This is a genomic window from Arthrobacter sp. AG367 (assembly GCF_007828995.1).
In the GTDB taxonomy this organism is placed as follows: Bacteria; Actinomycetota; Actinomycetes; order Actinomycetales; family Micrococcaceae; genus Arthrobacter.
Genome location: NZ_VIVE01000003.1, coordinates 1 through 114,432, shown reverse-complemented (window position 1 = coordinate 114,432; position 114,432 = coordinate 1). Strand labels below are relative to the sequence as shown.

The following is a 114,432-nucleotide window of genomic DNA, read 5'->3' as shown; positions in this document are numbered from 1 at the left end:
AAGCGGGACCAGTATGAAGCGGCGGGGGAGGACTGGCCGGCCGATGACGAGGAAGCGTTCAAAGCGCCCATCCGGCAGCAGTACGAGGACCAGGGCAGCCCCTACTACTCCACTGCACGGCTGTGGGACGACGCCGTCATCGATCCCGCCGATACCCGAACCGTCCTGGGCCTGGCGCTCGACGTCGTCTCCCGCACCCCCCTGCCGGAGACCTCCTTCGGCCTCTTCCGGATGTGAGCCAGCAATGACCATGCAAACCAACACAGCCACTACCGGGGAAGTCCCCACCGCAACGGCCGACGGCAAGCCCCTCTTCGGCACCGTGCTGGTGGCCAACCGCGGCGAAATCGCCTGCCGCGTCATTCGGACGCTGCGGCAGCTGGGCATCCGTTCGGTCGCCGTCTACAGCGATGCCGACGCCGGCGCCCGGCACGTGCGCGAAGCCGATGCCTCCGTGCGGATCGGCCCCGCCGTTGCAACCGAAAGCTACCTGAACGCGGACGCCATCGTGGACGCGTGCCGGCAGTCCGGGGCGGAAGCGGTACACCCCGGCTACGGTTTCCTGAGCGAGAACGTGGACTTCGCCAGGGCCCTGGAAAAGGCCGGCATCACGTTCATTGGCCCGGGCGTTGAAGCGCTGAACGTCATGGGTGACAAGATCCGCGCCAAGAACCACGTGGCGGGGTACGGCGTGCCCGTCGTCCCCGGCATTGCCAAGCCCGGCATGACGGACAGCGAACTGATGGAGGCTGCTGCCGCCGTCGGCTTTCCGCTCCTCATCAAGCCGTCCGCGGGCGGCGGCGGCAAGGGGATGCACGCCGTCGAAAACCAGGCGGACCTGCCCGCCGCCCTGGCCACGGCCCGGCGCGTCGCCGCCGCCGCATTCGGCGACGACACCCTGTTCCTGGAGCGCCTGGTGACCACCCCGAGGCACATCGAGGTGCAGGTGCTGGCGGACAGCCACGGCAACGTCATCCACCTCGGCGAGCGCGAATGCTCCCTCCAGCGGCGGCACCAGAAAGTCATCGAGGAAGCCCCGTCGCCCCTGCTCGAGGGCCTGCCCAACGGCCCCGAAGTGCGCGACCGGATTGGCGAGGCCGCCTGCAACGCGGCCCGCAGCGTGAACTACGTGGGCGCCGGGACCGTGGAGTTCCTGGTCTCCGATGACGCGCCGGACGAGTTCTTCTTCATGGAGATGAACACCAGGCTGCAGGTGGAACACCCCGTCACCGAAATGGTCACGGGCATCGACTTGGTGGAATGGCAGGTGCGGATCGCAGCGGGCGGGGAGCTGACCGTCCGCCAGGCGGACGTGGAGCTTTCCGGCCACGCCGTGGAGGCAAGGGTCTACGGTGAGGTGCCCGAAAAGAACTTTCTCCCGTCCACCGGGACCGTGCTGATGCTCGACGAACTGCCCGCCGGCACCCAGGGGCGGGTACGGGTGGACTCCTCGCTGGTGGAAGGCCTGGAACTGTCGGCGCACTACGACCCCATGGTGTCCAAGGTGATCGCCTGGGCCGGGGACCGTGCCGCCGCCCTGGCCGCCCTGGATGGTGCCCTGGCCGGCTACACGGCACTGGGCATCGAGACCAACGTCGAGTACCTGCGGCTCCTGGTCAACGACTCCGACGTCAAGGCAGGGCACCTGGACACCGGGCTGATCGAACGGAAGCTGCCCGGACTGGAATTCCGGCGCATCGGGAACCCCGAACTGGTGGCCGCCGCGCTGTTCGTCCTGTCGCTGGAAGCACAGAACACCCCCGGCCCCAGCCCCGGGCGCGGGCCGTGGCAGGGCAGGAACGGCTGGCGGCTCGGCGCAGCGGCACCACGCCGGATCAGCCTGGGAACGCCCGACGGCGGCGTGGCCACCGTGCAGGTCGGCGGCAGTCCCAATGGGGGAGCCGGAGCCGTGGTCGCCGTCAACGGCGGTCCGCAGCATCCGGCCGCCCTGCAGTGGTCCAGCCGGCAAGGCCTCGAACTTGACCTCGATGGCCAGCACCACGGCTACCGGCTGGCTGCGGACTCCACAGGGGCTGCCGTCCAACCGTGGGATAACGCGGTGCCCGACGGCCCCACACAGCTCTACCTCGGCAACGACGGCTGGTCCTGCCGCCTGGACGTACTGACCCGGGAGGCGCGGCTGGAACGCGTGCTGGCCGCCATCCAGCGGCAGGAAGGGGCGGCCGACCCGGAGGTGCGCTCGCCGATGCCCGGGACCGTCGTGGCCGTCCCGGTGGCCGACGGGGACGCCGTCCAGGCCGGGGAAGTCCTGGTTTCCGTGGAGGCCATGAAGATGGAGCACCACCTGGTGGCCCCGCTGGCCGGGACGGTCCACCTGGCCACCCGTACCGGTGACCTGGTGAAGGCCGACCAGGTGCTGGCCACCATCCATCCCGCTGCCACCGGCGTAAAAACAGACAGCACAGAGACAGCAACAGACGCAGCTGCAATCCAAGGCGAAGGAGCCTGACCATGACCGGTTTTGAACTGACCGAGGAATACCGGGACCTCAGCGACACCGTGCGCGATTTCGCGGACAACGTGGTGGCCCCGGTCTCCGCCAAGCACGACGAAGAGCACAGCTTCCCGTACGAAGTGGTGAAGCAGATGGCCGAGATGGGCCTTTTCGGGCTGCCGTTCCCCGAGGAATACGGCGGCATGGGCGGGGACTACTTCGCACTGGCCCTCGCCCTGGAACAGCTCGGCCGGGTGGACCAGTCCGTCGCCATCACGCTGGAGGCCGGGGTGTCCCTCGGGGCCATGCCCGTCTACCGCTTCGGCACGGACGCGCAGAAACAGCAGTGGCTGCCCATGCTGGCGTCCGGCCAGGCGCTCGCAGGCTTTGGACTTACCGAGCCCGAGGCCGGGTCGGACGCGGGCGGGACCAAGACCCACGCCCGGCGCGAAGACGGCAACTGGGTCATCAACGGCACCAAGGAGTTCATCACCAACTCCGGAACGGACATCACCCGGCTGGTCACCGTCACTGCCGTAACCGGGCAGCAGGAACGCGGGGACGGCACCGTCAAAAAAGACATCTCCACCATCCTGGTGCCCACCGACACTCCCGGCTTCAAGGCGGAAAAGCCGTACAACAAGGTGGGCTGGAACGCATCGGACACGCACCCCCTGACGCTGAAGGATGTCCGCGTCCCGGAAGCGAACCTGCTGGGCGTGGAAGGCCGCGGCTACGCCAACTTCCTGTCCATCCTGGACGAGGGCCGGATCGCCATTGCGGCGCTGGCCACCGGCGCAGCCCAGGGTTGTGTGGACCTCTCGGTCAAATACGCGAGGGAACGCAGCGCCTTCGGGCAGAACATCGGCAAGTACCAGGCCATTTCGTTCAAGATCGCCCGCATGGAAGCCCGGGCCCACACCGCCCGCCTGGCGTACTACGACGCGGCCTTCCGGATGCTTGCCGGCAAGCCGTTCAAGACCCAGGCGGCCATCGCTAAGATGGTCGCAGGCGAGGCGGCCATGGACAACGCGCGGGATGCCACCCAGGTATTCGGCGGCTATGGCTTCATCAACGAGTTCACCGTGGCGCGCCACTACCGCGATTCCAAGATCCTTGAAGTCGGGGAGGGCACCACGGAGGTCCAGTTGATGCTGATCGCCCGCGAACTGGGTCTGTAGGACCTGGGACCGTAGCCGGCCTGAGAGGATCACTGATGATTGACAAGGTTGTTGCCAGCGCCGACGCGGCGGTTGCGGATATCCCGGACGGCGCCTCGCTGGCGGTGGGCGGGTTCGGCCTTTGCGGAATTCCGGTTGCCCTGATCGACGCCCTGCACCGGGCGGGCACCTCCGGTCTGGAGACCGTCAGCAACAACTGTGGGGTGGACGACTGGGGCCTGGGCATCCTGCTCCGGGACGGGCGTATCCGCCGCACCATCAGCTCCTATGTGGGCGAGAACAAGGAATTTGCGCGCCAATACCTGGCCGGTGAGCTCGAGGTGGTGCTCACACCCCAGGGCACGCTTGCTGAAAAGCTGCGGGCCGGTGGTGCGGGCATTCCGGCCTTCTACACCAAGGCGGGGGTGGGCACGCAGGTGTCCGACGGCGGCCTGCCGCAGAAGTACGACGCCAACGGCGGCATCGCGGTTGCCTCCGCGCCCAAGGAAGTGCGGTCATTCGGCGGCGTGGACTACGTCCTGGAAGAGTCCCTCACACCGGACTTCGGGCTGGTGCACGCCTGGAAGGGCGACCGCCACGGCAACCTGGTGTTCCATGCCACCGCCATGAACTTCAACCCCCTGTGCGCCATGGCCGGCCGGATCACCATCGCCGAGGTGGAGGAACTCGTGGAGCCCGGCGAACTGGACCCCGAACACATCCACACTCCTGGCATCTTCGTCCAGCGCGTGGTCCTGGCCCGGGACGGGGAGAAGCGGATCGAAAAGCGGACCGTTGCCCTGACGGCGCCGGGCCCAGGAGGAAGAACACCAGGCAGCCACCAGCAGGCAGGAGCATGACCATGGATCCGAACAGCCCTGAAGCGCCGCGCCCCGAAGCCGTCCGCGCGGAATACCGGCGGGCCGGTTCCCAGCAGCATGCAGGGCCCGGCGACTCCACGTCCCCCGCCGAAACGAAGGGCTGGACGCGCAACGAACTCGCCGCGCGGGTGGCCAGGGAGCTTCGCAACGGCCAGTACGTGAACCTGGGCATCGGGATGCCCACCCTGATCCCCAACTACATCCCCGCCGGGGTGGAGGTGGTGCTGCACTCGGAGAACGGCATCCTCGGCGTCGGCCCCTACCCTGCGGACGACGCGGTGGATCCGGACCTGATCAACGCCGGCAAGGAAACCGTGACGGTCAACAGGGGAGCGGCGTTCTTCGACTCCGCGACATCCTTTGGCATGATCCGCGGCGGCCACGTGGACCTCGCCGTCCTCGGCGCCATGGAAGTGGCGGAGAACGGCGACCTCGCCAACTGGATGATCCCCGGCAAGATGGTCAAGGGAATGGGCGGTGCCATGGACCTGGTGTTCGGGGCCAAGAGGGTGATCGTGATGATGGAGCATGTGGACCGGAACGGGAATCCGAAGATCGTCAAACAATGCACCCTGCCCCTCACGGGCAAGGGCTGTGTGGACCGGATCGTCACGGACCTCGCCGTCATTGACATCGTGAAGGACGGCGGCCCCTCACGCCTGGTGCTGCGCGAACTGGCCCCCAACGTATCGCTCGAGGACGTGGTGGCCGCCACCGGCGCCGACCTGTTCGAGGAAGACCAGGAACTGACCGTATGACGGATGGCAACGGTCCGGTTTCCAGGCAAAAGGACGACGGCGGCCGGCGGGTCATCGAGCAGCGCGGGTTGTACTTCGACGAGCTGGAGGAGGGCGTGCTGTACGCCCACCGGCCCGGACGCACCGTGACCGAAGCCGACAACGTCCTCTTCACCACGCTGACCATGAACACCCAGGCCCTGCACCTGGACGCTGCCTGGAGCGCCGGGCAGCCCTTCGGCCAGCGGCTCATGAACTCGATGTTCACCCTGGCCACCATGGTGGGCCAGTCCGTCACCCAGCTCACCCAGGGAACCATCATCGCCCAGCTGGGCCTGACCGACGTCTCCTTCCCGCACCCGCTCTACCACGGAGACACGCTCTACACGGAGACAGCCGTCACCGGAAAGCGGCTTTCCTCCTCACGGCCCGGCCAGGGCATCGTGACCATGGAGCACACCGGGCGCAACCAGGACGGAACAGTCGTGGCCCGGGCCACCCGCAGCTGCCTCATGTGGACGCGCGACGCCCACGCCAAGACGCAGGACGCCGGACAGGGGACAATGCCGGTATGACTTTCGTAATGGGCCCCGCACTGCTTTTCTGCCCCGCCGACAGGCCGGAGCGCTACCAGAAAGCCGCCGCCCGGGCAGACGCCGTGATCCTGGACCTTGAAGACGCGGTGGCGCCGGCCGACAAGCAGCGCGCCCGAGGCGCCATCCTGGCCCAGCTGGGAACCACCGGTGTGGAACCTGAGCTCGAACCCAGCTGCACCATTGTCAGGGTGAATCCCGTGGGGACTGAGGACTTCGAAAAGGACCTGCACTGCCTGGCCCACACCCCCTACCGCACGGTGATGCTGGCCAAGGCCGAATCCGCCGAACAGCTCAAAGCGCTGGAGGGCTACCAGGTGATTGCCCTGTGCGAAACGGCGCTTGGCGTGCTCAATGCGCCTGCCATCGCCGCCGCCCCTAACGTGGTGGGCCTGATGTGGGGCGCCGAGGACCTGCTGGCCACCCTGGGTGGAACGTCCAGCCGGAAGGACGACGGCGCCTACCGGGCGGTTGCGCTGCACGCCCGCTCCGCCGTCCTGCTGGCAGCCCGCGCCTACGGCAAGGAAGCGGTGGATGCGGTCTACACCAACATCCCTGACCTTGACGGACTGGCAGCCGAGGCTGCCGACGCCGTGGCCTCGGGCTTCAGTTCGAAGGCCTGCATCCACCCCAGCCAGGCCGCCGTGGTCCGCAAGGCCTACGCGCCTTCGGAAGACGAGGTGGCCGCCGCGGTTGCCCTCCTGGATGCCGCAGCATCAGCCGGATCGGGAGTGTTCCAGTACCAGGGGAAAATGATCGACGGGCCAATCCTCAAGCACGCCCAGGAGATCGTGCGCCGCGCCGCTGTGTAGGCATAGCGGGACGTTCGGCTAGCGTTGGCGTCCCGGGGACCTGCGCAGGGACGTTGGCGGGATGGGCTCGTAGAGCAGCGTCCGCACCCACCGGTTACCCGTCTCCCGGAACTCCTTCCGCGTGGCGAAGCGGTAATGGTAACTGCGCACGCGCACCCAGTGCGGCGCGGCGCCGTCGAACGGGTCATGCCGCAGCAGCCGCAGCATCTGCCGGTCCGCCGCCAGCAGCTTGGCCAGGAACGCGTAGAACCATTCCTCGTGCACGCTGCGCAGCGGCAGGAACCACATCAGCCAGTCCAGCCGCAGGTGGTACGGGGCCCACTGCCGCGGAATCCGGCGGACATCCCCGGGCTTGCCCTTGAAACCGTACTCGCGCCATTCCGGGTCGTCGTCGGGATCGTCGTCCAGCGTGCCTTCCACCACAATCTCGATGCGCTGCTTGGTCACGGTGCCGAACGCGCCGTAGGCGTTGACCAGCTGCCACCGGTTGAAGCTGGCATTCATCAGCTGCCGGCGGGAGAAGAGGTTCCGCAACGGCCAGTAGCTCAGGGCCAGCAGCAGGGCGGATGCTGCCAGGGTGATGGCCAGCCACCACAGCGGGGTCTCCTGCCGGCCTCCCGTGGCGGCGTCCCAGTCTGCCGGAATTGCCGGTATGACGGCGTGCGCCACGGGATCGCTGACGGCTGCAAACGCCAGCACGATTGCCATCCAGTTCAGCCAGGCGAAGTTGCCGCTGGCCACCAGCCACAGCTGGGTCACGACGACGACCCCCGCCGCCACGCCGGCCACCGGCTGCGGGGCGAACAGCAGGAACGGCACCACCAGCTGGGCGATGTGGTTGCCCACCACTTCGATACGGTGCAGCGGCTTGGGCAGGAGATGCGCCTGCCGGCTCAATGGCCCGGGCATGGGCTGGGTCTCGTGGTGGTAGTACAGGGCCGTCAGGTCCCGCCATTCCCGGCCACCGCGGATCTTGATCATTCCCGCCCCGAACTCCAGCCGGAACACCAGCCACACAATCAGGATCAGGATGGTCCGGGGCGGCTCCGTCTGGTTGGAGCCCAGGAACGCCACGGTGAAGCCCGCTTCCAGGAGCAGCATTTCCCAGCCGAACCCATAGAACGTCTGGCCCACGTTCACGATCGACATGTACAGCAGCCACAGGGCCAGGAAAGCGATCATAGGGACCCACAGCGGCCCGGCCTGCGGTATCCCCGCCACGAGCAGCGCCGACATCACCAGGCCGCCGGCACAGACACCGCGAAGCAGCCTGTCCGAGTACCGCCAGCGGAACAGCGTTGGCCGGCGCAGGCGGGTGAATGCCGCCAGGAACTCCGGCACCGGGAGGAGGCCGCGCTCGCCGAGCAGGGCGGGAAACTGGTTCAGCGTGGACAGGAACGCAACGAAATACAATGCGGCGACACCCCGCTGCAGTACCTGCCGGGCAAATTCGTACTCCGGCGCATCAAACCACGTGAGCCAGTCCACGCAATCCACGTTACGCCCGGCCGTCCGCGGGTCAAGGCGATTAAGGCCCGTCTGCAGGCCGGGGGCGCAGGCAGGCCGGGAAGGGTGCGGGATACTTAAGCAATGCAGCCACGCAGAGTCGTCCTCCTAGGATCCACCGGTTCCATCGGCACCCAGGCGATTGACGTCGTCGACGGCGACCCGCACCTGTTCGAGGTGGTGGCACTCAGTGCCGGGGGCGGCAACCTGGAACTCCTGGCCCGGCAGGCTGTCCACACCGGGGCCGCGGCCGTGGGGATCGCCTCCGGAGACCCCGGACGGCTGGAAGGCCTGATCCGCGACGCCGCCGCAGCGGCAGGCCGTCCGGAATACCGCCCGGAGATCGTGGCCGGCCCCGACGCCTCCGCCCGGATCGCCGCCGTCGAGGCTGACGTGGTGCTCAACGGAATCACCGGTTCCATCGGCCTGGCACCCACCCTGGCGGCCCTTAAGTCCGGAGCCACCCTGGCCCTTGCCAACAAGGAGTCGCTGATCGTGGGCGGCAGCCTGGTCAAGGCCGCGGCAAGGGACGGCCAGATCGTGCCGGTGGACTCGGAACATTCCGCGATTGCCCAATGCCTGCGTTCAGGCACCGCCGACGAAGTGGACAAGCTCATCCTCACCGCCTCCGGCGGACCGTTCCGGGGCAGGAGCCGGGACGAGCTCCACGACGTCACCCCGCAGCAGGCACTGGCCCACCCCACCTGGGACATGGGCATGATGGTCACCACCAACTCCGCCACGCTGGTCAACAAGGGCCTGGAGGTCATCGAGGCCCACCTGTTGTTCGATATCCCGTTGGACCGGATCGACGTGGTAGTCCACCCCCAGTCCATCGTCCACTCAATGGTCCAGTTCGTCGACGGCTCCACCATCGCCCAGGCCTCGCCGCCCGACATGCGGCTGCCCATCGCCCTGGGGCTTGGCTGGCCTGCGCGCGTGCCCAAGGCCGCCAGCCCGTGCGACTGGACCCAGGCCGCTACCTGGACCTTCGAGCCGCTGGACGCCGAGGCCTTCCCCGCCGTCGGCCTTGCCAAGGACGCCGCCCGGCAGGGAAGCACCTTCCCTGCCGTGTTCAATGCGGCCAATGAAGAGGCAGTGACGGCGTTCCACGACGGCCGGATCCGGTTTACCGACATCGTCGATACCGTGGACAGTGTGCTCAGCGAACACTCAGGTTCCTCCGGGCTGACGGTGGATTCAGTGCTGGATGCTGAAAGCTGGGCACGTGCCCGGGCCCACGAACGTTTAGCAGTCAGAAGTCTCTAGGAAGCAGCACCACCTCCATGACCCCTGTCCTACTTTTCATCCTCGGCGTCGTCTTCGTCGCCCTGGGTATTGCCGTGTCCATCGCGCTCCACGAGGTGGGGCACCTGGTGCCGGCCAAGCTCTTCAAAGTCCGCGTGACAAAGTACATGATCGGCTTCGGGCCAACGCTGTGGTCCCGCCGGAGGGGCGAAACCGAGTACGGCGTGAAGGCCGTTCCGCTGGGCGGCTACGTCTCCATGATCGGCATGTACCCGCCGAACAAGGACGACGGCTCGGTCCGCCCCTCCAGCACGGGCATGTTCCAGACACTTGCCACCGAGGCCCGCTCCATGGCCCACGAGGAAGTGGGGCCGGGCGACGAACACCGGGTCTTCTACCGCCTGCCGGTCTGGAAAAAAGTGATTGTGATGCTGGGCGGCCCGGCCATGAACATGATCCTTGGCGTGCTGCTCACCGCCGTGCTGCTGATGGGCTTCGGCATTGCCAGCGCCACCACGACCATTTCGGACGTCTCCAAATGCCAGGTGGCCGCGGGCCAAACCGTCGATCCCGACTCTGCGGACTGCCGGCTGACGCCCGCCGCGGCGGCCGGGTTGAAGCCAAACGACACGATTACTTCCTTCGACGGCAAACCCGTCACCAGCTGGGAGCAGTTGACTGAGTGGATCCGCGCCTCTGCCGGCAGGGAAGTAGCCATCACCGTGCAGCGGGACGGCAATCCCGTGTCCACCACAGTGACCCCCGTCCTGTCGGCGCGGCCCGTGATGGGAAGCGACGGACGGCAGGCCACCGATGCTGCCGGCAACCTCCAGTACCAGGACGTCGGATTCCTCGGCATCGGTGCGCAAACGGCGTTGGTGGCCCAGCCGGCGTCGTCCGTCCTGCCCATGGCGGGGGAGAACATCCGCCAGGTGGCCGGCGTTGTCTTCAATCTGCCGGCCCGTGTGGTGGGAGTGGCGAAGGCAGCCTTCAGCGAGGAGCCCCGCGACCCCAACGGCCCCATCAGCGTGGTGGGCGTCGGCAGGGTGGCGGGCGAGGTGGCGGCCATGGAGGCCGTACCGCTGCAGTCCCGGGTGGCTACGCTTGTTGGCCTGCTGGCCGGACTGAACTTTGCGCTTGCCGTGTTCAACCTGATTCCGCTCCTGCCGCTCGACGGCGGCCATGTTGCCGGGGCCCTGTATGAGGGCATTCGGCGCCGGGTGGCAAAGCTCCGCGGACGGCCGGATCCCGGAGCGTTCGACATCGCCAAGCTGCTTCCCGTCACGTACGTGGTTGCAGCGCTGCTGATGGGGATGAGCGCGCTGCTGATTTACGCAGACATCGTCAAGCCCGTCAATCTCTTCGGATAGTCATTCAGTTTCGGCTGACTCCGAAAAATCAGCCAAATGCGATTGATCATACAGGATCAACCGCCTATGGTTGATGAATGTTCGTCATGACCATCGACCAACGCGGAAGCACCGGCGACCAGGACCGGGTTCCGTCCTTCCTTGCACAGGTTGCCCGCCTCGAACTCCCGGGGCCGGCGCACCCGGTGTTCGAACGTTCCGTCGGGGACGAGGTGCAGGGGGTGGTGCGGGAGGCTTCCGCCGTGGTGGAGATAGCACTGCACGCGCTCCGCGAAGGGCGCTGGTACGTGGGCATCGGCGTCGGCAGCGTTTCGCTGCCGCCGGATGCCAGTCCGCGGGAAGGGACCGGGACTGCTTTTGTTGCCGCCCGCAGGGCGGTTGAACACGCCAAAAGCGCCGGTTCCCAGGTTCCGTTGTCGGTGGTGCCCGGCATCATGGCGGGGGAGGCCGGCAGGGGCGTTCCTGCGGGGGAGGGGGTCCAGGCGTGTGCCAACGCGGAAGCAGTGCTCCGGTTGCTCGGCCGGCTTGTCCAGGACCGCACGGAAGCCCAGTGGCGGGTGGTGGATGCCCTGAGCCGCCTGGGTGCTGGTGGCCAGGGCCCGGGCCGGCATGGAAGCCAGAAGCGAGTGGCCCGTGAACTTGGAATCTCGGAGCAATCGGTGAGCCGAACCGTGCTTCGGTCCGGCTGGCAGGAAGAATGGGCAGCCAGGCCGGCAGCCTCCATGCTTCTTGGTTACGCCGACTCGCAGATTACCCAGGCACTCAACGACGGCCAGGCATAGGAGTGTCCAGCATCTGAAGGAGCCGGACGGCCGGATCGAAGACAACCCCAATGAAGGAGACAGGTGACCGCACTTTGGGTGGCAGTGGCGCTGGTGGTGGCTGGCTTTGCCGGCTGGCCGGTCACTGCGCTGGTGTTCAAGCTGGCCCGGACCATCGACGACAAAGCCGATGCTGCCAAGGCCGCGGAGGAAGCCCGCAGGACGGAACAGGACCCCTCTGCCGACGTCACTGTGGACGATCCTTCCCCCATCGCCAGCCGCGGGGAACCGGGCAGGGCCACATCCCCGGACCCGGACGCGGTCACTGCTCCGGACGCGGTCACGGCCCCTGATGGGCCGGTTGATGCTGCCGGCAGGCCGGCCGGCCAGGCAGTGGACGGTGAGCTGACCACCCCTGCCGCCGGGCCGGCGTCGGGCGGGCCGGCTGCCGGACCCGCGCTGCCCAGCCAACGCATCCTGCGCGGCGGCGCCATCATCGGCGTGCTGGAGCGGCTGGGGGTGTGCCTCGCCATCCTCACCGGCCAACCCGTGGCCATCGCCTACATCGTCGCCATCAAGGGCCTGGGCAGGTTCGCCGAACTGAAGGAGACGCCGGTGGCCGCCGAGCGCTTCATCATCGGGACCCTCACCTCCATGCTCTGGGCGGCCGGGACCGCGGCCGCTGTGAAGGTCCTCTTCCTGCAGTGAAACTCCCGCACCGGCAGTGAGACTCCCGCCTGGCAGTGAAACTCCCGCCTGGCAGTGAAACTCCTGCACTGGCAGTGAAACTCCTGCTCCGGCGGGCCTGCTCCGGTGCGGGGCACTTTTGCTCCAGGGGGAACGGTACGGTACCAAGCCGGCCATGGCGATAGGGTAGCGGTATGACAGTTTTTGCCGTTGAGTACGTTTATGCCGCCAACTCCACCGACACCCGCAACGAGGTCCGGCCCGCACACCGGGAATGGACCGGCGGCCTGGCGCAGGACGGCGTCATCGTGGCCAGCGGCCCCTACGGTGACGGCGCGGGCGCCCTGCTGATCTTCAAGGCAACCGATGAAGGCGCCCTCAACTCGATCCTTAAGCAGGATCCTTTCGCCGCGGCCGGAGTGGTCGCCGGAACCCGCATCACCGAATGGTCTCCGGTAACCGGCATGCTGGCCGGGATCGCCGCGTAGCCGCCTTTTCACCCCTTTCAACTCAAGGAGTCCACGTGACCTCGGTCAGCCTGGGAATGCCGTCAGCACCACCGCCCGTCCTTGCCCCCCGCCGCAAGACGCGCCAGATCAAAGTCGGCTCGGTAGGCGTGGGATCTGATTTCCCCATCAGCGTGCAGTCGATGACCACCACGCCCACCACGGACATCAACGCCACGCTGCAGCAGATCGCCGAACTCACGGCGTCCGGCTGCGACATTGTCCGCGTCGCCTGCCCGTCCGCCGACGATGCCGAGGCGCTGCCCATCATCGCCCGGAAGTCCCAGATCCCGGTCATCGCGGACATCCACTTCCAGCCCAAGTACGTCTTTGCGGCCATCGAAGCAGGCTGCGCAGCCGTGCGCGTGAATCCTGGAAACATCCGCAAGTTCGATGACCAGGTCAAGGAGATTGCCGCCGCCGCCAAGGACCACGGCACCTCCATCCGCATCGGCGTCAATGCCGGGTCCCTGGAGCCGGGCATCCTCAAGAAGTACGGCAAGGCCACCCCCGAAGCGCTGGTTGAATCAGCCGTCTGGGAAGCCTCCCTTTTCGAGGAGCACGGCTTCCACGACTTCAAGATTTCCGTGAAGCACAACGACCCCGTGATCATGGTGGCAGCCTACGAAATGCTCGCCGAAAAGGGTGACTGGCCCCTGCACCTTGGCGTCACGGAGGCTGGTCCAGCGTTCCAGGGCACCATCAAGTCCGCAACGGCCTTCGGCGCGCTCCTTTCCCGGGGGATCGGTGACACCATCCGCGTGTCCCTCTCCGCGCCCCCGGTGGAGGAAATCAAGGTGGGCAACCAGATCCTCCAATCGCTGAACCTGCGGCCCCGCAAGCTGGAAATCGTGTCCTGTCCTTCCTGCGGCCGTGCCCAGGTTGACGTGTACACTCTGGCTGAACAGGTCACCGCCGGGCTCGAAGGGATGGAAATTCCCCTCCGCGTGGCGGTCATGGGCTGCGTCGTGAACGGCCCCGGCGAAGCGCGCGAGGCTGACCTTGGCGTGGCTTCGGGCAACGGCAAGGGCCAGATCTTCGTTAAGGGCGAGGTCATCAAGACTGTTCCCGAGAGCGCAATTGTTGAGACACTGATCGAAGAGGCTATGCGTATCGCGGAAGAGATGGGGGAGGCCGATGGCGAAGATGCTGTCAAGGGTAGCCCCGTGGTTAGCGTCTCGTAGGGAGACTCCAGACCCTGCGGGGCTTTCTGTCCGCACGCTTGATGGCCAGGACACTCCCGCGCTGAAACTGCTGGCCCAGCAGGACCCTGTGGCCAACGTGTTCATCCTGGCCCACCTGCGGGCCACGGGGACTGCGGCGCCCACCAGCGGGGGCGCCGGTGTGATCGGGGTTTTCGACGACGGCATCCTGACGGGTGCCTGCTGGGCCGGAGCCAACCTGGTTCCGGTCCAGCTTGATCCCGCCCTGGCCCCCCTTGTAGCGGACGCCGCAAACAGTTCCGGCCGCCGGTATGCGTCTGCCTTTGGGCCGGCCCCCGCAGTGCTGGCACTCAACGCCGAGCTCGCTGTGCTGGGCCACCGTGCACACGAGGTCAGGGCTGACCAGCCGCTGATGATCATCGACGGACCGCCCCTTGTCCAGCCCAACCGCGGCCTGGACCAAGGGAACCTCGCCGACTTCGACCGCATCCTTCCCGCCTGCGCCGCCATGTTCGAGGAAGAGGTGGGGTACTCGCCCTACCTCGGCGGCAGGGAATTCTACAGCCGCCGCGTGGAGGGCCTCATCAGGCAGGGACATTCCCTGGTCCACCTCAACAACGCCCGTGAGGTGGTGTTCAAAGCCGAGCTCGGGGCAGTCACCGACGACGTCACCCAGGTCCAGGGCGTCTGGATGAATCCGATCTTCCGCGGCCGGGGGCTGAGCGCGGGCTACATGTCGGCAGTGGTGGAAAAGGCCCGGCAGATCGCCCCCGTGACCAGCCTCTACGTGAACGGCTTCAACACCCGGGCGCGGTCCACCTACGAACGTGTGGGGTTCCGCCAGGTGGGGACGTTCGCTACAGTTCTTTTCTAGCCGGGCAGCGGTCCGCGTTCATTTGAATATTGGGGGAAAAATTGAAGACGTCCGTGCTGGGAACTTTCGGGGCATCGGCCCTTCTGGCCATAGCGGTTTCGGCATGTGGCGGTCCGGCCGCCCCGCAGTCAGCGGACTCTTCACCGGCCACGGTTGCAGCCCCTCAAACACCGACCGCGTCGCCAACCCCGACGCCGACGCCCACCCCGACACCAACGCCAACAGCCACGGGTTACACCAGTGACCAGTTGGCTGCCATCGTGGGGCAGGTCCGGGATGCTGCCGACCGCAGGCTTTCCGTCCTGCCGAAGGCCGACATCGCTGCGGCGATCGAGCAAACCAAGGCCATGATCTCCTCCGTCGACGTCCAGCCGGCGGAGTGCAAGGAACTCGCTGCGGCGGGCACGGTGCCGTCCGTGGAGGATGCAACCATGGCGATAGGCATGAGTACTGACACCGCCACCGGCGCGGTCACGGCCCTGTCGCTGGTGGCCGGCCTGGATAAAGGCGTCCTGGCCCAGGTTACGGACCCGTCCGAGCAGCTGGCGAAGTGCTCCTCCATGACCATGACGGTGTCAGGCATGGACGTTGCCGTCACCATTACTCCGGTAACGGGTGTCACCGGGCTGCCGGGCGCGGTCGCCTACCGCACGGACAGTGCGTTGCCTGATGGCCGCACGCAGTCCATGGTCAGGGCGCAGGTGGTCCACCGCGGCGTACTGATCGCCTCGGTGGCGTCCGGCGGCGAGACCGAGGCAGACGCGGTCCGTCGGGCAGGTGCGCTCCTGGACTCGGCTGCCGCCCTGGTCAAGTAGAACCCGGCCTCCGGGACACGTCCGTCGACCTCCTCAGGACAGGGGCCCGGTGAGGTACCGCTGGACAGCCGGCGCGACCAGCCGCACCACGTCCTCGGGGGCTGCGGACGCGAGCGGCTCCAGCCGGACCACGTAGCGCACCATCATCAGGCCCACCACCTGGGTGGCCACCAGGCTTCCGCGCAGCGCCACCTCTTCAGGCGTCCCGGGAACAGCTGCCATGATCCTGGTGATCACCCTGCGGGTCACCGTTTCCCGCAGGAGTGCCGTTTTGGCCTTGGACCCGATCGTCCCGCGAAGGAAGGCCAGCAGGCCGGCCTGCGCGGGGCTCTCCCACAGGCGGAGCACCGTGCGGACGATCAGTTCCGCCCGCTGGGCGGGGTCCGAGTCCGCCATGCCCGCCAGCACCTGTTCCGGGTCGGCCGGCAGCTCCACGCTGAGGGCAAAGAGTTCATCCTTGCCCATGAAGAAGTGGTGGACCATTCCCGGATCCACCCCTGCGGCGCGGGCCACCTGCCGCAGGCTGGTTCCCTCGAAGCCGTGCTCGGCGAAGAGCTTCCGGGCAGCGTCGAGGATGTGCTCCCGGGACTCCGTGGCGCCGCCCCGGCGGCCCCTGCGGACCGGAAACGCATCAGGGCCCTCCGGGCCGGTTGAAGGACGGGACAGCTTCACGGAGTCCGCCGCCGCAGCGTGAAGGCGGCGAGGACCAGGACACCAAAGGAGATGGCCGCCATGGTGCCCGCGTCCTGCCACAGCCGCCCGGTCGCCTCCGCGTGGGACGCCACCTCCTGGAGGGCATCCACGGAAAAAGTCAGGGGCAGCACATTGGAGATCGCTTCCAGCACATCATTCATCCGGTCGCGCGCCACGAACAGCCCACACAACAGGATCTGCGGCACCACCACCACTGGCATGAACTGGACCGCCTGGAACTCGGTCCTGGCGAACGCCGAACAGAACAGGCCAAGGGCCACCCCCAGGACGGCGTTGATCACAGCGATCAGCACCACGTAACCCGGTGCCCCCGCGATGTCGAGCCCGAAAATCCAGTACGCCACAGCCGTGGCCACCAGGGACTGCAGGGCGGCCATCAGGGAAAAGGCCACACCGTAGCCGAACAGCAGGTCGGCCTTGTGGACGGGCGTCGTCAGCAGCCGCTCCAGGGTTCCGGAGGTGCGCTCCCGAAGCATGGTGATCGAGGTGACCAGGAACATCACCACGAACGGAAAAATGGCCAGCATCATCAGGCCAACGCGGTCGAACGTGCGTGGCGCGCCTGGCGGGACTGACTCATTTTCGTAGAGGAAGTACACCGCCGTGAGCAGCAGTGCCGGGACCACCAGGATCATGGCGATGCTGCGGTGGTCATGGCGGAGCTGGCTGAGCACCCTGCGTGCCGTCGCGAGCATCATCCGGACGTCCATCACCGCACGCTCCTGCCCTGTTGCATCCTTGCCCCTTCGCCGCTCCTGCCGGCATGGCGCTTCGGCGGGATCCCGGCGTCGTAATTTTCCTGCTCCCTGATGATGGCCAGGAAGGCCTGCTCCAGGTTGGCGCTGTGCCCCTGCCTGGCCAGCTCCTCCGGCGTGAGCTGGGCCAAAAGCCGCCCCTCGCGCAACAGCAGCAGCGTTTCGCAGCGGCTTGCCTCCTCCATGACGTGGCTGGATATGAGGAGTGTTGTTCCTGACTCCGCCATGGCCCGGAAACGGTCCCAAAGGTCCGCGCGCAGCACGGGATCCAGGCCCACCGTGGGCTCATCCAGTACCAGCAGCCGTGGCTTCGCCACCAGGGCGCAGGCCAGGGATACCCGGTTGACCTGGCCGCCGGACAGGTCGGCCGTCTTGCGGCGGAACAGGGCGCCAAGTCCGACGGCGTCAATCGCCTCCGCCACGTCGGCTTTGCCTTTCCGGTGCATGGCGCCGAAATAGCGCACGTTCGCTTCGACCGTGAGGTCGGGGTAGATGCTGGGTGACTGGGTAACGTAGCCCACCTGCCGCCGCAGGGACGGGCTTCCGGCGGGCAGCCCCAGCACCTCGAGGGTTCCGGCGGCAATGCGCTGCGCTCCCACGATGGTCCGCATCAGGGTGGTCTTGCCGCTCCCGGAGGGCCCCAGCAGGCCGGTGATCCGTCCCGCCGGGATGGTGAAGTCCACACTGTGGAGCACGGCTTGCCGCCGCAGTTTGACAGAGAGCGACGCGGCCACGACCGCACCGGCCGCGCCACCGCGGTCCAACGTAGTGGATGCTGCATGGGACATTGTTGCCTCCGGGCGCGTCCGCAGGTGGCGCCGCACAACGGCTAATTCATCACCTGATGAATTAAAGCTAGGCCTGGCCCTGACAGCCGTCAACAGGTTCATAAAGTAAAAACACTTGTCAAACGTGTGCGCGATCACATAGGTTCAACCTAGCTGCGCTGGAAGTGGGGTGGGCGGTCTCACCAGTCCTCACCAGTACTTAGGCGATAACGGCGTTGGGCCACGCCCGGATGCGATGACCAGCCTCATTGGGGGGCCAGGGGCTTTGTATTGCCGGGCGTGGCCCTACTGTGTCCGGGGTCCGCAGTCCGTGCCGCTTGTTGAGTGCCGGTAGATTAGTACCCAGACGAATTGTCCGGCCCTGCTGACCCAGCACTTCCCCAGAAACGGATACCACCCGTGGTCATACGACTGTCCCAGCTTTTCCTGCGCACGCTGCGCGAAGACCCCGTCGATGCCGAGGTTGCCAGCCACAAACTCCTGGTCCGCGCCGGCTACATCCGCCGGGCGGCCCCCGGCATCTACACCTGGCTTCCGCTGGGGCTGAGCGTGCTGCGCAAGGTCGAGGAAATCATCCGTGAGGAAATGGCTGCCATCGGCGCCCAGGAAGTCCACTTCCCGGCCCTGCTGCCCCGCGAGCCGTACGAGGCCACCAACCGCTGGACCGAATACGGTGAAGGCCTGTTCCGGCTCCAGGACCGCAAGGGTGCGGACTACCTGTTGGCCCCCACCCATGAGGAGATGTTCACGCTCCTGGTCAAGGACCTGTACTCGTCGTACAAGGACCTCCCGTTGAGCCTGTACCAGATCCAGAACAAGTACCGTGACGAGGCACGCCCGCGGGCAGGGCTCCTCCGCGGCCGTGAGTTCATCATGAAGGACTCCTACTCCTTCGACGTCGACGACGCCGGCCTGGACGCCAGCTACGCAGCCCACCGGGGCGCCTACCTGAAGATCTTCGAGCGCCTGGGCCTCGAGGTGGTTCCGGTGGCAGCCACCGCCGGTGCCATGGGCGGGTCCAAGAGCGAGGAATTCCTGTTCCCCACCGAGATCGGCGAGGATACCTTCGTCCGCTCGGCCGGCGGTTATGCAGCCAACGTGGAAGCCGTCACCACCGTGGTCCCCGACGATATCGACTTCAGCAACGCCCCGGCCGCAGAGGTCCTGGACACCCCGGACACCCCCACCATCGAGACGCTGGTTGCCGCGGCGAACCAGATTGCCCCGCGCGAAGAGGCCGACGGCGGCGCCTGGACTGCGGCGGACACGCTCAAGAACGTGGTCCTCGCCGTCACGCTGCCCACCGGTGAGCGGCAGCTGGTGGTCATCGGCGTCCCCGGCGACCGCGCCGTGGACCTCAAGCGCGTGGAGGCGAACATTGGCGCCTTCCTGCCGATCGCGGGCGAGATCGGACTCGAGCAGGCCGGCGAGGAGGACCTCAAGAAGCAGCCGCTGATCGTCAAGGGCTACCTGGGCCCCGGACTTTCGCTGGACCAGCCGCTCCTCGGATCCGACAGTGCCACCAAGCTGCTGTACCTGGTGGACCCGCGCGTGGTCAGCGGAACAACGTGGATTACCGGCGCCAACGAGGCGGGCAAGCACGTCTTCGGCCTGGTGGCCGGACGCGACTTCGGCTGGGACGGCGTCATTGAGTGCACCGAAGTACGCGCGGGCGACCCCTCACCCGATGGCTCGGGCCCCCTGGAGACCGCCCGCGGCATTGAGATGGGCCACATCTTCCAGCTCGGCCGCAAGTACGCCGAAGCCCTGGACCTCAAGGTGCTGGACCAGAACGGCAAGCAGGTGGTGGTCACCATGGGCTCCTACGGCGTTGGCGTGACCCGCGCCGTTGCCGCTTTGGCCGAGGCCAACCACGATGACCGCGGACTCGTCTGGCCCCGCACCGTAGCCCCGGCCGACGTGCATGTGGTGGCAGTGGGTCGTGGCGAGGAGGTCTTCCAGGCTGCCGAAAAGCTTTCGGCAGAGCTTGAGGACGCCGGCCTGTCCGTCATCTACGACGACCGCCCCAAGGTTTCGCCGGGCGTGAAGTTTGGCGACGCTGAGCTGGTTGGTGTGCCCACCATCCTGGCCGTGGGCCGCGGCCTGGTGGACGGCGTGGTGGAAATCAAGGACCGCCGCAGCGGGGAAGCCGAGAACATCGAGGTGGACAAGGCCGTGGACTACGTGGTTAACGCCGTTCGAAACCAGTGATTTCCGGCTTCGAATCGATCCAGCCCGCCACCATCATCCTGATCGTGGTGGCTGGATTCGCAGCCGGGTGGGTTGACGCGGTGGTGGGCGGCGGGGGGCTTATCCAGCTTCCCGCGCTGCTCCTGGTGCCCGGGATCGCACCCGTCCAGGCGCTGGCCACCAACAAGATGGGCTCCATCTTCGGAACCGCCACCAGCGCCGCCACCTACTACCGGCGGGTGGGCCCGGACCTCCGGACCGCCATCCCCATGGCAGTGATAGCCCTGGCGGGCAGTTTCGGCGGGGCGAGCCTTGCTGCCACCCTGCCGGCCGGGGTATTCAAGCCCATCATCGTGGTGGCGCTGGTCGCCGTCGCGCTGTTTACCGCCCTGAAACCCGGGGTCGGTGAGCTGACAGCGCTGCGCCACGACGGCCACAAGCATTACGTCGTTGCCTGCCTCATCGGGGCAGTGATCGGCTTTTACGACGGCCTCATTGGCCCGGGGACGGGATCCTTCCTGGTCATCGCCCTGGTATCCGCCATGGGTTACGCGTTCCTCGAGGCCAGCGCCAAGGCCAAGATCGTGAACATGGCCACCAACGCCGGCGCACTGCTGTTCTTCCTGCCGCACGGATCCATCCTGTGGGGCATCGGCCTGCTGCTCGGGGGAGCCAACATGGCCGGCGGCTACCTTGGCGCACGCACCGCAGTGCAGCAGGGGAGCAAGTTTGTCCGCATTGTCTTCCTGGTGGTTGTTGCGGCCCTGATCATCAAGCTCGGCTACGACGTCTGGCAGGAAAACTTCGCCTGACCGGTCCCTAAAAACTGCTCCTCGTGGCGTGGACCGGCCCGGCGTAGCATGCAGGTATGGCACACGGCGATGACGGGTGCACCCCGGCACTGGCGGCCGCAGCGGGGCATGCGCAGGCCTGGCTGGACAGCCTTTCCCACCGCCCCGTGGGACCCAGCCTGCACGCCTCCGAGCTCGCCGCAGTGTTTGGCGGGCCCCTGCCGCCGGCGGGCATGCCCGCCGATGAGGTAGTCAATTTCCTGGCCAACGCAGCGGGGCCGGGGCTCATGGCCATGCCCTCGGGCCGGTTCTTCGGCTGGGTTATCGGCGGGACACTGCCCGCGGCCCTGGCGTCGGACTGGCTGGTCAGTGCCTGGGACCAGAACGCCGGGCTCCGCTATGCAACCCCGGCCACCGCGGCGATTGAGGAAGCCGCCGGGCAGTGGGTCCTGGAGTTGCTGGGCCTGCCTTCGACTGCCGACGTCGGATTCGTCACGGGCGCCACCATGGCAAATTTCACCGGGATGGCGGCCGCCCGCTGGCGGTTGCTCGCCGATGCGGGCTGGGACCTGGACCGGGACGGACTCTTCGGCGCACCCCGGATCCGCTGCTTCGTGGGACGGGAACGGCACGACACCGTGGACCTTGGCCTGCGCTACCTGGGCCTGGGACAGCCAGCGCAGGTCCCCGCCGACGGGCAGGGCCGCCTGGTCCCCGCAGCACTGGACGCCGCCCTTGCCGCCGGCACCGGCCCCGCCCTGGTGTGCCTCCAGGCAGGCAACCTGCACTCCGGCGCCTTCGACCCCTTCACCGAGGCCATCGCCGTTGCCCGCAAACATGGCGCCTGGGTGCACGTTGATGGCGCCTTCGGGCTGTGGGCCGCGGCCGCGCCGGAACTGCGGCACCTCATGCGCGGCTGTGAGGAAGCGGACTCGTGGGGGACGGATGCCCACAAAACCCTGAATGTGCCGTACGACTGCGGCATTGCCATCGTCAGGGACCCGTCAGCCCTGCGGGCCGCCATGGGCCTGCACGCCAGCTATCTCGTCCACGATGCGGAAGGCCCGGGCGACCCGTTCGAGAAGGTCCCGGAACTGTCCCGGCGGGCCCGCGGAGTGCCGGTATGGGCGGCCCTGAAAAGCCTGGGCCGGGACGGCGTGGCAGCCCAGGTGGGCGGACTGGCCTCTGCTGCCACCGCAATCGCCGAAGGCATGGCGGCTTTGGACGGCGTGGAGGTGCTCAACGACGTCGGCTACACCCAGGTGTGCCTGGCTTTTGGCGACGACGACACCACCCGCGCAGTCACAGCCCGCATCATCGAGGAGGGAAGGGTGTGGATGTCCGGCTCACGGTGGCGGGACCGCGACATCCTTCGGGTTTCGGTGAGCAACTGGCATACGTCGGACGACGAGGTGGCCATAGCCGTGGATGCTGTCCGCTCAGCCCTGGCTGCTGTTCGGAACTCCTGACGGTTTTTCGATCGTTCTTCACCGGACGGTGCGGCCCTCTCGGGGTGCGGAGTGCCCTTAGCCGCCCTGGCCGGGTTCCGGCAGCGCATGGGGATGCGGGAGGCCTTCCAAGGTGTTTCCGGCAAGGGTGCTGGCAACCCAGAGGGACCGGGCCAGGTCGCCAGGATGGCGGTGCGACGCGTACCAAAGGGCATTGTCCACCTCCCTGGCGATACCCCATTGCCGGGCTACATCGGGGTCAAGTCCGGCGGCCGTGCTGAAGTCGTTGCAGCGGCTGAGCAGCGCCGGCCCGGCCTGGACTGCCGGCAGGTCTCCAAGGCGGTTCCACAGCAGCGGCGCCACCGCGAACTCCGGCTCGCCGATCATCGGCTGGGGGTCGATCGCCGCGTAACCTGCCGGTGCCGGCGGCCCGTCCGTGCCCGGGCGCGCCAGGATGTTCAGGAAATGGAGGTCGGTGTGGACCAGCAGATCGTGCGCGGACCGGCGTCCCACCGCGCCGCGCGTCTGGCACACCTCCAGGGCTGCCTCCAACAGCCACCTGGGAAACGGCCGGCCCAGCTGCTCCCAGTCCGCTGGAAGGTCGTCACTCCACTGTTCCGCCCTGGCCGCGATGTGACCGAATTCCCGCCACTCAGGGCGGTGGTCAGGGACAATCCCCAGCTGCCGCACCAGCCCGCCCCACACCTGCGCGGCGTCCTCCATCGCCAGGTCCGCCAGCGTCCTGCCGGCGTCGAGGCGTTCCAGGAGCATGGCGCAAGACCCTGCATCAGAGGCCAGCAGCGCAACTGCGCCCCGGCCGTCCCAAAGCGCAAGGGCATGCCGCTCCACCGTTGCCTCGTCGTGGGGAAAAGCGATCTTGAGCGCTGCCGGGGAGCCATCGTGCCGGCGCACCGGCACCACCAAGCCGCCGTGGCCGTTCCACGGCAGGGTCGCAGGCGGCAGGTCAACCGCCAGTTGCCACTGCTCCAAGCGGTCCCGCAGCAGGACCGGAAGGCTGACAAGCCATCCCCTTCCCTCGCTGCTGCGGGCGTAGCGGGCCGAAAGGCCGGGCGGAATGGGGACCGCCGCCGCGGAGCCGCTCACCATGGGGTTGGTCATCCCGTTGTCAGGAATCATGGGATCGGGAATCACGGCGTCAGGAATCACAGCGTCAGGCACCGCGGGGTCAGACAACACCGGAGGCCCCGAGCAGGTTGCCGATCAGGAATGTTGCAGCGAGCGCCAAGGCACCGCCCACCACCACGCGGACGGCGGCGCGTGTTTTTGAACCGCCGCCGATCCAGGCGCCAACTGCCCCCGTCAAGGCCAAAGCCAGCAGGACCGAAATAAAAGTCAGCAGGACCCGGATCTCCGGCGGTGGAAGCAGGATGGCCAGCATGGGCAGGATGGCCCCGACGGTGAACGCGATGGCGGAAGCGAAAGCCGCATGCCAGGGGCTGACGATGTCCGCCTCATCAATGTTGAGCTCGGCGGACAGGTGCGCGGCCAGCACATCGTGGGCGGTAAGCTCCCGGGCAACCTTGGCCGCTGTTTCAGGCGTGAGACCCTTGGCCTGGTAGATGGCGGTCAGCTCGGCCAGTTCCGCTTCCGGTTCTTCCGCCAGCTCGCGGCGTTCCTTCTCGATCAGGGCCCGCTGGCTGTCGCTTTGGCTGCTGACCGACACATATTCGCCCAAGGCCATCGACACTGCACCGCCCACCACTCCGGCGACGCCTGCCGTGAGGATGGGTCCTATCTCGGCGGTGGCCCCGGCCACGCCCACCACAATGGCAGCGACGGAGACAATGCCGTCATTGGCGCCCAGGACGCCAGCCCTGAGCCAGTTCAGCCGGTGCGCAATATCGTTGCCGTGTGGTTCGGTCTCGAGGTGGCTGTTGAGCCCGGGGCTCGCTGCCGTCCCTCCCGGGTCGTCGGCCGGTTGGTCCGCGTTCATCCCATCAGCAAACCACCCATGCCCGCCCATCGCCACCCTGTAGGCGGCTTTCTTCGGGCACGCGACAGAACGAAACGGGCACGCTGAGACCGCACGGGTTCAGGATGCGGTTGGCGACGTCGTGGGGCCGGCGCTGGCAGGAAGCCTGGCACCGGCAGGGAGGGCGGGCAGTTGGTCGACGTCCAGGGCCAGGCCGGGAACAGGTCCGGGGTCTGCGCCCCACCGCATGGCCCGTCCGGCGGCAGACTGCAGCGCTGACATTGCCCACTGCCGGTTCTGGCCCTGGGATACCGCCACGACGTCGCCGTAGGCCGCCAGCGTGGCCGCCTCAAGCTTGCCCAAACCGGCGGCCGGTGCTGCCAGGAAGCCAGGATCAAGGACGTACCCGGGCTGTTGCGGCACGGGCGCGCCGCAGGCAGACAGCAGGCGTTCCTCCGCGGCCGCGGCCTGTTCCTTATGCCGGACCAGGAATTCCGACGCCGGTCCCTCCTCCGCGGGCGCCAGCCGGGGGAGTGCCGCCTGGTAGCCGTAGGTGGCCTGGTGCTCCGCGGTGATGGCAGCGGCCAGTGCCTGGCGTATCCCCGCAGCAGTGCCGGGCCCGGTGGTCTCCGGGACGGTGGCCGGCGCCGAAGGCGAGGGGCAGGGCGCTGGGGTTCTCGCTGCCCCGGAAGTCTGTCCCTCAGTTACTCCCGTACCCTCTGTTCCTGACTGTCCCTGCGTTCCTGCGTGTCCCTGCGGCGCGGGCATCCCCGTTGCGGCAGCAAGACGCCCGGCCGCGAGGAGCTGTGCCGTGCCGGTGCCCGCCAGAAGCCGCGCCATGCCGCCGTCGGCCGTTTCCGCGTCCTTGACGCGCGCGGCGCCGCTGTCAGCCAGGGCCTGGACAAATTCGGCGGCAGTTGGGAGGCCGGCACTGGGAAGATTGGCACTGGGAAGATCGGCACTGGGAAGATTGGCAACGGGATGATCGCCACTGGGGAGGCCGGAAGTGGAAGGTGGTGGGGGCGACGCCGGCGCGGACTCCAGGGCAGGGCCCAGCAGTGCCCTTGCCTGGATGGTCAGCAAGGTCACAACCGGCTCCAGCACGGTGGCGTCCGCGGCACCGGCGGAGGCGAGCTGCATTCCCGCAGTACGCAGGTCCACTGCCTTGCTGAACGCCGCCGCCCGGGCCCGCTCCGAGAAGGAAGGCTGGGCAGGTGCGGGCTTTTCCGCGGGAACCAGGGCAAAACCAAGGCTCAGGACAACCAGCGCGGCAAGGGCGAAGACGGCAAAACGGAGCGGGCGCATGCGGGGGCTGGGGTCCTGGGGGCGGTCTTTCACAACAGACCATGGTGTCACGCTGAAGGGGAACCCGGGTGCACCAATGGCCGGTAAAATAGCTACGCTAGTAAAACCACATCATCTATAGGGAGGCGGCCGGCATCGTGAGCAATGCAGAAGCCACGGCTTCACCAGACCATACCGGTACGGGAAGCGGATCCGCGCCGGCCCACAACCCCGAAGCTGCCCGGCTCCGGGCCCTCCTGGAACCCGCAGTACAGGCCAACCGCCTGTACCTGGAGGATGTCGCCATCATCCCCGGCTCGCACCGGGTGGTCCACGTCGTGGTGGACCTGCCGCAGGAGGAAAGCGGTGGCGTCAGCCTTGACGTCATTGCGGACATCTCCAAAGTGCTCTCGGATGTACTGGACAACGATCCCAACGACGACGGCCGTCCGTACGACCTCGAAGTGTCCTCGCCCGGCGTGGGGCGCCCCCTGACGGAACCCCGCCACTGGCACCGGGCCCGCGGCCGGATGGTCAAGGTGAACGTGATCCAGGGCGACAACATCACCGGCCGCATCCAGTCCGTGGACGATGGGGGAGTCACCCTGGTCCCGGAGGTCGCCGTCAAGAAGGGCATGAAGCCCCGGCAGGGCGAACCCGTAAAACTTCCTTTCGACAGGATCCGCAACGGAAAAGTCGAGATCGAATTCAGCCACCTCCCCGAGGACGGTCTGGAACCTGAACACAATGGACCTTCTGAGGAGGCCTGATGGATATTGACATGAGCGCACTGAGACTTTTGGAGCGTGAGCGTGAAATCCCGCTGGACCTCCTGATCCCCACCATCGAGCAGGCGCTCCTGGTGGCCTACCACAAGTCTCCCGGCGCCTTCGAGAAAGCGCGCGCCGAGCTGGACCGCAAGAGCGGCCACGTCACAATTTGGGCCGTGGAGATTGACGACGACGGCGCCCCCATCGGTGAATTCGAGCACACCCCGGAAGGGTTCGGCCGAATCGCCGCCAGCACTGCGCGCCAGATCATCCTGCAGCGCCTCCGCGATGTCGAGGACGATAACGTCCTGGGCGAATTCAAGGGCCGCGAAGGCGAACTGGTGTCCGGTACCATCCAGCAGGGCAACAACCCGCACATGATCCAGGTAAACCTCGGCTCCATCGAAGCCCTGCTGCCGCCGCCCGAGCAGGTTCCCGGTGAGAAGTACATCCACGGCAACCGCCTCCGCGCGTTGGTCATCGACGTGCACCGCGGGACCAAGGGTCCGTCGGTCACGCTGTCCCGGTCCCACCCGGGCCTGGTCCGCAAGCTCTTCGAACTCGAAGTACCCGAGATCGCCGACCACTCCGTGGAAATCGTTGCCCTGGCCCGCGAAGCCGGCCACCGCACCAAGATCGCCGTCAAGGCGAACACCCCGGGGATCAACGCCAAGGGTGCCTGCATCGGCGAGATGGGCTCACGCGTCCGCGCGGTCATGACCGAGTTGAACGATGAAAAGATCGACATCGTTGACTTCAGCGAGAACCCGGCCACCTTCATCGCCAGCGCACTCTCGCCGTCGCGCGTGAATTCCGTCACCATCACGGACGAAGCCACGCGCTCCGCCCGGGTTGTCGTTCCCGACTACCAGCTGTCGCTGGCCATCGGCAAGGAAGGCCAGAACGCCCGGCTGGCGGCGAAGCTGACCGGCTGGCGCATCGACATCGTCTCCGACGCCGCGGTTTCCCGCGACAAGTAACGTCCAGGCACCGGTGGCTGGCGCGACGCGGCAGCCACCCGGTTTCTGGCAGAACGGCCCGAAGGGGCTAGAATAGATAGGACCGCGCCTAACGGCCGGTAGCCGTGTGCCTTGGGCGTGCTCGTTTCCGTAACTGCGGAACCGGTAAACCTTCGGCCAGCAGAATGAACGTCAGGACGATGACCGTGGCAGAAGTGCTTTCCACCGGAAGTCAACCTGAACGTACCTGCATCGGGTGCCGGAAGAAAGGCCCGCGGTCGCAGTTGCTCCGGCTCGTCGCCGAAGGCAGCGGGTCAACCGCTGTCCTGGTGGATGAACGACGCCGGATGTCTGGCCGGGGTGCATGGCTGCACCCCAGCCAATCGTGCCTGGCTCTGGCGATCAAGCGGCGAGCATTCGGACGTGCCCTTCCGGGCGCAACCGGAACAGCCGCCGTCGAACACTGGATCATGTCAGGTCCGAACGTTGACGCCGCCCCGGTGGCTGCAACACCAACCGTCCAACCTGAAAGCGGGTCAGAAATCTGATGGAAACCCGATGAGTTCCCAGCGATGAGTGCGTAACGATGACAGCTTTGTTGCGCTCTGCAATGGGCCCCTTCGCATCAACAGCGGCTGGGGTCCGCAGTAAGAAGTAGACGGTTCGTGCCTGGCTCGGTGCGGACCGAGACAGGAGAAATGTGGCCAAGGTCCGCGTACATGAGCTCGCCAAAGAGCTCGGTATAACTTCCAAAGATGCAGTGACAAAACTGCAGGAACTGGGCGAATTCGTTCGCTCCGCCTCGTCAACCATTGAGGCCCCCGTTGTGCGGAAACTGCGCAACGCCTTCCCCGACGCCGCTGCCAAGTCAGCGGCCCCGGCCGCAGCGCCCGCCGCTGCACCCAAGGCACCTGCCCCCGTGGCAGAATCACGCCCTTCAGCACCGGCTCCCGGCCCCGCTGCGCCCAAGGCTCCGGCCCCCAAGGCACAGGCACCGGCTCCCGCTGCCCCCACCGCACCTGCACAGGCAGAAGCGCCGGCTGCGCCGGCCGCCACGCCTGCCGCCCCCGCGGCTCCGTCCTCGAGTGCTCCGTCCACCGGCGCCAAGCCCGGTGCACGCCCGGCACCCAAGGCCGAAACCCCGGCTCCCTCCACCCGTCCGGGTGGATCCACGCCGGGCGGGTCCGGCCCGCGTCCCGGCGGTCCCCGTCCGGGCAACAACCCCTTCGCCACCTCGCAGGGCATGCCCCGCGGCCGCGGCGGAGACGGTGAACGCGCCCCCCGTCCGGGCAACAACCCCTTCGCCACTTCGCAGGGTATGCCCCGCCCCGGTGGCAGCCGTACCGACGGCGACCGCCCCGGTGGTCCCCGTCCCGCAGCAGGTGCAGGCGGACCTCGTCCGGGTGGGCCGCGTCCCGCAGCGGGTGCCGGTGGCCCCCGTCCTGCAGCAGGCGCAGGCGGACCCCGTCCGGGCGCTCCCCGTCCCGGCGGTCCCCGTCCTACTCCCGGCATGATGCCCAACCGCACTGAGCGTCCCGCACCCGCAGGTGCCGGCCGTCCGGGCGGCGGCGGCCGCGGTCCCGGACGGCCTGGTGGCGCTCCCGGTACCGGTGGTCCCGGTGCCGGCGGCGGTGCTCCCGCCGGCGGTGGCTTCGGCAAGGGCGGCCGCGGCCGCGGCGGCACCCAGGGTGCCTTCGGCAAGGGCGGCGCAGGCCGTGGCAAGCAGCGCAAGTCGAAGCGTGCAAAGCGCCAGGAACTTGAGCAGATGAGTGCCCCGTCGCTGGGTGGCGTGAGCGTACCCCGCGGCGACGGCAACACCGTCATCCGGCTCCGCCGTGGATCGTCCATCACGGACTTTGCCGACAAGATCGAGGCAAACCCCGCCGCCCTGGTGACGGTGCTGTTCCACCTTGGTGAAATGGCCACCGCCACCCAGTCGCTGGACGAGGACACCTTCGCCCTGCTCGGCGAGGAACTGGGCTACAAGCTCCAGGTCGTTTCCCCTGAGGACGAGGAGCGCGAGCTGCTCTCCAGCTTCGACATCGACTTTGATGCCGAACTCGAAGCCGAAGGCGACGAGGAACTGGAAGCACGTCCCCCGGTTGTCACCGTCATGGGCCACGTCGACCACGGTAAGACCCGGCTGCTCGATGCCATCCGCAAGTCCGACGTCATGGCGGGCGAGCACGGCGGCATCACCCAGCACATCGGTGCCTACCAGGTCACGCACAACCACGACGGCAACGACCGCAAGATCACGTTCATCGATACCCCGGGCCACGAGGCGTTCACCGCCATGCGTGCCCGTGGTGCGAAGGTCACCGACATCGCCATCCTGGTGGTCGCAGCGGACGACGGCGTGATGCCGCAGACCGTTGAAGCCCTCAACCACGCCCAGGCGGCCAACGTGCCGATCGTCGTGGCAGTGAACAAGATCGACAAGGAAGGCGCCAACCCGGAGAAGGTCCGCGGCCAGCTGACCGAGTACGGCCTGGTTCCCGAGGAATACGGTGGCGACACCATGTTCGTGGAGGTCTCTGCCCGCCAGAACCTCAACATCGACGAGCTGCTCGAGGCGGTCCTGCTCACCGCGGACGCTGCCCTGGACATGCGCGCCAACCCGAACAAGGACGCCCGCGGCATCGCGATCGAAGCCAACCTGGATAAGGGCCGCGGTGCTGTTGCAACCGTCCTGGTCCAGTCCGGTACCTTGCGCGTCGGCGACACCATCGTGGCAGGCACGGCCCACGGCCGCGTCCGTGCGATGTTCGACGACGACGGCAGCGCCCTGACCGAGGCCGGTCCGTCCCGCCCTGTCCAGGTGCTGGGTCTGTCCAACGTGCCGCGCGCCGGCGACACCTTCTTCGTGACTGCTGACGAGCGCACTGCCCGCCAGATCGCCGAGAAGCGTGAAGCAGCCGACCGCAACGCCGCCCTGGCCAAGCGCCGCAAGCGCATCAGCCTGGAAGACTTCGACCAGGCCGTCGCCGAAGGCAAGATCGACACCCTCAACCTCATCCTCAAGGGTGACGTGTCCGGTGCCGTGGAAGCCCTCGAAGACGCGCTGCTCAAGATCGACGTCGGCGAAGGCGTGCAGCTGCGCGTCATCCACCGCGGTGTGGGTGCCATCACCCAGAACGACGTCAACCTGGCAACGGTCGACTCCGCCGTCATCATCGGCTTCAACGTCAAGCCCGCCGAGCGGGTTGCCGAACTGGCAGACCGTGAAGGCGTGGACATGCGCTTCTACTCCGTCATCTACGCAGCAATCGATGACATCGAGGCAGCGCTCAAGGGCATGCTCAAGCCGGAATACGAAGAAGTCCAGCTCGGCACCGCCGAGGTCCGCGAAGTCTTCCGCTCCTCCAAGTTCGGAAACATCGCCGGCTCGATCGTCCGCTCGGGCATCATCCGACGCAACGCCAAGGCACGCGTCAGCCGCGACGGCAAGATCATCGGTGACAACCTCACCGTTGAGTCGCTCAAGCGCTTCAAGGACGACGCCACCGAGGTCCGCACGGACTTCGAATGTGGTATCGGCCTTGGGTCGTACAACGACATCACCGAAGGCGACATCATCGAGACCTTCGAGATGCGCGAGAAGCCGCGCGTCTAACTCTTGTTAGTCCGTGGCCGGGGCCGTTGGATTTTTCCGGCGGCCCCGCCCCTTCGCTGGGCGGCTTGGGATCTTCGATCCCGCGCCGCCCAGCTTCGGCAGCGGAAATGGCCTTCCCAACACTCGCAAGCTCGCGTCGGGACCCTCGGCTATTTCCTTAGAAGCCACTCCCGGGCCGCCGGAAAAAATCCAACGGGTGCGTCATCGGCTCGCTTGGGTGCGTGGCATCCAGACCCTGGGCGCGTTGGCTGACGTTTGCGCCGCCGTCGTACGTCCCAAATTTTTCTTCTTTTAGGAGTTGTTCATGGCTGATCCGGCACGTGCTGCCAAATTGGCGCAGCGGATTAAGGTTGTTGTTGCTGAGGCCCTGGGCCGGAAGGTCAAGGATCCCCGGCTTGAGGGCATTACCGTTACCGATGCCCGCGTGACCAATGATCTGCAGCATGCCACCGTCTACTACACCGTCTTCGGGGACCAGGCTGTCCAGGCCGACGCTGCCAAGGGCCTTGAGAAGGCCAAGGGTGTGCTCCGGCAGGAGGTGGGCCGGAACATCACCGTCCGGCTGACCCCCACCCTCGAGTTCGTGGCCGACCAGATTCCGGTCAACGCCTCCAACCTGGAGGAACTGCTCCGGGAGGCCAAGAAGCGGGATGCCGAGGTTGCCGCCCTTGCCGCCAACGCCCGGCACGCCGGCGACGCGGATCCGTACAAGTCCGACGCGGTCGCCGACGTTGACATCGACGAGGACGACTTCGACGAAGAGGACCTGGACCTCAGCGACGACGAAGACCTCGACGAGGACGCCAACAAGTAGGCAGCGGACTTCCGCAAACACAGCAGCAGGACCCGGAGGCACCTCCGGGTCCTGCTGCTGTGTTTGGCTGCCGCCTATCGAAGATCAACTTCGATAACCCTGCCGGCAGGCATGGGAGCGGGAGCGTTAGGCATCGACGGATCGGGTTGCGCCGGCAGCGCATCCACGGTGGCGAAGACATCTCCGTCCTTGAACTCAACATCCGCGGGCAGGTTCACCTCCAGGAAACGCGAGCGATCCGCGTCGCAGTTGAACTTCAGGATTTCCCCGCCGAACAGCGATGCCACGTAAATGTCCCCGTTGTCGGCCACGGCCAGACCGGTAGGACTCAGGATATGGTCCGCCCAAACAGTCGTGTCACCGTTCCACGGATTCACCTTGAATATGGCACCGCGAGCACCCAGTTCCGGTCCCTCCGGGCCACCAGGCAGTGACGTGACGTACAACCAGCCGTCCGGACCGATTTCAACATCGGTGGGAACCGGTTCGAACGCGTACTTCTCGCCAACAACGCAGTCAGGAACCGTCATCGTGTGGCCTTCCATGTCAAGTGGAATCTGCAGGCCAGCGGGGACCTTGGCCGGCCTTGGCGGCAGGACCGTCAGTGTGGAAATGGCGCCCGATTTGAGATTTACCTTGAGGATCGCGTTCATGCCGGCGTCAGCCACGTAGGCGGTGCTGTCCTTGACTGCCAAGGCGTACGGGTGGGAATCCACCGTGCCCGTGTATCGGGCGGGTGGGAAGGCCGGCCAGTCTGCCAGGCACTTGTCGCTGACGTCTGGCTCGAAGCCGTAGTGCTGGTCCCCGTCGGGATTGTGCTTCCGTTCGTATTCCGCGAAGTTGGCAATAGTGTCCACATCGCCTCTGGAGTCAATGGACTTCAAGTAGCCCTGGAGCTTGGCCGGATCACCCTGCCCGGCTCCGATGCTTTCCAGGAAGTACGTGGTGCTATCGCGGATTTCCACGCCGGCGACTTCCCAACCCTTCTTGGCGGTGTAGACGTCTTCTGTCGATCCGTCGTGCTCCACACGGGTAAGGACGCCGGCGAAGTCCTGGCTGACACGGACTGATTCGCCCTTGCCAACGGCAAGGTGGAGTGGGGTGAGGAGTCCTGTACCCAGGACTTCAAAGTCCGGGTCGTGAGTGGAGGCAAACGCCGGTGATGCCTGGACCATCATGGCGGCTGCCATGCAGGCGATAAAGGTGAGTTTTCTTTTCATGGGGTACTCCGGGGTGCGAGGCCCTTGCGGGCTGGATGTGGCGCCTCCGTAGAGGCGAAATATATCCCCCGGGCGTCAGCGTAGGCTCCTACCAGCGGGTAGGCGCTGGGGGCCTGCCCCCTTCCTGGCCCCCTTTCCGTCCCCCTATGGGGTGCACATGGCTAGGATCGTGCTATGACCTCCGCAGAACACGGCAACCGGGGCTTACGGCACCCTGCATTTGCCCAGTACCTTGAACAGGCCGTGGAGTTGGCCACACAAAATGTTGGTGAAGGCGGCGGCCCCTTCGGAGCTGTGGTGGTAACACCCGACGGGCGCGTGCATGCCGGCGTCAACAGGGTGACCCGGGACAACGATCCCACTGCCCACGCGGAAGTGGTGGCCATCCGGGCAGCGGCCGCGGCTGCGGCGGACTTCGACCTCACCGGCTCTGTCCTTTACGCAAGCTGCGAGCCGTGCCCCATGTGCCTGGCGTCTGCCTTGTGGGCCAGGATCGGCCACGTCTACTTCGCCGCGGACCGCCACGGCGCCGCTGCGGCAGGCTTCGACGACGCCCTCTTCTACGACTACTTCAGCGGCGCGGCCCCGGAGCTGATGCCCGTCACCAGGAGTGACATCCCGACGTCGGACGTCCCCTTCCAGGCGTGGCGCGCCTTTGACAGCAGGAAGGAATACTAGCCATGGAATCCGCCCTACTCCGCTGCCCCGCCTGCGGTAAGACCAACCGGGTGCCGGCCCAGGCCTCCGGACATCCCCGCTGCGGCAACTGCAAGGCGGACCTGCCCTGGATCGTGTCCGCGGGCGACAGCGACTTCGCCGCCGTGGCGGAGCAGTCGCCGGTTCCGGTGCTGGTGGATTTCTGGGCCGCCTGGTGCGGGCCCTGCCGCATGGTAAGCCCCGTCCTGGACCAGCTGGCCCGGGAGCGGCCCGGGAAGATCAAGCTGGTGAAGGTGGATGTGGACGCGTCTCCGGGCCTGTCGCGGCGGTTCGACGTCCAGGCCATTCCAACCCTCATGGTTCTGGTCGACGGAAAGGTCGCAGCCCGCCAGGCCGGCGCCGCACCGGCGGGCGTCCTCCGTTCCTGGCTGGACAAGGCCCTCGCCGGCGCCCGCAGCTAACAGAGCAGGCAGCTTCGCCGGCCGGCCAAGCCAGGTATCAACCCAGGACGTCAGGGCCGGCCGTCCGGAAGCCGGGACAGCCCGTCCAGCAGATCCTGCTTCCGGCCGCACAGCGCGATCCGGACCCACCCTTCGCCGATGGAGCCGAAGGCGGTCCCTGGGGCCAGCGCCACACCGGAATCCGCCAGGAAACGCCGAACCCAGGCCCGCACGTCCCCGCCGGTCACATGGGACATATCGGCCCAAAGGTAGAACGCCCCCTGCGCCGGCAGATAGCGGATCCCTTTTGCGGTGAGGACTGCCGAGGCGGCATCCCGGTTCTCCCGGTAGTGCTGGTGGGCGTGCCGGACGTAGTCCTGCGGCCCGGTCAGGGCAGCCAGCGCCGCGTACTGCGGCGCTGACGCCACGCACGACACGATGGATTCCATCACGTTGTCCATCTGCTGTTTGAGGCCGGGCGGGCAGATGAGCGCGCCGATTCGCAGACCCGTCAGGCCGTACGTCTTGGACAGTGTCAGCGAAGTGAACACGCGTGCATCCGCCGGGGTGCCGCCGTCGAACCTTGCCGGGCTGACGTGGGGAACATCGTAAGTGAACGCCTCGTAGCACTCGTCCGAAACCACCCAAATGTCATGCCGGCGGGCCAGGTCCATCAGTTCCCGGACCACTTCTTCACCCAGCACTGCTCCGAGGGGGTTGGACGGGGAATTGAGCACCAGCACCCGGGTGCGGCTGGTGATGAGGGCCTCCACGTCGGCAACCTGTGGCTGGAAGCTGTGTTCGGGGCGCAGCGGATAGCCCACCGGCACGGCACCGAGCAACCGGCTGGTCATCGCAAAGGTGGGGTAGCCCGGGTTGGGGATCAGGATTTCGTCGCCGGGGGACAGCAGCAGACTCATGGCGAAATGCAGGCCCTGCTGCGCCCCGGACACCACGTAGACGCGGTCAGCACTGACGTCCACCCCTTGTTCTTCCCGGAACCTGGCAGCGAACGCTTCCCGAAGGGCGGGAATCCCGGCGTTGGGTGTGTAGTTGGTTTCATCGCGGTCCAGGCAGGCGATGCCTGCGTCCAGGACATGGCGGGGGAGCGGGAAACCCGGCTCCCCGATACTCAACACAATGGCGCCGGGAGTACGCCACGCGGCCTCGGTGATCTCGCGGATCTGGTTGACGGGCACGTCGCGGACATGGGCGGCAAGCTCAGGCATGGCAGCCATCCTAGCCGTCCCCGTCGGGCTGCCGCGGTGCGTCCGGGACCGGGGTGGTGGCGTGGGCCGGCGGGCCAACCAGCGCCGATATACTGGGAGGCGTGCTTTCTGGACTGGTGATAGTGGACAAGCCGCAGGGATGGACCAGCCATGATGTGGTTGGCCGGATGCGGCGCCTCGCAGGTACCCGGAAAGTAGGGCACGCCGGAACCCTGGATCCCATGGCCACGGGCGTCCTGGTGGTCGGCATCAACAAGGCCACGCGCCTGCTGACCTACATCGTGGGCACCTCAAAGACCTACACCGCCACCATCCGGCTGGGCCAGGCCACCGTCACGGACGACGCGGAAGGGGAGGTCACGGCCACGGCCGGCACTTCCGGTGTCACCGAGCAGGCAATTCACGACGGCGTCGCGGCACTCACAGGCGACATCGAGCAGGTGCCCAGCAGCGTCAGCGCCATCAAAGTGAACGGCGAACGCGCCTACGCGCGCGTCCGGTCCGGCGAGGATGTGAAGCTGGCCGCACGCCCTGTCACCATCCACCGGTTCGAGGTGCACGCCGTCCGGCGGGATCCGGCGGCGGATGTGATTGACCTCGACGTCACCGTTGAATGCTCCTCGGGCACATACATCCGTGCCCTGGCCCGGGACCTTGGCAATGCGCTGGGTGTTGGAGGGCATCTCACTGCCCTCCGCAGGACCCATGTGGGCCCCTATTCGCTGGACCAGGCGCGCACGCTCGAACAGCTCGCCGAAGAGCTCAACGTCCTGGAAATGTCGCAGGCTGCCCGGGCACTGATGCCCAACCGCGAACTCAGCGCCGAGGAAACCACGGAGATCTCCTTCGGGCGGCGGATCGCTGCCGGCGCGGCCCCCGGCGCTCCCGGCGCCGCCACTGTGGAGCATCCGGCCGCCGCCTTCGCTCCCGACGGCAGCCTCGTGGCCCTTCTTGCCGACGCAGGCAGTTACGCCAAGCCGGTGCTCGTCTTCGCCCCCGGCGCCGGGACGGCCGCAACCGCCGCCGCGGAGGCCTGACACGTGGACGCATATTTTTGGATCATCCTCGTGGTCGGCCTGGTGTCCACGCTGGTGTGCCTGGGTGCGGGCATCCTCAAGAAGGCGCCGAACGACGTCACCATCCTCTCCGTCGCAGCCGTGGAAGCGGCCCTGGTGGTGTACCTGGTGGGGTCCATCGTGCGCGTGATCGCCGGCGAACCGATTGCCGGGGAGGCGTGGGAGTTTTGGGGCTACATGGCCACCGCCATGCTCCTGCCGCCGGCGGCAATCTACTGGTCCATTTTGGAGCGCACCCGGTGGAGCAACTTTGTCCTGGCCGCGGTCGGCGTCACGGCACTCGTCATGGCCGCCCGAATGAACCAGATCTGGTACTGAAGTGGAAGAAGCAGCAGGAATGAACGACAAGCAAGCCCCGGCGGCTCCCGGCGAGGCACCCACCCGCAATACCCGCAATACCGGGCCAGGCCGCCTGCTGATTGCCGTGTACGGCGTTTTCGCGATCTCGGCCACGGCCCGGGCCGGATACCAGATCCTCACCAAGTTCTCCGAGGCTCCGCTGGCCTATCTGCTCTCCGCCTTCGCCGCGCTGGTGTACGTGGTGGCCACGGTGTCGCTGGCCAGAGCCGGAACCACCTGGTTCAAGGTCTCCGTTGCCGCGGTGCTGGTTGAACTCGTGGGCGTCCTGGTGGTGGGTACCCTGAGCATCCTGGACTCCGTGCAGTTCCCGCACGAGACCGTGTGGTCCCTGTTTGGCCGCGGCTATGGCTTCATTCCGCTGCTGCTGCCCATCCTGGGACTGGTGTGGCTCTACCGGCGCCGGCCTTCGGTGGCGGCTGAAGCGCGTTCCAAAGCCGCGCAGTGATGTCAAAGGCAGCACAGTGAATCCGGGTAACCTTGAAGAGTTCCGCGGCCGGCATGGTTCCGGAACGTGGCTTGCAGGCAGCTTAAGGCGAGGGTGATGGTTTACATCTGGAACGATCCGTCCGATGTCCCGGCGGATTTCGGCCCATCTGTTGTCACTTTCGGCAACTTCGACGGTGTTCACCGCGGCCACCAGCAGGTGCTGTCCCAGCTGATCCGCTCGGCCCGCCTTTCCCACGCCAAGGCTGTGGCCGTGACCTTCGATCCCCACCCGGCGGTAATTCACCGGCCCGAGGCCGCGCCCGAGCTCATCATGGGCCTGGACGACAAACTGGACGCGCTGGGCGGACTCGGACTGGACGCCATTTTGGTGATCAAGTACTCACTGGATCTGGCCAGCCTCACGGCTGAGGAATTCGTGGAGCAGTACCTGGTGGACTGCCTCCACGCCAGCCACGTGGTGATCGGCCACGACGCCCGCTTTGGACGGGGCAACTCCGGAGACCTGGACACCATGAAGGCGCTGGGCGACAAGTTCGGCTTCGATGTCCAGGTCATCAGCGAGTTCGGCGCCGAGGGCTACCCCCTGCATGACGACGACGGCACGGACCGGCGCTGCTCCTCCACCTGGGTGCGCGAAGCCTTGCAGGAAGGCGATGTTGCCACCGCCGCCTCGGTCCTGGGCCGCCCGCACAGAATGCGCGGCGAAGTGGTTCACGGGGCAGCCCGCGGCCGCGCCCTCGGCTTCCCCACGGCAAACCTTTCCTCGAACGCCACGGGGCTGATCCCCGCGGACGGCATCTATGCGGGCTGGCTGGTGGACCAGGCGGGCACGCGCTGGCCTGCTGCGATCTCAGTGGGGTCCAATCCCACGTTCGAGGGCGTGAGCCGCCAGGTGGAGGCGCACGTCATCGACAGGCCCAAGGAGGCCGTGGAGGACTTCGATCTGTACGGCCAGACAGTGATTGTTGAATTCGTGGCGCGGCTTCGCGGCATGGTGGCCTACCGTGGCCCTGAGGCACTGGTGGAACAAATGCGGCTGGATGTGGCCCAGGCCCACCAGCTCCTCAGCCACCACTGACTGCAGCATCCGCCGGTTGCAAAACGTGGCTGCAACAACGGGGTGACAACAACGAAAGGCAGCACGTGTCCGTCGAAAAGAACACCCGCAAGCTGGATGAGGGGATTGTCCGCGACTTCAGCTCGCGGATGAGCTACGCCTCCTACCTGCAGCTTCCCACGCTGCTCAGCGCGCAGCAGCCGGTCAGCCAGCCCGAGCACCACGATGAACTGCTGTTCATCATCCAGCACCAGACCACGGAGCTGTGGCTGAAGCTGGTCCTGCACGAGCTGCGCAGCGCGGCCGCGTGGCTCCGCGGGGACGACCTCGGTTCCGCGCTCAAGGGCATTGCCCGGGTCAAGCACATCCAGAAGACCCTTACCGAACAATGGTCTGTCCTGGCCACCCTGACACCCACCGAGTACTCGCAGTTCCGGGGCTTCCTGGGCAACTCGTCAGGGTTCCAGTCGGCCCAGTACCGGGCGGTGGAATTCGTCCTGGGGAACAAGAACAGCAAGATGCTGCCCGTCTTCGAATCCGATCCGCAAGCCCACGCCATGCTGGCCGAACTGCTTGCCGCCCCCAGCATCTACGACGAGTTCCTTGCCTACCTCGCGCGGCAGGGCTTCGATGTGCCGGGATCGGTCCTGGACCGGGATGTGACCCAGGCCCATGAGTTCACCCCGGAACTGGTCCCGCTTTTCAAGCACATCTATGAAAACGCGGCGGACAACTGGGCTGCCTACGAGGCGTGCGAGGAACTGGTGGACCTGGAGGACAACTTCCAGCTCTGGCGGTTCCGGCACCTGCGCACCGTGCAGCGGACCATCGGCATGAAGACCGGCACCGGGGGATCCAGCGGGGTGACCTTCCTGCAGAAGGCCCTTGAACTGACGTTCTTCCCGGAATTATTCGCTGTCAGGACGGAGATCGGACAATGAGCATCCATCAGGAAAACCACCTCGATGTGTCTGCCGAAGCGCTCCGCGGGCGCGCCGAAGAGCTGGACCGCCGGGACCCCCTGGCACACTACCGGGACCTTTTCATTGGAACGGACACACCGCTGTCCTACCTGGACGGCAACTCCCTGGGCCGGCCCCTGACGCGCACTGCCGACGACGTCGCCGCCTTCATCCGGGACGAGTGGGGCGGACGCCTCATCCGTGGCTGGGACGAACAGTGGCTCAGCATGCCGCAGGCCATCGGGGACCAGCTCGGACGCGCCGTCCTCGGAGCTGCTCCGGGGCAGACCATCATTGCCGATTCCACCACCGTGGTCCTCTACAAGCTGATCCGCGCAGCCCTGGCCGCCGTACAGGATCCAGACCGCAGCGAGCTGGTGCTGGATACGGAAAACTTTCCCACGGACCGCTACCTGGTGGAGGGCATCGCCCTCGAGGAAGGCCTCACCCTGCGCTGGATCGAGCCCGACCCGGCCGCCGGGGTGACCCTTGACCAGGTGCGCCAGGCCACCGGGCCGAGGACCGCCGTCGTCCTCCTCAGCCAGATCGCCTACCGCTCAGGCCACCTCGCGGACCTGCCGGGGATCACCGCGGCAGTGCACGACGCCGGCGCGCTGGTGGTGTGGGACCTGTGCCATTCCGCGGGGTCGGTGGAGATCGACCTGGACGGTGCCGACGTGGACTTCGCAGCCGGCTGCACCTACAAGTACCTCAACGGGGGCCCGGGCTCGCCTGCTTTCGCCTACGTCAATGCCCGGCACCTGCCCTCGTTGAACCAGCCCATCTGGGGCTGGATGGGGCGGAAGGACGCCTTCGAGATGGCCGCCGGCTATGAACCTGCCGCCGGCATCCGGGGCTTCCTCAGCGGCACCCCCGCCATTTTCGGCATGATCGCCATGCGGGGAACCCTGGACCTCATCGAGGAAGCCACCATGGCTGCCATCCGGGAGAAGTCCCTGGCCCTGACCGCATTCGCCGTGGAGGTTTTCGATGCCTGGCTGGCCCCGCTGGGAGCCGAACTGGCGTCGCCGCGGAACCCGGGGGAGCGGGGCGGGCATATCACGGTGGACCATCCCAACTTCACCAAGGCCACCGTGGAAGCGCTCTGGGAAGGGGACGTGATCCCTGACTTCCGCTCTCCCCATGGCATCCGGGTGGGGTTGTCGCCGTTGAGCACCAGTTTTGCGGAAGTGCTCCAGGGCATGGCAGCGATCCGGGCCCGGCTGCAGGGCTGACGGCGCACTGTTTCGACAAGGTTAGGCCGCGCCCGGTAAACTGGACGATGGATCCGGCTGCAGTCCGTGGCGGCTGGTTCCTGTTGTGGTCGGCCTTCTCCGGTTATCCGGTTCAGGACCAACACGGCAGACCCGGCAGTGAATTACTGACCTGGGCCCTCACGGCACATCCCAAGGAGATATTGTGGCACTTGACGCCGCTGTAAAGCAGTCCATCATCAAGGAATACGCAACTGGCGAAGGTGACACCGGTTCACCCGAGGTCCAGGTTGCTGTCCTGACCCAGCGGATCAAGGATCTGACTGAGCACATGAAGGAGCACAAGCACGACTACCACACCCAGCGCGGTCTGCTGGCCATGGTTGGTCGTCGCAAGCGCATGCTGAGCTACCTCAAGAAGACTGACATCGCCCGCTACCGTTCGCTCATCGAGCGTCTCGGCCTGCGCCGCTAGTCACACTTTGGGGCGGCCCTTTCCCTCCGGAACGGGCCGCCTTCTTCAAACAAAAACTAAACAGGAGGATCAACCGCATCACGCATTCGCGGTCCTCGGTAGTGATCCCCGGGAACGGCTTCGTTGACTGAAGCCGGCGGCCCGTGGGTCTCGATCGATGACCGGGTGCAGGGCCAGTAGACAGATGCTGGCTGGGTTGATGCGGCTGGACTTCCGTAAATAGAAACGGAGGTGACTCTCTTGGAGGGTCCCGAAATCCAGTTCTCGGAAGCAGTCATTGACAATGGCCGTTTCGGCAAGCGCGTAATCCGCTTTGAAACCGGCCGCCTCGCCAAGCAGGCAGCCGGCGCAGCAATGGTGTACATCGACGATGACACCGCCCTGCTGTCCGCAACCACCGCCGGCAAGCACCCGCGTGAAGGCTTCGACTTCTTCCCGCTCACGGTCGACGTCGAAGAGCGCATGTACGCTGCCGGCCGTATCCCGGGCTCGTTCTTCCGCCGCGAAGGCCGCCCGTCCACCGAAGCCATCCTGGCCTGCCGCCTGATGGACCGCCCGCTGCGCCCCGCCTTCATCAAGGGCCTGCGCAACGAGGTCCAGATCGTGGTCACCGTCCTGGCCATCAACCCCGATGAGCTGTACGACGTCGTTGCCATCAACGCTTCCTCGATGTCCACCCAGCTGTCCGGCCTCCCGTTCTCCGGCCCCATCGGCGGCGTCCGCGTTGCCCTGGTCAACGACGAAAACGGATCGCAGTGGGTTGCCTTCCCCAAGCACTCGCAGCTGGAAAACTCCGTGTTCAACATGGTGGTTGCCGGCCGCGTTGCCGGTGACGACGTCGCCATCATGATGGTCGAGGCCGAAGCAACCGACAACTCCTGGAACCTCATCAAGGAACAGGGCGCCACCGCCCCCACCGAAGAGGTTGTGGCCGAGGGCCTGGAGGCAGCCAAGCCGTTCATCAAGGCACTCTGCGACGCCCAGGCCGACCTCGCCGCACGCGCTGCAAAGCCCACGGTCGAGTTCCCGGTCTTCCTGGACTACGAAGACGACGCTTACGCCGCCGTCGAATCCGCTGCCGCCGAAAAGCTCGCCGCTGTCTTCCAGATCGCCGACAAGCAGGAACGCGACAACGCCTCCGACGCGCTCAAGGACGAGGTCCTCGCCGGCCTGGCAGGCCAGTTCGAAGGCCGCGAAAAGGAGCTGTCCGCTGCTTTCCGCTCCGTCACCAAGCACGTTGTGCGCCAGCGCATCCTCAAGGACCAGATCCGCATTGACGGCCGCGGCCTGACGGACATCCGCCAGCTCACCGCAGAGGTCGAGGTTCTGCCCCGCGTTCACGGTTCGGCCATCTTCGAGCGCGGCGAGACCCAGATCATGGGTGTCACCACGCTGAACATGCTCAAGATGGAACAGCAGATCGACTCGCTGTCTCCCGTCACCCGCAAGCGCTACATGCACAACTACAACTTCCCGCCGTACTCCACCGGTGAGACCGGCCGCGTGGGCTCACCCAAGCGCCGCGAAATCGGCCACGGTGCCCTGGCAGAGCGCGCCATCGTGCCCGTGCTGCCGTCCCGCGAGGAATTCCCGTACGCCATCCGCCAGGTATCCGAGGCCCTCGGCTCCAACGGCTCCACGTCGATGGGTTCCGTCTGCGCCTCCACCCTGTCCCTGCTGAACGCCGGTGTGCCCCTGAAGGCCGCCGTCGCCGGCATCGCCATGGGCCTGGTGTCCGACCAGGTTGACGGCCAGACCCGCTACGCGGCACTGACCGACATCCTCGGCGCCGAAGACGCCTTCGGTGACATGGACTTCAAGGTTGCCGGTACCGCCGAGTTCGTCACGGCCATCCAGCTGGACACCAAGCTCGACGGCATCCCCGCTTCCGTGCTCGCGGCAGCCCTGAAGCAGGCCCGCGAGGCGCGCCTGCACATCCTCGAGGTCATCAACTCGGCCATCGACACCCCGGACGAGCTCTCCGAGTTCGCACCGCGCGTCATCGCCGTCAAGATCCCCGTGGACAAGATCGGCGAGGTCATCGGCCCCAAGGGCAAGATGATCAACCAGATCCAGGAAGACACCGGCGCCGACATCTCCATCGAGGACGACGGCACGGTCTACATTGGCGCCACGAACGGTCCGTCTGCAGATGCAGCACGCTCCGCCATCAACGCCATCGCCAACCCGCAGGTCCCGGAGATCGGCGAGCGTTACCTGGGCACGGTGGTCAAGACCACCACCTTCGGTGCCTTCGTGTCGCTGACCCCGGGCAAGGACGGCCTGCTGCACATCTCCGAGCTGCGCAAGATCGCCGGCGGCAAGCGGGTAGACAACGTTGACGACGTTGTTTCCGTGGGCCAGAAGATCCAGGTGGAAATCACCAAGATCGATGACCGCGGAAAGCTGTCCCTGTCTCCGGTCGTGGCTGAAGAGGAAGGCGCCGACGACACCGAGCGCGTTCACGCCACGGAGCCTGCTGAAGGCGCTGAGGTCTAACAGCAGGGGCTTCCCGGCATAAGCATGAATCGGCGGGACCGGTGGATGATCCACCGGTCCCGCCGCTGTTACGATGGCAGCCAGATCCGGCTGCCCGTCCTGAAAGGCATCAATGACTGTTGTACCCCTGCCGCTTGAGCAGAACCACGCCGGCGACACCCTGGTCCACGGCTCCGACGGCGGGTCCGAGGTGCGGCGTTCAGTGCTGCCAGGGGGAGTGCGGGTACTGACCGAGGCGATGCCGGGACAGCGGTCTGCCACCATCGGCTTCTGGGTGGGCGTCGGATCCCGTGACGAGGCACCCGGCCAGCACGGGTCCACCCACTTCCTTGAACACCTGCTGTTCAAGGGCACCAAGCGCCGCACGGCCTTGGAGATTGCTTCCGCGTTTGACGAGGTGGGCGGCGAATCGAACGCGGCAACGGCCAAGGAAAGCACCTGCTACTTTGCGCGGGTGCTGGACTCGGACCTTCCCATGGCCATCGACGTCATCGCTGACATGATCACCGGCGCCGTGCTGGATCCTGACGAGATGGAGCAGGAACGGGACGTCATTCTGGAAGAAATTGCCATGGACAGTGATGACCCCACTGATGTGGCGCACGAGCACTTCGTCGCCGCGGTCCTCGGCAGCCATCCGCTGGGACGGCCCATCGGCGGCACTCCCGCCGCCATCAAGGCCGTAGCCCGCGATTCCGTGTGGGAGCACTACCGCAGGTACTACAAGCCGGAAGAGCTGGTCATTACCGCCGCCGGCGGCCTGGACCACGACGTCGTATGCGGACTCGTGGTGGATGCCCTCCAGACCGCGGGCTGGTCGCTTAAGCCGGACGCCGCGCCGGTGCAGCGGCGTTCCACCGAACGTGCCCTGATCACGGGAACGGCGGGCCTGCATGTGGTCAAGCGGGCCGTGGAGCAGGCGAACATCATCATGGGCTGCCCCACGATCGTTGCCACCGATGAACGCCGCTACGTCATGAGTGTCCTGAACGCGGTCCTGGGCGGCGGCATGTCCTCGCGGCTGTTCCAGGAAGTCCGTGAGAAGCGCGGGCTGGTTTACTCCACTTACTCCTTTGCCTCGTCCTACGCCGACGCCGGCTACTTTGGGATGTACGCGGGCTGCACGCCGTCCAAGGTCCGGCAGGTGCTGGACCTGCTGGCTGTGGAGCTCGACAAGCTCGCGGAACACGGGATTTCAGACGACGAACTGCGCAAGGCCGTGGGACAACTGGGCGGCGGAATCGTCCTGGCACTGGAGGACACCGGCTCCCGGATGTCCCGGCTGGGCCGCGCCGAACTGGTGTCCGGCGAGTACCAGGACATTGACGAAACACTGCGGCTGATCAAAGCCGTCACCACGGAACAGGTCCAGGAACTTGCCGCCGAACTCGCCGCCGCGCCCCGGACCGTCACCGTGGTTGGCCCGTTCGACGAGACCGAAACCTTCGGCCTGTAACACCCCGCGCCGCGGAGATGCCGCGAAGACGCTGGCGGCCCGGCTCTGCAGAGTCCATCCTGAGTGGGGAGTGATTCTTCGGCAGGGGAAGGCGGAACGGTGAACGGGCCAGGAGGGGAGCACGGACATCCGGCGTTAACGAACCTGCTGGGTCACTGGCAGGGCTACACACACGTGGCTGCCGGTCCCTGGGGGCCGGAACACCGCGTGAGCGCCCAGGTGTCTTACACGCAGGTTGCCGGGGGCCTCGGCGTGGTGCAGAGCTACCGGCACATTGAACCGGACGGCAGCCACTTCGAAGGCCACGGCATCTTCACGATCGATCCGGTCCACAACGACGTGCTGTGGTACTACGTTGACAGCACCGGCGTGCCGCCCGGCAACGCCGCCCGCTGCACCTGGCGCGACGGCGTCCTCCGTGTTGAACGCCGCAATGCCGGAGGCTGGACGCGCCACTCCATCGAGGTGGCGAACGGTGTCCTGACACACGTCACCGAATTGCGTTCGCCCGGGCGGGACGACGGCGGCGACGCCCCGGAGGCCGGTGTGGACGGCGAGGCTTTGTCCTACAGGCCATTCATGCGCTCGGAATTCCACCGCGCCTGAGGCAGGGGCTACGATGCCGCCTCGATAATGCGCGTTTTCGGCGCACCGGCGAGGGCAGGGGCGTTGGCGGGCGAACGCCATACCTGTGTTCGAAGGTTCGTGAGCAGCTGCTCTGCCTGGGCCAAGTCCGCGAAGTCGAGTTCCACAACAATGTATTGCGGTTCGCCCACGGGCCGGCCTATCCGGTGCGCGAGAACCCCTGACGCGGACCGGCCCACCGGATCCCGGTCGAATGCCGCCTTCCACGTGCTGAAATCGGTGATGCTGTGTTCGATCTGCAGGGTGAACATCCCAGTCTCCTTACTCGTCCCGCCAGGTTGGAGGACGCTCCACGCTGCTAAAGCTAGACGGTCCGGGCTGCGGCGGGTATCCCAGAATTCTGGGTGGCAGCGCCTCCGGGTTGCCCGGGATGGCCGGAGCATACTTGGAACATGACCAAGGGCTGGGCTGGAAACCGGAGCCAGGAGCGCATCCGACTCCTGGCAGGCTCGGACCTGGATCACCAAGCTCTCCGGACAGCGATTCTGGCAGAAGTGGCCACCATGGTGCCTTTCGATGCATTCGTTTGGCCGTTGTGTGATCCCGTCACGACGGTAGGGATGGCGCCGAGGGCCAGGATTCCCTGCCCTCAGGAATTGCCCACACTTATCCGCCTCAAGTACCTCTCCGGGGCCGGCCGCTGGACCGAGCTGATGCATTCGCCGGTGCCGGCGGCATCCCTCCTGAAGGCAACGCAGGGAGAGCCCTCCCGCAGCCCGGTGTGGAGTGGCGTGTTGCAACGCTATGGGGTCCGCGATGTACTGTCCGTCGTGTTTGCCGACAAGTATGGGTGCTGGGCCTGGCTCGATTTGTGGCGGACGGGCGATTCGGTCCCCTTCACGGATGAGGAAACTGCGTACCTGGGCGAGCCCGCAGCGGCAGTGACCGCCGGCCTGCGGAGGTCCGTGGCCAGGCAGTTTCGGACTCGACTGGAACCGGAACCTGGCCCGGACCCGGCCGCCGGGACAGGAGCCGGGCAGCCCGGGTTGCCGGAGCAGGCTGTCCTCACCCTGGACGACGATCTGGCGATAGCTGGTCGAACGGCGTCCGTGGACGACTGGCTGCAGCTGCTTCAGCCTGGTCCGGTCCCTCACGATCATGTGCCTGCTGAGGTGTTGAACGTTGCTGCCCAGCTGGCGGCAAGGGAAGCACTGGTGGACACCCACGCCGCGGAATGCAGGGTGTACGTCGGGGCGGGCCGCTGGGCCTCCCTGCGGGCCAACCGCATGGAGTCGGGAGTGTCCGGACCCACTCCACCGGTGGCCGTGACGATTCAGGCCAGCACGCCTGCCGCGCGGCTTGACATGTTTGCCCGGGCGTTTGGCCTGACACCCCGGCAGGGGGAACTGCTGTGGCTCACTGCAACAGGGGCCGATACGGCAGCCATGGCGGATGCCCAGGGCGTGACACCGTACACGGTCCAGGACCAATTCAAGCAACTCTTCCAGGCTTGCGGAGTCCACAGCCGGGCGTCACTGCTGGCCATTGCCCTGGGAACGGGGGCCCGGGTCTAGCGGTGGGCCGTCGTCTCCTGGAGCCACGCGTTGACGCACATGCCCCTGGGGAAGTCCTACGACAAGAGCACGTCCCAATTCCCCGCCGGGTCTGGCGGCAGGAAGAACGGCATGGCGTAGAAATCGTCCCACAAAGGATCTGTTGGCGGGAGTTGATCCGGCTCAAGCAAGTTCCCGCCAGGCGGCTCCTCGCTTGGCACCTCCAGCCACTCCGGCATGTCAGCCAGCAACTGGCACCATTGCGGCAGCCCAAACGGCAGATCGCGCCGCAATTCAGGCGGTGGTGGTTCCCGTAGCCCCGCTTCGTCCGCTTTCCGGGGTGTGCCCAACCCTCCCGGTGGGTTCAAGACTGCCGCTGCGGATTGCCCGGACACGGTGCTGTTCCTCCGCAGAAGCCCTGGCGGCCGGTGGGTTGGTTGGGGGTCGTGGTGTTCGGGGTTGTAGTGACGGCCGGTGGGTGAGGTCCAGCCGGGCGGTCCGTTGTTGGTGGCGGGGTCGGGGGTCCAGGCGCGGGCGTGCTTCAAACGGTGATGTTTGGGGCACAGCTGCGCCAGGTTCCGGACGGCTGTTCTGCCGCCGTGTTCCCAGGCGTTGAGGTGGTCGGTGTGGTTGTCGGGGGTGTGGTTGCTGCAGCCGGGGAAGGTGCATTTCCGGTCCCGCATGCGGATCCATTGTTTGATGGTTTCGGGTAGCCGGTAGCGGGTGCGTCCGATCTCCAGGGGTGCCCCGTCGCGGGGGTCGACCAGGACGCGGTAGAACGACTCCGCCCCGTCCGCGACAAGCGTCCGCGCCATTGAGGCAGGGATGGGGCCAAGGCCGTCGAGCACGGCCGGCTCATCGGTGAGTCCGAGCAGGGCGAAGAACGGGACGGTGACCAGGACATCGGCCCGCGGGGTGGGAACCTTTCCAACACCACCGCTACTCCCGGTAGTTGTTCCCGCAGGATCACCCGTGGCCGTGGCGTTTCCGGTGCCGAGGAGGAGTGATGCTGCGATGTCGGGGCGGAGTTGGGTGAGGGTGCGGGGCTCGTCAGGTCCCTGCAGGCCGCGGGCGGTGGCGGTGGTGCGGTTCCAGATGGCGCAGGCGGTGTCGCCGGGGAGGTAGAGCGAGAGCCAGGCCATGCCGTCACGGTCCGGGGTGTATTCCATCCGCCGGTCCGCGACGCCTTTGGCGTGGCGTTTTTCGAGGGTTTCGGGGTGGTGGCGTTCCCGCCAGGCGCGGACCTTGGCGCGGAACCGGGCGGGGGCGAGTTCACCGGGCGCGGCGCCGCGGGCGGGGTTGGGCGCGTCGGGGTCGAAGAAGTGCGCCACCAAGGCAGCAGCCCCGTCCGGGGTGAGCCCTTCGGTTTCATCGGCGACAATCCTGGCATGCTGCCACGACACGGCACCGGCTGACAGGGCGCCCAGGAGCGGCGGCAGGGAACACACCCGGCGGGACTGTTCCACCAAAGCACCCGCCGCCCCAGAACTCACTGTCAGGACACCGGCGATCTCCTCCACCGCGGACATCTCCGAAAACATGCGCTCATCCACCGGGGCGTCGGGGGCAAGCAGTGCCTGCTGGAAACCGACGCACTCCACGGCATCACGAGCTTTGACCGCCGCGAGCTGAGCCTCGACCCGGGAGACTGCCTCCAGCCGTTCCAGCCGGAGCTCATACCGCCGCTGCAGCACATCCACGTCAGCACCAACACCGGTCCCGGCGGCAAGGAAATGTTCCTCACGGTCCAGCGCACCAAGGGCAGCAATAGAGGCAGAAACACCCTCCAAAACCACCCCAACACCCGTGCCGATTCCCATACCCACATCATCCAGCGAGGCACCGACATTCAAAGCCACGGCAGCTTTGGCAAGGCCAGGGCGGCTGCTGCCCATTCGCCTGGACGTGCGCGAATACTTACCCGCCGGCGAACGGAGGCAGTACGTCCACCACGTCGTCCGGACCTAGGACTGCCGCCTGGTCCCGTACGGCCACCTCATTGAGCAGGAAGCTGCTGCGGGAAAGAAGCCGGGAAAGGGGCGGGGTCCCGGCAGGGGGTTCAGGGCGGTCCACGGCCAGCACGGCCTCGAGCAGGTCCGCCACGGTGGCGCCCTGGGGAAGGTGGAACTCTTCTTCCTCGAAACCTGCCGCAGCGCGTGCGGCAGCAAAATAACGTACAAGCATCCCGGTCAGCCCCCGATAGCACTCATGCTGCGGTCCGGCTGGACGAAGTCCGGAGCATCCAGTCCCACGTGGTCCATGCCGTGGGCTTTCGGTTTGATCCACATGGCGTCCTGCCACCGCTGCGCCAGATCATCATCGGTGGCGCCCGCCCGCAGCAGGCCCAGCAGGTCGAACTCCTCGCGGGAGAACAGGCAGCTCATGATCTTGCCCTCGGCGGTGATCCTGGTGCGCCGGCAGTCGGAGCAAAACGGCTCGGTGACGGAGGCGATAATTCCCACGGTTCCCAGCACCGGTCCGTCCGCGTCCGCGGAACCTGCCGCCCGCCGTCGTACTTCAAACCGCTCCGCAGGAGCGCCGTCACGTGCGCGGGGATCCGGACTGAGGGCAAAGTCCCGGGACAACAGCCCGCGGATCTCGGCTGCCGTGATCATGTTGCGGCGCGTCCAGCCGTGGTCCGCATCGAGCGGCATCTGTTCGATGAACCGCAGTTCGTACCCGCGCTCCAAGGCCCACGCGAGCAGCTGCGGCGACTCGAGGTCATTGATGCCGCGCATCAGGACGGCGTTCAGTTTCACAGGGCCCAGGCCGGCAGCCCAGGCGGCGTCCACACCCGCCAGGACCTGGTCCAGGAACGGACGCCGGGTCAGCTTGGTGAACGTTTCCTCATGCAGGGAATCCAGCGACACATTGATGCGCGTCAGGCCGGCGTCCTTGAGGGCCGCTGCCTTCTTCGCCAGGCCAACGCCGTTGGTGGTCATGGAGATCGGCAGGTCCGGGTGGTTGGCCCGCAGTGCCGAGATGATCTGGACCAGATCGTGCCGCACCAGCGGCTCACCGCCCGTGAGGCGCAGTTCGCGCACTCCCAGCTGCTCCACGCCTACCTTGACGATCCGCACGATCTCCTCGGCGGACATGACGGCCTGCTTTGCCAGCCATTCCAGGCCCTCCGCCGGCATGCAGTAGGTGCAGCGGAGGTTGCACTTGTCCGTCAGGGACAGCCTCATGTCGGTGGCGCGGCGGCCGTAGCGGTCCGCCAGCCCGGCCGGTGCATCCGCTGGCCGGCGCGCGGGAACGCCTGGCAGCGCCGATGCTGCTTCCTCCCGCGGCTGCGGCATGCCTAGCTGGACAGTCATGAAATCAGGCTACGCCACGTTGAGCCACCCATCACACCCGTGACCCCGCTGTGAGACGCGGGGCAGGAATCCCGGCGGCACCGGCGCCGGGGACCACCGGCAAACCTATGCTGGTGTTGTGAGGAGTTCCCAGCGCGGGCATGCGGCGTACGACGGCGGCGCCGGCCTTGGGGAGCGGGCGGACAGTCCCTTCCCACTACCGGCAGTCCCGCGCGCCGGAGGTGGTTGGGCCGCGGCTGCCGGGATAGCCGCGGCAGGCGGCGGTATTGCAGCAGGGGAGTTGGCTGCGGGGGTTCTCAGCCCCTCCCTTTCGCCGTTGACGGCCGTTGGCGGTGCCGTGATCGATGCCGTGCCTCCGGGCGTCAAGGACTGGGCGATCTCTGTCTTCGGCACGGCCGACAAGGCAGCGCTCCTGGTGGGAATGGCGTTGGTCATCGCCGCCCTGGCCGCACTGGCCGGAGCACTCGAGCGCCGCCGCCGGTTCACTGGTGCTGCCGTGATCGGAATCTTTGGACTCGCCGGAGCGGCCGCCGTCCTGACGCGTTCCCAGATGACCCCCCTGTCCCTCGTGCCGCCGCTCCTGGCCGCGGTGGCCGCCGTCGTGCTGTTGCGGTTCCTGCTGCGCAGGCTGCAGGCATGGGATGCCGCGATTGCCGGCCAAGCAGCCTCCCACCAAGCGGCCTCCCACCAAGCGGCCTCCCACCAAGCAGCCGGAGATCATCCCGAGGACAGCCTTCCCGCTGCCCCCGGCGAGGCCACACCGGACTCCGCGGCCACCCCATCGCGCCGCAGCTTCTTCCAGGCCCTGGGCATCACCGCAGCGGCCGCTGCGGCAGGGGGAGTACTGGCGGGAATCTGGCGCGGGGCCACCATGGCTGTCAATGAGGCCAGGGCACGCATCACCCTGCCCGCAGCGGCATCGCCGGCAATACCTGTGCCCCCTGCTGCGGAAGCCGGTGTTGCCGGAATGCCGCCGCTGGTGACCCCGAACCGGGATTTCTACCGGATCGACACCGCGCTGTCCGTCCCGGCGGTCAGCCCGGATACCTGGGTCCTCAAGGTAACCGGCATGGTGGCCCGGGAAGTCCTGCTCTCCTTCGCCGACCTAATGGCGAAGCCCCTCACCGAGCGGCACATCACCATTGCCTGCGTCTCCAACGGAGTGGGCGGCGACCTGATCGGCAACGCCCGCTGGCTCGGCTGGCCGGTCCGGGAACTGCTGGCCCTGGCCGTTCCCCAGCCGGGCGCAGACATGGTCCTCTCCCGCAGTGCCGACGGCTGGACCGCCGGGACGCCCCTGGATGTCCTCACCGACAACCGGGACGCCCTGCTTGCCGTGGGCATGAACGGTGAACCGCTCCCGCTGGAGCACGGCTTCCCGGTCCGGTTGGTGGTTCCCGGCCTCTACGGCTATGTCTCGGCCACCAAATGGGTCACCGAGCTCAAGGTCACCCGGTTCGCCGATGACGCCGGATATTGGACCCCGCGCGGCTGGTCCGCGCGCGGCCCCATCAAGACCTCGTCCCGCATCGACGTCCCCCGCAGCGGCCGCCCGGTCAACGCGGGAAGAGTTGTCTTCGCCGGCGTTGCCTGGGCCCAGCACACCGGCATCCGGAACGTGGAACTGCGGATCAACCGGGGACCGTGGCAGGAAGCGGAACTGGCCACGGGAATCTCCGCCGACACCTGGTACCAGTGGAAGCTGGCCATGGACCTTGCCCCGGGGCAGTACGAGGTCCAGGTCCGGGCCACCAACCTGGCGGGCGAACCCCAGGACGAAACCGCGCGGCCGCCGGCACCGGACGGCGCCTCGGGATTCCACACGGTTAGAGTTGACGTGAAGTCCTGACGGCCCAAACCCTGACGGCCCAAACCCTGACGGCCCAGACCAAAGGCGTATCCATGACCAGCCACACCCCGCACGCCCTGGCAGACCACACCCCGGAAGGCCACGTCCACCATGCAGCGGAGGGTTCCCGGTCGGTCGCTGGCCATGCCGCCGCAGTCGTGGAACTCCTGCGGCCGCTCCTGTCAATGGACCGGATGGAAACCCTCCCGCTTAGCCAGGCGCTGGGCCGGGCCCTGGTGGACGATGTGGCCGCGCCACTCAGCCTTCCTCCTTTCGCCAATTCCCAAATGGACGGATACGCCGTCCGTTCCGGCGACCTTCCCGACGGCGGCGGGGACCTCCGCATCATGCCCCCGGTTCCGGCCGGGTCAAGCCCGGAGCCACTCGAACCAGGAACCGCGGCACCCATCATGACCGGTGCCATGATCCCGGCGGGGGCCGACGCCGTCGTACCCATTGAAAAGGCGGTGCCCGATCACTTCCTGGACCCCGGAAACACAGCGGGGGACGGCAGCGGCGCCACCGTGCGGCTGCCCGGCACCGCGCCGGGAACGTTCGTGCGCTTCCCGGGCAGCGACATCGCAGCGGGGGAGCGGGCGCTGGCCTCGGGGACCTGCCTGGGGCCGGCCCAGTTGGGGCTGCTCGCTGCCTTGGGCCTCCCGGAGGTGGCGGTGTACAAGGCGGTGACCGTCCTGCTCGTCACCACGGGCGACGAAGTGGTGGAACCCGGCCTGCCGCTTCCTCCCGGCAAAATATACGACTCCAACGGAACGCTCCTTGAGGCCGCCATGAAGCAGGCGGGACTCACAGTCCGCCGCACCGGCATCTCCACCGACACTCCGGCGGAACTGCAGGCGCTGCTGCGGACCGAAAGCCCGGGGGCTGACCTGATCGTCACCACCGGCGGGGTCAGCAAGGGAGCCTACGAGGTAGTGCGGCAGGCAATGGCGGACCAGCCGGTCCGCTTCGTGCACGTGGCCATGCAGCCGGGCGGCCCCCAAGGACTGGGAACGTTCGACGGCGTGCCATTCCTTGGGTTTCCCGGCAATCCGGTCAGCTGCCTGGTGTCCTTCGAGATGTTCCTCCGTCCCGCTTTGTCAGCCTTGCTGGGGGCACCGGGCCGGAGGCTGCCGTTGCGCGCCCGCCTTGATCTTGGGGGCCCGGGCCGTCCGCTCACCTCTCCCGGGCACAAGCACCAGGTCCGCCGCGGCAGCCTGCAGCCGGACGGGACCGTGAAGCTGGAGGGCGGCGAGAGTTCGCACCTGATGCACGCACTCGCGGGGTCGAACGTCCTGGTTCATGTCCCTGTGGGTGTAACGGAACTCGCTGACGGCGACGAGGTGGAAGTATGGATGCTGTGAACGCAGAACATACCCCCGCACTGACGCACCTGCGCCAGGACGGCAGCGCCCAGATGGTTGATGTCTCCGCCAAGGCCGAGACCACGCGGGAGGCCACCGCCACCGCCACCGTCCGGACCACCCCCGAGGTGATGCAGCTCCTGGGCTCCGGCGGGCTCCCCAAGGGCGACGCCCTGGCCGTTGCCCGGGTGGCCGGCATCATGGCGGCCAAGAAGACGCCGGACCTGATTCCGCTGTGCCATCCGTTGCCCCTCTCGAAAGTCACCGTTGACTTCGACCTCGGCGCGGCCGCCGTCACCATCAGCTCCACCGTGAAGACCAGGGGCGTCACGGGAGTTGAAATGGAGGCCCTGACGGCTGCCTCCGTGGCAGCCCTCAGCGTTTACGACATGATCAAGGCCGTGGACAAGCATGCCGTCCTGACGGACATCAAGGTGCTGGCCAAGAGCGGCGGCAAGAGCGGAGACTGGGCACTGTGACCGACCCCAACATCCTGGACGTCTCCGAACCCCACCGCCACGGCGACGTGCAGGGGCGGAAGGCCGGCGTCGTTATCGCGTCCACCCGTGCCGCAGCGGGCATCTACGACGACGAAACCGGCCCCGTGATCACCGACTGGCTCACTGAACACGGCTTTGACGTCTTCCCGGCCATGGTGGTTCCCGACGGCGAGCCCGTGGGCGCTGCCATCCGGGCGCTCCTCACCCAGCGTCCCGCCGTCGTCATCACCAGCGGCGGAACCGGCCTCAGCCCGGACGACCGGACACCCGACGTCACCCTGCCCCTGCTGGACCGGGAAATCCCGGGCATCATGGAGGCGATCAGGCGTGCCGGCGCTGCCAAGACTCCGCTGGCGGCCCTGAGCAGGGGCTATGCGGGCGCTGCCGGGCAGACGTTCATTGTGAACCTGCCCGGGTCACCGAAGGGTGTCATGGATGGGCTGAGCGTCCTGGACCCGGTGATCGGACATCTTTGCGACCAGTTGGAAGGCGGACATGGGCACTGAAGCAGCATTCGAGGTAGTGCGGGCAGTCCTGAGCGCGGAGCCCATCTCCGTGGACCAGGCTATTGCCGCGGTGGAAAGCGACACTGCGGGTGCGGTGGTCAGCTTCAGCGGTGTAGTGCGCAACCACGACGGCGGCAAGGCCGTCGAGCGCCTCAGCTACAGTGCGCACCCCACGGCGCACCAGGTGATGGCCGACGTCGTCGCGCGCCTGGTTGCCGAGCAGGACGCCGAGGCCGGTGACGCGGCCGGGGAGACCCCCGCGGGAAAGGCAGCCCAACCCGTCAGGATCTGGGCCGCACACCGGATCGGGATGCTGGAGATCGGGGACCCGGCGCTGGTGTGCGCGGTATCCGCCGCACACCGCGGACAGGCGTTTGCCGTCTGCTCCGAGCTGGTGGACCGGATCAAGGACCAGGTGCCCATCTGGAAGGAACAGTTCTTTTCGGACGGCACCGTGGAATGGGTCGGCGCCGGCAGCTGATGCCGCGCCGGGGCACGCCGGGCCGCGCCTCCACGCTGCCCGGGCCGGCCGGCGTTGCTCCGCAAATTGCGAGGTAACGCACGCCGTCCGGTTCCTGCCCCAACCTGTCCCGCCGGTAGGGTTAATCCCATGACCGAACAACACCCCGCCCCCAAACTGGTGGCCGTCCTTGGCGCCAGTGGACGCATGGGCGCCGAGGCCGTTAAGGCCATTGATGCCGCGCCCGACCTGAAGCTCGTCGCAGCCCTGGGTCGGGGTGACTCGCTGGAGCAGCTGACGGCCTCCGGTGCCCAGTACCTGGTGGACCTCACAGTCCCCGAAAGCACCGAAGCCAACGTCCGCTTCGCCGTCGAGCATGGGATCCACGCCGTGGTGGGCACCACCGGCTGGGACGCGGGACGCCTGTCCGCGCTTGAATCCCTTTTGGCGGAGCACCCGGAAACGGGCGTACTCATCGCGCCCAACTTTGCCTTGGGCTCTGTGCTGGCTTCGGCGTTCGCCGCGAAGGCGTCAAAGTACTTCGAGTCCGTGGAAATCATCGAGCTCCACCATCCGGACAAGGTGGACGCCCCTTCCGGCACCGCCGTCCGCACCGCAGAGCTCATCGCCGCTGAACGCAAGGCTGCCCAGGTGCCGCCCAGCCCGGATGCCACCACTTCAGAACGCGCAGGCGCACGCGGCTGCGAAGTGGACGGCGTCCGCGTCCACAGCGTCCGGCTCCGTGGCCTCGTGGCCCACCAGGAAGTCCTGCTGGGCGGTCCCGGCGAGCAGCTGACCTTCCGCCACGATTCCTTCGACCGCGCGTCGTTCATGCCCGGCGTGCTTCTGGGCGTGCGCAACGTTGCTGCCCACCCCGGCCTGACCGTGGGCCTGGACGGTTACCTGGACCTGGGACTCTAGGCGGTGAACGGGTTCGCAGCCGGTTTCCTTAAGAACCGCACCAAGATCTGGGTGGGAGCGGTGACGCTGCTGCTGGTCTTCTACCTGGTGGTGTCCTTCCAGCGCTCGCTCCTGCTCCTTGCAGACAGCAACCTCACCGCCAAGGCCATCGGGGCCGCCTACCTGGTGCTGCCCATTGTTGGCGCGTGGGCCCTGATCCGCGAACTGATGTTTGGCGCCCGCACCGAGCAGATGGCCAAGGTCCTGGAAGCCGAAGGCGGGCTGCCGGTGGACGAGCTTCCCCGCACGCCCGGTGGCCGGATTGTCCGCGCCGCAGCCGACGCGGAGTTCGAAAAGTACCGGGCCGAAGCCGAGGCCGCTCCTGATGACTGGCGTTCCTGGTTCCGGCTCAGCTGTGCCTATGACGCCGCCGGGGACCGCAAACGCGCGCGGGCTTCCATGCGCGACGCTGTGAAGCTCTTCACCACGGCATCCTAGCCCCTGCTGCCGCAGGGGTTCAGGACAGGGCCTTGAAGCCGCCGCGCCCCACCAGGCTTGCAGTATGGCCCACCCATTCCAGGGGGCCGCGCCACGACATCCGCGCAAACACGATGCCCACGGCGATGGCAGCCGCGGCATGGGCAAAGTACATTCCGTCCTCGGTCCAGCCGGCGGGCAGCGGTTTGAGGTAGAAGCTGGAGACCACCCAGACATGGACGGTGTACAGCGTCAGCGTCATGGCGCCGGGTCCCCGCAGCGGCAGCAGCAGGTCCAGGTCCACCCATTCGGCCAGCCGCCCCAGAAGCAGGCAGGCACCGATGACGGCCGCCGCAACTGCCGAGGTATGCAGCAAATCGAGCGGCGTACCCGAATGCGGTGCGGCCGATGCCAGCCACCACCATGAACCTTCCTGGGGGAGTCCGGCCAGGTTCACCTGGAGTACGCTGCCCAGCGGGTAGCCCGGTGAGTTGAGGACCTTCTCCAGCGCTGCGCGGCCGCCCCAGTCCTCCATGGCCGCGACACCCAGGCTCTTGGCCGCCACGGCCACTACCGTTCCGCCCACCAGCAGCAGCGCGGGGACCAGCGCCTTGGTCAGCACCAGGCGGCCGATGGCCAGCCCCACCAGCAGGTAGGACAGCCACTGCAGCACCGGGTAGTAGCCCGTGAGGAACAGGTCCGCGAGCAGCCGGGACGGCGTTCCGAGGTCCCCCCATGCCGGGTTGTGGCCCAGCCTCAATGGCGGCTCCGGGGCAAGGAGCCAGGGCCGCAGCAGGTAGGCCAGCACCGGGGAGCCCAGGATCCAGCCGGCGGCCCACGCACACAGGCGCTTCACGCCCAGCCCCAGGAAGGGCAGGACGCACAGGAACAGCACGGCGTAGTGGACCAGGATGATGGCCACGTTCACGTCCAGGCCGCCGAGGGTCAGTCCGACGGCGGCAATCACCAGTGCGCGCAGCCCCACCCCGCGGCGGGCCGCGGAGAGTTCGGAGCCCTCCAAGGGCCTGTTTTTTCCCGTGGACAGGGCAAGCCCGACACCCGCCAGCACTGCGAAGAGGGCGGCGGCCCGTCCCGAGAACGTGAGGCCGATCCAAGTTGGTGTGAGGCTTGGGTTCGATTCGAACGTCGGCAGCAGGTGAGTGGCCATCATGCCCAGCAAAGCCAGGCCACGGGCCGCATCGATGCCCCTAAGACGCCCCGGTTGTTGACGGTCTGCGGTCTTCCGGGGCCGGGTGGCCGGGGTGCGGGACGTCATGACCAGATCGTCTCACATGCGTCCGTGGGCTGGCTGCCGCAGGGGGAGACGCGGAGGTGTGGGCTCTTGTATTCGAATATATGTTCGAATAGCATTGGGGCCATGGAGATGCCATCGTTGGGAGCCGCTTCCCCGCAGGGATTTAAGCCTGCTCCGCAGGGATTTGAGCCTGCCCCGCAGGAAAGCCGGGGTTCAGGAGTGCTGAAGGCGATGAGCCCGGGCGTGGTGGACTACCTGTTCCGCCAACTTGTCTCCGGGCGTCCGGCCGAGGACGTCCAGTGGGAACGGGAAGGCATCAGCCTGTCCGCCCAGCCGGAAGGAGCGGAGCTGGCCCGCCGACTCGCGGAAACAGACATCGACGCCCTGACGCCCACGGAGCTGTTCCACTACGTTCGGGCGGCGCAGCGGCTCGCCACTTGGGCTGAGGACCTCCGGCAGGCCGCCGTCGGCCGCTATTGCCACGCCGGAGCAGATACTCCGAAATCCGGGCGTAGCCGTATTTGACGCTTGTCACGCCCGTGGCATTGTCCTAACCAGCCAGGGACAGGGTAACGTTTTTTCCATGGCTGACTCTTCCGCGCATATCCCTGCCCTCGGTACCCTCCTGACCGCCATGGTCACGCCGTTCACCAAGGACGGCGCAGTGGACTACGACCAGGCGGCAGCGCTGGCCAGCAAGCTTGTCGACGACGGCTGTGACGGCCTGGTGGTCACCGGCACCACCGGTGAAACCTCCACGCTGACTGACGAAGAGAACCTCGGCATGTTCCGCGCCGTGAAGGAGGCCGTCGGCGGCCGGGCGGCCATCATCGCCGGCACCGGCACCAACGACACCGCGCACTCGGTCCACCTTTCCCAGCAGGCTGCTGCCCTCGGCGTCGACGGCCTCCTCCTGGTGACTCCTTACTACAACAAGCCCAGCCAGGCTGGTGTCCGCGCCCACTTCGAGACCATCGCCTCGGCCGTGGACGTACCCGTCATGCTGTACGACATTCCCGGCCGGTCCTCCATCGCCATCGAGCCAGACACCATGATCCGGCTGGCGCAGCACCCCAACATCGTGGCCGTCAAGGACGCCAAGGCCGACTTCATGGCAGCCACCCGTGTCATGGCGGAAACGGACCTCCTGTTCTACTCGGGCGACGACGGACTGACCCTTCCCTGGATGGCGCTGGGCGCCGTCGGCCTGGTGGGCGTTACCACCCACGTCGCCACCCGCCGCTTCCGCGAACTCATCGACGCCATCAACGCCAACGACCTCGGCACCGCGCGCAAGATCAACTTCGAGCTGCAGCCGGTGGTACGCGCCACCATGACCCGGGTCCAGGGCGCCGTGGCGGCCAAACAGATTCTTAAATGGCAGGGAGTCCTGCCCAACTCGATCGTCCGTTTGCCCCTCGTGGAGCCGGACGAAACCGAGATCGAAACCATCCGCGGGGATTTGGCGGAAGCGGGGCTGGTCTTCTCCTGAGGCTAAGACCGGCACCCTTCCGCCTGGAAAGTAGTGCACTATGACCCAAACTGCCCTTACCGGCCTTGTCACCCCTCCGCGCCTGCCCCAGGGCACGCTCAGGATCGTTCCGCTTGGCGGACTCGGGGAGATCGGCCGGAATATGGCCGTGTTCGAAATCGACGGCAAGCTGCTGATCGTGGACTGCGGCGTCCTCTTTCCCGAGGAAACCCAGCCCGGCGTTGACCTGATCCTGCCGGATTTCTCCTACATCGAAGACCGGCTGGACGACGTCGTGGCCGTGATCCTCACGCACGGCCACGAGGACCACATCGGCGCCGTGCCGTACCTGCTGCGCCTGCGCAACGACATTCCCCTGGTGGGATCTCAGCTGACCCTCGCGCTGATCGAGGCGAAGCTGCAGGAGCACCGCATCCGGCCCTACACGCTGACAGTGGAAGAGGGTCAGGTTGAGAAGTTCGGGCCGTTCGAATGCGAGTTCGTGGCTGTGAACCACTCCATTCCGGATGCCCTGGCGGTGTTCATCCGCACGGCGGGCGGCACTGTCCTGCATACCGGCGACTTCAAGATGGACCAGCTGCCGCTGGACGGACGCATCACTGACCTCCGGCACTTCGCCAAACTGGGTGAAGAAGGCGTGGACCTCTTCATGTCCGACTCCACCAACGCCGACGTCCCCGGATTCACCACGGCCGAGAAGGAAATCGGCCCCACGTTGGAGCGGCTTTTCGGCCAGGCCACCAAGCGCATCATCGTGGCCTCCTTCTCCTCCCACGTCCACCGCGTGCAGCAGGTGCTGGATGCAGCGGCCAAGCACAACCGCAAGGTGGCCTTCGTGGGCCGCTCCATGGTCCGCAATATGGCCATCGCCGAAAAGCTGGGCTACCTTGACGTCCCCGCCGGACTGATCGTGGACATCAAGAACATCGACAACCTTCCGGACAACCGCGTGGTGCTCATGTCTACCGGCTCCCAGGGCGAGCCCATGGCGGCCCTGTCCCGGATGGCCAACGGCGACCACCGCGTGGTGGTGGGGGACGGCGACACCGTCATCCTGGCCTCCAGCCTCATCCCGGGCAACGAGAACGCGGTGTTCCGCATCATCAACGGCCTCCTGAAGCTCGGCGCCGACGTGATCCACAAGGGCAACGCCAAGGTCCACGTCTCCGGCCACGCCGCCGCCGGCGAGCTGCTCTACTGCTACAACATCCTTGAGCCGCTGAACGCCATGCCCGTGCACGGCGAAACCCGGCACCTGATCGCCAACGGCAAGATCGCCATCGAATCCGGCGTCCCGGATGCCAGCGTGATCCTTGCTGACAACGGCACGGTCATCGACCTCCGCGACCACCAGGCAGACATCGTCGGCCAGGTCGAGGTGGGCTTCGTCTACGTGGACGGCTCCAGCGTGGGCGAGATCACCGACGCCGACCTCAAGGACCGCCGCATCCTGGGCGATGAAGGCTTCATCTCCATCATCACCGTTGTCCACCGCGCCACCGGCAAGGTGGTGTCCGGACCCGAGATCCACGCCCGCGGCGTTGCCGAGGACGATTCGGTCTTCGACGACATCATCCCCAAGATCAACGCAGCCCTGGAGGAAGCGGTCCAGAACCACGCCGACCACACCAGCCACCAGCTCCAGCAGGTGGTACGCCGCGTCGTGGGAACCTGGGTCAACCGCAAGCTGCGCCGCAAGCCCATGATCATTCCCGTGGTGCTCGAGGCCTGACACCAGGCTGGCGTCGCGCTGGTGCACACCCGGAAGGGCCCGGTTCTTCATGGACCGGGCCCTTCGGCGCATCCGGACGGTCCCCGGGCGCGTCCGGGCAGGTCCGCACCTGGCGCCCGGCGGGTGGCCCGGCGGCCCCGATATCCCCGGAATCACAGCATGCTTCCGGTACCGTGGCTATTATGGCCACACGTACTACTTCCGCGCCCAAAGGTACCGGCAGGGGGAGCTCCGGCAGCAAAGCGGGCAGTTCCACAGGCCGCGGAACCGGCTCCACCGCCAGCAGGACAGGGCGCGGCGGCTCAACCAGCACTGCACGCACCCGCCAGCTTCCCGCCGTCGAGCACCACCAGCCCTGGCTGCTGCGCGTGGTGGGCGGAGCGTGGCTTGGAGTGGGCCACCTGGTGGGCGGGGGAGTGCGCCGCATCGGCCACGACGTCAGCGACCTCCCCACGGAGGAACGCCGCGACGGTGCCGCCCTCTTCAACCTGGCCCTTGGTATTTTCATCGCCACCTTCGCATGGTGGGGACTGACGGGCTGGTTCCCGGACGCCGTCTACGCCGTGGTGAACGGCACCTTCGGCTGGATCTCCCTGCTGCTCCCGCTCATGCTGTTCGTGTGCGCCTTCCGGCTGTTCCGCCGGCCCTCGGACGGCCGGGGCAATAACCGGGTGGGCATCGGTTTCCTGATCATGACCTTCGCCGGGTGCGGGTTGGCTCATATCCTCGGCGGCCAGCCCACCGTGGCCGACGGCTTCGACGGCCTCCGCAAAGCCGGCGGGATGCTCGGCTTCCTGGCCGCCACGCCGCTGGCCGCCATCCATCCGGCTGTGCCTGTAGCCCTGTATGCCCTGCTGGCCTTTGTGTCGGTACTGATCATCACCGCCACCCCGTTCACGGCGATCCCGCGCCGCATCCGCGGCGCCTATGAACACCTCATGGGCATCGACCTGATGGACCAGGAACACCAGGACACCCACGACCGCAGCTACCTCGAACGCACGGCTGCCGCTGCGCCCAAGAAGAAGAAGCGGAAGCTTTTCGGCAAGGACCAGGAGTCCGACGCCGGCCTTGAGGGCTACGTGGGCGACGAAGCCTTCGAGCACGCCGTCATTGACGACGACGAGCCCGAACCCGAGCGGCCCGCGCCCGGAGTGCGGCGCCCCACCCAGGCGGAGATCGCCGTCGAAAAGATCAAGGCAGCCCAGGGATTGGGTGCCGGTGCCCAGGCACCTCCGGCGGAAAACGCCACCGAGGCCATCCCCCTGGTCATCCCCGGTGCCGCCGCTCCCGCCAAAGCCGCCGCCGCGCCCACCGTGCCCTCCAACCCGGTGGCCCCCGCGCCGCCGCCCGTTCCCATCCCGCAGCGGACCGAACAGCTCTCGCTCGCCGGGGACGTCACGTACACCCTCCCTGCCTCGGACTACCTGACACCCGGCTCGATCCCGAAGGAGCGCACCGAAGCCAATGACGCCGTCGTCGCTGCCCTGACGGATACCCTGCAGCAGTTCAACGTCGACGCCACCGTCACCGGCTTCAGCCGTGGTCCCACCGTCACCCGGTACGAAATCGAACTTGCTCCCGGAACCAAGGTTGAGCGCGTCACCGCGCTGTCCAAGAACATCTCCTACGCTGTGGCCTCCAGCGACGTGCGCATCCTGAGCCCCATCCCCGGCAAGTCCGCCATCGGCATCGAAATCCCCAACACCGACCGCGAAACCGTGTCACTGGGCGACGTGCTGCGCAGCCAGAATGCGCGGCGCACCGACCACCCCATGGTCATGGGTGTGGGCAAGGACGTGGAGGGCGGCTACGTGGTGGCCAACCTGGCCAAGATGCCGCACCTCCTGGTGGCAGGGGCCACCGGCGCCGGTAAGTCGTCCTTCGTGAACTCCATGATCACCTCCATCCTGATGCGGGCCACCCCTGACGAGGTGCGCATGGTCATGGTGGACCCCAAGCGCGTGGAGCTGACGGCCTACGAGGGCGTCCCGCACCTGATCACGCCCATTATCACCAACCCCAAAAAAGCCGCCGAGGCGCTGCAGTGGGTGGTCCGCGAAATGGACGCCCGCTACGACGACCTCGCAAATTACGGCTTCAAGCACATCGACGATTTCAACAAGGCGGTGCGGGCCGGAAAGGTTCAGCCGCCGGTGGACTCCAAGCGCGTCATCAGGCCCTACCCGTATCTGCTGGTGATCGTCGACGAGCTTGCCGACCTGATGATGGTGGCACCACGCGACGTGGAGGACTCGATCGTCCGCATCACCCAGCTTGCCCGTGCCGCCGGCATCCACCTGGTGCTGGCCACCCAGAGGCCGTCCGTGGACGTTGTCACCGGCCTCATCAAGGCCAACGTGCCCTCGCGCATGGCCTTCGCCACGTCCTCCGTCACCGACTCCCGCGTGGTCCTGGACCAGCCCGGCGCCGAGAAGCTCATTGGCCAGGGTGACGCGCTCTTCCTGCCCATGGGCGCCTCCAAGGCCATGCGCGTCCAGGGCGCCTGGGTTACCGAGTCGGAGATCCACAAGGTGGTGGAACACGTCAAGGGGCAACTGCAGGCTTCCTACCGTGACGACGTTGCTGCCGAAGCGCCCAAGAAGCAGATCGACGACGACATCGGGGATGACCTCGAGGTCCTGCTGCAGGCGACGGAGCTGGTGGTCACCACGCAGTTCGGCTCCACCTCCATGCTGCAGCGCAAGCTCCGCGTCGGGTTCGCCAAGGCCGGACGGCTCATGGACCTGCTCGAATCCCGCGGCGTCGTGGGACCATCCGAGGGCTCCAAGGCGCGCGATGTGCTGGTCAAACCTGATGACCTCGCCGCCGTCCTGGCCGCCATGAAGGGCCAGGAGGCGCCGGCCGCCGCCGATTCCCAGACCGCTGCCCTCAGCGACAATGCCAACGCCAACATCGCCCAGGGCGGCTACGCCGAAGACCTGGTGGCGGCGGACCTGGACCAGCGGAAGCAGAACGTCGAATATTACGACGGCTCGGATTCCGCCCCCGGCGGGTACGGCGATGACGACGACGGCTCCGAAGACGCATGGTCCCTCACCGGGCGCTAGGCCGGTAGCCTAGGAACGTGACTAGCACCGATGCAACCGCCGCCGGCCAGGGCCGTGCCGGGGTCTGGAACCTTCCCAACGTCCTGACCATGATCCGCATCGCGCTGGTCCCGTTTTTTGTGTGGTTCCTCGTGGCGGACGCGCCCGGCCTGCACAGTGTTTCCGGACCATGGCGCTGGGCGGCAGTGGCGGCCTTCGCCGTCGCCATCTACACGGACAAGCTCGACGGCGACATCGCCAGGAGCCGGAACCTGGTCACGGACTTCGGCAAGATCGCGGACCCCATCGCAGACAAGCTCCTGATCGGCTCCGCGCTGGTGATGCTCTCCTTGCTGGGTGAGCTGCCCTGGTGGGCCACGCTGGTGATCCTGGTGCGGGAATGGGGCATCACCGCCCTGCGCTTCTTCGTGATCCGGTACGGGGTCATTCCCGCCTCGCGGGGCGGGAAGCTCAAGACCGTGGTGCAGACCGCGGCGATCTTCCTCTATCTCCTGCCGTTCGGGGCATTCGCGCCCTGGATGTCCTGGGTTGCGTTTGCCGTCATGATGGCTGCCGTGGCGATCACGCTGTGGACCGGCGTCGAATACGTCATCGAGGCCCTGCGACTGCGCGCGAAGGGGAAACGGCAGGCAGGGACTGTCACAGGGCAGGACACAGTGACGGGGCAGGACACAGCCAGCGGGCAGGAATCAGCGACGGGCCAGGACCAGGCATGAGCAACCTCCACCGTTTGGCCGGGCAGGCCGTCCAGCAGGCGCTCGAGTCCGGGCAGACCGTCGCCACCGCCGAGTCGTTGACGGCGGGGATGGTGTCCGCTGTCCTTGCCGACACTCCCGGGGCCTCCGGCATGCTGCAGGGCGGTGTGGTCGCCTACCAGAACTCAGTGAAGGAGGCGGTGCTGCACGTTCCTGCCGACCTCCTGGCCCGTGCCGGCTCCGTGGACCCCGACGTTGCCCGTGCCATGGCAGCCGGGGCACGCACGGTCCTGGGCGCCGACGTCGGGATTTCCACAACGGGGGTGGCAGGTCCCGATGCCCATGACGGCAAGCCCGTGGGGCGCGTCTACATTGGAATTGCCACAGCGGCCGGAACGGCGGCTTTCGAATACTCCTTCACCGGCAGCAGGCCCGACATCAGGGCCGCAGCCTGCGCCGCCGCCCTGGAACGGCTCCTCGAGGCACTGCCCGCCTGACGCCTGCCGGACCCCAAGTTACCGGGCGTAAAGTTGCCGGGAACAAAAGCCGGTACCGATTAGTTATTACATTGTGTCGCTTCCGGATAGTGGAGGCGCCTAGGATGAAATGACCACGACGGTTCGCCCCACGGTGAACCTGACCAATGAGGGAGCAAGGCGATACAGATGGTAAAGCAGCCCGTATCCGTAAACGGCGTTGTCCGCTGGAAGGATGTGGGCCTCGCCGAACAGGCTAAGAGCGAACAGAAGGAGCGCAAGATGGTAGTACTTCGTCACGAAATCGGTGATGTGCTGCGCGATGTCCGCCAGCGTCAGGGACGCACGCTCCGTGAAGTTTCGCACAGCGCCCGCGTCTCCCTGGGGTATCTCAGCGAAGTGGAGCGCGGCCAGAAGGAAGCCTCGTCAGAGCTTCTGTCCTCAATCTGCTCGGCACTGGATGTTCCGTTGTCAAGCATGCTCCGTGAAGTCAGCGACCGTGTGGCAGTAGCCGAGGGCGTCGCAGTTCCGGACACAGTTCCGCAGGAATTCTCCCAGCGTTACGGCCGTGACCTCGAGCGCGACCTCAACACTGAACTGAACGACGAACTCTCCACGGGCCTTCTCTCGGGCGCCCGGTAAAGCCAGCCCCACCACAGGTGGGCCTTGGAACGCAGGAAGCCCCCGGCCGCGCCGGGGGCTTCCTGCGTTGGCGCCCGATTGATGTGCCCGGCTGGTGGTACTCCTGCCGGCCGTTCGTCGCTGCGGCTATTCCTCTTCTGCGGGGGAGCCGCCTCCGCCTTCCCTGGGGAATCCGTCACGCTCGTAGGTGGAGTTCAGCTTGGCCATGTAGCGGGCCAGCTCCTGCAGGTCCTGCACGGGCCACTCGCGCAGCCGTTCCTGGAAAACCTGGCGCCTGGCGTCCTGGACCTGGTGCATCTTCTCTTCGCCCTTGGGCGTCAGCCGGATGGACTGTGCCCGGCGGTCCAGGGGATCGGCTTCCTTGGATACCAGTCCGAGGCTCTCCAGGAAGGCAATCTGCCGGCTGACCGACGGCTTGCCCACCCCGATGTTCATGGCAAGCTCCGTCAGGCGGATGGGCCCTTCCCGGCGGATAACCGTTAACAGCCCGTACGCGGCAGGCTCCATATCCGGGTGGACTTCGCGCGAGAGGTGGTTGGAGATGGCCCTGGCCCGCCGCCAGAAGAGGCTGATCTGGTGTTCAACATTCTGCAGCGCGGTATCGGCGGCATCAGCGCCTGCGTCCGGCGGCGGCGGGAGATCCGGGGAGTTGCTCATGGCAACAATTCTAGGGTCCGCAATCATGAGAGGATTTACCGATGCGAATCAGCGAGTACTGGCGTCTGATGGATGACGAGTTCGGTGCGGGGTACTCCCGCGTGCTGAGCAGTACCCTGGTCCTGACCGGCGTCGGCGGGCGCACTGCGGACCAGGCGCTGGCTGCAGGCATCGAACCGCGCAAAGTCTGGCTGGCAGTCTGCGATGTCCAGGACGTCCCGGCCGAACGGCGGCTGGGCCGGGACATCGCCCCTCGCCGCGACTAGCAGCGCCTAACAACGGCTTCCCGGGTGGTCCTTCGTGAGCCTGCCGCAGCCGAAGCGCCCTTGGACGGACACGCCGCAGGACCGGCACTCTTCGAATACCTGTTCGGATAACGCTATGCTTTTTCTATTGGGCTTATCCACATAGCCGTTGTCCTCAGGCCGGAATGTCAGTGGGTCCCAGTAGCGTCAGAGATGACCAATAAAACGGCCGCGAAGGCCACCATCGAGAAAGCATTAGAGGTGTCAACCATGGCGGCAGCCCCGGATCGTGCAAAAGCGCTGGAAGCAGCGCTTGCCCAGATTGACAAGCAGTTCGGCAAGGGGTCGGTCATGCGCCTGGGCGACGAAGTACGCGCCCCGATCGAAGTCATCCCCACCGGTTCCATCGCACTGGACGTCGCTCTGGGGATTGGCGGCCTTCCGCGGGGCCGTGTCATCGAGATCTATGGTCCTGAATCCTCGGGTAAGACCACCGTTGCCCTGCACGCCGTGGCCAATGCCCAGCGCGCCGGCGGCATCGCAGCATTCATCGACGCAGAACACGCCCTGGACCCCGACTACGCCGCCAAGCTGGGTGTGGACACCGACGCCCTCCTCGTGTCGCAGCCGGACACAGGTGAGCAGGCGCTCGAGATCATGGACATGCTGGTCGGCTCGGGATCGCTGGACGTTGTCGTCATCGACTCCGTCGCCGCCCTGGTGCCGCGCGCCGAAATCGAAGGTGACATGGGCGACAGCCACGTCGGCCTCCAGGCACGGCTCATGAGCCAGGCCCTGCGTAAGATCACCGGACGCTTGAGCCAGACCAAGACCACCGCCATCTTCATCAACCAGCTCCGCGAAAAGATCGGTGTCTTCTTCGGCTCCCCCGAAACCACCACCGGTGGTAAGGCCCTGAAGTTCTACGCGTCGGTCCGCATCGATGTCCGGCGGATCCAGACCCTCAAGGAAGGTGCCGATTCCGTCGGTAACCGGACCAAGGCCAAGATCGTCAAGAACAAGATGGCTCCGCCCTTCAAAGTTGCTGAGTTCGACATCATCTACGGCCAGGGCATCTCCCGCGAAGGCGGGATCATCGACATGGGCGTGGAGCACGGCATCATCAAGAAGTCCGGTTCCTGGTTCACGTACGACGGCGACCAGCTGGGCCAGGGCATGGAGAACTCGCGCCGCTTCCTGCGCGACAACCCCGAGCTCGCGGCTGAACTGGAACGCCTGATCAAGGAAAAGCTCGGCGTAGGGGTCAAGCCCGCCGAGGACGAGTCCAAGGACGCGCCAAAGCTGAAAGCCGTCGACGGGTTCTAGCCCTTGACCGGACCACGTTCACGGCGGGCCCGGTCCGGCGGCCCCTCTTCAGGGCCGCCGGACGGCTTTTCCATCCCTGAGGATCCGCAGGCTGTTGACGCCGAACCGGATCCGTTCTCGGTGGCGCAGGCCATCGTGTACCGCCAGCTCACGGCAGCTCCCAAGAGCAGGCTGCAGCTTGCCCGGAAACTGGCGGAACGGAATATCCCCGAACACGTCGCCGAGGCGGTGCTGGACAAGTTCCAGGAGGCGCGCCTGATCAATGACGCCGAGTTTGCCGATATGTGGGTCAGGAGCCGGTCCCAGTCCCGCAAGCTTGCCAAGGGCGCTCTCCGGCGCGAACTGGCCGAGAAGGGCATCGACCAGGAAACGGCGGCTTCTGCCCTGGAGCAGCTGACGGACGCCGACGAGGAAGCGGCGGCACGCGCACTGGTGGAGCGCAAGCTCCGGCCCGGGACGGTTTTGCCTGACCAGTCGGAACGGGACAAAGCCGTCCGGCGGCTCGCCTCCATGCTGGCCAGGAAGGGCTACCAGCCGTCCCAGGCGTTCAGGATCGTCAACGACGTCCTGGATTCCCGGCAGGATCCCGACAGCGGGATGCTCCAAAGCCGGTACCCTTAACTGGTGAGTTTGACCATTCCTTCCCCCCATTCCGGCGCTGCCGCGTCCGTTGAGCCTGCTGCTGATGCGCAAGCCGGTGCTGTTCCGCAATCCGGGGCAGTGCAGCCGCGTACTTACCAGGTCCGCACGTTCGGTTGCCAGATGAACGTGCACGACTCCGAACGCATGGCCGGCATGCTGGAGGATGCGGGCTACGTACCGGCAGCCGGCGACCATGCTGACGTGGTCGTGTTCAATACCTGCGCAGTCCGGGAGAACGCGGACAACAAGCTCTACGGCAACCTCGGCATCCTGGCGCCCATGAAGGCCGCCAACCCCGGCATGCAGATCGCCGTGGGCGGGTGCCTGGCCCAAAAGGACCGCGAAACCATTCTCAAGAAGGCACCATGGGTGGATGCTGTCTTCGGCACCCACAACGTCGGCGCCCTGCCCGCACTTTTGGACCGTGCACGGCACAACAACGAGGCCCAGCTGGAAATCCTGGAGTCCCTGGACGTCTTCCCCTCCACGCTCCCCACCAAACGCGACTCCGTCTACTCCGGCTGGGTATCCATCTCCGTTGGCTGCAACAACACGTGCACGTTCTGCATCGTGCCGGCCCTTCGCGGCAAGGAAAAGGACCGCCGGCCCGGAGACATCCTCGCCGAAATCCAGGCCCTCGTGGACGACGGCGCCATCGAAGTGACCCTCCTGGGCCAGAACGTCAACTCCTACGGTGTCGAGTTCGGCGACCGCCAGGCCTTCTCCAAACTCCTTCGCGCCTGCGGCGAAATCGAGGGCCTTGAACGCGTCCGCTTCACCAGCCCGCACCCGGCCGCCTTCACCGATGACGTCATTGATGCCATGGCCGAGACGCCCAACGTGATGCCGCAGCTGCACATGCCCCTGCAGTCCGGTTCGGACCGCATCCTCCGCGCCATGAAGCGTTCCTACCGTTCCACGAAGTTCCTGGGCATCCTGGACAAGGTCCGGGACAGGATTCCACACGCCGCCATCTCCACCGACATCATCGTCGGCTTCCCGGGCGAAACTGAAGAGGACTTCCAGGCGACGCTGGACGTGGTGGAAAAGTCACGCTTTGCCACCGCCTTCACCTTCCAGTATTCAAAGCGCCCCGGCACGCCCGCTGCCGACCTGCCGGACCAGCTGCCGAAGGCCGTGGTCCAGGAACGCTTCGAACGCCTCACCGCCCTGCAGGACAGGATCGCCGCCGAGGAAAACCGGAAGCAGTTGGGCCGGAGGCTGGAAGTCATGGTCACCGCCCAGTCCGGACGGAAGTCGGAGGAAACCCACCGGTTGTCCGGCCGCTCCCAGGACCAGCGGCTGGTCCACTTCTCAGTCCCCGAAGGGGCCCCGGCACCCAGGCCCGGAGACCTCGTCACCGTCACCATTACGGAGGCGGCGGCCTTCCACCTGGTGGCCGATCCCACGCCGGAGGACTACAGCCTGCGCCGGTCCCGGGCGGGGGACGCCTGGGACAGGTCCCAGGCCGACTCCTGTGGTGCGCCTGCCCCCGGCTCCGGCGCAGGACCCAAGGCTGTCTCCCTTGGCATGCCCGCGCTGCCGCTGCGCACCCCCTGAAGGTGACTGCCCCGCCTGTCATCGCCGTCGTCGGTCCCACCGGCTCCGGCAAATCCGACCTGGCCGTCAACCTTGCCCTCGAACTGGACGGCGAGGTCATCAACGCTGACGCCATGCAGTTCTACCGCGGCATGGACATTGGCACTGCCAAAATCACGACGGCCGAGCGCAGGGGAGTGCCGCACCACCTCCTGGACATCCTTGACGTGACCCAGGAAGCCAGCGTCTCCGACTTCCAGCAACAGGCCCGCAGCCTCATCGGGGATATCCATGCCCGCGGCAAGCGCGCAATCCTGGCGGGCGGCTCCGGCCTGTACGTGCGGGCCGCCCTGGACGTCCTGGAGTTCCCGGGGACCGACCCCAAGCTCCGTGCACGGCTTGAGGCGGACCACATACGGCTGGGGACCCCGGCGCTGCTGGACAGGCTGAGGGCCCTGGATCCCGTATCCGCGGACAGGGTCTCGGACGCCCGGCGGATTATCCGCGCACTGGAAGTCCATGAACTTACCGGACGTCCCTTCAGTTCCTTCATGCCGCGCCGCGAGTACTACCAGCCTGCGGTGCAGGTGGGCCTGAGCGTGGACCGGGAGGTCCTGCGGGAGCGCTTGGCGGTACGGGTTCACCGGATGGTGGAGTCCAGCCTGCTGGAGGAGGTCCGGATGCTGGACGCGCGGGGCCTTCGGCAGGGCAAAACAGCATCCCGTGCACTGGGCTATTCACAGTTCCTGCGGGTCATCGACGGCACGTCAACAGTTGAGCAGGCCGCAGAGGAAACAATCGTGGCCACCCGGCAGTTCGCGCGCCGCCAGTTGACGTGGTTCCGCGCCGACCCCCGCATCACCTGGCTGGACTGGCAGGACCCGGAGCTGACGGGTAAGGCGGCCGAGGTGTGCGTCCAGGATCCGGGCCGGTAGCCGCGGTTTCAGCACCGGCGGCATCCGCCGTTACGCTTGTGACCATGAATGCAACCCCCGCAGAAGCCACTGGGACCGCCTTGCACGCACTGAGCGGGCTCCGCTTTTCCAAGGGGCATGGCACCGGCAACGACTTCGTCCTGGTGGCCGATCCCGAGGGGGTGCACGCCATCGGCGCAGACCAGGCCGCAGCGCTCTGCGACCGGCACCGGGGAATCGGCGCCGACGGCCTGATCAGGGCTGTCCCGTCCCGTTTCCTGCCGGAAGGCCGGGAACTGCTCACCGATGCCCCGGACGCGGAATGGTTCATGGATTACCGCAATGCCGACGGCTCACTGTCTGAAATGTGCGGCAACGGCGTGCGGGTCTTCGTCCACTTCCTGCGGTCCGAGGGCCTGATCGACCTGCCCGACGGCGGATCACTCACCATCGGCACCCGCGGAGGGGTCAAGACCGTGGTCCGGACAGGGAACGGTTACGCGGTGGACATGGGCCCGTGGGAGTTCATATTCCCCGGGGAGGCCAGCGCCAAGGCGATGGATTCCCTGGTTACTGCCGACGGCCTGGAAGTTCCCCGGCCGGCCCTCTCCGTGAGCATGGGCAACCCACACACCGTAGTGGCCCTCGCGGAACTCAGCGAGCTCGAAGGCACACGCCTCTTCACGGCTCCCAAGGTCGATCCGGTCCCCGTGAATGGGACCAATGTGGAGTTCGTCGTCCCTGCGGAGCCTCTGGTCCATGACGGCGTCGGATCCGTGACCATGCGGGTGCATGAGCGAGGCGTGGGGGAGACCCAGTCCTGCGGAACGGGGGCCTGTGCTGCCGCCGTCGCCATCCGGCACTGGGCCGGCGCGGAAGCCCCTGATGCCTGGCGGGTCAACGTTCCCGGAGGTGTGGTGGGCGTGAAGTTCTTCGCCGGCCCCGCCGGCCACGAGCACGTGGAACTCAGCGGCCCCGCCGTCATTGTGGCGAGCGGGACGCTTTCGTAACCTTCAGGATCCGGAAGGACTTGGACGTTGACTCGCGGGTCACGGTATAGGAACTGTCCAGTTCGGCGGCCAGCCAGCGCTGGAGCGAATCCGAGCCCAGGTTCTTCTGTACCACCAGCCATGCCGTGCCGCCGTCCGCGAGGCGCGGAAGCCACAGCTTCAGCAGGGCGTGCAGTTCCTCCTTGCCAATCCGGATGGGCGGGTTGGACCAGATGGTGTCGAACCTGACGCCGGCGTCCACCTCCTGGGGTGTACTGGCGACGACGTTGGACAGCCCCAGCGCGGCCGCGTTTTCGTTGGTCAGGGCGACGCAGCGTTCGTTGACGTCCACGGCGTAGACCGTCGACCCGGGCGCCAGCAGCGCCATGGTGAGTGCGATGGGCCCCCAGCCGCATCCGATATCCAGCAGGTTCCCCTGGGGGTGCGGCGCCGGAACACCGGCGAGGAGCACTGCGGTGCCCTTGTCGATCCCGTCCGGGCTGAAGATTCCCGCGGAGGTGTGGAGCCTGCGGGTCTCGCCGGCCAGCTCCACCGTGAGTGGCTTACGGGTAAAGGGGCCGGCGGGGGACGTGCTGAAATAGTGTGCGGACTCCATAACTGGCCAGAGTAGTTCCCCTTGCAGCGTAATGGGAAACCGTGCAGAACCCCCTCTGCTACGCTGGATGGCATGTTCCTGATCTTCGAGTAGCCGGCACGGGCCACGCCCGTCCCCGCAGCCTGTCCTCCAGCGACAGCCCGTCCCGCAGCGATGCAGGTTTTTCAGCCTTCCGCTTGTGCACCGGCCAGACGCATCTGTTCTGCCCGGCCGCCGGACGATACTCGAAAGTCAGCCTCCTGCTGCACTTCCCGCTATTTTTCCGGCCTTTTTAGCCCTGCCGCCCTTCTGCCGCGGCATCCCGGCCCCGGCATCGCAGCCGGCCGCGAGACAACCAGGAGAATTGCATGACCGCAGGCCGTCAGCCCAGCGCGAATACGTTCCAACTTCCAAGCAATCAGCACTATTCTGGAATTGCCGAATCTTCAAAGGAGACCATGACCAGCCAGCCCAACACCGGTTCCGATCCAGCCGCCCAGGACATGAGTCCGCAGGAAATCCAGGCTGTTATCGACCGGATCCTCGCCAAGGACGTCCCGGCCAAGACTGTCAGCACGCCCGGCGGTGAGAGCAGCGGCAATGGAAAAGCGGTGCTCGGCAAGGCGCAGGCCATTTCCCGGCTCGACGAAGAACACTCAACATACGACGGCGACCAGCAGGACCTCGAGGAACGGCGCGCGCTGCGCCGAAGGGCAGGCCTGTCCACCGAGCTCGAAGACGTCACCGAGGTTGAATACCGCCAGCTGCGCCTGGAGCGCGTGGTCCTGGCCGGGATTTGGTCCGAGGGAACGCTTGCCGACGCCGAAAACTCGCTGCGTGAGCTGGCAGCCCTCGCCGAGACCGCCGGTTCGGAGGTCCTGGATGGCATGGTGCAACGCCGTGACAAGCCGGACCCGGGAACCTTCCTGGGGTCAGGCAAGGCACTGGAGCTCAAGGACATCGTCATGTCCACGGGCGCGGACACGGTGGTGGTGGACGCTGAACTTGCGCCTTCCCAGCGCCGCGGACTTGAGGACATCGTTAAGGTCAAGGTCATCGACCGCACGGCGCTGATCCTTGACATCTTCGCCCAGCATGCCAAGAGCCGTGAAGGCAAAGCGCAGGTGGAGCTCGCGCAGCTCGAGTACCTGCTTCCGCGCCTCCGCGGCTGGGGTGAGTCGATGTCCCGCCAGGCCGGTGGCCAGGTGGGTGGCGCTGCCGCCGGCATGGGCTCCCGAGGTCCTGGTGAAACCAAGATCGAGTTGGACCGGCGCCGGATCCGTACCCGCATGGCGAAGCTGCGGCGTGAAATCGCCGCAATGAAGCCGGCACGCGAGACCAAGCGGGCCAACCGCCGTCGTAATGAAGTGCCCTCCGTGGCGATTGCCGGGTATACCAACGCCGGCAAGTCCTCACTGCTGAACCGGCTTACGGACGCCGGAGTCCTCGTGGAGAACGCACTGTTCGCCACCCTGGATCCCACCGTCCGCAAGGCGGAAACCGCGGACGGCCTGGGATACACCCTGGCCGACACCGTCGGATTCGTCCGTTCGCTGCCCACCCAGCTGGTGGAGGCCTTCCGTTCGACCCTCGAGGAAGTGGCGGACTCGGATCTGATCCTGCACGTGGTGGACGTGTCGCATCCGGACCCCGAAGGGCAGATCGCCGCCGTCCGGAAGGTCTTCAGCGAAGTTGATGCCCGCAAGGTGCCGGAGATCATCGTGCTGAACAAGGCTGATGCAGCTGACCCGTTCGTGGTGGAGCGCCTGAAGCAGCGCGAACCGCGGCATGTGGTGGTCTCGGCCCGGACGGGTGAGGGCATCCCGGAACTGCTGAAGGCCATCAGCGAAGCCATTCCCCGGCCTTCGGTCAAGATGGAACTCCTCATCCCGTATGACCGCGGAGACCTGGTCAGCAAGCTCCATGAGTCCGACGCTGAAATCCTCAGCGTTGACCACGTTGAGGCAGGTACCAGGGCTGCGGTGAAGGTCCGCGAGGGCCTGGCGTCCGAACTGGAACCATTCATCGTCAATGAGTGACCCCGCCGCCGGCGAAACCGCGCAGACGGCCGGCGAGCAGTTCGTCATCGAACTGCTCGACCGCGCCGTCGCCGGCATGGGCGGACAAAGCCGCACCGGACAACACGAGATGGCCCGGCAGGTGGCCCGGGCCATCAAAACCGGCAACCACCTGCTGGTCCAGGCGGGCACGGGCACGGGCAAGTCGCTGGCCTACCTGGTGCCGCTCATCGCCCACGCCCTGGAGAGCAACAAGCCCGCTCTGGTGTCCACGGCCACGCTGGCCCTGCAAACCCAGATTGTTGGCAGGGACCTGCCGCGGCTGCTGAAGAACATCACCCCGGCCCTGGAACGGCCGGTCAAGGTTGCCTTGGTGAAAGGCCGGTCAAACTATGTCTGCCGGCACAAACTGGAAGGCGGGTTCCCCTCCGAGGAGCCTTCCGAGGGTCAGCTTTTCTCTTTGGGCGAAGACACCAGCGTCCCGCACTTTGCCGCCTCCGTGGGCGGACCCTCGTCCCAGCTTGGCAAGGAGGTGGTGCGGCTCCGCGAGTGGGCGGAGAAGACGGCCACCGGGGACCGGGATGAGCTCCTGCCGGGTGTGACGGACCGTGCCTGGCGCCAGGTCTCCGTCACTTCCATGGAGTGCCTGGGGGCCCAAAAGTGCCCCATGGCCGCCGAGTGCTTCAGCGAGCTGGCCCGGCAGGACGCAGCCGAGGCAGATGTGGTGGTGACGAATCACGCCATGCTGGCCGTCAGCGCCTTCGAAGGACTTGCAGTCCTGCCCGAGTACGACGTCGTGGTGGTGGATGAAGCGCACGAGTTGCAGGACCGGGTCACCGGAGCCGTGTCCGGTCAGCTGTCGGTGGCCATGGTCCACGCTGCCGCTTCCGGCGCCCGCAAACATACCGCCATCACGGTGGACGCGCTGAACGCCGCAGCCGCAAACCTTGAACTGGCCCTCGCCGGTGCGCCCAGCGGCCTGCTTCCCAACGGGCTGAACGACGAACAGCTGGACTGCATGGACCAGTTGCGGGAGGCGTGCCGGGCCGCGTTGTCCGATTCCAAGGGGGACAGCAACGCCACGGCCGACGGCGGCCGCCAGCTGGCCCGGTCCCGCCTCATGCTCATCCTGGAATTGTGTGAGCGGCTTATTGCTGCCCGTGAAAACCGCGAGGTCGTGTGGTTTTCCCGGGCCGGCACGTTCGATCCCGGCCAGGGATATTCCCAGCCCGATGACAATGCCCCGGTGCTGGTCAACATCGCGCCGCTGTCCGTGGCAGGCAGGCTCCGGGAAGGACTCTTCGCCGGGCACACCGTCGTGCTGACGTCCGCAACCCTCGCCATTGGCTCGGCATTTGAACCCGCGGCCGGGGGACTGGGCCTTATCGGCGACGGCGCACCCAGCTGGACGGGTGTGGATGTCGGCTCGCCCTTCGACTACCCGAAACAGGGCATCCTCTACGTGGCCGGCCACCTGCCAAAGCCGGGCCGCGGCGTTTCGCCGGAGGCGCTGGAGGAACTGGAAGCGCTCATCAAAGCGTCCGGCGGGGGTGCCCTCTGCCTGTTTTCATCCCGACGGGCTGCCGAAGAGGCTGCCGACGCCCTGCGGCCGAAGCTCGATGTGACTGTCCTCTGCCAGGGCGAGTCGACCATGACCGCTTTGGTGAAGCAGTTCGCCGACGAACCGGACACCTGCCTCTTCGGGACTATGTCCCTGTGGCAGGGGGTTGACGTTCCGGGAGGCTCCTGCCGCCTGGTGGTGATCGACCGCATCCCGTTCCCCAGGCCGGATGATCCGCTGATGACCGCGCGTTCGCGTGCCGTGGCCCAGGCCGGCGGAAACGGCTTCATGTCCGTCTCGGCCACGCATGCCGCCATCAGGCTGGCCCAGGGTGCCGGCCGCCTGATCCGGTCCACGGGAGACAAGGGCGTGGTGGCCGTTCTGGATTCCCGGCTGGCAACAGAGCGCTACGCCGGATTCCTCCGCGGCGCTCTGCCGCCGTTCTGGGCTACCACGGACCGCAGCAAGGCGCTGGCGGCATTGGCCAGGCTGGGCGCGGACGCGGCCACGTAGGGCCCGGCAGGCGAACGACGCCAGCGGGGGCAGCCGCCGTGCAATTTCCGGCAGGCCGTCCCTTCGCGGGAGACCCGGTCAGAGGGAACGCAGGACCGAGACAACCTTGCCCATGATGGTGGCATGGTCGCCCAGAATGGGTTCGTACTGCGTGTTTTGGGGCAGCAGCCAGGTGTGGCCGTCGCGCTGGCGGAATGTCTTGACGGTTGCCTCGTCATCCAGCAGGGCAGCAACGATGTCCCCGTTGGCTGCGTCCGCCTGGCGCCGCACCACCACCCAGTCACCGTCACAGATGGCGGCATCCACCATGGAGTCGCCGGCCACCCTAAGCATGAAGAGCTCGCCCTGGCCGACCAGCTGGCGGGGGAGCGGCATGACATCCTCCACGAGCTGCTCAGCGAGGATGGGACCGCCGGCAGCAATCCGGCCAACCAGCGGAACCATGGCCGTATCCAGCGCGGTGGGCAGCTCCGTTACCGTGGCACCGCCGCCCGTGGCCTGCGGCGCGGGGGAGGCGCCGGCGGCATTGCTTCCGCTGTCCAGCGTGAGGGGCATCAGCACCTCCATGGCCCGCGGCCGTTTGGGGTCGCGCCGCAGGTAACCCAGCTTCTCCAGCTGCGAGAGCTGGTGGGTCACGCTGGACAGGCTGGCCAGGCCAACCGTGTCGCCGATCTCCCGCATGGAGGGCGGGTAGCCGTTGTCATTGACCGAGCGCTGGATGGTTTCGAGGATCTTCTTCTGCCGGGGGGTCAAGCCCTTGGCGGTCTTCCTGGGTTGCGGGGCGGTCCTGCCCCCGGCGGCTGCTGCTGCCATATTCGCCAATGCCTTTCGCTTGCCGCCGGATCTTCCGTTGCGGCCTGTTCCACAGCGCCGCCGGAAGGACTCCCACTGTCATTGTCAGACCCTGCTGTTCAACTTCAGTGGTGGTTGTTCTTTGGTTCAAAGCTAGGCCAGCCACATTGCTTTTTCAAACATTTGTTCTAGCGAGTCTCGACATTGTTCGTTGATAGGTGCTAAAACTTAACAAGCAAAGTTCGAACATGTGTTCTAACCAGCGATTGCCCCGTTCGAAAACATGGCCGGAGGAGCTCCGGACACGGTGTGAACGGCAGGGCGGCAGCGGGCGGACACCCGGGCAGCACGGCAGGTCCAGGAGGGCTTAGTTCATGTCAGCTTTATCTCTTCACCAGGTTTCACCTACGCACCGCGTTTCCCTGCAGACCCGGAAGCCCTCGCAGCGCCGGACGCCGTCAGCAGCGCCCCTGCGGCTGACCCGCCGGGGGCGGATCGTCCTGATCGGAGTTCCGCTTGTGCTCCTCGCGGTACTCCTGCTGTCCCTGTCCGGACTTTTCAACGCACCGGCCAAGGCATCCGATTCAGCTGCGGATTTGGCCGTGACGCCGACGGTCACCGTGACGGTGCAGGCGGGCCAGTCGTTGTGGAGCATCGCAGGCGCTGTTGCTCCGGACCGCGATGCCCGGGACGTGGTGGCGGACATCGTCCAGCTCAACAACCTTCCGGCCGCCGCTGTGCTGCCGGGGCAGCAGCTGTTCGTCCCCACGCACTGAGCGGCACCTGGTGTTGGCCTTTGAGAAAGATGACCGGGACAGCAACGCCGGTGGCGAACAGAATCCGTCACATTTTCCGGTAGTTGCCGCGGCAACTAAACTGTTCAGGTGAACGACCAGCTAGAGCGTCTGAACCGACTTCCCCTCCGCAGCAATCTTCGCGGGCTGACCCCCTACGGGGCACCCCAACTGGACGTTCCCATTTTGCTGAACGTCAATGAGAACACCCATGGTGTTCCGGCGGACGTGCGCGCCGCCATCAGCGCGGCGGTCACGGAAGCAGCTGCAGGCCTCAACCGGTACCCGGACAGGGAATTCACCGACCTGCGGAAAGCTCTCGCGGAATACCTGGGGCACGGGCTCGACGAATCAAACCTCTGGGCAGCCAACGGCTCCAACGAGGTCCTGCAGCAGATCCTCCAGGCCTTCGGCGGCCCCGGCCGCACCGCCCTGGGCTTTCCACCCACGTACTCCATGTACCCCCTGCTCGCCAGCGGAACCGACACCCAATACATCACGGGAGTGCGCTCGGAAGGCTACGACCTGAGCGCCGAATCCGCCGCCCGGCAGGTCGAGGAGCTGCGGCCCAACATCGTCTTCCTCTGCTCGCCCAACAACCCCACGGGGACCGGCCTGGGGCTTGACGTTGTGGAGGCTGTCTATGACGCCGGCGAGGACAGCCAGACCGTGGTGATCGTCGACGAGGCCTACCACGAGTTCGCGCATGACGGCACGCCCAGCGCCCTGACCCTGCTGCCCGGCCGGGAGCGGCTGATAGTTTCCCGCACCATGAGCAAGGCCTTCGCACTCGCCGGCGCCCGCCTCGGCTACATGGCCGCGGCCCCGGAGGTCACCGATGCCCTGCGGCTGGTGCGCCTTCCGTACCACCTGTCCGCGATTACCCAGGCAACCGCACTGGCCGCGCTCCAACACCGCGAGGCACTGATGGCCGATGTCCAGGACATCAAGGCGCAGCGGGACCGCATTGTGGCCGAACTGACCAGGATGGGCCTCAAGCCTGCCGCCTCGGACTCCAACTACGTGTTCTTCGGGGGCCTGGAAAATCCGCACCAGGTATGGCAGGAGCTGCTGGACGCCGGAGTGCTCATCCGCGACGTGGGCATCCCCGGCCACCTTCGGGTCACCGCAGGCACTGAGGCGGAAACCACAGCCTTCCTTACCTCCCTGGAACGCATCCTTGCGGGCCAGGCCGCGCTTCCCGCCTAGACTTGATACTGCGGCGCTGGGCGCCTTGAACTACTTCTTCTCCCACAAAGGATCCTTCACCATGAGTCCCACCGGATCGAATACGGCTGCGGCCCGGACCGCCCGCATGGAGCGTGCCACCAGCGAGTCCTCCGTGCTCGTGGAGATCAACCTCGATGGAACCGGCGTATCGGACATCGATACCTCCGTGCCGTTCTACGACCACATGCTCACGGCCCTGTGCAAGCACTCCCTGATCGACATGACGGTCAAGGCCACGGGTGACACCCACATCGACGTCCACCACACTGTTGAGGACGTGGCCATCACCTTCGGCGAGGTCCTGCGGACCGCCCTCGGGAACAAGGCCGGGATCCGCCGGTTCGGTGAGGCCACCGTTCCGCTGGACGAAGCGCTTGCGAACGCTGTGGTGGACGTGTCCGGACGCCCGTACCTGGTGCACGGGGGCGAGCCGGCCGGGCAGGAGTACCATCTGATCGGCGGCCACTTCACCGGTTCCCTGACCCGCCACGTCTTCGAAGCCATCACACTGCACGCCGGCATCTGCCTGCACATGAACGTGCTGGCCGGACGGGACCCGCACCACATCGTCGAGGCACAGTTCAAAGCCTTCGCCCGCGCCCTCCGCGCCGCCGTCGAACCCGATCCCCGGGTTGAAGGCATCCCCTCCACCAAGGGGGCGCTGTGAGCGGCCAGGTCCTCAAAGACGGGGCGATCATCGATCCGTCAGCATCAGGCAAGCTGCCTTCACCTGAGGGCAAACCCACGGTCACCGTGCTCGATTACGGTTCCGGGAACGTCAGGTCCGCAGTCCGGGCACTGGAACGTGCCGGCGCGGAAGTAGTCCTGAGCGCCAAGCCCGAGGATGTACTGAACGCGGACGGCCTGGTGGTTCCGGGCGTAGGTGCGTTCGAGACCGTCATGCGCGAACTCAAGGCCGTGGACGGCATCAGGCTGATCGGCAGGCGGGTGGCAGGCGGACGCCCCGTGCTTGGAATCTGCGTGGGCCTCCAGGTCCTTTTTGAAGCCGGAGTGGAACACGGCACCGAAGCCGAAGGCATTGGCGAATGGCCCGGCAAGGTAGAGGCCCTCCCCGCGGAGGTGGTTCCGCACATGGGCTGGAACACGGTCAAGGTGCCGGAAGGCTCCAAACTCTTTGCCGGGGTCGAAAACGAACGCTTCTACTTCGTGCACTCATACGGCGTGCAGGAATGGAACTTCGACGTCATCCAGCCACGGATGGCGCCGCCCCTGGTCACCTGGTCCGAACACGGCGGCCCCTTCATCGCCGCCGTCGAGAACGGCCCCCTCTGCGCCACCCAGTTCCACCCCGAAAAGTCCGGCGACGCCGGTGCGCGGCTCCTGCGCAACTGGGTGGAAGGCCTGCGGAAACCGGCCGGCGGTCAATCCGCTGCAGCACCGGCGGACGCCGGCAGTGACGCCTAGATGTGGTCGGTACTCCTGATGGGCCTCGCCGGCATCCTCATCGGTGGCGGCATCTCATTCCGGCAGCAGCGCAAGCCACTCTGGACACAGGTGGCGTTCCACGTTCTGGCCGCCATGTCACTGGTGGCGGCCTACCTGCTGACACTGCCGGCAAACTGACCACAGCCCACAGCGCGAGGGCCGCCAACTTCACCCAACAGCATCGCGGACCCAGCGACCTGCTTTCCGCACCGAAATCGACACCGAGGATGAGTATGACCACCGCACATGACCTGCCGGTACTTGAACTGCTGCCAGCCGTCGACGTCGTCGACGGCCAGGCCGTCCGGCTGGTCCAGGGCGAGGCGGGCAGTGAAACCAGCTACGGCACCCCCCTTGAAGCTGCGCTGAACTGGCAGCAGCAAGGCGCCGAATGGGTGCACCTGGTGGACCTGGACGCCGCCTTCGGCCGCGGCTCCAACGCAGACCTGCTCCGGGAAGTCGTGGGCCGGCTGGACATCAAGGTGGAGCTCTCCGGAGGCCTCCGCGACGACGAAACACTGGAAGCCGCCCTTGACCTGGGCGTGGCCCGGGTCAACCTGGGAACGGCAGCACTGGAGAACCCGGAGTGGACCCGCCGGGCCATCGAACGCTTTGGCGACAAAATCGCCGTGGGCCTCGACGTCCGCGGAACAACCCTCGCCGGCCGCGGCTGGACCAAGGAAGGCGGGGACCTCTGGGAGGTCCTTGGCCGTCTCGAAGAGGCCGGCTGCTCCCGCTACGTCGTGACCGACGTGACCAAGGACGGCACTCTGCAGGGCCCCAACGTCGAACTCCTCCGCCAGATGGTGGAAAAGACCGGCAAGCCGGTTGTGGCTTCCGGCGGCATCTCCAGCCTGGACGACCTGAAGGTCCTCCGGTCCCTGGTCCCGCTGGGCGTGGAAGGCGCGATTGTGGGCAAGGCCCTGTACGCCGGAGCCTTCACGCTGCCCGAAGCCCTCGACGTCGCCGGCCGGCGCTGACCCGGCGGACATCGACCCCATGCCTAACGTCGAGGAGCCAGGGCGGCAGCCAGCACGCCAGCTGCCCGGACATATCGCGGCAGCCCTGTCCGGCGCTGGTGGCGCCACGGATTCGGCGGGCCAGCCATGGGCAGGACGCAGCCTGGCCGGTGACGACGGCAGGATCCACAACTTCGAGGACGACGACGGAACGGCCGACGCCGGCTACCTCGCCGCCCTGGACGCGCTCCGGCAAGGGGCAGGCGATGAAGCGGGCGTCGTGGCCGCCCTGGCAACGGCCCGGGTCTTCATTCCGATTGTTGCGCAGCTGGCTGAAGAGTCGGAAACAGCCCACGGACTGCACGCTGACAAGCAGGCGGACATGGCGCTGGTAACGCTGAAGGCGGCTGACGGCAGGACTGCCCTCCCCGCCTTCACCTCGGCCGCCGCGCTGGCCGCCTGGCATCCCGAGGCCCGGCCCGTCGCCGTGTACGCCGCGCGGGCTGCCCTCTCGGCAGTCGCCGAAGGCGCCGAGCTCCTGGTCCTGGACCCGGGCGCCGACGTGACGTTCGTGGTGCGCCGTCCGGGGGTCTGGGCATTGGCAAAGCAGCACGACTGGACCCCCTCCTACAACGACCCCCAGCTGGCCGATGAAATGGCGCGCGCAGCCTCCGGGTTCGCCGCCATCCGCAGCATTGGGCTTATGCCGGGCAGGGGAGTGGCTTCCAGTGCTGCCGATGGCGCAGTAGTCCCTGGCGGGGGTGCCGGGCCGGAACTTCAGGTGGTGCTGTACCTTGAGGACGGCCTGGACGCCGCCGGTGTCCAGGAACTGGTGGCCAACCTCCAGGCGGAGTGGTCGCGGAATGTATTGTTTGGGGAGCGCGTCGACTCCTTGGAAATCAAACTGAGGCGCGCTCCCGACTAGACGCAGCCGGATGGGTGATCCCCGCCAGTGCTGCGGCATACCCTGAAGGACCGTTTCGTGAATTTCGCTCTCTACCGGGAGTTGCTCGCCGTCCGGCCAATCCGCCGGCTGCTGCTGGTTGGCATGATCGCCCGCATCCCGCACTCAGCGGCCGGGGTGCTCCTGACCCTGCACATCGTCCTCACCCTTGGCCAGGGCTATGCCGCGGCCGGTGCCGCCGCAGCGGTCATGACCATCGGTATTGCCCTGGGCGCCCCGTGGCGCGGCAGGCGCGTTGACACCGTAGGGTTGCGGACCGCACTCATCCCGTCCGTGATCTCGGAGACGCTGATCTGGTCTGTGGTGCCGCACGTGTCCTACCAGTGGCTCCTCCCACTGGTCTTCGTGGGCGGCCTGCTCACGCTGCCCATTTTCAGCGTGGTCCGGCAGTCCCTGGGCGTCCTGGCGGAGGGCGACCAGCGCCGCACCGCGTTCGCCCTGGACGCCATCACCACCGAAATGGTGTTCATGATCGGGCCGGCCGCCGGCGCCGTGGTGGCCACCAGTGGATTTACCGTTGCCGGGTTGACCGTGGTGGGCGTGGCCACGTCCCTGGCAGGGCTGTCCCTCATGTGGTTCAACCCGCCCACCCGCAGTCCGGCGCAAACCGCCGAATGCGCCGGGGATGAGCAACATGCCGCGGAAGCCGCCGTGGTCGCCACAGCTCCGGCCCACGTCCAGGAAGCCGCCGCGGAATTGTCACCGGCCGGGACGGCCGGCCGTGCGGCAGAGGGACTGCGCGGAAGGCTGGCGGGCGGCTTCGCATGGTTCACCGCAACGGTCGCGGCACTCTTTGCCGTTGCCGCCGGCGCCGGCATGGTCCTGAGCGGTACCGACGTTGGCATCGTTGCGGCGCTGGAAACCGGAGGCCGCCAGAGCGAGATCGGCATCGTGTTCGTCTTCTGGTGCGCCGCCTCGGTGGTGGGCGGACTCATCTACGGCGCCATGCACCGGCCCATCCCGCCTGTCATCCTGCTGCTGGGAATGGCGGCGCTGACGCTGCCCATGGCCTTCGCCCACGACACCTGGACGCTGGCACTGGTTTCCATCCTGCCCGGCATGCTCTGCGCTCCCGTCCTCTCCGCAGCCTCCGAAAAGGTCGCGGACCTGGTGTCGGAGGAACGGCGCGGGGAGGCGATGGGCTGGTACGGCTCAGCCCTGACCGCCGGTGTTGCCCTCGGCTCGCCGCTGGCCGGCATCTTCATCGACCTCATGGGACCGTCCGGGGGTTTCGTTTCGGTTGGCGCCGCCGGCGTCGTGCTGTGCCTGGTGGGCCTGGCCCTCCAGCAGCGCCGCCGAAAAGCCGCCGCCTGATATTTCCGTCCGCCGCGCTGAACGGCAGGTACGGAGTGGCCGGTCAAGCCCCGGGTGCTTTGCCTGGAAACGACGACGGCGGGACGACCTTGAAAGGCCGTCCCGCCGTCGGACGCTGCTTGGGTGGGTTCTTCCTTAGTTCACTGCGCCGGTGTACTTTTCGCCCGGGCCCTTGCCCGGTGCATCCGGAATCAGCGACTCTTCACGGAACGCCAGCTGGAGGGACCGCAGCCCATCGCGCAACGGTCCGGCGTGCTGCGAGCCGATTTCGGGGGCAGCTGCCGTCACCAGACCGGCCAGGGCGGTGATCAGCTTCCGGGCCTCGTCCAGGTCCTTCAGCTCGGCCGCGTTGTCTTCTGCGGCCAGGCCAAGCTTTACCGCGGCTGCGCTCATGAGGTGCACGGCGGCCGTGGTGATGACCTCGATGGCGGGGACTTCCGAGATGTCCCGGATCTGTTGTGAAACGTCTGCGCCTGCGTCACCGGGCTCGAAGACGTACGAATTACTGTCTGAGGTGCTCATACTGGTAAGCTTGACACAGACCGACTGGATGTCGTTATTTCAGAGATTGTCCCAAACGATCAGGTTCCCAACAGCGCTTTTGCGGCGTTGACGGGAATTTTTTCTGTAGAATGGCTTCCAGTTTGCAAGCGGAGTTCTCTCCCACCCGCGTCAGCCGCTGTCCCAGGCGTTCCTTTGGAACCTGCAGGGGACGTAAGGTTGCCGGGTATCTGGTTGGGCATGGACCGGCACACGCCGGGACTGTGTGCGTGCAGCCCTGACGGGGTTGCCGAGCCAACCTATCTGAGGCCTTCGATTGCTCCGGCAATTGGGGGCCTTCTCTATTTGCCGGACTCAACAACAAACACAGGAGCTTTAACATTAGCGAGCCAAGAATCAATGAGCGTATCCGCGTCCCCGAGGTGCGGCTGGTCGGCCCTGCAGGTGAACAGGTAGGAATCGTCCGTATTGAGGATGCCCTGCGACTGGCTGCCGAGTCCGACCTTGATCTCGTTGAAGTTGCACCTCAGGCGAAGCCTCCGGTGTGCAAGCTGATGGACTTCGGCAAGTACAAGTACGAGGCCGCGGTCAAGGCACGTGAGGCCCGGAAGAACCAGACGAACACTGTTCTGAAGGAAATCCGTTTCCGGTTGAAGATCGACACCCACGACTACGAGACCAAGCGCGGCCACGCCCTGCGCTTCCTCGGTGCCGGGGACAAGGTCAAGGCCATGATCCAGTTCCGTGGCCGTGAGCAGCAGCGTCCGGAGATGGGCATCCGCCTGCTCCAGCGCTTCGCGGACGACGTCGCCGAAGTTGGCGTGGTGGAGTCCAGCCCCCGCATTGACGGCCGCAACATGGTCATGGTGGTTGGGCCGCTGAAGAACAAGGCTGAAGCCAAGGCTGAGGCACGGCGCGCCACGCAGCGGGCCGAGGCCAAGGCCCAGAACGAAGCCAAGGCTTCCGGACGCGTTGACACGTCCGGCGAGGACCAGGCCCCCTTGACGCAGTCACTGGCGGACCTGCTGCCCGAAGGTTTCACCGTCTCCACGGAGCCGGAGGCTGTAGCCGAGGACAACGCCCCCGCCGAGGCGCCCGCTGTTGAGGCACCTGAGCAGGAAGCTCCGAAGCAGGAAGCCCCCAAGGCTGCTGCGCCGAAGCAGGAAGCTCCGAAGCAGGAAGCCCCCAAGGCTGCTGCGCCGAAGCAGGAAGCTCCGAAGCAGGAAGCCCCCAAGGCTGCTGCGCCGAAGGCCGCTCCGGCTCCCAGGCCTGCAGCTGCCGCCAAGCCGGAAGCCGCCGCGCCGGCGGCACCGAAACCGGCCGCTGTGCCTGCACCACCCAAGCCGGTGGCCAGGCCTGCTGCGCCGAAGCCTGCTGCGCGCCCTGCCCCCAAGGCAGCGCCGAAGCCGGCCGGCAAGAAGACCAACTAGTTCACAGCTGCCGGGGTACGCCTCCGGCAGTCAGCAACCAGCATGCTGCCCGCAGGGGTGGCTGCGCGATAGAACTGCGGCCCCCGGGCCTGCAGAAACGTAAGGAGATCGGTTCCCATGCCGAAGATGAAGACCCACAGTGGTGCTAAGAAGCGCTTCAAGCTGACCGGCAGCGGCAAGCTGCGCCGCCAGCAGGCCAACCGCCGCCACTACCTGGAGCACAAGTCCTCCCGCCTGACCCGCCGCCTTGCCGGCGACCGGATCGTCTTCAAGGGCGACGCCAAGGTCATCCGGAAGATGCTCGGCATCTAATTTCCAAGTTCTATGAGGGGCCGCCGCCTGGCGGTCCGTCACCTGCCAAACAGCATTCTCAGGCCGCCGGTTCACCGGCAGTAGATGCTTGGGATCAGATTTTCGAAGGAGTACGCACGTGGCACGTGTGAAGAGGGCGGTCAACGCCCACAAGAAGCGCCGGGTTGTTCTTGAACGCGCAAAGGGTTACCGCGGACAGCGTTCGCGCCTGTACCGCAAGGCCAAGGAGCAGCTGCTGCACTCGTTTGTGTACAGCTACGGCGACCGCAAGAAGAAGAAGGGTGACTTCCGCCGCCTGTGGATCCAGCGCATCAACGCTGCGTCCCGCGCCAACGGCCTCACCTACAACCGCCTCATCCAGGGCCTGAAGGCCGCCGAGGTCGAGGTTGACCGCCGTATGCTGGCCGAGCTTGCCGTCTCTGACGCCAACGCCTTCGCCGCGCTGGTCCAGGTGGCCAAGGACTCCCTTCCGGCAGACACCTCCGCCAAGAAGGCAGCCGCAGCCTAGGCAAGCAGCTTCCGCCCCTCGCCTGAGGGGCCCGTTCAGGAACTGGTGGCAGCAGCTACTACAGTTTTCTATATGAACGAAACCGGGCGCCCGCAAGACCTTCCACTTTCCAACCCCCGAGCTGATCGGGTCAGGGATGTGGCAAAGCTTGCAGGGCGCCCGGTCCGTTTAAAGCGCGGGCAGTTCCTGGCCGAGGGCCCGCAGGCCGTCCGTGAAGCACTCAAGCTCCACCAGCAGCGTCTTGCGGCGGGAGGTCCCGGAGTAGTGACTGAGGTCTTCGCCAGCGAAAGCTGCCTTGACCGTTTTCCCGAATTTGAAGAGCTCTCCGAGGGCACCAGCGCACGGCTGGCCACGGATGAGGTCCTGGCAGCCATGGCGGACACCGTCAACCCGCAGGGGATAGTGGCGGTCTGCAGGTTTGTGGACGTGGCTCTGGCGGACGTGCTCGACGCCGGGCCCCGCCTGATTGCCGTGCTGTGCCAGGTGCGGGACCCGGGGAACGCGGGAACGGTCCTGCGTGCGGCCGATTCCGCCGGTGCCGACGCCGTGGTGTTCACGACGTCCAGCGTGGACATCTACAACCCCAAGGCCGTCCGGTCCACCGCAGGTTCGCTGTTCCACCTTCCGGTGGTGCTGGCCGCCGATCCCGCGGAACTCGCTGCAGCCTGCAAGGCCCGCGGCATCGGCATCCTTGCCGCCGACGGCTACGGGCAGCTGGACCTTGATGTCCTGCAGGACGAGAACGCCCGGCGCCGGCTCACCGGAACAGGGCCGGAGTCTGTGTACGACCTCGCCGGTCCCACGGCCTGGTTCTTTGGGAACGAGGCGCAGGGACTCTCCGCGGAGGAGCTGGAACTGGCCGACCACCGGGTGGCCGTTCCTGTCTACGGCGCCGCCGAGAGCCTCAACCTTGGGACGGCGGCCACGGTATGCCTCTACGCCAGCGCCCGCTCCCAGCGCCGTGCGGCAGCTGCAGTGGGGCAGGAACAGGCCGGATAGGGACGCGCCACGGCCGGGAACTTCGGGGAAAGGCCAGGGACCTTCTAAAAAAAGAAAGGCCCCGGAAGTCCGGGGCCGATGGGGTGTTGGTAGACAGAGTGATCAGGGTGCGCGGGTTGCTTTTCCGCGTCCGGTGACTGCTCCGTAGATGCCGGCGACAAGCAGGCCGCCGACGATAGCGAGAATCCAGGTGCCGAGGTCGAAGAAGGCAAGATCGCCCTTGTTGAACAGGAGGCTGCCAATCCAGCCGCCAACAATGGCACCGACGACACCGAGGATGAGGCTGGTGACCCAGCCGCCGCCGACCCGTCCGGGCATAACGGCCTTAACGATGGCCCCGACTATGAGGCCCAAAATAATCCAAGCAAGAAAACCCATGTCTCCTCCTTATTGTGACCGGGATTAATAGTCCCGATGAGGCTCAAGCTAACATAAGCCCCCTGCAAAGTCAGTAGCTCGGGTGACGGCGTTGCTGCATCGTTAGGACAGCGCGGGCCCCCGTTTTCGGGGCTCCGTGCGCATAACCTCAGGCAGCCAGCGGCCTCTTGCGTTCGAGCAGGCCGCTGAGGAGCGCGACGCCGAAACCAAGGACGGCGAGGACGGCGCCGACCAGCGCCGGGGCAACAAAGCCCCACCCGAGGGCGATGACAAGGCCGCCGAGGAAGGCTCCCAGCGCGTTGGCGACGTTCAGCGCGGCATGGTTGAGGGAGGATGCCAGCGATGGGGCATCCGGCGAGGCGTCCAGCAGCCGGGTCTGCAGAGCGGGGATGAGCATGGAACCGGAAGCTCCCACCACAAACACCATGACCATGGCGCTCCACTGCCAGTGCGCCGCCACCGCATAGACCACCAGAGCCACGGCGATGGCAGGGAGGACCCGGTACAGGGTGCCCATGACGGATTTGTCAGCGAGCCTGCCGCCGACGACGTTCCCGGCCACCATGCCAAGACCGTAGAGCGCCACCACAAGGGGGATCAGGGTGGAGGGGATGCCGGCCACGGAGGTCATGGTGTGGGCGATGTAGGTATAGGTGGCGAAGAAGCCGCCGAAACCCACGATGCCCACCAGGAGTGCCAGCCATACCTGGAGCCGTTTGAGGGCCCCGAGCTCGCGCCGGATGCTCGCGTCGGGGTGGGCGTGCTGGAAGGGGACGAATTTCCACACCATGGCCAGTGCCAGCAGGCCGATGGCACCGACCAGGACAAACAGCAGGCGCCAGCCGAAGGTCTGTCCCAGCCAGGTGGCGAACGGTACTCCCACGACGTTGGAGACGCTGAGCCCGGCCATGACCATGGAGATGGCCCAACCGCGCCGTGTGGGCGGAACGAGGGAAGCCGCGATGACGGCTGCAACGCCGAAGAACGCTCCGTGCGGCAGGCCGGCGGCAAAGCGGGACACCAGCATCCAGCCATAGTCGGGGGCAACGAATGACGCCAGGTTGGCCACGGTAAAGAACAGCAGCAGCCCCAGCGCCAGTTTCTTGCGGGGGAGCCTGGCGCCGACGGCGGCCAGCAGCGGAGCGCCTACCACTACCCCCAGCGCATAGGCGGAGATCAGGTTGCCGGCCTGCGGAGTGGTAATTGCCAGGCCCTGCTCCACTTCCTTGAGCAGGCCCATCATGGTGAACTCGGTGACGCCGATGCCTACGCCGCCCATGGCCAGGGCGAAAATCGCCATGCCGATGTTGGGGGTCGTGCTGCGGGTTGCCGTGGACGGGGAAAGAACGCTGCTCATATTCCTGCTTCTTGAAACGTGGGACTCGCAAGGGACGGATGCCACGGCAGTGGGGCAGGACGGTCCGGACAGTGTGGCAAACCCCGGCTGGGCAGGACGTATTCCCGGCAGGAACTGTTCCTAAGGCGGGAATGCTGTTCCCGGACACTCCATTGTGGCCCATAGAATGACCCGGTGACTGGACTGATTCAGGTTGTGGGCGGAGCTGTGGTGGACCGGCTGGCCAATCCGGCGGCCCTGTTGGTGGCACGGCGAAGCGCGCCGGAGCACCTGGCGGGGCTGTGGGAGTTCCCCGGCGGCAAGGTGGAGCCCGGGGAGGAACCCGAAACGGCGCTGGTGAGGGAGCTGGCTGAGGAACTGGGAATCGGCGTGCGCCTGGGACTGGAACTTCATGCGGAAACACCGGCTGGCTGGACCCTCAATGACCGGGCCAGTATGAGGGTGTGGTTCGCTGACGTGACCCACGGCGAACCATTGCCCCTTGAAGACCATGACGAACTGCGCTGGGTGGACCTGCGGGACCGGGAAGCTGTCCTCACCTTGCCGTGGATCCCCGCCGACTATCCGATTGTCCATGCGCTGCTGGAATCCGTGGGATCGTCGCTGGGCCGGAGCCGCTAGAAAAGCGCGTCCTGCTGCGAGGGCCGGGACGAAGAAGGGACGCCGGGGGGCCCGGCATTCGTGCCGGCCGGAATGCTTCCTGCCGGGTACTGCGCTTCCTCGGCACGGGGATCGTCCAGGTCCCGGTGGCTGAAGCCGGACGAATGCGAAAACCCATGGCGTGCCTTGAAATAGCGGACCCTGCCGGCGAGCCAGGTGCGGTACTCCTTGGAGGCGTAGGAACCCGTCCCGTACAGGCGCCGGTAGCGGCCGGCCAATTCGGGGTGGTGTTTGGCAATCCACTGCATGAACCACTCCCGGGTGCCAGGTTTCAGGTAGAGGGCGCCGGCCGTAACGCCGGTGGCCCCGGCAGTGGCCAGGGAAGCGAAGAGGGAATCAAGTGCTTCGTCGCTGTCCGACAACCACGGCAGGATGGGCATGGCCATGACGCCGCATGGCAGTCCGGCCTCACGTAAGCGGGAGACGAGTTTCAGCCGGGCCCTGGGTCCTGGGGTACCGGGTTCGATGGCCTCCGAGAGGGCCTCGTCCGTCATGGCCAGGGAAATGCCCAGCCCCACGGGCACCTGCGTGGCAGCCCTTTTGAGCAACGGGATGTCCCGTGCCAACAGCGTTCCCTTGGTGAGGATGGACAGGGGAGTGCCGGATTCCGCCAAGGCGGCAATGATGCCGGGCATGAGCCGGTACCGGCCCTCGGCCCGCTGGTAGGGGTCCGTATTGGTACCCAGCGCCACCTGCTGGCGTGTCCAGGATGCCTTGTTCAGTTCCTTGCGGAGGACCTCCGCGGCATTCACCTTCACCACCACCTGGCTGTCAAAGTCCATCCCGGCGTCGAAATCCAGGTAGGTGTGGGACTTGCGGGCGAAGCAGTAGACACAGGCATGGCTGCAGCCGCGGTAGGGATTGACGGTCCATTCGAAAGGCATCTTTGACCCTGCCGGGACCCTGTTGAGCACCGATTTGGCGGTGACCTCGTGGAACGTGATGCCGGCGAACTCGGGGGTGGTGACGGAACGCACCAGTCCTGCCAGCGGAAGCAGCGCCGGAGCAGCGGCACCCGCGGTGTCAGGCGTATCGGGTACCAGTGCCTGCGCTTCCCATCTCATGGCTCCATTCGAAAACATGTTCGAATGGAAGTCAAGGCGCCGCGCGCTGATACCAGCCGGTCGCCCAGAGGTACCGGCCGGTGGAAGGGGCGGCCTACTGCTCCAGGGCCCACGTGGCGGTCACGGTTGCCTCCACCCGGTTTGCGCCCGGTTCCACCGTCATGCCCTCCGGAGCAGAGGCCCGCTGCATGCCCGCCAGGGGAACCGGGCCCGGCGCCGGGCGCTGGTCCGTCACGGACAACACCGGTCCCAGGCGGCGGAGGCCAACGCTGCGTACTGCCCGGCAGTGCGGAGTGCGTCGTGCCAGGCGGCTTCCCGGGCCTCAGCCCGGACGGCGGTGTCGTCCGAAAGGACCAATTGCAGGGTGTTCAGCCGGGCGGAATCCCCGGCCGCGTCGACGGCCGCGGAGATGGTGGCGGACGCGGTGGCGATGTCCCTGAGCCGGACCGTGACGCTGCTGGCCGCCACGTACCCCACGAGCTTTTGGCCCTCGCCGTCCCGCCAGGCGAGGTCGGCGCGGACGCTCATCCCCGCCGAGCGGATATCGGCCGGTGCAACACCGTGGCCGCGGAGGACCGAGCCCATCATGGCCAGGCCTTCCGCGGCCGCCGCATACGCCTCCTCCACCGATCCGGCACGGCACTCGACGCCCACCGAAACCAGCATCAGGTCAGGGGGTGCCTCCGCCCATCCCGTGCCCGTGGCGGTGACTGTTCGCGCATTCCCGTGCGCGGGGGCTTCCGGGCCCATCACGCGCGCCTCGACGCAGTGGGCGGGTAGCCGCCGGCCGCCAGCCCTGCCCGGCGCTCAAAGATGTTGCCCGTTCCCGGATTTCCGGTGCGCAGCACCGACCAGCCGGCGGCTGCCAGGTACAGGGGGATGAAGGGCAATCCGAGGCACCACGCGTACTGGGTGCAGTGCCCTTCCTCGTGTCCCAGGAGTGCGGGCCGGGACAGCAGTTCACCGGCCGTGCTCCGGCACAGCACGACGTTCCCAAGGGTGTAGGCGTGCGCGAACGGCAACCGCCAGCGGTAGCCTGCGGCTATGATCAGGCCGCGGGGGCCCCGGCTGATCTGCGTCCTGGCGGCGAGCGCGACGGCGAGCCCGGCCAGGGTGCTCCCGTTCAGGAGGTTCGCTGCCCGCCTGAGCCGCTGGGCCGTCGTCCGGCCGTGAAAGGTACCCGCGCGCTGCCGCAAAGTCATGAGGCCATGGTAGCCGGAGGGTTCAACTAGACTGGAGGGCAGTGGCCGCCGGTCCTGCCGGCGAGCCCTGACCTGGTCATTGAATGACACTGACGTTCAGCGCATTCATCCATGACCTGCCAGCGACGGACGCGCCGGGCGGGAAACCGCCAACGGCTGCCCCGGCCGCCGGCAGCCACGACTCGTAGCTAAGAACAGTAGATGACTGAAACTTTGCCGGGCGCCGCCATCCCGAACCCCACGGATGAGGCCGCCATCAACGCCGCTGTAGATCAGGCCATCACCGCCATCGCCGGTGCGGCCACCCTTGACGAGCTGAAGGCGGTGCGCCTTGCCCACAGCGGCGAGAAGTCCCCGCTGAGCCTAGCCAACCGTGAGATTGGCCGCCTGCCCAAGGACCAGAAGGCGCTCGCCGGGAAGCTGATGGGCGCCTCCCGCGGCCGGGTCAACAAGGCGCTCGCCGACCGCACGGCGGTACTGGAAGCCGAGAACGACGCCAGGATCCTGGTCGAGGAAACTGTGGACGTCACCGCCGCTCCGCGCCGCCGTCATGCAGGTGCCCGCCACCCGCTCTCCACGCTGCAGGACCGCGTGGCGGACATCTTCGTGGGCATGGGCTGGGAAATCGCCGAAGGCCCCGAGGTGGAATCCGAGTGGTTCAACTTCGACGCCCTGAACTTCAAGCCGGACCACCCTGCCCGCGAAATGCAGGACACCTTCTTCGTGGAACCGCCTGAAGCCCACCTGCTGATGCGGACCCACACCTCCCCGGTGCAGGTCCGGTCCATGCTGGAACGCGAGGTTCCCATCTACGTGCTGTGCCCGGGCAAAGTGTTCCGCACGGATGAACTGGACGCCACCCACACCCCGGTGTTCCACCAGTTCGAGGGCCTGGCCATCGACAGGAACCTCAGCATGGCGGACCTGCGCGGCACCCTTGAGCACTTCGCCCGGCAGATGTTCGGCGATGAAGCCCAGATCCGGCTGCGCCCCAACTACTTCCCGTTCACGGAGCCGTCCGCCGAACTGGACATCTTCCATCCCGGGGCCAAGGGCGGCCCGGCGTGGATCGAGTGGGGCGGCTGCGGCATGGTCAACCCCAACGTCCTGCGCGCCGCCGGCATCGACCCGGACGTCTATTCAGGTTTTGCCTTCGGCATGGGCATCGAGCGCACCCTCATGTTCCGCAACGAGGTGGGGGACATGCGCGACATGATCGAAGGCGATGTACGGTTCAGCGAGCACTTCGGGATGGAGATCTAACAGTGCGTATCCCACTTTCCTGGCTGCGTGAATTCGCGGCCGTACCGGCCGATGCAACGGCCGAAGACGTCATGGCCGAACTGGTCAAGGTGGGCTTCGAGGAAGAAGCGGTCCACCGCCCCACGGACACGCTGAGGGGCCCTGTCGTGGTGGGCCAGGTCCTGAGCCTGGTCAAGGAACCCCAGACCAACGGCAAGACCATCAACTGGTGCCAGGTCCGCGTTGTCCCCGAGGGGCAGGAGCAGACCCTCACCGGGGACGGCATTGACCCCTCCGGCGTCCAGGGCATCATCTGCGGCGCCCACAACTTCGTTGAGGGCGACAAAGTGGTGGTCACGCTTCCGGGTGCCGTGCTGCCCGGCGACTTCCACATTTCGGCCCGCAAGACCTACGGCCACCTGTCCGCCGGCATGATCGCCTCAGTCCGCGAACTGGGCATCGGCGAGGACCACGACGGCATCCTGGTGCTGTCCCGCATCGGGCTGGACCCGGAAGTGGGCACCGACGCCATGGAACTGCTGGGCCTCTATGACCAGGCCGCGGAAATCAACGTCACCCCGGACCGCGGGTACGCCTTCTCCATCCGCGGGGTTGCCCGCGAGTACGCCCACGCCACCGGCACCGCCTTCACGGACCCTGCCGCGAAGGTCGACGCCCCGGCAGAGCTGTCCGGGGGTTACGGCGTCAAACTCAACGACGACGCCCCCATTTACGGCAAGCCCGGCTGCGACCGCTTCGTGGCACGCACCGTGCGCGGCGTTGACGCTACCCGCCCCACCCCGCCGTGGATGGTGTCCCGGCTCCGGCTGGCAGGCATCCGCTCCATCTCCCTGCCGGTGGACATCTCCAATTACGTCATGCTCGAGCTGGGCCAGCCCACGCACTGCTACGACCTGGACAAGCTGTCCGGCGACATCGTGGTGCGGCGTGCCTCCGCAGGCGAGAAGATCACCACGCTGGACGGCAAGGAGCGCACCCTTGACGCCGAGGACCTGCTGATCACCGACAATTCGGGCGCCATCGGCATTGCGGGCGTCATGGGCGGCGCCGCCACTGAGGTGAGTGACTCGACGTCGAACGTCCTCGTCGAAGCAGCGCACTTCGACGAGGTGTCCATTGGGCGGTCGCGTCGCCGGCACAAGCTGCCCTCCGAGGCGTCCAAGCGCTTCGAGCGCGGGGTTGACTGGCAGGTGGCGGGCGTCGCCGCCCAGCGCGTGGTGGACCTCCTGGTGGAACTGGCCGGCGGCACCGCCGACGAACCCGGAACCGACGTGGGCACGGCTCCGGAAACCATCACCATCGGGCTGCCCGCCGGCTTCGCCGCCGCCCGCATCGGCATTGACTTCACCGAAGAGCAGATCGTCACCTCCCTGGAGGACCTGGGCGCCGTCGTGGAGAAGAACGACGGCGGCTGGAGCGTTACGCCGCCCACGTGGCGCAGCGACCTGGAGACCAAGGAAGACCTGACCGAGGAAATCGCACGGCTGGTGGGCTACGACAAGATCCCGGCCACCCTGCCGGTGGCCCCTCCGGGGCGCGGACTCACCCGGATCCAGCAGCAGCGCCGGCGCCTGATCCAGTCGCTGGCCGACGCCGGCCTGACCGAGGTGCTGTCCTACCCGTTCGTGTCCAAGGCCGCCAACGACACCTTTGGCGTCGCCGAGCAGGGTGCCCAGCGGAGCGCGGTCAAGCTGGCCAACCCCATCAGCGAGGAACAGGGCTACCTGCGCACGTCCATCCTGCCGGGGCTGATCGAGGTGGCCAAGCGCAACCACTCGCGCGGCTTCCGCGACCTCGCCCTGTTCGAATCGGGCCTGGTGTTCCTTCCCGCCGGGACCGTGGGCACTGCCTCCATCCCGCCGCTGGGCGCCAAGCCCGCCGACGAGGTGCTCGACGCACTGTACGACGGCGTCCCGGACCAGCCGTTCCATGTGGCCGCCATCCTCACCGGCCACGATTCCCCGGCTGCTGCCGGCCATACTCCGCGGACGTGGGACTGGGCCGACGCGCTGGATGTTGCCCGCCTTGCGGGCGACGTCCTCGGCGTCGACCTTGTGGTCACGCAGGGCAGCCACCAGGCGTTCCATCCCGGCCGCACCGCCCGGCTCGCACTGCGGACGGGAGAGACCGTGGGGTACGCGGGCGAACTGCACCCCAAGCTGCTGGCGGCCTCGGACATGCCGGCCCGTTCGGTGGCACTTGAACTCAATGCCGACGCCCTGTTTGAGGCGGCACCGGATGTGATCGTGGCCCGCCACATCTCCACGTTCCCGGTGGCGACGCAGGACGTTGCACTCGTTGTTCCCGCCGACGTGCCCGCGGACGAGGTCCTTGGTGCGCTGCGTGAAGGCGCCGGTGAGCTGCTGGAGGACGTCGCGCTGTTCGATGTCTACGCAGGCAAGGGCATCGAGGAGGGCAAGAAGTCGCTGGCCTTCGGCCTCCGCTTCCGCGCCGCTGACCGCACCCTCACCGCTGACGAAGCCTCGGCCGCGCGTGAGCAGGCAGTTGCCCTGGCCGCGGAACGGTTCGGAGCCGTCCAGCGCTAAGCAGGACAAACTCCTGAACCACGGAAGTCCCCGCACCCTTGAATGGGCGCGGGGACTTCTTCATTATCCGGCGAAGCGGGGTTTCCTACGGCACCAGGAGAACCTTTCCGGTGGTTTTCCGGCCCTCAAGGTCGCGGTGTGCCTGCCAGGCCTGGCTCAACGGGTAGCGGGCCCCGATGCGGACCTTCAGGCTCCCGCCGGCGGCCGCTGCAAAGACCTCGTCGGAGCGCCAGCGCCGCTCCGCGGCATCCCGCAGGTAGTGGCCCATGGTGGGCCGGGTGAGGAACAGGGAACCCCCGGCGTTGAGGCGCTGCGGGTCAAATGGCGGGACCGGGCCGGAGGCTGCGCCGAACAGCACCAGCATTCCCCGGACACCAAGGGCGTTAAGGGAGCCGTCGAACGTATCCTTACCCACGCCGTCGTACACCACGTCCACGCCCTTGCCACCGGTGAGCTCGCGCACGTGGTGCGGAAAACCTTCGTAGCGCAGCACATGGTCCGCGCCGGCCTCAAGGGCGAGGGCCTTTTTCCCGTCATTGGACACGGTGGTGATGACCCGGGCGCCCTTTGCCTTGAGCAGCTGGATGAGCAGCAGTCCAACCCCGCCGGCCCCGGCGTGCAGCAGTACGGTGTGCCCGGATTCCACCTTGAAGGTGGAATTGACCAGGTAGTGCGCGGTGATGCCCTGGAGGGGAAGGGCGGCGGCGGTAAAGACATCCAGGCCTTTCGGTACCGGCAGTGCGGCGTCCTCATCCACCAGGGCGTAGTCCGCGTAGCAGTTCAGGCCCTCGGCCGTGGCTATCCGGTCGCCCACGGAGAAGCCGGTGACGCCTTCGCCCACGGCTTCCACCGTCCCTGCGGCTTCCGTGCCGGGGGTGAAGGGGTACTGGACTTTGTAGGTCCGACTGCGCTTGTAGGTGTCGATGAAGTTGACGCCGGCCGCCCCGACTTTGAAGAGCACCTGGCCCGGCCCCGGAGCGGGTGTTTGAACCTCGGCGTAGTCAAGGACTTCCGGTCCGCCTGCCTGCCGTGCGACGATTGCATGCGTCATGGCTCTCCTTTCGCGGGTCCCGGCGTTTCCGGCCCCGGCTGCCGAGACCATCCTAGGGACACCGCAGACCGGCACGGCAAGTCCCGGCGTCACCGCAGGCCTCAAGGACGGCCATGCATAAATATCGGCATCAATGCATAACTATTGCTGTATAGTCGGAGCATGACTATTTCTGTTGCGGTTTCGGGTGCCAGCGGCTACGCCGGGGGAGAGGTCCTTCGCCTTCTGGCCGGACACCCCGGTGTGACCATCGGTGCCATCACAGCGCACAGCAATGCCGGGTCCCGCCTCGGCGAACTGCAGCCGCACCTGCATGGACTGGCCAGCCGCATCCTTGAAGACACCACGGTGGAGAACCTCTCCGGCCACGATGTCGTCTTCCTGGCGCTGCCGCACGGTGCTTCCGCCGAGATCGCCGCCCAGCTTCCCGAAGGGACAGTCGTCATCGACGCCGGCGCCGACCATCGCCTTGAAGACCCCGCCGCGTGGGAGAAGTTCTACGGCTCGCCCCATGCCGGCACCTGGCCCTACGGACTCCCGGAGCTGCCCGGCCAGCGGGAAGCCCTCAAGGGCGCCAAGCGCATCGCCGTTCCCGGCTGCTACCCAACGTCCGCCCTCCTGGCGCTGACCCCCGGCTTCGCTGCGCACCTGCTGGAGCCCGACGACGTCGTGATCGTTTCCGCCTCCGGCACCTCGGGCGCGGGCAAGGCCGCCAAGGTCAACCTGATCGGAGCTGAAGTCATGGGCTCCATGAGTCCCTACGGCGTGGGCGGTGGACACCGGCACACCCCCGAGATCGAGCAGGGCCTCTCCAACGCGGCAGGGGAAAAAGTCAGCGTTTCCTTCACGCCCACCCTTGCTCCCATGAGCCGCGGCATCCTGACCACCGCCACTGCCAAGGTCAAGGCCGGCACCACCGCAGCGCAGCTGCGGCAGGCATGGACCGAAGCGTACGACGACGAGCCGTTCGTCCACGTGCTGTCCGAGGGCCAGTGGCCCGGGACCAAATCGGTCCAGGGTTCCAACCACGCAGCCATGCAGCTGGCCTTCGACGCCCACACGGGACGGGTGGTCGTCACCTGCGTGATCGACAACCTGACCAAGGGCACTGCCGGCGGAGCCGTGCAGTCCATGAACATCGCACTCGGCCTGCCCGAAACCGCCGGCCTCAACCTGCAGGGAGTAGCTCCGTGACCATCACCACCCCCCAGGGATTCCGGGCAGCAGGCGTCACCGCCGGACTCAAGGCCTCCGGCAACCCGGACCTCGCCCTGGTCGTCAACGACGGACCATCCAAAGCCGCCGCCGCCGTGTTCACCAGCAACCGCGTGGCCGCAGCCCCCGTGCACTGGTCACGCCAGGTGGTCTCGGACGGCCGCGTGGATGCCGTCATCCTCAACTCCGGCGGGGCCAACGCCTGCACCGGTCCCACGGGCTTCCAGAACACCCACAGCACCGCGGAGAAAGTGGCCGAGGTCCTGGGCATCTCAGCCACCGACGTGTTCGTCTGCTCCACCGGCCTGATTGGCGAGCAGCTGCCCATGGACAAGATCCTGCCGGGCGTCGAGGCCGCTGCAGCAGCACTCAGCACCGACGGGGGACCGGACGCCGGCACGGCCATCATGACCACCGACAGCGTGCCCAAGTCGGCCCTCTTCATCGGCACCGACGCCGACGGCCAGGAATTCAGCATCGGCGGCATCGCCAAGGGCGCCGGCATGCTGGCCCCCGGCCTGGCCACCATGCTGGTGGTCCTCACCACGGATGCCGTGGTGCAGCCCGAAATGCTCGACGTCGTCCTCCGCGACGCCACGCGGGTTACGTTCGACCGCGCCGACTCCGACGGCTGCATGTCCACCAACGACACGGTTGTCCTGCTGGCTTCCGGCGCTTCCGCGGCTGTGCCCTCGGCCGAGGATTTCGGTGCCGGGCTGACCAAGGTCTGCGCCGAGCTGGCCCGCAAACTGATCGCCGATGCCGAGGGCGCCAGCCACGACATCGCCATCCGCACGTTCAACGCCGCCAGCGAAGCGGACGCCGAAACCGTCAGCCGCTCCGTGGCCCGCTCCAACCTGTTCAAAGCGGCCATTTTCGGCAAGGATCCCAACTGGGGCCGCGTGCTCTCCGCGGTGGGCACCACGGACGCCGCCTTTGAGCCGGACCAGCTCAACGTGGCCATGAACGGCGTCCAGATCTGCCGCAACGGCAGCATCGGCGACGACCGCAGCCTGGTGGACCTGGAGCCGCGCGAAGTCCTGGTGGAAATCGACCTGCAGGCAGGCGATGCCGAGGCCACCATCTGGACCAACGACCTCACCCATGACTACGTGCACGAGAACAGCGCCTACTCCAGCTAGGGGCCCCTCCAGCCATTGCCCGCCAAGGCATGAACCGCTGCGGAAAGTGACAACATGAACACCCAAACGCGTGAAACCACCAGCATGTCCGCTGCCCAGGACAAGGCGGCAACCCTGATCGAGGCGCTGCCCTGGATCCAGCGGTTTGCCGGCACCACCATGGTGATCAAGTACGGCGGCAATGCCATGGTGAACGACGAACTCCGCCGCGCCTTCGCCGAAGACATCGTCTTCCTCCACCATGTGGGCATCCACCCCGTGGTGGTCCACGGCGGCGGCCCGCAGATCAACTCCATGCTGGGCCGGCTGGGCATCGAATCCGAGTTCAAGGGCGGCCTCCGGGTCACCACGCCCGAGGCCATGGATGTGGTCCGCATGGTCCTCACCGGCCAGGTGGGACGCGAACTGGTGGGCCTGATCAACTCCCACGGGCCCTACGCCGTGGGCATGTCAGGTGAAGACGGCGGGCTGCTGCGCGCTGTCCGCACCGGCACCGTGGTGGACGGCGAAGAGGTGGACCTCGGGCTGGTGGGCGAGGTGGTGGGCGTCGACCCCGCCGGCATCGTGGACATCCTCGACGCCGGCCGCATCCCCGTGATCTCCACGGTGGCCCCGGAAATTGTCGACGGCGGAGAAAGCGTGGCGGGGACCGCGCGGTTCCAGCCCACGGGCCAGGTCCTGAACGTCAACGCGGACACCGCAGCGGCCGCCGTCGCCTCGGCGCTGGGCGCTTCGAAGCTGGTGATCCTCACCGACGTCGAAGGCCTCTACGCCAACTGGCCGGACAAGACTTCCCTGATCTCCTCCCTCACGGCGTCGGAGCTGCGGGAGATGCTGCCCAGGCTCGAGTCCGGGATGATCCCCAAGATGGCGGCCTGCCTCAAGGCCGTTGACGAGGGCGTGGAACGGGCACACATCGTGGACGGGCGCCTGGCCCACTCCATGCTTCTGGAAACATTTACGACGGCGGGCATCGGCACCCAGGTCGTCCCGGACGAGGAGATCAACGGATGAACACGGTTGAAAAGCCTTCAGTCACCGAGTTGGTGGAAACCACGGGCCACGCAGGCTCCGAGTGGCTCTCCCGCTACTCCAGTTCGCTGATGAACGTGTTCGGCACGCCGCAACGGGTCCTGGTCCGCGGTGCCGGCTGCCTGGTGTGGGACGCCGACGGCAAGGAATACCTGGACCTGCTGGGCGGGATCGCCGTTAACGCCCTGGGCCACGCCCACCCCTTCGTGACGTCAGTCATCGCCAGCCAGCTGGCCACACTGGGCCACGTCTCCAACTTCTTTACCAGCCCCACCCAGGTGGCGCTGGCCGAAAAACTGCTGGAACTGGCCCACGCTCCTGCCGGCTCCAAGGTGTTCTTCAGCAACTCGGGCACCGAAGCCAACGAGGCCGCCTTCAAACTTGCCCGCCGCAATACCGGCGACGGTACGGTCAAGCGGACCACCATCATCGCCCTCGAGGGCGCGTTCCACGGCCGGACCATGGGCGCCCTGGCCCTGACCGCCAAAGAGGCCTACCGGGCGCCCTTCGAGCCGCTGCCCGGTGGCGTGGTGCACATCCCGTTCGGCGACATTGCTGCGCTGGAGGCAGCAGTGGACGAAACCGTGGCCGCCGTGTTCCTGGAGCCCATCCAGGGCGAGGCAGGTGTGCGCCCCCTGCCGCCGGGCTACCTGAAGGCCGCGCGGGAGGCCACCAGCAAAGCCGGCGCCCTGCTGATCCTGGACGAGGTCCAGACCGGCATCGGCCGCACCGGCAAGTGGCTCGCCAGCGAGGATGCGGGGATTGTCCCTGACGCCATCACCCTGGCCAAAGGGCTGGGCGGCGGATTCCCCATCGGTGCCCTGATCACCATGGGTGGGCAGACGTCGTCTTTGCTGTCAGCCGGCCAGCACGGCACCACCTTCGGCGGAAACCCGGTGGCCACGGCAGCCGCCCTCGCCACCCTCCACGCCCTCGAAAGCCAGAACGTCCTGGCCAACGCCACGGCCGTGGGCGAACACCTGCGCTCCGCACTGGCCGCGATCCCCGGCGTCACCGAGGTCCGGGGTGAAGGGCTGCTGATCGGCTTCGACCTCGACGCCGACGTAGCACCGGCCGTCGTGCAGGCGGCACTCGACGCAGGCTTCATCGTCAACAGCCCGGGCCCGCGGACCATCCGCCTGGCCCCGCCGCTGATCCTCGCCACGGCACAGGCCGACACGTTCCTCGCCGCATTCCCGGCAATCCTCCAGACCGCTAAGGACGCCCAGTGACCACCGCAACCCGGCACTTCCTCAAGGACACCGACCTCAGCCCCGCCGAACAGGCGGAAGTCCTGGAGCTCGCCGCCCGCATGAAGGCGGCCCCCTACAGCGTCCAGCCGTTCGCCGCTGAAGGCAGCGGCCGCAAGACCGTGGCCGTGATCTTCGACAAGACCTCCACCCGGACCCGGGTGTCATTCGCCACCGGAATCGCGGACATGGGCGGCAATGCCCTGGTCATCAACCCCGGCGAGGCGCAGATCGGGCACAAGGAATCCGTGGAGGACACCGCCAAGGTGCTCGAACGGATGGTCTCCACCATTGTGTGGCGCACCGGCGCCCACGCCGGCCTGGTGGCCATGGCGGAGAACTCACGGGTTCCCGTCATCAACGCCCTGTGCGATGACTACCACCCGTGCCAGCTCCTGGCGGACCTGCTGGCCGTCAAGGAACACAAGGGCGACCTCAAGGGACTCACCATGAGCTACCTCGGCGACGCCGCCAACAACATGGCCAACTCCTACCTGCTGGCCGGAGTCACCGCCGGCATGCACGTCCGCATCGCCGGCCCGGAGGGCTACCTGCCGGCCGCGGACATCGTGGCCGCGGCTGAGGAGCGCGCGGCTGAAACCGGCGGTTCCGTGCTCATCACCACCGATGCCAAGGAAGCACTGAAGGGTGCCGACGTCGTGGCCACCGACACGTGGGTCTCCATGGGGCAGGAAGCCGAGAAGGAAGCACGGCTCCAGCTGTTCCGGGACTACTCCGTCGATTCGGACGCCATGGCACTCGCCGCGGATGACGCCGTCGTGCTGCACTGCCTCCCGGCCTACCGGGGCTACGAAATCTCCGCCGACGTCATCGACGGCCCGCAGTCCATCGTCTGGGACGAGGCGGAAAACCGGCTGCACGCCCAGAAGGCGCTGATGGCCTGGCTGATGCACCGCTCGGGCCTGGCCTTCGTTGACGGCCTTTCCCCCGTCGAGGGCACCGGAGAGAGCACGTTCTAGTGTCCGCCCAGCCGTCCTCCCCGGGCACCAGCCCGGCCACCAAGACCGCCCGGCAGGCGCGCATCACCGCCATCCTCACCGGGCAGTCCGTGCGTTCCCAGGCCGAGCTTGCGGCGCTGCTGGCCGACGACGGCGTGCAGGTCACCCAGGCCACGCTGTCCCGCGACCTGGTGGAACTGGGCGCCGTCCGCGTCCGCGGCAAGGAAGGCGTCCTGGTCTACGCCGTTCCCGGCGAAGGCGGCGAGCGGGCCGCGAAAAGCGGCGTGACGCAGGAGATCCTGGATGCCCGGCTGGCCCGGCTGTGCAGCGAACTGCTGGTCACCGCCGAAGCCTCGGCCAACATCGCGGTCCTGCGCACTCCGCCCGGCGCCGCGAACTTCCTGGCCCTGGCCATCGACCATTCGGTAATGCCGTCCATCCTGGGCACCATCGCCGGGGACGACACCGTCCTGCTGGTCTCCCGCGACCCGCTGGGCGGACCGGACCTGGCAGCCCGCTTCCTGCAAATGGCAGAAGAAGCCGGGCAATAAGCTTGAAGACAACGAACCAACCAACCCCAACAAGGAGCATCTAAAGTGACTGAACGCATTGTGCTGGCCTACTCCGGCGGCCTGGACACGTCCGTCGCCATCGGCTGGATCGGTGAAGCCACCGGTGCCGAGGTCATCGCCGTGGCGGTGGACGTCGGACAGGGCGGCGAATCGCTGGAAACCATCCGCCAGCGCGCCCTGGGCTGCGGCGCCGTCGAGGCCTACGTCGCGGACGCCTCGGACGAGTTCGCCAACGAATACTGCGTGCCCACCCTGAAGGCCAACGCCCTCTACCAGGGCCACTACCCGCTGGTGTCCGCCATCTCCCGCCCGGTCATCGTCAAGCACCTGGTGAAGGCAGCCCGCGAATTCGGCGCCACCACCGTGGCCCACGGCTGCACCGGCAAGGGCAACGACCAGGTCCGCTTCGAGGTGGGCATCCAGACCCTGGGCCCGGACCTGAAGTGCATCGCACCGGTCCGCGACCTCGCCCTGACCCGCGACAAGGCCATCGCCTTCGCCGAGGAAAAGGGACTGCCCATCGAGACCACCAAGAAGAACCCGTACTCCATCGACCAGAACGTCTGGGGACGCGCCGTGGAAACCGGCTACCTCGAGGACATCTGGAACGCCCCCACCAAGGACATCTACGACTACACCGCCACCCCGGAGTTCCCGCCGGCCCCGGATGAGGTCATCATCTCCTTCGAAGCCGGCGTCCCGGTAGCGATCGACGGCGTCAAGGTCACCCCGCTGCAGGCCATCAAGGAACTCAACCGCCGCGCCGGCGCCCAGGGCGTGGGCCGCATCGACGTCGTCGAGGACCGCCTGGTGGGCATCAAGTCCCGCGAAATCTACGAAGCCCCCGGTGCCATGGCCCTGATCACCGCGCACAAGCACCTCGAGGACATCACCGTGGAGCGCGAGCAGGCCCGCTTCAAGGCCACCGTTGGCCAGCGCTGGGCCGAGCTGGTCTATGACGGCCAGTGGTTCTCCCCGCTGAAGCGCTCCCTGGACGCCTTCATCGAGGACACCCAGAAGTACGTCTCCGGCGACATCCGCATGACCCTGCACGGCGGCCAGGCCATCGTCAACGGCCGCCGCTCGGACACCTCGCTGTACGACTTCTCGCTGGCCACCTACGACACCGGCGACACCTTCGACCAGTCCCAGGCCAAGGGCTTCATCGAGCTGTGGGGCATGTCCGCCAAGGTTGCCTCCGGCCGCGACATCCGCGTCGCAGGAAAGTAGCCCGGATGGCTGAGCTCAAGTCCGAAGCCACGAACACGGGTGCGTTGTGGGGCGGCCGGTTTGCCGGCGGCCCCGCGGACGCCCTCGCGGCGCTGAGCAAGTCCACGCACTTCGACTGGCGCCTGGCCCGTTACGACATCGCCGGCTCCAAGGCGCACGCCCGCGTCCTGCACAAAGCAGGACTGCTGGACGATGCCGAGCTCGAAGGCATGCTGGCCGCCCTCACGCAGCTGGACGAGGACGTGGCGTCCGGGGCATACCTGCCGGCGGAATCCGACGAGGACGTGCATGGTTCCCTGGAACGCGGACTGATCGAGCGGGCCGGAACCCAACTGGGCGGCAAGCTCCGCGCCGGCCGGTCCCGCAACGACCAAGTGGCCACCCTGGGCCGGATGTTCCTGCGCGACCACGCCAGGATCATCGCGCGCGGCGTCCTTGCCACAGTGGATGCCCTGGTGGAGCAGGCAAAGGCACACCACGGTGTTGCCATGCCGGGCCGCACCCACCTGCAGCACGCCCAGCCGGTCCTGCTCAGCCACCACCTGCTGGCCCACGCCTGGGCGCTGCTGCGCGACGTGCAGCGGCTGCAGGACTGGGACAAGCGGGCCGGCGTCTCGCCGTACGGTTCGGGTGCCCTGGCCGGCTCCTCGCTGGGGCTCGACCCGGAAGCAGTGGCCGCTGAGCTGGGCTTCTACTCCGCCACGCATAACTCGATCGACGGCACCGCGTCCCGCGACGTCTTCGCCGAGTTCGCCTGGGTCTGCTCGATGATCGGCGTGGACCTCTCCCGGATCTCAGAGGAAGTCATCTTCTGGGCCACCAAGGAGTTCTCCTTCGTCACGCTGCATGATTCGTACTCCACGGGGTCCTCGATCATGCCGCAGAAGAAGAACCCGGATGTGGCAGAGCTGGCCCGCGGCAAGGCAGGGCGCCTGATCGGCAACCTCACCGGGCTGCTGGCCACGCTCAAGGGCCTTCCGCTTGCGTACAACCGCGACCTGCAGGAGGACAAGGAACCGGTATTCGACGCCGCCGACACCCTGGAGCTGCTGCTTCCGGCCGTCTCCGGCATGATCGCCACCCTCAAGTTCAACACTGAACGGATGCAGTCGCTGGCCCCGCAGGGCTTCGCGTTGGCCACGGACATCGCCGAATGGCTGGTCCGCCAGGGCGTGCCGTTCCGCGAGGCGCACGAACTCTCCGGCGCGGCGGTCAAGCAGGCGGAATCCCGTGGTGTGGAACTGTGGGACCTTACGGACGGGGAGTACGCTGCCATCTCGGAGCATCTCACCCCCGAGGTCCGCACGGTCCTGTCCACGGAAGGCTCCCTGAACAGCCGCAACTCCCAGGGCGGAACGGCGCCGGCCGCCGTCGAACGCCAGCTCGCCGCACTGGAAGCCGAGCTCGCCGACGTCCGGGCGTACGCAGGCTAAATACCGGATCTGCAAGGGGCGCCGTGGTTTTTCCGCGGGGCCCCTTGCTGATTGTGGCTAGGGTGGAGCCATGAGCGAAACCTTCCGCAAGTTCCTTCGCACCCTTCCCGATATCCCCTCCGGCCTGCCCGGTTTCGACCCGGACAACGCCCCGCAGGACCCGGCGCTGCTGTTCAAGCAGTGGCTGGATGAGGCGCTGGACGCGGGGGAGCAGCAGCCGCACGCGTTCAGCCTGGCCACGGTGGGCGCGGCATCCGGCGGTGGGCAGCAGCCGTCCTCGCGGATGCTGATCCTGAAGAACATTGACGACGACGGCTGGCACTTCGCCACGTCACGCACCTCCCGCAAGGGCCGGGAGCTGGCCGCTGAACCACGTGCCGCCATGAACTTCTACTGGCCGGGCCTGGGCCGCCAGGTCCGGGTGGCCGGCGCTGTGGCCGAGCTTTCTGCCGAGGCTTCCGCGGTGGACTGGCACGAGCGGCCCCGGGCCGACGGAAGCGACAATCCCCATTGGCAGCTCTACGCCCTCCAGCCCGTCGAGATCGAGTTCTGGCAGGCCAGCAACGACGGCAACCATGTCCGGCACCGTGTCGGGCCGGACGGATCGCCGCTGGAATAAGTAGCTGGCGCGCCTGGGTGCTCGGCTAGGCTGGCCGCATGACCTCTCCTTCTCCTGCCGGCCTCCTGGCCGAACTGCACACGGCCGGCGCCGCGCTGACTGCCGGGCTGGACCGGATTCCCGACGGCGGCGAACGTGCTCCGTCCACGCTTCCCGGCTGGAGCCGCGGGCACCTTTTGGCCCACCTCGCCGGAATCTGCGACGCCCTGGCCCGTCAGGTGGAGTACGGCCGCCGCGGTGAAACGGTGGAGCTTTACGACGGCGGCGTGGAAGGCCGCAACCGCGCCATCGATCTGGCCGCGGGGCACAGCCTTGGGCAGCACAGGGAGGACGTCCATGCTGCGCTGCGCCGCGCGCTGGCGGCTTTTGACGCACTGGACGGGGATGAGTGGCAGACGCCCATCGCGTTCCGCGACGGCGTCATCTTCGATGCGGGGCTGGCGCTATGGCGCGAGCTCGTCATCCACACCGCGGACCTGGATGCCGGCACGGGACCCGAAACCTGGAACAGGGAATTCTGCTCCCACCTCTTCGACTTCCTGGCCGCCCGCGTCCCGGCCGGTACCCGGCTTGTCCTGCAGCCGGTAGCACTTCCGCCGCTGGCCCTTGGCGCCGGCGGCAGCACCGTCGTCGTCAGCGGCATGGTCACGGATATCGCCGCCTGGCTCGCTGGGCGCAAGCCGTCGCTGGACAGCCTGCGGGCCACCGCCGCCGGGGACGGCACCGACCTTCCCGCCCTGCTGCCCTGGCCTTCGGCGATGCCCGACCCAAAGTAGTCGTCCTCAACTGAAGCAGTCCTGGCCAGCCTCGCGGGCCAGCAGGCTTTCCTTGATGGGCAGGCCCCAGCGGAAGCCGCCCAGCGAGCCATCGGTCCGGATCACCCGGTGGCAGGGAACGAACAACGCCGCTGCATTGAAGGCACAGGCGCTGGCCGCCGCCCTGACCGCACGCGGGTTGCCCGCGAGGGCCGCATACTCGGTGTATGTAACGGGTGAGCCGGGTTTGACCTGGCGCAGCACGTCCCAGGCGTGGGCGCGGAACGGGCCCGACTGCTGCAGGACCCGGACTGACATGGCGGGAGCGGGGTCGCCGTCGTAGAAGGCTTCAACGGCGGACGAGATCCCGCCAAGGCTTGCCACCTCTTCCACGGCGTCGGGCCGCAGCGTGGGATGGACCTGTCCGGTGAGTTCTGCAAGGCCTGCCGTCCAGCCCGAAGCGAGGACCACACCGTCCCGGGCAAGGATGGTGAAGGGCCCGTCAGGCGTGGACAGCTGCATCAGTTGCGCTTTCATGGCATCCCTTTCGCGGGAACGGTTGTTGTCGGTGCGGGCCGTGCTGCGGCGCGCCACAGGTGCATGGTGGCGTAGGAGCGCCACGGGCTGGTCTCCCGGAAGTCCGGGCTCAGGGCGCTGTCACCATTATCGATGGCGCGGATTCCGTTCCGAACGGCGGCGTCGTTGGCGAGGAAGACGTCCGGGGCGCCCAGGACCCGCATGGCCACGTACCCCACGGTCCATGGTCCCACCCCCGGCAAGGGCAGCAGTTTGGCGCCCAGGCCGGTTAGGTCGTCCCCATAGCCGAACTCCAGTTCTCCGGCGGCCATGGCCGAGGCCGCCTGGAGGAGCGATTCGGTCCGTCTCCTGGGCCCGCGCAGCAGGTGGCCGGCCGCGGCTATTTGGGCCGGCGTCGGGAAGAGCCTGTCCAGGCCGTCGCCGGCCGTGCTGCTGGGACTGCCGGCGGCGGACAGTTGGGTCAGTGCGGTCCGGGCCGCCGCCACCGTGATCTGCTGGCCCACCATGGCCCGCACCAGCAGTTCCTGCGGGTCCAGCGCCCCCGGCATCCTCATTCCGGGAGCGCCGGCAACGGAGGCGGCAAGCCTGGGGTCGGCCGTGAGGGCACCGTCGATCGCTTCGGGGTCTGCGTCCAGGTCGAACAGCCTCCGCACGCGGCTCAGCAGTGCCGGAAGGTCCCGCAGGTCCACCGCACCCACGGTGAGGGTGAGCTGCCGTGCCCGCGTGCCGCCGTCGTACGCCACCTGGAAGCGCGCATCGCCGTGGGGGAGCCGCAGGGTCCGTGCGTAGGAGGTGGCCGTGCCCTCCTCGATGCCGGGGATGGCACGGACCGCAAGGAAGGAGAAGATGCTTGGATCGAACGGCGGACGGTAGGGCAGGCCAAGGGTCAGCGCCGTCGTGCCGCCACCGGGGGCCGGGTGCCGGACTGTCCTGCGAAGTGCGGTGGGGGTCATGTCGAACACCTCGGCGATGGTCTCGTTGAACTGCCGCACGCTGCTGAAGCCGGCCGCGAAGGCGATGTCGGCCAGCTTCATGGAGGTGGACACCAGCAGCGTACGTGCGGTCTGCGCCCTCGCAGCGCGGGCCAGCGACAGGGGACCGGCACCCAGTTCCTGCCCCAGGATCCGGTTAAGCTGGCGCGGCGAGTACCCCAGGCGGGACGCAAGGCCTGCCACCCCGTCCCGGTTGATCACGCCGTCGTTGATCAGCCGCATGGCCCGGCCCGCAACGTCCTGCCGCACGTTCCAGGCAGGGGTTCCCGGCACCGCCTCCGGCAGGCAGCGCTTGCAGGCCCGGTAGCCCGCCTCGTGTGCCGCGGCGGACGTCTCGTAAAACGTCACGTTGGACGCCTTGGGGGTGCGGGCCGGGCAGGAGGGGCGGCAGTAGATCCCGGTTGTGCGGACGGCGGTATAGAACTGGCCGTCGAACCGGGGGTCGCGGGCATCGATTGCCCGGTAGCGCTGCCAGAAGTCCATTCCTCCATCCTGCCAGCCCACCCCGGCCGGTACTAGCGGAAATCGGACATGGCCGTGGAGGGCGGGAATCCGGCGCCGGGGCGGCTGCCGGGCGGATGAAACGGGCGGCATCCGGGTAAAGTCGAGCAATGAACGAAAGTGCTCCGGACGCCGGGACGCTCCGGAGTTTCCTGTCCGGAGATGCCCGCGAGCTCGCCCCGCAGCTGCTTGGCGCCGTACTGACGCACCAGTCCCGGGACGGCGCGGTGTCCATCCGGCTCACCGAGGTGGAGGCCTACCTTGGGCCCGAGGATTCGCTCCATCCGGACCCGGGCTCGCATACCTACCGGGGCCCGACACCCCGCAATGCGCCAATGTTCGGCCCCGCCGGGCACCTCTACGTCTACTTCACCTACGGCATGCACCACTGCACCAACATTGTCTGCGGCCCGGCAGGCGTTGCGTCCGCCCTGTTGCTGCGGGCAGGGGAGGTGGTGGACGGACTTGAACTGGCGCAACGGCGCCGTCCGACGTCGAGAACGCCCGCCGACCTGGCCAGCGGTCCGGCCCGCCTGGCCAAAGCGCTTGGATTGACGACGGCGGACAGTGGCCGGGACGCGCTGGCTCCACCCTTCGGCCTGGAGCTTCCCTCCTGCACCGGCGGTCCGGTAAGTACGGGCCCGCGGGTGGGCGTGGCCGGCGCCGGGGGATCGGCGGAATACGCCTGGCGATTCTGGCTCACCGGCGACCCCACCGTCTCCAAATACAAGGCTGCCAAGCCCCGGATCCGGAAGCAGCCGGCACGTTGACTGCCGGCTGCAACGTTTCACAAGCGTTAACGGAAATGGTTGTAGAATGGACGGTCTGTCTTTCGCGATAGGGGAACGTTAATGCACGACGCCGAATTGGCCCACGAACGGGAGTATGTAGCCGGCCTGTATGCCCGGCTGGAGGAACTCCGGGAGGAAAAGCGCCGCCAGCTGGCGCAGGTCCGGCGCGCCGGAGCCGTGGGCACCATGCAGAACGTTTCGGAACGTGATGCGTTCGCTGCACTGTATGAGGACCGCCTGGCCCAGCTGGACGCCGTCGATGACCGGCTGGTGTTCGGCCGCCTGGACCTGGACTCCGGTGAAGCCCAGTACATTGGCCGCATCGGGCTTACCACCGAGGACCTGCAGCGGCTGATGGTGGACTGGCGTGCGCCCGAGGCCGGGCACTTCTACCAGGCCACGGCCTTCGACCGGCAGGGCGTCCGCCGCCGCCGGCACCTGATCCTGCAGGGGCGGGACGTCAAGGCGATCGAGGACGACGTCCTGGACGCGGGGATGCTTACCGACGACGAATCGCTGCAGGGCGAAGGGGCCCTGCTCGCGGCCCTGAACTCCAAGCGGACCGGCCGCATGTCGGACATCGTCAGCACCATCCAGTCGGAACAGGACCGCATCATCCGGTCCTCCATTTCCGGCGCCGTCGTGGTCCAGGGCGGGCCGGGCACCGGCAAAACCGCCGTGGCCCTGCACCGGGCCGCCTACCTGCTGTACACCCACCGTGACCGCCTCAAAAGTGCCGGCGTGCTCCTGGTGGGGCCGTCGTCGTCGTTCATGAAGTACATCGAACGGGTGCTGCCCTCGCTCGGGGAAACCGGTGTCGTCATGGCCAGCGTGGGCCGCCTGATGCCCGGCATCAATGCCGTGCCCGAAACTGATGCGGACGTGGCAGCCCTGAAGGGCCGCCTGGACATGGCCGCGATCGTGGCCAACGCCGTGTCCAACCGCATGCGCGTCCCCGCGCAGAACCGGATCCTTGAAGTGGACGGCCGCAAGCTCACCCTCACACCCCGGCAGGTCCGGCGTGCAAGGGAACGTGCCCGCGCCACCGGAAAGCCGTACAACGAGGCACGCGTGACGTTCGTGAAGATCCTGCTGCGCGAGCTGACCGAACAGATGACCGAGCTCGTCGAAGCCGGCAACCTCGGCAACAACGCGGACCGCTCGTACCTTGCCGAAGATGTCCGGACGGCCCGCGATGTGCGGATTGCGCTGAACCTGTGCTGGATGCCCATGACGCCGGAGAAGCTGATCTCGGATCTGTTCAGCAAGCCGGAGGTGCTGGAATTCTGCACCCCCAACCTGACCCCGGCCCAGCGGGCGCTGCTGCAGCGTCCCGCGGATGCCCCGTGGACGGAATCGGACGTGCCGCTGCTGGACGAGGCCGCCGAACTGCTCGGCGAGCTGGACCCGGCCGCCGGGCGCGGACTGGCCCAGCAGGAGCATGACCGTGCCCGCGACCTTGCCAACGCCAAGCAGACCCTGGTCAACATGCAGGCCGCCGGCGTGGACCCCCTGATGTCCGCGGAGGAACTGGCCGAGCAGAACCAGGAACAGGAAGGGCGGCAAACCGCTGCCGAACGCGCAACGAGCGACCGCACCTGGGCCTTCGGGCACATCGTGGTGGATGAGGCACAGGAACTCTCACCCATGCAGTGGCGGCTCCTGGTCCGGCGCTGCCCCCTGAAGTCCTTCACCATCGTGGGCGACATCGCGCAGACCAGCTCTGTGGCCGGAGCCAACTCGTGGCAGGGGGCGCTTGCTCCGCTGTTCGGTGACCGCTGGCAGCTGGAGGAGCTGACCGTCAACTACCGCACGCCCTCGCAGATCGCCGAAGCCGCCGTCAGGATGGCCAACGCGGCTGGCCTGGTGGTTTCCGCGCCGAAGGCCGTTCGTGAGGGGCGCTGGGCGCCCATCATCGACGAAGTAGGGAACGGCGCGGTGGTCGGCCGGCTCGTGGAGGTCCTCCCGGAAGAACTTGACGCGCTCGACGGCGGCCTGCTCGCCGTGATCGCCGATGGTGACCTCCTGCCCCAGGCCACAGCAGCACTGCGAGCCGTGTATGGGCGACGGATCGGCACCGGCGCCGGCAGCTACGAGCAGGACATCGTGGTGATCAGCCCGCGCGAGGCCAAGGGCCTGGAGTTCGACGGCGTGGTGGTCCTGGAACCATCCGTCATGCTCAACCATGAGCACGGCAAGGTGGGGGACCTGTACGTAGCCATGACACGTGCAACACAGCGCCTGCGGCTGATTGCCTCGCAACCCGTGCCTGCCGGGATTGCCGGCTGACCCGGCGCCGGGCGTTACTGCTAACTTAGGAAGCGTGCCAGAACTGAACAACCTCGAACCGCAGCGCAACGATCCCACTTTCGCCAACATTTGGCAGGAACTGAAGTGGCGTGGGCTGGTCCATGTGTCCACCGACGAAGCAGAGCTTGAGAAGCTCCTCGCCGACGGGCCGGTCACATACTATTGCGGTTTCGACCCCACCGCCCCGAGCCTGCACCTGGGAAACCTCGTCCAGCTCCTGGTCATGCGGCGGCTGCAGCTGGCCGGGCACAAGCCACTGGGACTCGTTGGCGGCTCCACGGGTATGATCGGCGATCCCCGCCCCACCGCTGAACGAACCCTGAACACCAAGGACACGGTGGCGGAGTGGGTGGGCTACCTGCAGGCCCAGGTCAGCCGCTTCCTCAGCTTTGAGGGTGACAACGCTGCCAGGATCGTAAACAACCTGGACTGGACGGCGCCCTTGAGCGCCATCGACTTCCTGCGTGAAGTGGGCAAGCACTTCAGGGTTGGAACGATGCTGCGCAAGGACGCCGTGGCATCCCGCCTCAACTCCGACGAGGGCATCAGCTACACCGAGTTCAGCTACCAGATCCTGCAGGGCATGGACTACCTGCAGCTCTACCGCGACTACGGCTGTGTGCTGCAGACCGGTGGTTCGGACCAGTGGGGCAACCTCACCAGCGGTACCGACCTGATCCGCAAGGTGGAGGGCAAGAGCGTCCACGCCCTGGGAACTCCCCTCATCACCAACTCCGACGGAACCAAGTTCGGCAAGAGCGAGGGCAACGCCATCTGGCTGGACGCGGGCATGTGCAGCCCGTACGCCTTCTACCAGTTCTGGCTCAACACCGCCGACGCCGACGTTGTGGACCGGCTCAAGGTGTTCACGTTCCTCACCCGGGCCGAGATCGAAGAGATCGCGGTTTCCGTGGCCGAGCGTCCCTTTGCCAGGGAAGGACAGCGGAAGCTGGCCTTCGAAGTGACCTCACTGGTGCACGGCGTGGACGCCACCGAAAAAGTCATCGCCGCTTCAGCGGCGCTTTTCGGCAACGGCGACCTGGCCGCATTGGACAAGGCAACGCTCCAGGCGGCTACCTCCGAACTTCCTTCGGCCACGGTGCAGGTGGACGGGATGGGGATCGTCGACCTGCTGGTGGCGTCCGGTCTATCGGAAAGCAAGTCCGCCGCCCGGCGCACCGTTGGTGAAGGAGGTGCCTACGTGAACAACGCGAAGGTGTCAGATCCGGAGGCCGTGATCTCCGAGTCTGAACTGTTGCACGGCCAGTACCTGCTCCTGCGCCGGGGCAAGAAGAACCTGGCCACTGTTGAGGTGCTGGTTCCCTAGCACCTTCACGGTCCGTATGCACGCCCTTCGGCGGCCGATTTGCACGGCCGCTGGGGGGCGTGTATTGTTTTCTGAGTCGCCGCCGCTGAGTGGTGACAAACCCCCAACTTATGAGAAGCAATTCTTGCCGCGCACCGCGTGGAATTGGAGAAATTGCTTCCCGTTGTGCTGGGCGGATTCATTCCACCGAGTGAATTCCGGAAGAAAATCCGGATTTGCGAAAGTGAATATGAATGAAATAAGATGGAAACATCGCAGCGAAGAAATACGGAAAAGAAATTCTTTCGAATTGTTTCCGGGAATATTCGAATGTGTCTGTTGTTTGAGAACTCAATAGTGTGCCAAGTTTGTTGATACCGATTATGTATGTAATTGGTTGATTGTGCTGTGCCGCCACCCCGTGGT

General features: G+C 67.0%; 114 protein-coding genes (1 of these 114 only partly in view). 86 read left to right on the top strand and 28 right to left on the bottom strand.

Going from position 1 to position 114,432, the window contains the following annotated elements; translation table 11 throughout:
- The 7 genes in view from FB478_RS10315 to FB478_RS10285 are tightly spaced (at most 35 nt apart) and all read left to right on the top strand, a layout consistent with a single transcriptional unit that may run on beyond the window.
- Positions 1-237: the end of a carboxyl transferase domain-containing protein gene (locus tag FB478_RS10315; RefSeq protein ID WP_144600371.1), read on the top strand. 1,371 nt of this gene lie to the left of the window's left edge; only the last 237 of its 1,608 coding nucleotides appear in the window; the start codon falls outside the window, past its left edge; its stop codon occupies positions 235-237.
- Positions 238-244: 7 nt separating this feature from the next.
- On the top strand, positions 245-2,470 hold the full coding sequence (locus FB478_RS10310) for a biotin carboxylase N-terminal domain-containing protein (protein WP_144600369.1): 2,226 nt from the start codon (positions 245-247) through the stop codon (positions 2,468-2,470).
- A 2-nt stretch (positions 2,471-2,472) separates the two neighbouring features.
- Positions 2,473-3,636 carry an acyl-CoA dehydrogenase family protein gene (locus FB478_RS10305; protein WP_018771673.1) on the top strand — a complete coding sequence of 388 codons (1,164 nt, stop codon included), beginning with the start codon at positions 2,473-2,475 and terminating at the stop codon, positions 3,634-3,636.
- Between the two features lie 35 nt (positions 3,637-3,671).
- Positions 3,672-4,475: a CoA transferase subunit A gene (locus FB478_RS10300; protein WP_018771674.1), complete on the top strand. Its 804-nt coding sequence runs from the start codon at positions 3,672-3,674 to the stop codon at positions 4,473-4,475.
- A complete protein-coding gene (locus FB478_RS10295) occupies positions 4,472-5,254 on the top strand; it encodes a CoA transferase subunit B (RefSeq protein WP_395858346.1) in 783 nt (260 codons plus the stop codon). The genes FB478_RS10300 and FB478_RS10295 overlap by 4 nt, the downstream gene beginning before the upstream one ends.
- Positions 5,251-5,808 carry a MaoC family dehydratase gene (locus FB478_RS10290; RefSeq protein WP_018771676.1) on the top strand — a complete coding sequence of 186 codons (558 nt, stop codon included), beginning with the start codon at positions 5,251-5,253 and terminating at the stop codon, positions 5,806-5,808. Before FB478_RS10295 ends, FB478_RS10290 begins: the two co-directional genes overlap by 4 nt.
- A complete protein-coding gene (locus FB478_RS10285) occupies positions 5,805-6,638 on the top strand; it encodes a CoA ester lyase (RefSeq protein ID WP_018771677.1) in 834 nt (277 codons plus the stop codon). The genes FB478_RS10290 and FB478_RS10285 overlap by 4 nt, the downstream gene beginning before the upstream one ends.
- An 18-nt stretch (positions 6,639-6,656) precedes the next feature.
- Here the strand turns inward: FB478_RS10285 and FB478_RS10280 are convergent, their stop codons facing one another.
- The gene (locus tag FB478_RS10280) at positions 6,657-8,126 is read right to left on the bottom strand and encodes a lipase maturation factor family protein (RefSeq protein WP_144600365.1); all 1,470 of its coding nucleotides are present in this window, start codon (positions 8,124-8,126) and stop codon (positions 6,657-6,659) included.
- A 102-nt stretch (positions 8,127-8,228) separates the two neighbouring features.
- Here FB478_RS10280 and dxr point away from each other — a divergent pair, with 102 nt between their 5' ends.
- The 8 genes from dxr to FB478_RS10240 all read left to right on the top strand — a co-directional run bounded on the left by dxr (position 8,229) and on the right by FB478_RS10240 (position 15,568).
- On the top strand, positions 8,229-9,413 hold the full coding sequence (gene dxr, locus FB478_RS10275; RefSeq protein ID WP_144600362.1) for a 1-deoxy-D-xylulose-5-phosphate reductoisomerase: 1,185 nt from the start codon (positions 8,229-8,231) through the stop codon (positions 9,411-9,413).
- Between the two features lie 17 nt (positions 9,414-9,430).
- Complete coding sequence (locus tag FB478_RS10270; RefSeq protein WP_144600360.1) at positions 9,431-10,762, top strand: RIP metalloprotease; 1,332 nt, start codon at positions 9,431-9,433, stop codon at positions 10,760-10,762.
- A gap of 77 nt (positions 10,763-10,839) precedes the next feature.
- A complete protein-coding gene (locus FB478_RS10265; RefSeq protein ID WP_144600358.1) occupies positions 10,840-11,544 on the top strand; it encodes a MarR family transcriptional regulator in 705 nt (234 codons plus the stop codon).
- Positions 11,545-11,607: 63 nt separating this feature from the next.
- Positions 11,608-12,231 (top strand): hypothetical protein, encoded by a 624-nt coding sequence (locus FB478_RS10260; RefSeq protein WP_144600356.1) that lies wholly within the window; start codon positions 11,608-11,610, stop codon positions 12,229-12,231.
- Between the two features lie 173 nt (positions 12,232-12,404).
- Positions 12,405-12,698: a YciI family protein gene (locus tag FB478_RS10255; protein ID WP_018771944.1), complete on the top strand. Its 294-nt coding sequence runs from the start codon at positions 12,405-12,407 to the stop codon at positions 12,696-12,698.
- 35 nt (positions 12,699-12,733) lie between these two features.
- Positions 12,734-13,900, top strand: a complete 1,167-nt coding sequence (gene ispG / locus FB478_RS10250; protein ID WP_018771945.1) for a flavodoxin-dependent (E)-4-hydroxy-3-methylbut-2-enyl-diphosphate synthase — start codon at positions 12,734-12,736, stop codon at positions 13,898-13,900.
- Positions 13,863-14,753 (top strand): GNAT family N-acetyltransferase, encoded by an 891-nt coding sequence (locus FB478_RS10245; RefSeq protein WP_056389905.1) that lies wholly within the window; start codon positions 13,863-13,865, stop codon positions 14,751-14,753. Before ispG ends, FB478_RS10245 begins: the two co-directional genes overlap by 38 nt.
- A 248-nt stretch (positions 14,754-15,001) precedes the next feature.
- Positions 15,002-15,568, top strand: coding sequence for a hypothetical protein (locus FB478_RS10240; protein WP_082581695.1), 567 nt, complete (start codon positions 15,002-15,004; stop codon positions 15,566-15,568).
- 33 nt (positions 15,569-15,601) lie between these two features.
- On the opposite strand, the gene FB478_RS10235 is transcribed toward FB478_RS10240, so the two are convergent.
- From FB478_RS10235 to FB478_RS10225, 3 genes are all read right to left on the bottom strand, one after another.
- Complete coding sequence (locus FB478_RS10235; protein ID WP_377204786.1) at positions 15,602-16,144, bottom strand: TetR family transcriptional regulator; 543 nt, start codon at positions 16,142-16,144, stop codon at positions 15,602-15,604.
- A gap of 92 nt (positions 16,145-16,236) precedes the next feature.
- Complete coding sequence (locus FB478_RS10230) at positions 16,237-16,992, bottom strand: ABC transporter permease (RefSeq protein WP_056389897.1); 756 nt, start codon at positions 16,990-16,992, stop codon at positions 16,237-16,239.
- Positions 16,992-17,825, bottom strand: a complete 834-nt coding sequence (locus FB478_RS10225; protein ID WP_056389894.1) for an ABC transporter ATP-binding protein — start codon at positions 17,823-17,825, stop codon at positions 16,992-16,994. Before FB478_RS10225 ends, FB478_RS10230 begins: the two co-directional genes overlap by 1 nt.
- 399 nt (positions 17,826-18,224) lie before the next feature.
- On the opposite strand from FB478_RS10225, the gene FB478_RS10220 reads away from it, so the two are divergent.
- The 3 genes from FB478_RS10220 to FB478_RS10210 are packed head-to-tail and all read left to right on the top strand — an operon-like array spanning position 18,225 to position 22,275.
- On the top strand, positions 18,225-20,036 hold the full coding sequence (locus FB478_RS10220; protein WP_134164466.1) for a proline--tRNA ligase: 1,812 nt from the start codon (positions 18,225-18,227) through the stop codon (positions 20,034-20,036).
- Entirely contained in the window at positions 20,033-20,827 is a 795-nt protein-coding gene (locus tag FB478_RS10215; RefSeq protein WP_056389888.1) for a TSUP family transporter, read from the top strand. The genes FB478_RS10220 and FB478_RS10215 overlap by 4 nt, the downstream gene beginning before the upstream one ends.
- Positions 20,828-20,883: 56 nt before the next feature.
- Positions 20,884-22,275, top strand: a complete 1,392-nt coding sequence (locus FB478_RS10210; protein WP_144600355.1) for a pyridoxal-dependent decarboxylase — start codon at positions 20,884-20,886, stop codon at positions 22,273-22,275.
- 57 nt (positions 22,276-22,332) lie between these two features.
- On the opposite strand, the gene FB478_RS10205 is transcribed toward FB478_RS10210, so the two are convergent.
- From FB478_RS10205 to FB478_RS10195, 3 genes are all read right to left on the bottom strand, one after another.
- Entirely contained in the window at positions 22,333-23,373 is a 1,041-nt protein-coding gene (locus FB478_RS10205; RefSeq protein WP_056389958.1) for an aminoglycoside phosphotransferase family protein, read from the bottom strand.
- Between the two features lie 67 nt (positions 23,374-23,440).
- Positions 23,441-24,208: a VIT family protein gene (locus tag FB478_RS10200; protein WP_018771956.1), complete on the bottom strand. Its 768-nt coding sequence runs from the start codon at positions 24,206-24,208 to the stop codon at positions 23,441-23,443.
- Positions 24,209-24,307: 99 nt separating this feature from the next.
- A complete protein-coding gene (locus FB478_RS10195; RefSeq protein ID WP_235509760.1) occupies positions 24,308-25,525 on the bottom strand; it encodes a DUF4439 domain-containing protein in 1,218 nt (405 codons plus the stop codon).
- A gap of 104 nt (positions 25,526-25,629) precedes the next feature.
- Here FB478_RS10195 and rimP point away from each other — a divergent pair, with 104 nt between their 5' ends.
- From rimP to rbfA, 5 genes are all read left to right on the top strand, one after another.
- Positions 25,630-26,241: a ribosome maturation factor RimP gene (rimP, locus tag FB478_RS10190; RefSeq protein WP_056389881.1), complete on the top strand. Its 612-nt coding sequence runs from the start codon at positions 25,630-25,632 to the stop codon at positions 26,239-26,241.
- The gene (gene nusA / locus FB478_RS10185; RefSeq protein ID WP_018771959.1) at positions 26,241-27,221 is read left to right on the top strand and encodes a transcription termination factor NusA; all 981 of its coding nucleotides are present in this window, start codon (positions 26,241-26,243) and stop codon (positions 27,219-27,221) included. The genes rimP and nusA overlap by 1 nt, the downstream gene beginning before the upstream one ends.
- Positions 27,222-27,385: 164 nt before the next feature.
- Entirely contained in the window at positions 27,386-27,748 is a 363-nt protein-coding gene (locus tag FB478_RS10180; RefSeq protein WP_166673076.1) for a YlxR family protein, read from the top strand.
- A 152-nt stretch (positions 27,749-27,900) separates the two neighbouring features.
- A complete protein-coding gene (gene infB / locus FB478_RS10175) occupies positions 27,901-30,816 on the top strand; it encodes a translation initiation factor IF-2 (RefSeq protein WP_056389874.1) in 2,916 nt (971 codons plus the stop codon).
- Between the two features lie 304 nt (positions 30,817-31,120).
- Positions 31,121-31,630 (top strand): 30S ribosome-binding factor RbfA, encoded by a 510-nt coding sequence (gene rbfA / locus FB478_RS10170; RefSeq protein ID WP_018771961.1) that lies wholly within the window; start codon positions 31,121-31,123, stop codon positions 31,628-31,630.
- A gap of 74 nt (positions 31,631-31,704) precedes the next feature.
- On the opposite strand, the gene FB478_RS10165 is transcribed toward rbfA, so the two are convergent.
- The gene (locus tag FB478_RS10165; RefSeq protein ID WP_056389871.1) at positions 31,705-32,850 is read right to left on the bottom strand and encodes a ScyD/ScyE family protein; all 1,146 of its coding nucleotides are present in this window, start codon (positions 32,848-32,850) and stop codon (positions 31,705-31,707) included.
- Positions 32,851-33,024: 174 nt separating this feature from the next.
- On the opposite strand from FB478_RS10165, the gene FB478_RS10160 reads away from it, so the two are divergent.
- Entirely contained in the window at positions 33,025-33,528 is a 504-nt protein-coding gene (locus tag FB478_RS10160) for a nucleoside deaminase (RefSeq protein ID WP_018771963.1), read from the top strand.
- Between the two features lie 2 nt (positions 33,529-33,530).
- Positions 33,531-33,968, top strand: coding sequence for a thioredoxin (gene trxA, locus FB478_RS10155; RefSeq protein ID WP_018771964.1), 438 nt, complete (start codon positions 33,531-33,533; stop codon positions 33,966-33,968).
- A gap of 50 nt (positions 33,969-34,018) precedes the next feature.
- Here trxA and FB478_RS10150 read toward each other — a convergent pair whose 3' ends face one another.
- Entirely contained in the window at positions 34,019-35,176 is a 1,158-nt protein-coding gene (locus tag FB478_RS10150) for a pyridoxal phosphate-dependent aminotransferase (protein WP_186447781.1), read from the bottom strand.
- Between the two features lie 101 nt (positions 35,177-35,277).
- Here FB478_RS10150 and truB point away from each other — a divergent pair, with 101 nt between their 5' ends.
- From truB to FB478_RS10100, 10 genes are all read left to right on the top strand, one after another.
- On the top strand, positions 35,278-36,213 hold the full coding sequence (gene truB / locus FB478_RS10145) for a tRNA pseudouridine(55) synthase TruB (RefSeq protein WP_082581697.1): 936 nt from the start codon (positions 35,278-35,280) through the stop codon (positions 36,211-36,213).
- Positions 36,214-36,216: 3 nt separating this feature from the next.
- Entirely contained in the window at positions 36,217-36,570 is a 354-nt protein-coding gene (locus FB478_RS10140) for a hypothetical protein (protein ID WP_018771967.1), read from the top strand.
- A 19-nt stretch (positions 36,571-36,589) separates the two neighbouring features.
- Positions 36,590-37,057, top strand: coding sequence for a hypothetical protein (locus tag FB478_RS10135; RefSeq protein WP_056389955.1), 468 nt, complete (start codon positions 36,590-36,592; stop codon positions 37,055-37,057).
- A 96-nt stretch (positions 37,058-37,153) separates the two neighbouring features.
- Positions 37,154-38,137, top strand: coding sequence for a bifunctional riboflavin kinase/FAD synthetase (locus FB478_RS10130; protein ID WP_018771969.1), 984 nt, complete (start codon positions 37,154-37,156; stop codon positions 38,135-38,137).
- A 65-nt stretch (positions 38,138-38,202) separates the two neighbouring features.
- The gene (kynA, locus tag FB478_RS10125) at positions 38,203-39,057 is read left to right on the top strand and encodes a tryptophan 2,3-dioxygenase (protein ID WP_018771970.1); all 855 of its coding nucleotides are present in this window, start codon (positions 38,203-38,205) and stop codon (positions 39,055-39,057) included.
- Positions 39,054-40,313, top strand: a complete 1,260-nt coding sequence (locus FB478_RS10120) for a kynureninase (RefSeq protein ID WP_144600352.1) — start codon at positions 39,054-39,056, stop codon at positions 40,311-40,313. Before kynA ends, FB478_RS10120 begins: the two co-directional genes overlap by 4 nt.
- A gap of 184 nt (positions 40,314-40,497) precedes the next feature.
- Positions 40,498-40,767: a 30S ribosomal protein S15 gene (gene rpsO, locus FB478_RS10115; RefSeq protein ID WP_013600532.1), complete on the top strand. Its 270-nt coding sequence runs from the start codon at positions 40,498-40,500 to the stop codon at positions 40,765-40,767.
- A 240-nt stretch (positions 40,768-41,007) separates the two neighbouring features.
- Positions 41,008-43,266 carry a polyribonucleotide nucleotidyltransferase gene (locus FB478_RS10110; protein WP_018771972.1) on the top strand — a complete coding sequence of 753 codons (2,259 nt, stop codon included), beginning with the start codon at positions 41,008-41,010 and terminating at the stop codon, positions 43,264-43,266.
- Positions 43,267-43,378: 112 nt separating this feature from the next.
- Complete coding sequence (locus FB478_RS10105) at positions 43,379-44,722, top strand: pitrilysin family protein (protein WP_018772253.1); 1,344 nt, start codon at positions 43,379-43,381, stop codon at positions 44,720-44,722.
- Positions 44,723-44,785: 63 nt separating this feature from the next.
- On the top strand, positions 44,786-45,328 hold the full coding sequence (locus tag FB478_RS10100; protein WP_315898341.1) for a DUF1579 family protein: 543 nt from the start codon (positions 44,786-44,788) through the stop codon (positions 45,326-45,328).
- A gap of 8 nt (positions 45,329-45,336) precedes the next feature.
- On the opposite strand, the gene FB478_RS10095 is transcribed toward FB478_RS10100, so the two are convergent.
- Positions 45,337-45,618 carry a hypothetical protein gene (locus tag FB478_RS10095; RefSeq protein WP_018772255.1) on the bottom strand — a complete coding sequence of 94 codons (282 nt, stop codon included), beginning with the start codon at positions 45,616-45,618 and terminating at the stop codon, positions 45,337-45,339.
- A 345-nt stretch (positions 45,619-45,963) separates the two neighbouring features.
- Between FB478_RS10095 and FB478_RS10090 the strand changes: the two genes are divergently transcribed.
- Entirely contained in the window at positions 45,964-46,881 is a 918-nt protein-coding gene (locus FB478_RS10090) for a LuxR family transcriptional regulator (RefSeq protein ID WP_223994641.1), read from the top strand.
- A 56-nt stretch (positions 46,882-46,937) separates the two neighbouring features.
- On the opposite strand, the gene FB478_RS10085 is transcribed toward FB478_RS10090, so the two are convergent.
- The 3 genes from FB478_RS10085 to moaA all read right to left on the bottom strand — a co-directional run bounded on the left by FB478_RS10085 (position 46,938) and on the right by moaA (position 50,177).
- The gene (locus FB478_RS10085; protein ID WP_144600680.1) at positions 46,938-48,680 is read right to left on the bottom strand and encodes an HNH endonuclease signature motif containing protein; all 1,743 of its coding nucleotides are present in this window, start codon (positions 48,678-48,680) and stop codon (positions 46,938-46,940) included.
- Between the two features lie 97 nt (positions 48,681-48,777).
- A complete protein-coding gene (locus tag FB478_RS10080; RefSeq protein ID WP_144600351.1) occupies positions 48,778-49,044 on the bottom strand; it encodes a MoaD/ThiS family protein in 267 nt (88 codons plus the stop codon).
- Between the two features lie 5 nt (positions 49,045-49,049).
- Positions 49,050-50,177: a GTP 3',8-cyclase MoaA gene (gene moaA / locus FB478_RS10075; protein WP_026266125.1), complete on the bottom strand. Its 1,128-nt coding sequence runs from the start codon at positions 50,175-50,177 to the stop codon at positions 49,050-49,052.
- A 265-nt stretch (positions 50,178-50,442) separates the two neighbouring features.
- Here moaA and FB478_RS10070 point away from each other — a divergent pair, with 265 nt between their 5' ends.
- The 7 genes from FB478_RS10070 (at position 50,443) to FB478_RS10040 (ending at position 56,251) form a co-directional block, all read left to right on the top strand.
- On the top strand, positions 50,443-52,026 hold the full coding sequence (locus tag FB478_RS10070) for a molybdopterin-dependent oxidoreductase (RefSeq protein ID WP_186447792.1): 1,584 nt from the start codon (positions 50,443-50,445) through the stop codon (positions 52,024-52,026).
- A 53-nt stretch (positions 52,027-52,079) separates the two neighbouring features.
- Positions 52,080-53,387, top strand: coding sequence for a gephyrin-like molybdotransferase Glp (gene glp, locus FB478_RS10065; protein ID WP_018771610.1), 1,308 nt, complete (start codon positions 52,080-52,082; stop codon positions 53,385-53,387).
- Positions 53,375-53,866: a cyclic pyranopterin monophosphate synthase MoaC gene (moaC, locus tag FB478_RS10060; RefSeq protein WP_026266123.1), complete on the top strand. Its 492-nt coding sequence runs from the start codon at positions 53,375-53,377 to the stop codon at positions 53,864-53,866. The genes glp and moaC overlap by 13 nt, the downstream gene beginning before the upstream one ends.
- Positions 53,863-54,393, top strand: a complete 531-nt coding sequence (locus FB478_RS10055) for a MogA/MoaB family molybdenum cofactor biosynthesis protein (protein ID WP_018771608.1) — start codon at positions 53,863-53,865, stop codon at positions 54,391-54,393. Before moaC ends, FB478_RS10055 begins: the two co-directional genes overlap by 4 nt.
- Positions 54,383-54,874, top strand: a complete 492-nt coding sequence (locus tag FB478_RS10050) for a molybdenum cofactor biosynthesis protein MoaE (protein WP_018771607.1) — start codon at positions 54,383-54,385, stop codon at positions 54,872-54,874. Before FB478_RS10055 ends, FB478_RS10050 begins: the two co-directional genes overlap by 11 nt.
- A 129-nt stretch (positions 54,875-55,003) precedes the next feature.
- Positions 55,004-55,774, top strand: a complete 771-nt coding sequence (dapB, locus tag FB478_RS10045) for a 4-hydroxy-tetrahydrodipicolinate reductase (RefSeq protein ID WP_144600349.1) — start codon at positions 55,004-55,006, stop codon at positions 55,772-55,774.
- 3 nt (positions 55,775-55,777) lie between these two features.
- Positions 55,778-56,251, top strand: coding sequence for a hypothetical protein (locus tag FB478_RS10040; protein WP_018771605.1), 474 nt, complete (start codon positions 55,778-55,780; stop codon positions 56,249-56,251).
- 19 nt (positions 56,252-56,270) lie between these two features.
- Here the strand turns inward: FB478_RS10040 and FB478_RS10035 are convergent, their stop codons facing one another.
- The gene (locus tag FB478_RS10035) at positions 56,271-57,506 is read right to left on the bottom strand and encodes a heparan-alpha-glucosaminide N-acetyltransferase domain-containing protein (RefSeq protein WP_144600347.1); all 1,236 of its coding nucleotides are present in this window, start codon (positions 57,504-57,506) and stop codon (positions 56,271-56,273) included.
- A gap of 102 nt (positions 57,507-57,608) precedes the next feature.
- On the opposite strand from FB478_RS10035, the gene FB478_RS10030 reads away from it, so the two are divergent.
- From FB478_RS10030 to FB478_RS10000, 7 genes are all read left to right on the top strand, one after another.
- A complete protein-coding gene (locus FB478_RS10030; RefSeq protein WP_223994651.1) occupies positions 57,609-58,010 on the top strand; it encodes a hypothetical protein in 402 nt (133 codons plus the stop codon).
- Between the two features lie 58 nt (positions 58,011-58,068).
- Complete coding sequence (gene dapA / locus FB478_RS10025) at positions 58,069-58,977, top strand: 4-hydroxy-tetrahydrodipicolinate synthase (RefSeq protein WP_018771602.1); 909 nt, start codon at positions 58,069-58,071, stop codon at positions 58,975-58,977.
- A 40-nt stretch (positions 58,978-59,017) separates the two neighbouring features.
- Positions 59,018-60,709 carry a ribonuclease J gene (locus FB478_RS10020; RefSeq protein WP_018771601.1) on the top strand — a complete coding sequence of 564 codons (1,692 nt, stop codon included), beginning with the start codon at positions 59,018-59,020 and terminating at the stop codon, positions 60,707-60,709.
- A 182-nt stretch (positions 60,710-60,891) separates the two neighbouring features.
- Positions 60,892-63,780 carry a DNA translocase FtsK gene (locus tag FB478_RS10015; protein WP_144600345.1) on the top strand — a complete coding sequence of 963 codons (2,889 nt, stop codon included), beginning with the start codon at positions 60,892-60,894 and terminating at the stop codon, positions 63,778-63,780.
- A gap of 17 nt (positions 63,781-63,797) precedes the next feature.
- Positions 63,798-64,496: a CDP-diacylglycerol--glycerol-3-phosphate 3-phosphatidyltransferase gene (gene pgsA, locus FB478_RS10010; protein WP_056390918.1), complete on the top strand. Its 699-nt coding sequence runs from the start codon at positions 63,798-63,800 to the stop codon at positions 64,494-64,496.
- Positions 64,493-64,972, top strand: a complete 480-nt coding sequence (locus FB478_RS10005) for a CinA family protein (protein ID WP_056390915.1) — start codon at positions 64,493-64,495, stop codon at positions 64,970-64,972. The genes pgsA and FB478_RS10005 overlap by 4 nt, the downstream gene beginning before the upstream one ends.
- A 168-nt stretch (positions 64,973-65,140) precedes the next feature.
- Complete coding sequence (locus tag FB478_RS10000; RefSeq protein WP_018771597.1) at positions 65,141-65,593, top strand: helix-turn-helix domain-containing protein; 453 nt, start codon at positions 65,141-65,143, stop codon at positions 65,591-65,593.
- A 126-nt stretch (positions 65,594-65,719) separates the two neighbouring features.
- Here the strand turns inward: FB478_RS10000 and FB478_RS09995 are convergent, their stop codons facing one another.
- Positions 65,720-66,250: a MarR family winged helix-turn-helix transcriptional regulator gene (locus FB478_RS09995; RefSeq protein ID WP_056390913.1), complete on the bottom strand. Its 531-nt coding sequence runs from the start codon at positions 66,248-66,250 to the stop codon at positions 65,720-65,722.
- Positions 66,251-66,291: 41 nt separating this feature from the next.
- On the opposite strand from FB478_RS09995, the gene FB478_RS09990 reads away from it, so the two are divergent.
- From FB478_RS09990 to dapF, 6 genes are all read left to right on the top strand, one after another.
- The gene (locus FB478_RS09990; RefSeq protein ID WP_018771595.1) at positions 66,292-66,516 is read left to right on the top strand and encodes a DUF3046 domain-containing protein; all 225 of its coding nucleotides are present in this window, start codon (positions 66,292-66,294) and stop codon (positions 66,514-66,516) included.
- Between the two features lie 249 nt (positions 66,517-66,765).
- The gene (recA, locus tag FB478_RS09985) at positions 66,766-67,821 is read left to right on the top strand and encodes a recombinase RecA (RefSeq protein WP_026266121.1); all 1,056 of its coding nucleotides are present in this window, start codon (positions 66,766-66,768) and stop codon (positions 67,819-67,821) included.
- 120 nt (positions 67,822-67,941) lie between these two features.
- Positions 67,942-68,442, top strand: coding sequence for a regulatory protein RecX (locus tag FB478_RS09980; RefSeq protein ID WP_196804798.1), 501 nt, complete (start codon positions 67,942-67,944; stop codon positions 68,440-68,442).
- A 3-nt stretch (positions 68,443-68,445) separates the two neighbouring features.
- Positions 68,446-70,023: a tRNA (N6-isopentenyl adenosine(37)-C2)-methylthiotransferase MiaB gene (gene miaB / locus FB478_RS09975; RefSeq protein WP_222430063.1), complete on the top strand. Its 1,578-nt coding sequence runs from the start codon at positions 68,446-68,448 to the stop codon at positions 70,021-70,023.
- A gap of 2 nt (positions 70,024-70,025) precedes the next feature.
- Positions 70,026-70,937, top strand: coding sequence for a tRNA (adenosine(37)-N6)-dimethylallyltransferase MiaA (miaA, locus tag FB478_RS09970; protein WP_144600342.1), 912 nt, complete (start codon positions 70,026-70,028; stop codon positions 70,935-70,937).
- 44 nt (positions 70,938-70,981) lie between these two features.
- On the top strand, positions 70,982-71,926 hold the full coding sequence (dapF, locus tag FB478_RS09965; protein ID WP_056390943.1) for a diaminopimelate epimerase: 945 nt from the start codon (positions 70,982-70,984) through the stop codon (positions 71,924-71,926).
- On the opposite strand, the gene FB478_RS09960 is transcribed toward dapF, so the two are convergent.
- Positions 71,898-72,521 carry a class I SAM-dependent methyltransferase gene (locus FB478_RS09960; protein WP_056390903.1) on the bottom strand — a complete coding sequence of 208 codons (624 nt, stop codon included), beginning with the start codon at positions 72,519-72,521 and terminating at the stop codon, positions 71,898-71,900. The two genes, dapF and FB478_RS09960, sit on opposite strands and share 29 nt — an antisense overlap.
- A gap of 437 nt (positions 72,522-72,958) precedes the next feature.
- On the opposite strand from FB478_RS09960, the gene hflX reads away from it, so the two are divergent.
- Together hflX and FB478_RS09950 are read left to right on the top strand one after the other, a co-directional pair.
- The gene (gene hflX / locus FB478_RS09955) at positions 72,959-74,539 is read left to right on the top strand and encodes a GTPase HflX (RefSeq protein ID WP_018771588.1); all 1,581 of its coding nucleotides are present in this window, start codon (positions 72,959-72,961) and stop codon (positions 74,537-74,539) included.
- Complete coding sequence (locus tag FB478_RS09950) at positions 74,532-76,592, top strand: ATP-dependent DNA helicase (RefSeq protein WP_018771587.1); 2,061 nt, start codon at positions 74,532-74,534, stop codon at positions 76,590-76,592. The genes hflX and FB478_RS09950 overlap by 8 nt, the downstream gene beginning before the upstream one ends.
- Before the next feature lie 78 nt (positions 76,593-76,670).
- Here the strand turns inward: FB478_RS09950 and lexA are convergent, their stop codons facing one another.
- A complete protein-coding gene (lexA, locus tag FB478_RS09945) occupies positions 76,671-77,405 on the bottom strand; it encodes a transcriptional repressor LexA (protein WP_018771586.1) in 735 nt (244 codons plus the stop codon).
- 353 nt (positions 77,406-77,758) lie between these two features.
- Here lexA and FB478_RS09940 point away from each other — a divergent pair, with 353 nt between their 5' ends.
- From FB478_RS09940 to FB478_RS09910, 8 genes are all read left to right on the top strand, one after another.
- Complete coding sequence (locus tag FB478_RS09940) at positions 77,759-78,160, top strand: LysM peptidoglycan-binding domain-containing protein (RefSeq protein WP_081620253.1); 402 nt, start codon at positions 77,759-77,761, stop codon at positions 78,158-78,160.
- 108 nt (positions 78,161-78,268) lie between these two features.
- Positions 78,269-79,387 (top strand): histidinol-phosphate transaminase, encoded by a 1,119-nt coding sequence (locus FB478_RS09935; protein WP_026266116.1) that lies wholly within the window; start codon positions 78,269-78,271, stop codon positions 79,385-79,387.
- Positions 79,388-79,448: 61 nt separating this feature from the next.
- Entirely contained in the window at positions 79,449-80,075 is a 627-nt protein-coding gene (gene hisB, locus FB478_RS09930) for an imidazoleglycerol-phosphate dehydratase HisB (RefSeq protein WP_018771583.1), read from the top strand.
- Positions 80,072-80,833 carry an imidazole glycerol phosphate synthase subunit HisH gene (hisH, locus tag FB478_RS09925; protein WP_018771582.1) on the top strand — a complete coding sequence of 254 codons (762 nt, stop codon included), beginning with the start codon at positions 80,072-80,074 and terminating at the stop codon, positions 80,831-80,833. The genes hisB and hisH overlap by 4 nt, the downstream gene beginning before the upstream one ends.
- Complete coding sequence (locus tag FB478_RS21125; RefSeq protein ID WP_018771581.1) at positions 80,834-80,992, top strand: hypothetical protein; 159 nt, start codon at positions 80,834-80,836, stop codon at positions 80,990-80,992.
- Between the two features lie 95 nt (positions 80,993-81,087).
- A complete protein-coding gene (priA, locus tag FB478_RS09920; protein WP_144600339.1) occupies positions 81,088-81,834 on the top strand; it encodes a bifunctional 1-(5-phosphoribosyl)-5-((5-phosphoribosylamino)methylideneamino)imidazole-4-carboxamide isomerase/phosphoribosylanthranilate isomerase PriA in 747 nt (248 codons plus the stop codon).
- Positions 81,835-81,853: 19 nt separating this feature from the next.
- A complete protein-coding gene (locus FB478_RS09915) occupies positions 81,854-82,738 on the top strand; it encodes an SseB family protein (RefSeq protein ID WP_144600337.1) in 885 nt (294 codons plus the stop codon).
- A gap of 57 nt (positions 82,739-82,795) precedes the next feature.
- The gene (locus tag FB478_RS09910) at positions 82,796-84,091 is read left to right on the top strand and encodes an MFS transporter (protein ID WP_144600335.1); all 1,296 of its coding nucleotides are present in this window, start codon (positions 82,796-82,798) and stop codon (positions 84,089-84,091) included.
- Positions 84,092-84,226: 135 nt separating this feature from the next.
- Here the strand turns inward: FB478_RS09910 and FB478_RS09905 are convergent, their stop codons facing one another.
- Entirely contained in the window at positions 84,227-84,613 is a 387-nt protein-coding gene (locus FB478_RS09905) for a DUF1844 domain-containing protein (RefSeq protein WP_018771577.1), read from the bottom strand.
- 401 nt (positions 84,614-85,014) lie between these two features.
- On the opposite strand from FB478_RS09905, the gene infC reads away from it, so the two are divergent.
- The 4 genes from infC to FB478_RS09885 all read left to right on the top strand — a co-directional run bounded on the left by infC (position 85,015) and on the right by FB478_RS09885 (position 87,841).
- On the top strand, positions 85,015-86,022 hold the full coding sequence (infC, locus tag FB478_RS09900; RefSeq protein WP_056390893.1) for a translation initiation factor IF-3: 1,008 nt from the start codon (positions 85,015-85,017) through the stop codon (positions 86,020-86,022).
- Positions 86,023-86,139: 117 nt separating this feature from the next.
- Positions 86,140-86,334, top strand: coding sequence for a 50S ribosomal protein L35 (gene rpmI, locus FB478_RS09895; protein WP_018771575.1), 195 nt, complete (start codon positions 86,140-86,142; stop codon positions 86,332-86,334).
- Positions 86,335-86,452: 118 nt separating this feature from the next.
- Positions 86,453-86,842 (top strand): 50S ribosomal protein L20, encoded by a 390-nt coding sequence (rplT, locus tag FB478_RS09890; RefSeq protein WP_018771574.1) that lies wholly within the window; start codon positions 86,453-86,455, stop codon positions 86,840-86,842.
- Positions 86,843-86,914: 72 nt separating this feature from the next.
- Entirely contained in the window at positions 86,915-87,841 is a 927-nt protein-coding gene (locus FB478_RS09885; protein WP_018771573.1) for an RNA methyltransferase, read from the top strand.
- A 102-nt stretch (positions 87,842-87,943) separates the two neighbouring features.
- Here FB478_RS09885 and FB478_RS09880 read toward each other — a convergent pair whose 3' ends face one another.
- On the bottom strand, positions 87,944-88,219 hold the full coding sequence (locus FB478_RS09880; RefSeq protein ID WP_018771572.1) for a GlsB/YeaQ/YmgE family stress response membrane protein: 276 nt from the start codon (positions 88,217-88,219) through the stop codon (positions 87,944-87,946).
- Positions 88,220-88,367: 148 nt separating this feature from the next.
- Positions 88,368-89,576, bottom strand: a complete 1,209-nt coding sequence (locus tag FB478_RS09875) for an MFS transporter (protein ID WP_056390891.1) — start codon at positions 89,574-89,576, stop codon at positions 88,368-88,370.
- Between the two features lie 174 nt (positions 89,577-89,750).
- Between FB478_RS09875 and FB478_RS09870 the strand changes: the two genes are divergently transcribed.
- Positions 89,751-90,197, top strand: a complete 447-nt coding sequence (locus FB478_RS09870) for a (deoxy)nucleoside triphosphate pyrophosphohydrolase (RefSeq protein WP_144600333.1) — start codon at positions 89,751-89,753, stop codon at positions 90,195-90,197.
- On the opposite strand, the gene FB478_RS09865 is transcribed toward FB478_RS09870, so the two are convergent.
- The 4 genes from FB478_RS09865 to FB478_RS09855 all read right to left on the bottom strand — a co-directional run bounded on the left by FB478_RS09865 (position 90,194) and on the right by FB478_RS09855 (position 92,502).
- Entirely contained in the window at positions 90,194-91,300 is a 1,107-nt protein-coding gene (locus FB478_RS09865) for an Rv2578c family radical SAM protein (RefSeq protein WP_018771569.1), read from the bottom strand. The two genes, FB478_RS09870 and FB478_RS09865, sit on opposite strands and share 4 nt — an antisense overlap.
- 94 nt (positions 91,301-91,394) lie before the next feature.
- A complete protein-coding gene (locus tag FB478_RS21480; protein WP_315898340.1) occupies positions 91,395-91,535 on the bottom strand; it encodes a hypothetical protein in 141 nt (46 codons plus the stop codon).
- Positions 91,532-92,050 carry an SIMPL domain-containing protein gene (locus FB478_RS09860; RefSeq protein WP_315898339.1) on the bottom strand — a complete coding sequence of 173 codons (519 nt, stop codon included), beginning with the start codon at positions 92,048-92,050 and terminating at the stop codon, positions 91,532-91,534. Before FB478_RS09860 ends, FB478_RS21480 begins: the two co-directional genes overlap by 4 nt.
- Positions 92,050-92,502, bottom strand: coding sequence for a hypothetical protein (locus FB478_RS09855; protein WP_144600332.1), 453 nt, complete (start codon positions 92,500-92,502; stop codon positions 92,050-92,052). The genes FB478_RS09860 and FB478_RS09855 overlap by 1 nt, the downstream gene beginning before the upstream one ends.
- 201 nt (positions 92,503-92,703) lie before the next feature.
- On the opposite strand from FB478_RS09855, the gene pheS reads away from it, so the two are divergent.
- Together pheS and pheT are read left to right on the top strand one after the other, a co-directional pair.
- Positions 92,704-93,765: a phenylalanine--tRNA ligase subunit alpha gene (pheS, locus tag FB478_RS09850; RefSeq protein WP_144600331.1), complete on the top strand. Its 1,062-nt coding sequence runs from the start codon at positions 92,704-92,706 to the stop codon at positions 93,763-93,765.
- Positions 93,766-93,767: 2 nt separating this feature from the next.
- Positions 93,768-96,311: a phenylalanine--tRNA ligase subunit beta gene (gene pheT, locus FB478_RS09845; RefSeq protein ID WP_056390878.1), complete on the top strand. Its 2,544-nt coding sequence runs from the start codon at positions 93,768-93,770 to the stop codon at positions 96,309-96,311.
- A gap of 85 nt (positions 96,312-96,396) precedes the next feature.
- Here pheT and FB478_RS09840 read toward each other — a convergent pair whose 3' ends face one another.
- Positions 96,397-97,362, bottom strand: coding sequence for a quinone oxidoreductase (locus tag FB478_RS09840; protein WP_144600330.1), 966 nt, complete (start codon positions 97,360-97,362; stop codon positions 96,397-96,399).
- A 162-nt stretch (positions 97,363-97,524) separates the two neighbouring features.
- Between FB478_RS09840 and argC the strand changes: the two genes are divergently transcribed.
- The 10 genes from argC (at position 97,525) to FB478_RS09790 (ending at position 107,590) form a co-directional block, all read left to right on the top strand.
- The gene (gene argC / locus FB478_RS09835; RefSeq protein WP_056391327.1) at positions 97,525-98,556 is read left to right on the top strand and encodes an N-acetyl-gamma-glutamyl-phosphate reductase; all 1,032 of its coding nucleotides are present in this window, start codon (positions 97,525-97,527) and stop codon (positions 98,554-98,556) included.
- Positions 98,553-99,719 carry a bifunctional glutamate N-acetyltransferase/amino-acid acetyltransferase ArgJ gene (gene argJ, locus FB478_RS09830; protein ID WP_056391324.1) on the top strand — a complete coding sequence of 389 codons (1,167 nt, stop codon included), beginning with the start codon at positions 98,553-98,555 and terminating at the stop codon, positions 99,717-99,719. Before argC ends, argJ begins: the two co-directional genes overlap by 4 nt.
- Positions 99,720-99,773: 54 nt before the next feature.
- Complete coding sequence (gene argB / locus FB478_RS09825) at positions 99,774-100,733, top strand: acetylglutamate kinase (RefSeq protein ID WP_018771561.1); 960 nt, start codon at positions 99,774-99,776, stop codon at positions 100,731-100,733.
- Positions 100,730-101,983, top strand: coding sequence for an acetylornithine transaminase (locus FB478_RS09820; protein WP_144600329.1), 1,254 nt, complete (start codon positions 100,730-100,732; stop codon positions 101,981-101,983). Before argB ends, FB478_RS09820 begins: the two co-directional genes overlap by 4 nt.
- Complete coding sequence (gene argF, locus FB478_RS09815) at positions 101,980-102,981, top strand: ornithine carbamoyltransferase (protein ID WP_018771559.1); 1,002 nt, start codon at positions 101,980-101,982, stop codon at positions 102,979-102,981. Before FB478_RS09820 ends, argF begins: the two co-directional genes overlap by 4 nt.
- Positions 102,981-103,511, top strand: a complete 531-nt coding sequence (locus FB478_RS09810; protein ID WP_018771558.1) for an arginine repressor — start codon at positions 102,981-102,983, stop codon at positions 103,509-103,511. Before argF ends, FB478_RS09810 begins: the two co-directional genes overlap by 1 nt.
- Positions 103,512-103,556: 45 nt before the next feature.
- Positions 103,557-104,762 carry an argininosuccinate synthase gene (locus FB478_RS09805; RefSeq protein ID WP_018771557.1) on the top strand — a complete coding sequence of 402 codons (1,206 nt, stop codon included), beginning with the start codon at positions 103,557-103,559 and terminating at the stop codon, positions 104,760-104,762.
- A gap of 5 nt (positions 104,763-104,767) precedes the next feature.
- Positions 104,768-106,195, top strand: coding sequence for an argininosuccinate lyase (argH, locus tag FB478_RS09800; protein ID WP_056391319.1), 1,428 nt, complete (start codon positions 104,768-104,770; stop codon positions 106,193-106,195).
- 70 nt (positions 106,196-106,265) lie between these two features.
- Entirely contained in the window at positions 106,266-106,814 is a 549-nt protein-coding gene (locus FB478_RS09795; protein WP_144600328.1) for a pyridoxal 5'-phosphate synthase, read from the top strand.
- A gap of 38 nt (positions 106,815-106,852) precedes the next feature.
- Positions 106,853-107,590, top strand: coding sequence for a maleylpyruvate isomerase family mycothiol-dependent enzyme (locus tag FB478_RS09790; protein WP_056391314.1), 738 nt, complete (start codon positions 106,853-106,855; stop codon positions 107,588-107,590).
- 6 nt (positions 107,591-107,596) lie between these two features.
- On the opposite strand, the gene FB478_RS09785 is transcribed toward FB478_RS09790, so the two are convergent.
- Positions 107,597-108,106 (bottom strand): methylated-DNA--[protein]-cysteine S-methyltransferase, encoded by a 510-nt coding sequence (locus tag FB478_RS09785; RefSeq protein ID WP_018771553.1) that lies wholly within the window; start codon positions 108,104-108,106, stop codon positions 107,597-107,599.
- Entirely contained in the window at positions 108,103-109,581 is a 1,479-nt protein-coding gene (locus tag FB478_RS09780) for an AlkA N-terminal domain-containing protein (protein WP_056391311.1), read from the bottom strand. Before FB478_RS09780 ends, FB478_RS09785 begins: the two co-directional genes overlap by 4 nt.
- 128 nt (positions 109,582-109,709) lie before the next feature.
- On the opposite strand from FB478_RS09780, the gene FB478_RS09775 reads away from it, so the two are divergent.
- The 3 genes from FB478_RS09775 to tyrS all read left to right on the top strand — a co-directional run bounded on the left by FB478_RS09775 (position 109,710) and on the right by tyrS (position 114,027).
- Positions 109,710-110,369, top strand: coding sequence for a DNA-3-methyladenine glycosylase (locus tag FB478_RS09775; protein ID WP_018771551.1), 660 nt, complete (start codon positions 109,710-109,712; stop codon positions 110,367-110,369).
- A gap of 81 nt (positions 110,370-110,450) precedes the next feature.
- Positions 110,451-112,679 carry an AAA family ATPase gene (locus tag FB478_RS09770; protein WP_018771550.1) on the top strand — a complete coding sequence of 743 codons (2,229 nt, stop codon included), beginning with the start codon at positions 110,451-110,453 and terminating at the stop codon, positions 112,677-112,679.
- Positions 112,680-112,713: 34 nt separating this feature from the next.
- Positions 112,714-114,027, top strand: a complete 1,314-nt coding sequence (tyrS, locus tag FB478_RS09765; protein WP_056391308.1) for a tyrosine--tRNA ligase — start codon at positions 112,714-112,716, stop codon at positions 114,025-114,027.
- 178 nt (positions 114,028-114,205) lie between these two features.
- Here the strand turns inward: tyrS and FB478_RS21235 are convergent.
- Positions 114,206-114,432 (bottom strand): hypothetical protein (locus FB478_RS21235; protein WP_222430062.1); only part of this gene is annotated, 227 nt, incomplete at its 5' end.

Coding starts and splice junctions, on each gene's coding strand:
- FB478_RS10310 (WP_144600369.1), top strand. CDS start 245: ATGACCATGCAAACCAACACAGCCACTACCGGGGAAGTCCCCACCGCA.
- FB478_RS10305 (WP_018771673.1), top strand. CDS start 2,473: ATGACCGGTTTTGAACTGACCGAGGAATACCGGGACCTCAGCGACACC.
- FB478_RS10300 (WP_018771674.1), top strand. CDS start 3,672: ATGATTGACAAGGTTGTTGCCAGCGCCGACGCGGCGGTTGCGGATATC.
- FB478_RS10295 (WP_395858346.1), top strand. CDS start 4,472: ATGACCATGGATCCGAACAGCCCTGAAGCGCCGCGCCCCGAAGCCGTC.
- FB478_RS10290 (WP_018771676.1), top strand. CDS start 5,251: ATGACGGATGGCAACGGTCCGGTTTCCAGGCAAAAGGACGACGGCGGC.
- FB478_RS10285 (WP_018771677.1), top strand. CDS start 5,805: ATGACTTTCGTAATGGGCCCCGCACTGCTTTTCTGCCCCGCCGACAGG.
- dxr (WP_144600362.1), top strand. CDS start 8,229: ATGCAGCCACGCAGAGTCGTCCTCCTAGGATCCACCGGTTCCATCGGC.
- FB478_RS10270 (WP_144600360.1), top strand. CDS start 9,431: ATGACCCCTGTCCTACTTTTCATCCTCGGCGTCGTCTTCGTCGCCCTG.
- FB478_RS10265 (WP_144600358.1), top strand. CDS start 10,840: ATGTTCGTCATGACCATCGACCAACGCGGAAGCACCGGCGACCAGGAC.
- FB478_RS10255 (WP_018771944.1), top strand. CDS start 12,405: ATGACAGTTTTTGCCGTTGAGTACGTTTATGCCGCCAACTCCACCGAC.
- FB478_RS10245 (WP_056389905.1), top strand. CDS start 13,863: ATGCTGTCAAGGGTAGCCCCGTGGTTAGCGTCTCGTAGGGAGACTCCA.
- FB478_RS10230 (WP_056389897.1), bottom strand. CDS start 16,992: ATGGACGTCCGGATGATGCTCGCGACGGCACGCAGGGTGCTCAGCCAG.
- FB478_RS10225 (WP_056389894.1), bottom strand. CDS start 17,825: ATGTCCCATGCAGCATCCACTACGTTGGACCGCGGTGGCGCGGCCGGT.
- FB478_RS10210 (WP_144600355.1), top strand. CDS start 20,884: ATGGCACACGGCGATGACGGGTGCACCCCGGCACTGGCGGCCGCAGCG.
- FB478_RS10205 (WP_056389958.1), bottom strand. CDS start 23,373: ATGACCAACCCCATGGTGAGCGGCTCCGCGGCGGCGGTCCCCATTCCG.
- FB478_RS10200 (WP_018771956.1), bottom strand. CDS start 24,208: ATGAACGCGGACCAACCGGCCGACGACCCGGGAGGGACGGCAGCGAGC.
- nusA (WP_018771959.1), top strand. CDS start 26,241: ATGGATATTGACATGAGCGCACTGAGACTTTTGGAGCGTGAGCGTGAA.
- FB478_RS10180 (WP_166673076.1), top strand. CDS start 27,386: ATGAACGTCAGGACGATGACCGTGGCAGAAGTGCTTTCCACCGGAAGT.
- rbfA (WP_018771961.1), top strand. CDS start 31,121: ATGGCTGATCCGGCACGTGCTGCCAAATTGGCGCAGCGGATTAAGGTT.
- FB478_RS10165 (WP_056389871.1), bottom strand. CDS start 32,850: ATGAAAAGAAAACTCACCTTTATCGCCTGCATGGCAGCCGCCATGATG.
- FB478_RS10160 (WP_018771963.1), top strand. CDS start 33,025: ATGACCTCCGCAGAACACGGCAACCGGGGCTTACGGCACCCTGCATTT.
- trxA (WP_018771964.1), top strand. CDS start 33,531: ATGGAATCCGCCCTACTCCGCTGCCCCGCCTGCGGTAAGACCAACCGG.
- FB478_RS10150 (WP_186447781.1), bottom strand. CDS start 35,176: ATGCCTGAGCTTGCCGCCCATGTCCGCGACGTGCCCGTCAACCAGATC.
- FB478_RS10135 (WP_056389955.1), top strand. CDS start 36,590: ATGAACGACAAGCAAGCCCCGGCGGCTCCCGGCGAGGCACCCACCCGC.
- FB478_RS10130 (WP_018771969.1), top strand. CDS start 37,154: ATGGTTTACATCTGGAACGATCCGTCCGATGTCCCGGCGGATTTCGGC.
- FB478_RS10120 (WP_144600352.1), top strand. CDS start 39,054: ATGAGCATCCATCAGGAAAACCACCTCGATGTGTCTGCCGAAGCGCTC.
- FB478_RS10105 (WP_018772253.1), top strand. CDS start 43,379: ATGACTGTTGTACCCCTGCCGCTTGAGCAGAACCACGCCGGCGACACC.
- FB478_RS10095 (WP_018772255.1), bottom strand. CDS start 45,618: ATGTTCACCCTGCAGATCGAACACAGCATCACCGATTTCAGCACGTGG.
- FB478_RS10085 (WP_144600680.1), bottom strand. CDS start 48,680: ATGGGAATCGGCACGGGTGTTGGGGTGGTTTTGGAGGGTGTTTCTGCC.
- FB478_RS10080 (WP_144600351.1), bottom strand. CDS start 49,044: ATGCTTGTACGTTATTTTGCTGCCGCACGCGCTGCGGCAGGTTTCGAG.
- moaA (WP_026266125.1), bottom strand. CDS start 50,177: ATGACTGTCCAGCTAGGCATGCCGCAGCCGCGGGAGGAAGCAGCATCG.
- glp (WP_018771610.1), top strand. CDS start 52,080: ATGACCAGCCACACCCCGCACGCCCTGGCAGACCACACCCCGGAAGGC.
- moaC (WP_026266123.1), top strand. CDS start 53,375: ATGGATGCTGTGAACGCAGAACATACCCCCGCACTGACGCACCTGCGC.
- FB478_RS10050 (WP_018771607.1), top strand. CDS start 54,383: ATGGGCACTGAAGCAGCATTCGAGGTAGTGCGGGCAGTCCTGAGCGCG.
- dapB (WP_144600349.1), top strand. CDS start 55,004: ATGACCGAACAACACCCCGCCCCCAAACTGGTGGCCGTCCTTGGCGCC.
- FB478_RS10035 (WP_144600347.1), bottom strand. CDS start 57,506: ATGACGTCCCGCACCCCGGCCACCCGGCCCCGGAAGACCGCAGACCGT.
- FB478_RS10030 (WP_223994651.1), top strand. CDS start 57,609: ATGGAGATGCCATCGTTGGGAGCCGCTTCCCCGCAGGGATTTAAGCCT.
- dapA (WP_018771602.1), top strand. CDS start 58,069: ATGGCTGACTCTTCCGCGCATATCCCTGCCCTCGGTACCCTCCTGACC.
- FB478_RS10020 (WP_018771601.1), top strand. CDS start 59,018: ATGACCCAAACTGCCCTTACCGGCCTTGTCACCCCTCCGCGCCTGCCC.
- FB478_RS10015 (WP_144600345.1), top strand. CDS start 60,892: ATGGCCACACGTACTACTTCCGCGCCCAAAGGTACCGGCAGGGGGAGC.
- FB478_RS10005 (WP_056390915.1), top strand. CDS start 64,493: ATGAGCAACCTCCACCGTTTGGCCGGGCAGGCCGTCCAGCAGGCGCTC.
- FB478_RS10000 (WP_018771597.1), top strand. CDS start 65,141: ATGGTAAAGCAGCCCGTATCCGTAAACGGCGTTGTCCGCTGGAAGGAT.
- FB478_RS09995 (WP_056390913.1), bottom strand. CDS start 66,250: ATGAGCAACTCCCCGGATCTCCCGCCGCCGCCGGACGCAGGCGCTGAT.
- FB478_RS09990 (WP_018771595.1), top strand. CDS start 66,292: ATGCGAATCAGCGAGTACTGGCGTCTGATGGATGACGAGTTCGGTGCG.
- recA (WP_026266121.1), top strand. CDS start 66,766: ATGGCGGCAGCCCCGGATCGTGCAAAAGCGCTGGAAGCAGCGCTTGCC.
- dapF (WP_056390943.1), top strand. CDS start 70,982: ATGAATGCAACCCCCGCAGAAGCCACTGGGACCGCCTTGCACGCACTG.
- FB478_RS09960 (WP_056390903.1), bottom strand. CDS start 72,521: ATGGAGTCCGCACACTATTTCAGCACGTCCCCCGCCGGCCCCTTTACC.
- hflX (WP_018771588.1), top strand. CDS start 72,959: ATGACCAGCCAGCCCAACACCGGTTCCGATCCAGCCGCCCAGGACATG.
- FB478_RS09950 (WP_018771587.1), top strand. CDS start 74,532: ATGAGTGACCCCGCCGCCGGCGAAACCGCGCAGACGGCCGGCGAGCAG.
- lexA (WP_018771586.1), bottom strand. CDS start 77,405: ATGGCAGCAGCAGCCGCCGGGGGCAGGACCGCCCCGCAACCCAGGAAG.
- FB478_RS09940 (WP_081620253.1), top strand. CDS start 77,759: ATGTCAGCTTTATCTCTTCACCAGGTTTCACCTACGCACCGCGTTTCC.
- hisB (WP_018771583.1), top strand. CDS start 79,449: ATGAGTCCCACCGGATCGAATACGGCTGCGGCCCGGACCGCCCGCATG.
- FB478_RS21125 (WP_018771581.1), top strand. CDS start 80,834: ATGTGGTCGGTACTCCTGATGGGCCTCGCCGGCATCCTCATCGGTGGC.
- priA (WP_144600339.1), top strand. CDS start 81,088: ATGACCACCGCACATGACCTGCCGGTACTTGAACTGCTGCCAGCCGTC.
- FB478_RS09915 (WP_144600337.1), top strand. CDS start 81,854: ATGCCTAACGTCGAGGAGCCAGGGCGGCAGCCAGCACGCCAGCTGCCC.
- FB478_RS09905 (WP_018771577.1), bottom strand. CDS start 84,613: ATGAGCACCTCAGACAGTAATTCGTACGTCTTCGAGCCCGGTGACGCA.
- rpmI (WP_018771575.1), top strand. CDS start 86,140: ATGCCGAAGATGAAGACCCACAGTGGTGCTAAGAAGCGCTTCAAGCTG.
- FB478_RS09885 (WP_018771573.1), top strand. CDS start 86,915: ATGAACGAAACCGGGCGCCCGCAAGACCTTCCACTTTCCAACCCCCGA.
- FB478_RS09880 (WP_018771572.1), bottom strand. CDS start 88,219: ATGGGTTTTCTTGCTTGGATTATTTTGGGCCTCATAGTCGGGGCCATC.
- FB478_RS09875 (WP_056390891.1), bottom strand. CDS start 89,576: ATGAGCAGCGTTCTTTCCCCGTCCACGGCAACCCGCAGCACGACCCCC.
- FB478_RS09865 (WP_018771569.1), bottom strand. CDS start 91,300: ATGAGATGGGAAGCGCAGGCACTGGTACCCGATACGCCTGACACCGCG.
- FB478_RS09860 (WP_315898339.1), bottom strand. CDS start 92,050: ATGGGCCCGGAAGCCCCCGCGCACGGGAATGCGCGAACAGTCACCGCC.
- FB478_RS09855 (WP_144600332.1), bottom strand. CDS start 92,502: ATGACTTTGCGGCAGCGCGCGGGTACCTTTCACGGCCGGACGACGGCC.
- pheS (WP_144600331.1), top strand. CDS start 92,704: ATGACTGAAACTTTGCCGGGCGCCGCCATCCCGAACCCCACGGATGAG.
- FB478_RS09840 (WP_144600330.1), bottom strand. CDS start 97,362: ATGACGCATGCAATCGTCGCACGGCAGGCAGGCGGACCGGAAGTCCTT.
- argC (WP_056391327.1), top strand. CDS start 97,525: ATGACTATTTCTGTTGCGGTTTCGGGTGCCAGCGGCTACGCCGGGGGA.
- argB (WP_018771561.1), top strand. CDS start 99,774: ATGAACACCCAAACGCGTGAAACCACCAGCATGTCCGCTGCCCAGGAC.
- FB478_RS09820 (WP_144600329.1), top strand. CDS start 100,730: ATGAACACGGTTGAAAAGCCTTCAGTCACCGAGTTGGTGGAAACCACG.
- argH (WP_056391319.1), top strand. CDS start 104,768: ATGGCTGAGCTCAAGTCCGAAGCCACGAACACGGGTGCGTTGTGGGGC.
- FB478_RS09795 (WP_144600328.1), top strand. CDS start 106,266: ATGAGCGAAACCTTCCGCAAGTTCCTTCGCACCCTTCCCGATATCCCC.
- FB478_RS09790 (WP_056391314.1), top strand. CDS start 106,853: ATGACCTCTCCTTCTCCTGCCGGCCTCCTGGCCGAACTGCACACGGCC.
- FB478_RS09785 (WP_018771553.1), bottom strand. CDS start 108,106: ATGAAAGCGCAACTGATGCAGCTGTCCACGCCTGACGGGCCCTTCACC.
- FB478_RS09780 (WP_056391311.1), bottom strand. CDS start 109,581: ATGGACTTCTGGCAGCGCTACCGGGCAATCGATGCCCGCGACCCCCGG.
- FB478_RS09775 (WP_018771551.1), top strand. CDS start 109,710: ATGAACGAAAGTGCTCCGGACGCCGGGACGCTCCGGAGTTTCCTGTCC.
- FB478_RS09770 (WP_018771550.1), top strand. CDS start 110,451: ATGCACGACGCCGAATTGGCCCACGAACGGGAGTATGTAGCCGGCCTG.